This window comes from Pseudovibrio sp. JE062, from assembly GCF_000156235.1.
Classification (GTDB): domain Bacteria; phylum Pseudomonadota; class Alphaproteobacteria; order Rhizobiales; family Stappiaceae; genus Pseudovibrio.
Window position 1 is genome coordinate 58,776 of the sequence record NZ_DS996812.1, and the last position, 98,307, is coordinate 157,082.

Here is a 98,307-nt window from a genome sequence, read left to right on the forward strand (position 1 = left end):
CCGTGCGGATGAACATGTCCAGCTTATTGTGCAGGGCGAAGGATGATCTGTCAGAGATGGTCACCACCATGGACAGATTGATATGGCGTTCTTTGGGGCTGATGTTGAAGGCCATGGCGTGACTATCCGCAAACACGCAGTTGGCTTGCATCAAAGCTTGCAGCACCTGCGGGTCGTCAGAGTTTTGCTTGCTGATGACAGAGTTGAAAAGCAGGGTCTGGCTCTCATCTCGCCAGACGATGCTCATGGCGAGGTTCTGATCAAGGCCGAGAAAGATCTGGCCGTCTTCATTGAGAGAAAAGTTGTCGAACCCAATTCTGTTGCCGAGTTCGATCAGCAGCGCATTCACCAAATCCGTCATGCTTGTGCACCTCACCATAGGACGCATATTCCGTTGGTTCAGTACTAGCGAAGGTGAGATGAAGGCGCTGTCTTGTTTGGTACAGGTTGCCGACAAACTTATGACCCTCGCATACCGGTATGAGCATGCGAGGGACGTTGGTTATGTGTTTGCAAGAGCTGTGGCTGGGGTGGCAGCGCGTTTGTGGGCTATCACGATGACAAAGGTGAGCCCCAGCAGCAGAACCTCAGAGAAGACACTGGCGTACCAAATACCGGCTTCTCCCATCGCGTAAGGCAGGATGAGAGTAAGCGGGACTGCGAACAGGTAGGTTTTTGCCAGCATCAGAATACCTGCGCGGGCAGCATCACCGATTGCCTGAAAGAATGTGCCTACCATCATCAATGGGCCAGAGATGAAGAACATCATGGATACGATCGGTATGATGCGTTCGACATCTGCGATTGTGGCTGCATCATCGACGAAGATAGCGCCAAGCTGGGAGCTGAACAGGTAGTAGATTGCCTGTACTCCACCGCAGTAGATGAGCGAGATTATGATCGCGATCTTCAAGGTTTGTGCGGTTCTATCATGCTGTTGTGCGCCGTAGTTGTTTCCTGAAATGGATTGTAGCGCCATGCTAAGCCCCAGCAGAGGCAGGAACGTGAAGGTCATCATTCTGGTGATGATGCCATAGGCTCCAGCGGTGACCTCATAATTGCTTCCGGCCCATAGTTGAATAGCAAACAGGGTGACGGCGGCGGCCAGAGAAACACCTGTGTAGCCAAGGCTTTGGGGGACACCAAGGGCGATGAGAGACTTCCATTGGAAGCTTACAGGTCTCCAGTTCAGGAAGGAAAGTTCCCTGCGCTTAGATGTGTAATAGACGACCAGTGCGACCAAAGAGATCAGCTGTGCCGTCAATGTCCCATAAGCAGAGCCTGCCACGCCCCAGCCGAACTGAACCACATAGAGCCAATCAAAGAAGATGTTCAGGAATGCGGAGCTCAGCGTGATGGCTGTCATGAGGGGCAGTAGGCCCTCACAGCGTAACCTGTCGATGTTGATGGACAGAACGAACCCCAGTGGTGAGCCCAAAATGAGGATCGCCATGTACTGATAGCCAATTTGAGCAAGTTCGTCAGAGCCGTTGGTCAGGAACAACGCGAGCTGAAATCCTGCGACCAGAAAGCTCAAAATGAGGATGCCGCAGACGATCAGGGCGAGGGCTATTGCGCTGTCGATGATCTTTTTTGCGGTTCGGTGGTTTTTCGCGCCGAAGGCCCTTGCATAGATGCTGGCGAAACCGTTGGACACAAGCGTGAACAGGGACACAAGGATCATGAAGAGCGGGAACATGAGCGTGACGCCTGTGAGCGCCTGCGTTCCTACGTAGGTTCCCAGAAAGTAAGCATCTACGACCGTGTGCAAGCCGTTGACCATCATGACAAGGCTGAGGGGGATGGCGGTTTTTGCAAAGAGTATAGGTATGGAACCGGACAGAAAAATATTGTCCGGTTTGGAAAAGGAAACGTCTGACATCAAAACTGCTTTCAGTTCAGAAGCGGGAAAAAGCTGGTGCTCGCGTTGCCAGTAAACCGCTGAAATTGTGCGGTTTTATGCTGAAAAAAATGGAGCTTCACCAGAGCGGTTTGCTTGCGAGCGGCGGGTGTCCTAACCACACTGCGATCATAAGTGGAGTGCATTTTTACTGCAAGTGGGCGACCTGAATTGAGCAAGAATTGTAAACTGCTATATGGCAGTTTGGTTTTGTGTGTTGTTACGGTTGACGGGGCCGGCATCAGCGACCTAATTCTCTTGCAGTCAATTCTGCTGAGAGGTCTTCCCATGGCAAAAGCAATTCACATGATGGTTCGTGTTCTGGATGAGGAGCGTTCGCTTGCGTTTTACCGCAAGGCGTTAGGTCTGGACGTTGCTGAGAGACTAGACTTTGATAGCTTCACGCTTGTTTATCTGCGCAATGCGGAAAATGATTTTGAAGTTGAGCTGACAGTCAACAAAGATCGCAAAGAGCCATACTCACTGGGTGATGGTTACGGTCACATTGCGTTCTGCGTGGATAATCTGGATTATGAGTACAAGCGCTTTCAGGCGGAAGGGCTTGCTCCGGAAGACATCAAGGAGTTCTTCGTGGAAGGCAAGCTGCTGGCGCGGTTCTTCTTTGTGACTGATCCGGATGGATATCGCATCGAAATGCTGGAGCGGCACGGGCGTTACCAGTAATCGCTCGTTGTCTTTTAGTACTCGATTGCTTTTTCAGCGAGCGTTGGAGGGGAGCTTCTTGCAAGCTCTTCTCTGGTGTAGCTCTTGAAGGTGTGGGTGAAGCCTTCCCGCAGTTTGTACTGAGGCTGCCAGTCGAAGTTCTCCAGATATCGGGTGACATCGAGTGCGCAGTCGTAGTCGCGGAACGGGAAGTACTCGCGGGCCGGGATGCCTGGGGCCATGTCTTTGCCGTAGATGATTTCCGGCTCAACCTCCACAATATCACAGAGCATCCGCACCCACTTCTCGATTGTCAGGATATGCGGATCGGCCAGATTGACCGCTTCGGTCGGCATGGCGTGCATTGCCAGCAGATATAGGATGAAGCTGGCGAGATCTTCTTCATGTAGAAACTGTAGCTTGGTTTGGCCATCGCCCGGCAGGATGATCGGGCGTTCTGTCAGGGCTCGGGCCCAGACGAACTGCTCGCGGTCGATGTCGTTGTTTGGTCCGTACAGGTAAGGCGGACGAATAGCGACGGCAGGAGTGTGTTCCTGATTAAGCAGGAAGTGATCGGCCTCAGATTTGTCTCTGCCGTAGGCTCCCCAAACAGAGGCGCCACCAATTGAGTCTTTCTCACTTGGCAGGTGGCCTTTGGTTTCCTTGTAGACCGCAGCGCTGGAGAGGTGGATCCACTTTTTGGCGTGGATGCCGAAGGTGTCGAAGGCAATTTCTGACTGCTCACGGGTGTAAGCGCTTGTATCAATTACAGCTTCGTATCTGCCCGCCACTTGCTTCATGGCAAATGGATCGTTCCTGTCAGCGATAAGCTGCTGTGTTCCGGGGATGGGGCGAGACCCTCTGTTGAGCAGGGTTACATTATAGCCCTTCGAAATTAGGGCTGGGATGAGCGATGCACCCACAAAGCCCGATCCACCTATGACTAACAAGTTATGCATATTTTGCAGTGCCTTAGAACTGTCTACGCTCAGTTGATGAAGAGTATCATGGTGGGATTAAAGAAACCTGTCTAGGGCACTATTGTTGAGGACCCATCCATTTTCGTTGAAATATTGAACCTTGCAATGGCAGGGGTGAGGCGGCACAAATGGTCAACTTCAATTTGCAGAAAACGGGATATTGACCCATGGCATCCAACAAGCTCTTGCTTCTTCCTGGTGATGGAATTGGTCCGGAAATTATGGAAGAGGTGAAAAAGGTTATCGCCTGGCTCAACGAGCAGGGCGAAGATACTTACGAGTATGACGAAGGCCTTGTTGGTGGCAGCGCTTACGATGCGCACGGCGTTTCCATCTCTGAAGAAGATATGGCGAAAGCACAGGCGGCTGATGCTGTGATCTTCGGTGCTGTTGGTGGCCCTAAGTGGGATGATGTTCCTTATGAGGTTCGTCCGGAAGCTGGCCTGCTGCGTCTGCGTAAAGATCTTGGCCTGTTTGCAAACCTGCGCCCTGCAATCTGCTACCCAGCGCTGGCTGATGCGTCTTCTCTGAAGCCGGAAGTGATTGAAGGTCTGGACATCCTGATCGTTCGTGAGCTGACCGGTGGTGTATACTTCGGTGAGCCAAAAGAGATCATCGAACTGGACAACGGCCAGAAGCGCGGTATCGATACGCAGGTTTATGACAGCTACGAAATCGAGCGTATTGCTGGCGTTGCGTTCGACCTTGCGCGCACCCGTGACAACAAAGTTTGTTCCATGGAAAAGCGCAATGTGATGAAGTCCGGCGTGCTTTGGAACGAAGTTGTAACCGCAACGCACAAAGCGAATTACGCTGATGTTGAGCTGGACCACATGCTGGCAGATGCTGGTGGCATGCAGCTGGTTCGCTGGCCAAAACAGTTTGACGTTATCGTCACTGATAACCTGTTCGGTGACATGCTTTCCGATGTTGCAGCGATGCTGACCGGCTCTCTGGGTATGCTGCCATCTGCTTCTCTTGGTGCGCCTGATGAGGCAACCGGCAAGCGTAAGGCACTTTATGAGCCAGTACACGGTTCTGCGCCAGACATCGCAGGCACCGGTGCAGCTAACCCAATTGCAATGATTGCAAGCTTTGCAATGGCGCTGCGCTACTCCTTCCAGAAGATTGCTGAGGCAGACATGCTTGAAAAAGCGATCTCCAACGCACTGGATAAAGGCCTGCGCACCAAAGACATCGCGAAAGAAGGCGAAGCAACCATCACCACCGCACAGATGGGTGATGCCATTGTTGCTGAGCTGACTGCTCTGGCAGGTGTTTCAGCTTAAGCTACTGCCAAAATTCTAGAATTTGAAGCAGGGCTTCCGATGGTTCGGAAGCCCTGTTTTTTATTGCATAGGTGGCAGCAGGGGCTGTGTTGGTTTCGGGCTTGGCAGGTTCACAAACTGCAGCTGGCCGCTAGTGACATCGAAGTCATCAAAGCTGACGCCGTGGAGCGTCGTGTTCTCGTAGGTTTTGATGTAGTAGATCTTGTTTTCGATGTCCGCGATGGCAGACCATTGGGTGTAATCGTTGGCTTCTTGTTCCTGCTCTGTAGGAGAGATGGCAGGCCTTACGAACCCTTTGGGAATATCGAAGTTGTTCAGCACGTGCTCCATTGTCACCAGCCGGTTCTTGTTCAACTCAGATGCGTCAATGGTGGAGATCAGCCCCAGTGCCCGAATGAAACGGGAGGGAGGAGTTGGATCACCGGGAATGCCGAGCAAGCCTGATCCCTGACCAAATGGCTCCAGTTCCTGCCCCATAATGGTGGTGGTGCCGATGTTGAAAGGGGAGAGGAACAGGTAGTTGCGGATGTTCTGGGTGTGCCATTCGAAGTCAGGCGAGTTGGTGAGCACGGTGTAGGGATTGTCGTAGACTTTGATTTCTCCATCAACTGGCTCAATGACGATAGAGAAACCGGCAGCATCATGCAGTGTGTAATGCAGAGGCGGGATCTCATCCATGTTTGAATAATAGGTGCCAACCAGAGAAACTTTATCCAGATTGATCTTGATTTCTTCGACAGTTTTGAAGGTTGAGAGCATCCAGACGAGGAAGTCTACCTGATTGATTTCCTTGGCTCTCTCTTCTTCACTGCGTGAGGGGTTTTTGTAACCAGCAAAGCCGGGGAAGTAGAGGGCGCCACCTGAGAGCCCATACTCGTTCATGCCGTCGACCATAGCGGGACTATCGAAGATACTGGCGCCGATGACTGCTATCTTACCTGTCCAGCTGAACCCTATCTCATCGTTGATTTTGGACTGGAACTTGTAACCGCGTGGGATGAGCCCAATTTTAGTGGGGATCTGTTTGCCGAACTCCATGGTGCGACCGTACATGCGGATGTTGTCGACGGTGGAAAGGACAAAGCTTGTGCAGGCGTTGGCTGCAACGGGCTGAAAGACAAAGGCAAACAGGGCCAATGTGATCTTGAACAAGGCGAACGGTTTGCTGGCAATGCGCTTGAGCATGGGGCCTCCGGAGCGGTTCTTTTGCCTGCGATTGTGGGCGAAGAGCGCAAAGGTTCCGTTAGATGGGCCTGCCGTTTTAAGATTGGTTTTTTGGAAGTTTGGCCACCCGATGTTAATCACGGGAGTTAGCTGTGCCACGTGGTTGCGCTGAAAACAGCACTGCGGCATAAGCGTGGGCCAAGAATTTTATGAGAAGCATTGCTGGAAGGCAGAGCATGGATGAACGTATAAGACCCTTTCTCGGTACCTGGATTTTGGATCCGGATGTCTCAAACTATGAGCAGGGTGCTGTGCCGTGGGGCGGTAGCCTGACGATCGCCGAGAAGGATGGCGAGATCGGCTTCTTCATGAAAACCGTTGAGGGTGAAGGAGAGACCGTGGAAGCGAACTTCTCTGGTATCCCGGATGGTGAAGACCGCCCGATGCCGGAAAACCCGTTTGCTGATACGCTTTCTCTTTCTCTGAACACAGATGGTGATCTGGTTTCTGAAGCCAAGCGTGGTGGCCTGACTATTATGGTTGCCAAGCGTGAGCTGAACGAAGATGGCTCGCAGCTGACTGTTTATCAAACTGTACACCTGCTGGATGCAGGTTCGTTTACCAACGAAGCGGTTTACGTAAGAGCGCACTAGGCGGTTTAAACCTGCCTTAGCTTCTCTTTGCTGGACTTGGTTGCATCAAAAAAGAACAAGACTGGATGCAACCATGTTCAAGCGGAAGAGCTTTGCCGGAGCCTGTGTGATACTCGCGGTTTTGGGGGCATCGAACGCCAACTCATTGGTGTTTGATGGCATTCCTTACATGGACAACCGCAGCACTCCCGAAGCGGTTATTGAGAGCTACTACAATGCCATCAATCGCAAAGATTATGTGCAGGCGTATAGCTACTTCAATACTCCACCCAAGAATTTCGATAAGTGGAAAGACGGTTTTCGAACAACTGAGTCTGTTCAACTTCGTTATGGATCCACTCAGCCAGACCCAGGCATGAGTCAGATATACTGGGCGCTTCCGGTTGCGATTGAAACGCACCTTTCTGATGGCACTTCTCAGGTTTATGCAGGTTGTTATGTCTTACATATGGTGGTGCCGGGCACTATTACCGATCCGCCTTACTCTCCCATCGCGATTAACAAGGGTGAGTTGAAGCCAACGGATAAGCCTTTAAGTCAGGCCTTGCCCGACAAATGTGATGAATAGCCGTTTTAGTTCTTCATCTTAGCTTGCTAAGAAGGCTTCGGAATAAGCGACGGTGCCGGTTGGCGTCTCGCCTTCAAAGGTGTGCTGCATGAAGTACTCTGCTGGGACGCCGGGGAAGGTGAGGCTTTCTGCCTGCTGGAAGCCAAAGCGGCTGTAGTATTTAGGCTCTCCAAGCAAAACGACACCTTTAGCGCCACGCTGCCTGATTTGCTGCATGCCTTCCATAATGAGAGCGGCACCAAAGCCTTTGCCTTGATGTTTCGGCACAATTGCCACCGGGCCAAGGCCATACCAGCCCTCATCCTCTCCATCGATTGTTACTGGAGAGAAGGCGATGTGGCCCACCATGCCGCCTGCCTGTCCTGCGATGAGTGACAAGCTCAGCTCCCCGTTCTCGCGCAGTTGATCGACAATCAGGTGTTCGGTTGGTTTTGCACCGGGTTCATGGTGCGGATGGTTCTCAAAAGCTGCGTAAACAAGATCGCGGATGATCTCGATGTCAGATGGTAGCTCTGCGCGGATGATCATGAGTGTTGTCCGATGTTTTTAGTTCGGCCTTTATGCCGCAAAGACTGGGGCGTTGTCTAACTTGTTCCGTTAGAGATACCCAAACATGCGACCGCATATGAGGACGCCGAGCCAGCTGAAGAGGGAGATGAAGCCAGCAGACTTGAAACGAGGGATGGTTCCGCGGGAATCCACTTGCGCCAGATAGCGCCAGGGCTTGTTGAAGCGCAGGAGCAGCGCGTTCAGCAAGGCAAGCACGAAGAAGCCAGACTTAGCCCAGAAGATGGGGGCATTGACGTAGACCTGAGCTTTGACTGAGAGCAGGAAGATGCCGGTTGTGATGGCGATCAGGCCTCCCAGAAGTGCAATGCGGGTGAGGGGGCGTGCCAGATCATACAGCGGGATCGAGCGCCACATGCCCATCATGCGCAGGTCTAATGGCACAAGGGAGCCGAACAGCATGGCCAGACCAACGATGTGGCCTGTGTTGATTGCCGGATAGACCCACCATGCATACTTGAAGACCTCTGGCAGCTGAGAGCGCTCGAGATCGACAGCAAGTGCTTGCAATTGAGAAAGTAGATCCATCATTATTCCGTTGTGATTTTGACTGCTTCTCTCAGACTGAGTGCAGAAGCGGTGCCATGCAAGAATTGATTGGTGCTCTTTTTCAGGTGCCCACGGTTTTATCATTTTGAGGTTGTTTATGGCTGACTTTATGCATTTGGAGTGGGGGCGTAATGCAAGCAGCGATGGCTATGTTGCAACCGTTATCGTTGACTGTCTGAGCTTTTCAACGGCGACTGTTGTCGCTTGTGGCAGAGGTGCTTTGGTTGTGCCGGTTGCTGATCGGGAAGAGGGCCAGGAACTTGCCGCAGAGGTTGGTGGTGTTTGTGCTCGCAAGCGGCGGGAAGGTGGGTTTTCGTTGTCACCACCAACGCTGATGGGGCTTTCTGCCGATGAGGTGCTGGTGCTGCCAAGCCCTAACGGGGCTACGCTCTCTACTTTGCCAAGAGAAGGACGGGTGTTTGCTGGCGCTCTGCGAAATGCGTCAGCAGTTGCTGCTTATCTTGCTGAGATTCCCGGGAAGGTTCTGCTGCTTGCTGCGGGAGAGAAATGGCCAGATGGGAGCCTGCGACCAGCATTCGAAGATCAGATTGCCTGTGGTGCCATCGCGCATTTTCTTGGGTGTTCTTTGTCGCCAGAAGCCTCGCTGGCACAAGCTGGTTACCTCTCCTGCGCAGATGCTTTGCAGAGCGCGCTGGAAGGCTGTGTCAGCGGTCAGGAGCTAACGCATTATGGCTATGCTGCGGATGTTGAGTGGGCAGCGCAACTCAATGCGGAGCGCTGTGTGCCCGAGTTACGGCAGGTTCAACGTGGAGGACGGTTTGTGAAAGCGTTTGGGGATGTGAGCTAGAGGCATCCGGAGATGCCTCTGAAGCCTATGTATGAATGAGGTTTTTATTCAGATGCGAAGTCGATTGCTCCGATTACTTCAGAGCCATTTGTGAAGAGAAACTGAGCAGCAACATCTGAGAGTTTTACTTTGATGTTCGCACGGTTCGGCAATGCAAGATTTACTGAACCAACATTCCCATATGGAGTTCCGTTTACAAAGAAGCCTCTGCCACTGAACGTGATTTTCTGAGATAAATCATTATTAAGTTCGAGAGTAATTCCTGCTCCGTCTTTGGACATATTTGAGCCAGGGAGTGCGTTATCGAGTTCTTTTGTGAAATAGTCGTAGCTTGCACCTTTGACGAAAATGATCTTCTTTACATTGGGTGTTTCTTGGTCGTACGCAGTGAGGAGCCCATATGCGCCATTAAACTCGCTTGAGCCAATTTTGTCTTCCCAAGAGCCAACGTATACAGGTACGCTTGCGCCAAATGAAACTGTGCGATCAATACCGTCCGGGGCTTTCGCGCAACCTTTGAACTCTACATTTTGAAAAGACCTTTGGACTGCTGGCTCGACTTTGCCGCGAATTTTCTCACAATCGTCTTCTGAGAATGTTCCTTTGCCCACAAGTGTAACAGGTGCAAGGAGTGGTGTGCCTTCGGTGTCTTTGGTCAGGTCACTCGAGTATAATGTAACCTGTGTTTCGTAGTTACACGCTGCAACAGTTAGGCCAACAACAATGGCCGAAATAATTTTAGAGTACTTCATTGCAAATCTTCATGCCGCTTGCTGGATTGCAGGTTTTTTCTTGCTGAACAAAACAAGGACGCCACTAGAAGAGACAACACCATGAAAATTGCAACAAATGTACCGCTACAACTGCGCCCACTATGGATGATAAAACAATAATTCCGCCGAGCAATTTTGAAGCTTTACCAATCGCAATTGCGCCCAGAATAATAATAACAAAGGACATCAGAAGACCTACCCAGCCAAGCATTATAACAGTCTCACCGCCTTCTGCTTCAAGGGCTGCCCCCAAGCCACCTAGAAAGAGTGTTGCCCCTGCTGCAAAGACACTAAAGATACCTGCGATAAGGCAAATAATTCCACCAGCTTTGTTCATGCTTGCTCTCCCAAATACGCAATTTTTATTGCCAAATTAGATTCAATGTTATGCTAAACAATGTTTAGTTAGTGTGTATTTTTAATGCAAGTTTTAGTTGTTTTGTTGCCTTGTGAAATGAGAGGCACAATTTGTCTAACTGCCTCACTATCTCTTGAGAATACGTCAGTATTATCGCGAGTAGCGGTAGGCTTTTTCTCAAAATTAGCTATTTTTTCTTGGGCTAATTTGAGGTATAGCGACCTTGGCGTGAAGCGTTGAATATGCCTGTTGACAAATGAGGTTGATATAGGCAATTTCTGCGCGACCAATTTTAGGGGCAGAGTTTAGCAGCATGATGTTTGCGATGACCAACATGAAGACGACCATGAAACGTGCGATGACCGCGCGCATGGCTTCTGTTGCGCTCAAAACTGCTACCACAAAAACCACCACTAAAACGACAAAGACCACCGCCTGACGGTGCCTCTCTTTCCCGCGCTCTCCCCGGGACGGAGGGCGCTAGAGGGCCAGACCGGGGGTGGAACGCTCCTCGGCGGCTCAGCGGGGGAGACGAAAGAGGACAGAACCAATGGGTTATAAGGTTGCGATTGCAGGTGCTACCGGCAATGTGGGCGCAGAAATGCTGGACATTCTGGCTGAGCGTGGTTTCCCTGCTGATGAAGTGATCGCGCTGGCGTCACGTCGCTCTCAGGGTAAAGAGATTTCCTTCGGCGATAAGACCCTGAAAGTTCAGGCGATGGAGAACTTCGACTTCTCTTCCGTTGATATCTGCCTGATGTCTGCTGGTGGTTCTATTGCTAAAGAATGGGCACCAAAGATTGCTGCGAAGGGCTGTGTTGTCATCGATAACTCTTCTGCATGGCGTTATGATGCGGATGTGCCGCTGATCGTGCCTGAAGTGAATGCTGACGATATCGTTGACTTCAAAAAGAAGAACATCATCGCGAATCCGAACTGCTCTACTGCGCAGCTGGTTGTTGCGCTGAAGCCGATCCATGAAAAGGCTGGCATCAAGCGCCTCGTTGTTTCCACTTACCAGTCCGTTTCTGGTGGCGGTAAAGAAGCGATGGATGAGCTGTTCAATCAGACCCGTGCTGTGTTCGTGAACGATCCGATTGAGCCGCAGAAGTTCACTAAGCGCATTGCGTTTAACGTGATCCCGCACATCGATGAGTTCATGGAAGACGGTTACACCAAGGAAGAGTGGAAGGTCCTGGCTGAGACCAAGAAGATGCTCGACCCGACCATCAAGGTCACCTGTACCGCTGTACGCGTGCCTGTGTTCGTTGGTCACTCTGAGTCCGTTAACATGGAACTGGAAAACCCGCTCTCTCCTGAAGAAGCACAGGATCTGCTGCGTGAAGCGCCAGGTATTCTGGTTGTCGACAAGCGTGAAGACGGTGGCTACGTCACTCCTTACGAGTGTGCTGGCGAAGATGCGACTTACGTTTCCCGTATTCGTGAAGACGCGACCGTTGAGAACGGCCTGAACATGTGGGTTGTATCCGATAACCTGCGTAAAGGTGCTGCGCTGAACACCGTGCAGATTGCTGAGGCTCTGGTGAACCGCGGCCTGATCAAGCCAAAAGCAGAAGCTGCTGCTTAAGCTGAAAAGCATGATATGAGATTACGAAGGGCACCGTTTCGGGTGCCCTTTTGGTTCGGCACAATGTTGCGCGATTAGTTGATATTCGCTTCTATATAGCGGAATGATTGAGGTGCGACGAAGTTGTCGAATATGCTACTTGGTTCGATCGGAGTATCGTATCGTTTCGCAGATGCTATTGCTAATGCACAAGCTTGAGTTCGGCCTGAGAAATATTCATCAAAAAAATCTTTAGATATTCCAGCACTGTGTTTTGTCGAAGTCCAAAGATCTTCTGGAGAGTCCTTAACCACCTCTTTGATCTCGAACTCGCCGACTATTTTTTTCACAGGGCTTGTCGCATAGACAACGACAGTCTTTATGTCAGGATTTTTGAACACAGTCTTTCTGAACTCGTAGGTTTTTGTGCCATCGAAGATCAGCTCTGCGAACTCAGGCTTAATTGATAATAAGACTTTCATTCACCTGTCCCAACTCAATGATTTGGTTAAACTGGTCATCTGTTAACTCGCGTAAATCCCAACGGGGTTGTTCTGAAATACCAACTTGGTCTAGTAAAACACCCCTAATTATTCTTCTAGTTAGTGCAGCGTTATATGTCATTTTGACGCAAAATAAACGACTTTCTGCGTTGTATTTAGCAATCAAAGCTTCTCGGTCAAAGACACTACTGGCTTCGGCGTATCGAACAAATTCCTCAACATTAGAGAAGTTACGTCGTTTCTTCGTTTCCTCAACGACGCATATTGAAGTTGCTACCGAACGATAAAAGGCAGGTCCCACGTTATCTGTTGTGCGATAGATAACTATCAAATCTCCTCTTTCCATCCGAGTAAGAGAGAGTTTTGCGACATATACTTTGTGTATAGTGTTCGTATGAGATACGTCCTCAACAATACTTGAATCTTCATTATTCAATATAGAGTCTGGAAAAAGCTCGGTGTGGTATTCAGGGTGAACTGCTAGTAAGAATTTACGTCTGTGTGATGTTCGAAATAATGGGTAATCTTTAATAATGTCATTGTTAGAATAACGAAGACTTCGCAAGTACACATTCTCCGAGCCATTTGGAGTTGTTTTCGTTCCAATTTTTATGAAACCATATTTTTCAAATAAACTAATAAGTGCTTCATGTGTGTCGAAAACGGTAACGTAGACTTCCTCCGCATTTTCTTGGAGTGCGTGATCGAAGATTTTTTTTATAACCCGCTCGCCTAACCTAGTTCCGTGAGCATCAATCTTAAAAGTACCAACTTTTAGTCTGTGCGCTGCCGGTAGCTGAGGCGTGACATCATCGATAATTTCGTTTTCAATTTTCAGGTAGATAAATCCGGTTATTTGATCGTCATCATCTCTGAGCACGTATGCTTTTTCTTCGGCCTTTCTCAAAAACCAGTCCGCAAATTCTTCATACTGAGCTTTCAAGCTGTCGAAGAATGGATCATCTAAATTAATGTCCTTAAAATGAGAATATTCAAATTTATCTGCCATACGCGAAGTCCGTCTGTGTGTGCATATGAAAAAGATATATGTGCGTTTGACGCAATTCAATCTAAGGTTGATTAAATTGCAAGCACTGTAATCGCATGTGCTGAACATTGCTGAATATGATTAAATGGATGAGTACCTGCCGCGGCTCAAAAACTTATCCCCTTCGTAAATTTCTCCCGTAGTCTTAACTCATGCCTACGTGATGGGCTGGCTGGGGGACCGTCCTTCAGTTGGTCGTAGGCTGGGTGGGGCTACTGTGGAAGGTAACGTATTTCGCAGCAGGTCCGTGGAGGTTCCCCTTTCACCAACAGTGTTGAGGGATAGCGGATGTCCGGCCAGACCAAAGGGCGCCAGCACTGAGACCTGAGGCTTTCCAACAGCCTTAAGTCTTCCAAGTGTCTTCTGGACCCTGGCCTTAGCCTCCTGCAAAAACGCCCGGGCAAGGCGACAAGCCAATGCCGAAGAAACTAACTTACTCATTACTTGCGCAGGCATTGCCTGCCGCCTTGCCCCTCCCGATTAACTCGGGAACTCCAGCTCCAACGCTGCATGGAAAACCTTGCGGTGCCACTGGTGTTTGTGGGGATACTTTACCCAATGGCTATGCTAGGATTTTGCCAAATTGAGGGGGTATTATGCAGACACTTGAAATTAGAGCTGCGCGATTTGATGAGTTGCCGGAAGTTGCGCGTATGTACAGGTATTCGCGGGATCGGTGTCTTTCTTTTTTGCCCAGATTGCACACGCCTGAAGAAGATCTCTGGTTCTTCCAAAATATTGTTTTTAAGAGCAATGAACTGACAATAGTCATGGGAGATGAGCAAATCATAGGTATGATGGCCATCAAAGATGACTGGATAGAACAGCTTTATCTGGATCCGCGGCATCTGCGGGAGGGCATTGGTACAAAGCTCTTAGACCAAGCAAAAGCTCAATCTTCCGGGACTCTTAAGTTGATGTGCTTTGTTGAGAATGTGGATGCGAGAGCATTCTACGAAGCTCATGGCTTTAAGGAAGTGAAGCGGACAAGCGGTTCAGAGAATGAAGAAGGAGCGCCGGATATTTTGTATGAATGGCAGGCCTGACCTGTCATCGACAATATCCGATGCAGTGCAGTGGTTGCAGACGAACGCGCGATGATACCCCTAAAATTGCAGGGGGCATATACGGTGATTTCCGTCTAGTGCAGCCCAACTCTGAGTGGCATTGTTCGAAGTAGATGTAAGCCAGAGCACTTCGCGTTCATGAGGATTTACGTGTCATGCTCTTAGCTTTTTTGCCACGCGTATTCCTGATGGAAGGCCAGAGGTGCTTTTGGGGGATACGCTCTAGGACAATGTGTTGGGAGGCACACGCGAATGCTGAACACTGCAAGTTATGCCAATTACAAGATCACTCATACGGATGAGACCTTCACTGATTGGCTGGTGAAATCTGCAGGACCTGCGTGGAACAGAGCAATCAATCATCCGTTCACGAGTGCGGTTGGTAATGACACAGTAAGCAAGGACGTGTTCCTCCGTTACTTGCTTGAGGACTATCACTACATTCAGGATCTGGCGTCTGCTCTTGGCTTCCTGATCGCCAAAGCGCCATCCATGGCTTCAAAGGCGCGCCTTGCCGAGTTTACGCATCAGCTGACATCCAACGAGCTCTCGTATTTCCAGCGGACATTTAAAGAGCTGGGTGTTGAACCTGAGACTTATGAAAACGCCAAGCCGAACACGGTGACACGCGCGATTGGTGCAACGTTGCTCTCAACAGCTGGCAAAGGCCACTACGTGGATGGTATGGCCACGCTTCTTGCTTCTGAGTGGATCTATCGTGAATGGGGACACCGGGAAGCTTCCAAGCCACGTCCAGAGCGCTTCTATCTTGCGGAGTGGGTTGAGTTTCTTGCCACGGATGAGTTTGGTGAGTTCATTGAATGGATCAAACGGGAAGTGAACTCAATTGGCGAAGAGGAGCGCGTGAAACGCCAGAGCGAAATCTCTGAGAGCTTTACTCATATGTGTGAGTTGGAGGCCGAATTCTTCGATATGGTGAGCTGATCAGCTGCTCGCCGTTTGGTTCCAAAATGCTCTCTGTTTTGCAGGGAGCATTTTTTTTCAGGCTGTGAGTCAGTAGTTATACGTTTCGCCTAAAATCTTGGGGCAAGTGCACGTTTTGCCTGTAACATCTCTGTGATCTTGCTGGGAAATTGCAGAAATTAACAAGATGTTCTCAAATCAGATTTTGTCACCTGCAGCCTTAAAGGAAGTATTTTTTATGCATTTCGGATTTGCTGGTATTGTGTTCTAATAATTTCTGTCATTGGTAGTTTATTTGATTTAATTGAGCTTCTAGCTTGGCTAATTGTAGAAAATTTTCCTCATTCTGGTAGAACGTGCTCAACAAAAAATACGAATAAGGAATAGATATGTTCTCTCGTTCTACTGTTGCTGCACTTGCCCTTCTCGTGGCTGTTCCTGCTCAGGCTGAAACAATCCGTGTGGGCATGTCTGGTGGATATTTCCCATTCACTTTTGTCAAGCAGGACGTTCTGCAGGGCTTTGAAGTTGATGTTGCTCGTGCGATTGCAGAGCAGACTGGTGACGACGTTGAGTTCGTAACCATGAGCTTCTCCGGCCTGATCGGTGCTCTGGAAGCTGGCCGCATTGACACCATTGCAAACCAGATCACCATTACTCCTGAGCGTGAAGCCAAGTTCACCTTCTCCCAGCCATACGTTTATGACGGTGCGCAGGTTGTTGTGAAAGCTGGCAACGAGGAAATCAACGGCGTTGAAGACCTTAAAGGCAAAAGCGTTGCTGTAAACCTCGGCTCTAACTTTGAAGAGCTGCTTCGCGGTCTGCCATTTGCTGATGAAATCGACATCCGCACCTACGAAAGCAACCTGGCTCAGGACACTGCTCTTGGTCGCGTTGACGCGTTCATTCATGACCGCATCAGTGCAACTCAGGTGATTAAAGAAACTCCGCTGCCGCTGGCTCTGGCTGGTGCACCATTCTCTGAAATTCGCAACGCAATGCCGTTCCGTACTGATGAAGATGGTAAAGCTTTGGCTGCTAAGGTTGACGGTGCGATCACCGAGCTGAAGGCTTCTGGTAAGCTTGCTGAGATTTCCGACAAGTGGTTTGGCGCGGACATCACAAAAGCTGACTAAAGCTCTCTGTTTTTTTACTGGTAAAGCAGTTCGCTTCTGAATTATTCAGGTGGACTGCTTTTACTTTTGATCTGGTTCACTTTCGGGCGTTTATTCTCATCTCCTGAAAGTGTGCTTCAATAATAAGAACAAACCATGCGTGCCTTAGATCTGGATTATATGCTCGGCCTTTTGCCGATCCTCTTAAAGTACCTACCCCTAACCTTGGGTATGGCAAGTGTGTCCATGATTTTGGCGCTCATACTTGCATCGCTGTTTGCGATTATCCGTGTGGTCCGCTTTCCCGTTCTGGATGCGGCCACGCGGCTCTTTATCAGTTTCTTTCGTGGAACACCGCTGCTGGTGCAGCTGTTTCTGTTCTACTACGGCCTGCCGCAGCTGGTTTCCTTTCTCACCGCGATTGATGGGGTGACTGCTGCGATTGTTGGCCTGACACTGCACTTTTCTGCTTACATGGCAGAGAGTATTCGTGCAGCTATTCTGGGTGTGGACCGCAGCCAGTGGGAAGCGGCGAAGTCTATCGGTATGTCTACTGGCCAGATGATGCGTCGTATCATTTTGCCTCAGGCTGCCCGTGTTGCTGCGCCGACCCTGATCAACTACTTCATTGACCTCATCAAGAGCACCAGTCTTGCCTTTACGCTTGGTGTGACAGAGCTGATGGGGGCTGCACAAAAAGAAGCTGCTGGCAGCTTCCTGTACTTTGAGACCTTTATTGTGGTTGCAGTGATTTACTGGGTTGTTGTTGAGAGCCTTGCTTTCGTTCAGTCCAAAATTGAAAATCGACTATCAAAGGCTGTTTCAAGATGATCCAGATCCGCGGGCTCACAAAAATCTATAATGGTGTTCCTGTGTTGAACGGGATCGACCTTGATATCAAAAAAGGCGAGCGCATTGCGATTATTGGTCCATCCGGGACTGGTAAGTCTACGTTGCTCCGCTGCATCAACTTTCTTGAGACGCCAGAGCAGGGTGAGTACATCCTTGATGGTGAGAGCATTGATGTTCAAAAAGCCAATGCTGCGCAGATCAAAGAGATGCGTCTGAGAACAGCGTTTGTGTTCCAGAACTATGCTCTGTTTGCCAACAAGACGGCGCGTGAGAACATTGCAGAAGGCCTGATCACCGTTCGCGGTGAAGCCAAAGAGGCTGCGTTTGAGCGCGCCAATGAGATCCTGCAGAACATCGGTCTGGCTGATAAGGCAGATGCTTATCCGGCTTCGCTTTCCGGTGGTCAGCAGCAGCGTGTTGGCATTGGCCGTGCGATGGCCAGTAACTCTGAGCTGATGCTGGTGGATGAGCCGACTTCTGCACTGGACCCCGAATGGGTGGATGAGGTGCTGCAGTTGCTGACACGTGTGGCACAGGCTCACCAGACCATGCTGATCGTGACACACGAGATGGCGTTTGCAAAAGAGATCGCGGATCGCGTTCTGTTTATGGAAGGCGGGCGCATCGTCGAGCAGGGGCCACCTGAGAAGATCTTCACCAGTCCGGATGATCCAAGAACCCGCAGCTTCCTGCGCAAGGTTCTTTAAGGAATTTTGAGAGCGGTACCATCTGACGGTGGTACCGCTTTTCTTTTATCGGCCAGACAGGGTGTTGTTGACCTGAAGGAGCTCAGCGTTGCCACCGCAGAGCAGTACGCCAATGCGCTCGCCTTCTGCTGGTTTGTAAACGCCGGAGATCAAAGCTGCGAGAGCAGTTGCGCCTCCCGGTTCAACAACGAGCTGCATCTCTCTCCAGAGGCGGCGTTGAGCTGCCAGGATGGCGTCGTCTTCGACCAGAATGGATTCTGCAATGTGGCTCTGCGCAACCTCAAACGGGAAGGTGCCGCACCGTTTGGCGCCAAGAGCGTTCGCTGCGATGCTGTCGAGTTTGACGTCAACCGGTTCGCCAGCTTCGAGCGCTGCGTGCATGGAGCAGGAGCCATAAGGTTCGACGGCGACGATTTTGGTTGGGCTGTTGGCGTAGTAGCTTGCAACACCTGCTGCCAGACCGCCGCCACCGACAGCCACGAGGATGGTGTCAAGATCCGGGCTTTGCTCAGCCCATTCCAGTGCGACAGTTCCCTGGCCGTTGATGGTATCAACAGCGTCGTACGGGTGGATATCGATCGCGCCGGTTTGCTTCTGGTATTCTGAACACAGGGCTGCCGCATCTGCGTATGCTGCGCCTTCAACGTGAACGTCAGCCCCGAAGCTGCGGATTTTGTCGATCTTGGCCGGATTGGAGATCTCAGGCACGAAGATTTTGGCTTTCAATCCAAGAGCGTGGGCGGCACATGCTACTGCGGCACCATGGTTGCCACCGGATGCTGCGGCGATGCCAGCCTCTGGGATTGTGTTGTTTAGTAATGAGTTGAATGCTCCACGGGCTTTGAAGGAGCCTGAGTGTTGCAGATGCTCGAGCTTCAAAGAGATGGAGTACTTCAGGCCGAAGGTACCGTTACCGCTTACAATAGATGGTGTTTTGCGGATGTACTTCTGAATTCGTTTGTGAGCAACTTCAATAGCTTGCTTGGATATTTGCACGGTAATGGCCTGAATATTTTTAATATAGAGAAGCCTCGGAAAAATCCGAGGCCCCGTAAATTGCAATGTGCATTTTAAGTTGCAGGCATTGCGGTTTCAACCAGTTTAATAAAATAGGAACAACCATATGGAATGGCTTCGTCGTTGAAGTCATATTTCGGATGGTGCAGCCCTGCGGTGTCGCCGTTGCCGAGGAAGATGAAAGCACCAGGCTTTTCTTCTAGGTAATAAGCAAAATCCTCGCCGCCCATGGTTGGCTCGATGTTTTCGTCTACCTTGTCAGCGCTGCCTGCGATTTCAGCTGCGATCTGGGTTGCGAATTTTGTTTGTTCTGGATGGTTTGAGGTAGATGGGTAACCATCGTTGAACTCAAAGTCCACGCCAGCGCCGTTTGCAGCGCATACGCCTTTGACAACCTGTTTGACACGCTCAGCGGCCTGCTTGCGGACATCCTGATTGAGCGTGCGGATGGTGCCGCCGAGTTTCGCTGTGTCAGGGATGATGTTGTAGGCGGTACCTGCCTGGAAGAAGGTTACAGAGATCACGATGGACTGCAGAGGGCCAACGTTACGGGAGGCGATGGACTGTAGTGCGGAGACGATCTGGGAGCCAACGACAACAGGGTCGATTGTGTTGTGCGGATACGCTGCGTGGCCGCCGATGCCTTTTACGGTGATGGTGAACTCGTCGGTTGACGCCATCAGCGGGCCTGAGCGGGTTGCGAAGTGGTCGATTGGAGTGCCAGGCTGGTTGTGCAGGCCGTAGATCTCGTCGACATTCCAGCGGGAGAACAGGCCGTCGTCCATCATCGCTTTTGCGCCAGCGCCGCCTTCTTCAGCTGGCTGGAATATGAGGATAACTGTGCCGTCGAAGTTGCGGGTTTCGGCAAGGTATTTTGCGGTACCAAGCAGCATTGCAGTGTGGCCGTCGTGACCACAGGCGTGCATGGCGCCTTCGTTTTTGGAAGCGTATTCTTTGCCGGTTTCTTCGGACATCGGAAGCGCATCCATGTCAGCACGCAGGGCAATGGATTTGCCTGCGCCGCCGTTGCGGCCTTTGATAACGCCGACTACGCCCGTACGGCCAACACCTGTAGTAACTTCATCAACGCCGATCTCTTGCAGGATCTCGGCTACTTTTGCTGCTGTGCGATGAGTTTCATAGAGGACTTCGGGATACTCATGAAAATCACGGCGCCATGCTGTGATTTCATCGTGCATTTCCGCAAGACGATTGATGGTTGGCATTGGAGCGCTCCCTAAAAACTTCGGATTCTTATTGAGATTAGAAAATGAACCTCACTTTGGCCTAGTGCAGTGAAATATTGCAAGAGCAAATCACTCGCAAAAGGGTCAGTTGAGTAAAATTAAATGAACTGCGATTGAGGCTCCTTAACTAACCCAAAGACACCTTAATCACGCTAAGCTATGACTGACGTCAGGTCACATATTGCACCGGTTTTAACAGCAGTCGTAGCGAGGCAATATGGCGATCTATCGGAGTGTTTTTCGCAATGTCACAGAGGAGAAACAGCAATGGATGTTTCTCAATAAAGCCCACCGATATGTCAGCCTGTTGCCCGCTCGATCTGAGTTTGAAACGGTTCCCTATGATTTTCGCCGAAGTGTTTCGATCAATCTCCTTGTGAATGGAGGGCTCTACGGAACGTCGCTGCGGTACAACTCATTGCGGGATAGCTGGAGCTTATGGCCGTTGACGAGTGATTTTTCGCTACAGGTCGATAAGCGAACTGTGATTGTTGAATGTGCTTTGACGTCTCCTTATCAGACTGGTGCCAATGTCACGTCGCTGGCTCAGTTTTATGAGGAAGTGAGCCGACCTAATCGGTAGGGGCTGGTGCTCTTACTGTCTCAGGCATGCGGGAGAGAGTGGCGGTAAGAGAGGAGATCAGCTCACTTTGTGACTTCATGTCGGCTTTGCTTGTTAGTCCTGCGATGTGGTTGCGGGCGGTGTTGTAGCTCATGTTGAGAGTGCTTGCGGTTTCTTTTAGGGAAAAGCCTCGTATCAGCATTTGCGCGATGTCTGCCTCGCGGTTGGTTGCACCCCAGATTTTCTGAATAAGCATCTCCTTTGAAACTGGATGGTCGGTTGGATCGAGGATGACTGCGAGAACCGGGCTCCAGTTCTTCAGGAAAGGTTCAACGTCGTTGGTGTCTTGTTCCAGTACTGTCAGGGGAACGTAGGAGATCAGTGGTTGGGTTGGAGTTTCACATCCCAAAGGGAAGGGGCCAACTGGGATTTTTTGAGTTCTGCATTGGAGGAGGAGGTTCTCCATATTGTTGGTGTACATCCGATGGTTGGTTGCGAGGTTGTTGCTTCTATCGGCGTAAAGGAACCGGCTTTTCTGCAGCAGTGCCCGGCCTTTTTGATTGCTGAGGGCTATATGGAAGCCGTGGTCCAGAATGAAGGCGGCGGAGGGGATCTGCTCCAGCCAGAATGTGTGTTGGTCTACGTTTCTCTTCTGGGCTTCCAGTTTGAGAAACAGAGAGAAGGCGTTTTGGTAGTGCGGCTGTATTCGTTCCAGCAGATTGCAGAGCTCTTCGTCTTCTGTGCCCTGAAAGCGGGCGGGCATGGTGACTGCGGCGAGTGCAACATCAGAGCCTTGTCGGTGTAAATGGAACCCGCGTGAGCGGTTGAGGTTGTCCCGGCCTTTGAGGACGTTGTTATAGAACTCGTTCTGCTCCAGCTGCTGTTGGCTCAGGAAGCGCTCTGAGTAGACTAGCTGATCAGAACTAACGGATTGAAGCAGTTTGGGAAAAGGATTGAACTGGATAAATTCAGCAATAAGCTCGTTGTAGGCGCTGTCTACGTTGAGAGCCGAGAAGTGATAGTAGTTGTTTTGCGTGAGGCATTGGACCTGGAATGTGACGGGCAAATCCGGGTATTTCTCGGCGATTGGCGCCAGAATATCGTCTAGGCCCTTACCGGTGACAACGGTTGAGTACATCCGGTTGATGAGCAGTTGTTGCAGATCTTCCATGACAACACAGTGGCTATTATCGACAATAGAATATTAGTTCTACTTTTAATTAAATTCAATTATTCTGTGTATTAGATTTTGGGAGTATACCCCTGATCATACAAACGCGTAGACGGAGGTCTTCTTGGTTTCATTATCTTCCAGCTCTCGTTGAACCGGAATTTCGTAGGTTTGAAGGTGTTTAAGCCGTGAGGTGGGAAAGTAAGAGCGTTGAGGATCTCCAACCAAAACTGGGACCGGCTCTGCTCTCCGGTTTGTATCTAACCAACCAAGCACCTTTACTGTCATATCCGGGTCGTAGAAGACATCTCCGCAGCAAATCAAATCATACCCATCCAGCTTGCTTTCAAGCAGGTCTTCTGCTGTGACTTCAATTGTGACATGGTTTTGCGCTGCGTTGATAAGTGCAGCATCGGAGGCAAAGGTGTCGATGTCCGCTGCAACTGCAGAGGCAGCTCCAGCTTTCATTGCGGCAATGGCAACAAGGCCGGAACCGCTGGCAAAGTCTAGGATGCGTTTGCCCTGGACCTCTTCCGGATTGTCGAGAATGTACCGCGCCAGCGCTTGTCCGCCTGCCCATGCGAACGCCCAGAAGGGGGAGGGGACACCGAGTTCTTCAAGCTCTTCTTCCCCCATACGCCATAGGTCGACGCTTTCGTCTGCGAGGTGAAGAGAGATGGACGGCGCGTGGGGAATAGGGTGAATGCGTGTCTGTTCCAGAATGAACTTGCGCCGATCCGTGATTGTCATCGTGAGATCAGACCTCGGACGGGTCCATGCCTGCCATTTCCAGAACCACAGCCCATTCTTCCGGTTTTACCGGCTGAACGGATAGGCGCATGGAAGTTACGAGAGCCATGTCGGACAGACGCTCTTCGGCTTTTACCTGTGCCAGTGTGACAGTCTGTGGGAGGTCTTTGACGGCTTTGATATCCACGCATTCCCAGCGTGGGTCATCGGTTGTGGAATCCGGGTGAGCCAATGCGCACACCTCAACGATGCCAACAACTTCCTTGCCGATGTTGGAGTGATAGAAGAAGCCGCGGTCGCCGATCTTCATATCGCGCATGAAGTTGCGGGCCTGATAGTTGCGTACGCCGTCCCACTCTTCGCCTTCTTCGCCCTTGGCTTTCTGTTGATCCCAGGACCACTTGTTAGGTTCGGATTTGAACAGCCAGTATTGCAACGCTTCCTCCATATAAACAGATTGTATGTTCTGATCAGAATGACCGGTCATACATTAAATGGAGCACCCGCCGTGATTTGAAAGGCCGATGCTCCAGTTTAGATATGTTGTAAAACGCAGCTTACAGCAAATTTACATATCTGGGTTTTTTAATACCCAGTTCCATGGGCGGATCTCAACAGATTCAAACAGACCTGCGAGTGCGTATGGATCTTCGTTTGCGACAGCCAGAGCTTCGTCGCGGTTTGCTGCTTCGATGATAACGAGCGAACCGGTTGGGGATACCAGATCATCACACATGAACGGGCCAGCACCTTTCAGGCGATCGCCGAGACCACTGAGGAAGTCGAGGTGCGCTTCGCGGGTCTTCTGACGAAGGTCTTCAGAATGTGCCTTGTCTGTGCAGATGAGAGCGTACAGCATATTGGATACTCCAGTAGCGGGATTTCAACCCAACCTTTTAATTCCTGATTTTCAACCAGGCAAATCCTACTTTAAAGGGATTCTACTAGGGGTGGGTCTCTCGTTTGAGTGGACGCGTCATTAAGTCGCTTAATGCTTGTGCGACGTCAATTTTACCCGCAACGATTTGTGAAACCGTCTTGGCGATCGGCATGTCAACGCCGTGTTCTGCTGCCAGAGCGACGGCGATATTGGCTGAGTGAGCACCTTCTGCCAGCTTCTGGCCCGGTGCGACAAGCTCTTCAGGTGTTCTGCCTTGTCCAATCTTCAAACCGAAGGCGAAGTTACGGGATTGGGTGGAGGAACAGGTGAGCACCAGATCGCCCAGACCGGACAGGCCGGTGAGTGTTTCGCTCTTCGCATTCAATGCCATGCCGAGACGGGTCAGTTCCGCAAAGCCGCGGGCTGTCAGGGCTGCCTGAGCGCTGGCGCCAAGGCCGTAGCCCACTGCAGCACCACATGCGATTGCGAGAACGTTCTTCAGTGCGCCGCCGATTTGCACGCCGATGAGATCATCGGTTGCGTATGGTCGGAAGCTGTTTGAGGCAAGTGCCGCCGAAAGCTGATCTGCAACAGCGCCATCTTCAGCTGCGATTGTTACGGCTGTTGGCAAGCCCTTTGCCACATCATGTGCAAAGCTTGGGCCGGACAGGGCTGCCGGGATTGCTTCTGGCGCCACAGATTTGATGACTTCAGAAAGCAGCTGTCCTGTCGATTGCTCGATGCCTTTTGCGCAGAGCACGATTGGGGTTGCTGGCTTCAGAAACGGCTTGATCGCTTCTGTCATTGCCCGGGTGGTCTGTGCCGGGGTGACGAGCAGAAGGGCATCGACATCGCTGACTGCGTGTTTCAGGATGCCGGTTGCCGTGATTTGCTCAGTCCATTCAATGCCAGGCAGATACTTCGGGTTTTGCTTGTTGGCGTTGATGGCGGCGATGGTTTCTGCATCGCGGGCCCATAAGGTGACTTCACGACCGGCTCTTGCCGCTGCCAAAGCAAGCGCAGTTCCCCAAGATCCTCCGCCAATTACAGCGATCTTGTTTAGAGCAGTGGTCATGTTGTTTTCCTTATTGGGTGATGTTCAGTCGTTCACACAGTTGGCCAAGAGGGATATCGAACCCTCCATGCATTGTTAGCTTGGACTTAGTTTCGTTGTCTGCCAAATCAACCCAGAAGAAGCGAAAGAGGATAGGATCTCCACCGTCATTTGGGCTCATTTCGTAATGATCCCAAGTCTGCTTTGCTTTTTCCTGAACTTTGAGATGGAAAAATTTGCGGCGGTGCAGTTCCGGGCCCGTGGTCAGGGCATCATCGTAAAGGAAGTCGTGACCGTCGAACTGCTCAAGAGCGCCAGAGATGTCGAGGCCGGTTTCTTCTTCAAACTCGCGTTTGGCCGCCTGCAGGTAGCTCTCGCCCGGGTCTAGGGTACCGCCGGGCACCTGAAGTGTTCCCGCGATGTTGGTTTCCGGCTCATCAAAAACGAGAAGGTGGGTGCCGCAGGTCATGTAGACGTAAGCTTTGTGCCGAGGCTGCAATGTCGTCTCCGTCAAGAATCAAGCAAATCGATGCTATTGAAGTTGGGCGGATGTTATTTGCAGGAGTTTGTCTCAGGCAAGGCATGAGATGAGTTTGCACATAATAAGCACGAATAGCACCGCTCGGAATTTTCCGGCAGTGTTGGAGCTGGAGTTCCCGAGTTAATCGGGATGAGCAAGGCGGCAGGCAATACCTGCGCAGTGTGAGTAAATAAGTTTCTTCGGCATCAGCTGTCGCCTTGCCCGGGCGTTTTTGTAGGAGGCTAAGGCCAAGCTCCCAAAGACGCTTGGAAGACCTGAGGCTGTTGGAAAGCCTCAGTTCTCAGTGTTGGCGCCCAAAGGTTTGACCGGACATCCGCTATCCCTCAACACTGTTGGTGAAAGGGGAACCTCCACGAACCTGCTGCAAGATACGTTACCTCTCACAGTAGCCCCGACCAGCCCACACCAGACTGAGGGACGTTCCCCCAACTGCCCGTATGCATGAGCTTGATGTTGAGTATGCAGGTGTTTGAGGCGAGGGGGATAAGTTTTTTGATGCAACCTGCTACCCGCTCCGGTGTCATCCCGGCCTTTGAGCCGGGATCCATACCCACTAGCCTTGCTGATTAACTGAGGCGTTCGGCCAATCTCTGATACCGGGGTTATGGGTCCCGGGTCTTCGCTGCGCTTCGCCCGGGATGACGGCGTGCGCGCGCTTTACGCTAGAGGCATGCCCACTCGCAGCACCAAACACCAACAGAAGAAAGCAGTGCTGAGGTTAAACCTTTGCGCCCTTGCGGCCGAAGCCGACGACGCTTTCGGAGAGTTTGTCGAGTGGCCAGCGTGGGCGAGGGGCTTCGTTCATGTCGTCGCCTTTGCCGTTTTGCTCCAGAATGGACGGGTCTTCGGCGACCAGCTTTCTCAGGCGCTCCGCTCCGGCCCACGCAATCATGGCTGCGTTGTCGGTGCACAGTTTGTGCGGTGGGGCGATCAATTCTGCACTATGTTCTGCTGCAACCTCGTTCAGACGAATCCTAATTGCTTCGTTTGCTGCAACGCCGCCTGCGATAACCATCTTAGGTGGTGTATCTGGATAGCGCTCTTTGAACATTTCGAAGGCTCTGGCACTGCGTTTCCCGACAACATCGGCGACTGCTTCCTGAAAGGAGGCGCACAGGTTGTTGACGGTTTGCTCGCTGACTGGCTCTTCTTTGAGTGCTGCGGTGCGTACGGCGGTTTTCAGACCGGCGAAGGACATGTCGAGGCCGGGACGATCCAAAAGTGGGCGAGGCAGCTTGTAGACGGTAGGATCACCAAGTTTTGCAGCTTTTTCTACAGCCGGGCCACCCGGATAAGGCAGGCCGAGAAGTTTGGCTGTTTTGTCGAACGCTTCGCCGATTGCATCATCAATGGTTGTACCCAACCGCTCGTATTCCCCAAGTGCTTTTACTAGGAGGTACTGAGTGTGGCCGCCGGAGACGAGGAGCAGGAGGAACGGAAACTCCACCTGATCCGTCATGCGGGCGGTGAGGGCGTGACCTTCCAAATGGTTCACTGCAATCAATGGCTTATCGATTGCCATGGCGATGGATTTTGCTGTCATCAGGCCTACGATGACACCGCCAATGAGGCCGGGGCCAGCGGTGGCGGCAACTGCGGAGAGATCAGAGTACTTCACATTTGCTGTTTTCATCGCCTGATCTACGATACCATCCAGCAACTGAATGTGGGCGCGCGCCGCAATCTCTGGTACAACACCGCCGAACGGTGTGTGCTCATCGATTTGAGAATGCACCACGTTGGACAAAATTACGCATTTGCCATCTTGATCAATCTCAAGGACAGCAGCGGCAGTTTCGTCACAACTCGTCTCTATGCCGAGGATGGTCAGCACGTTTGGTCTCCTTTGGCCGCTTGGTTTTTGTCGTTCTCTCATGCGATAAGCATGGTTGATTTCGCGGGCCGATGATTTTATGTCGCTCATCTAACATGAGCCCCTAGCATTGGGAATGTGATCCTTGCAAACAAAACCTATAAGAATTGGTACACGTGGAAGCGCTCTGGCACTGGCCCAGGCGCATGAAACACGCGCTCGTCTCGCGAAGGCACACGGGTTAACCGATGATGACTTCGAGATTGTTGTTATAAAAACAACGGGAGACCAAATTCAAGATAGGCCTCTTTCCGAAGCAGGCGGTAAAGGCTTGTTCACCAAGGAAATCGAGGAAGCTTTGCTGGATAAGTCGATTGATCTGGCAGTTCATTCTTCCAAAGATATGCCGACGGTTCTGCCGGATGGTCTGGGCATGACCGCTTACCTTCCACGTGAAGATGTGCGCGATGCTTTCATTTCTCCGAAGGTTGAAAAACTGACAGATCTTCCACAGGGTGCTGTGGTTGGGTCTTCCAGTTTGCGCCGTCAGGCACAGATCAAGCGGCTGCGTCCTGATCTGGATGTCGTGATGTACCGCGGTAACCTGCAGACCCGTTTGCGCAAGCTGGACGAGGGTGTGGTTGACGCAACCTTCCTCGCTTACGCTGGTCTGCGCCGTCTGGGACAGGGCGATCTGGTGACCTCTTTGATGGATCTGGAGCACTTCCTTCCAGCAGTAGGTCAGGGTGCGATTGGCATTGAGGCGCGTCTTGGTGATGAAGAGACTGCGCGCATTCTGGCGCCAATTCATCACGCAGAGACCGAGAGCCGCCTGTTGCTGGAGCGCGCTTATCTGGCTGAGATGGATGGTTCCTGCCGCACACCGATTGCTGGTCTCTCCCACGTGGAAGGTGATCGCATAAAGTTCCGCGGTGAGGTGATCAAGCCGGATGGCAGCCAAACACACACTGTGGAAGGCGAAGGCCCGGTGAGCGATGCGGAAGAAATCGGCCGCGAGCTTGGCAAAGAGCTGAAAGCGAAATCTGGTCCGAACTTTCTGGAGCTCTAATGAAGATACTCGTGACCCGACCTCAGCCACAGGCAGATAAAACTGCGCAGAAGCTGGTTGCTATGGGACACGAGGTAATTGTTGAGCCAATGCTGAGTTTCCAGCCGCTGACCGTTAACGGGGATGTGGCTGGGGACGCCAAAGCGATTGCTGTGACCAGTGCGAAAGCGGTTGAAGCGCTTGTCTTCAACGGTCTGGTCGACAAACTACAGCACCTTCCTCTTTATTCTGTGGGTGAGGCGACCGCCAAAGCTGCAGAAGCCTCAGGTTTCCCAAAGATCATCTGTGCGGATGGGGATGTTGATTCCCTTGGCAGGCTGATTGCTGAGCGCAATCAGGATGGCCCCGTATTTTATCCAGCGGCAGTTGACCGCAGTGGAGACCTTGCCGGGCAACTGGAGCAACAGGGCATTGCCTGCCGTATGGTGGAGGTCTACCAAATGGCTGCTGCGACTGGCTTTTCTGGAAAAACCCGAGATTTGATTGAAGCCGGAACACTGGATTGTGCGTTGTTTTATTCTCCGCGAACAATTCAAATTTTTCTCAGTATTTCAAATCTTGAAAAAACCACAGTGTTTCTTAACTCTATGAAAGCATTATGTGTTTCTAAGCGGGTTGCAGAGCAGGCACAGTCGTTTGGCGAGGTTTTTACGGCTAAAACGCCAAGTGAGGATGGTTTGTTTGAACTTCTCTCAGGTTCAATAAGTTGAGAGGATGTGATTTGCACTTCTCTGGGCCCTATGGAGAAGTCGTAGTTTGTTTAGCAAGGTGCTAATTCTCCCTGATAGCAGTTTGCTAAAGGGATGCTTATGTTAAGGAAGAGGCGTCTGCGGATGCCTTATCGAGATTGCGTGCGTAATTAAATTGGCGCGGCTGGAAACTGCTTGAAACGCGCCATTCTAGGAGGTTTTGATGGCTGCTGATGACAAAAAGGGTGGGGCGTCCACCGGGGCAGGCTCTGGTGGTGGAACATCATCACGGAAATCTCCGCTCTCCAGTGGATCCCGGAAGCCTGTAACGATCGATCTACCTGCAAAAGACGTTTCCAAGACTGACAAGCCTGCCGCGAGCGCTGGCGCAACTGCCAAGGCTGCTGCGAGTAAGGCGACTGCTTCCAAGCCCGGCGCTGTACCGCCAACCGGCAAACAACAATCACAAACTGCTGCGAAGACTGAAAAAACTGAAGCGACTAAAGCTGCGGATGCGAAGCCTGCAACAGGCGCAAAACCAGCTGCTGGCGCTAAGTCTTCTACCTCAACAGCCAAGCCGACCGCTGCTGCAAGCGCGAAGACTGCGGCTGACGAGAAGAAAACAGCGACTGATGAGAAGAAAGCTGCTGATACTGCCAGTGCTGCAAAGACGGCAGCTGGCAAGACAACAGCTGCAAGCAAGGCGACAACTGCCAGCAAGACTTCAATCTCTGCTGCTGCAAAAGAGCCTGCTAAAGCAAAAGACGACAAGGCGGGTTCTGGCGGAAAAGATACGCCACCGCCACCACCTCCATCTGGCAAAGGCCCAGGCGGCCCTGCTGACAAGCCTCCGCATCCGCCAAAGCAGGGTGCCGGGTTTGGCGCAATGCTGGCCGCTGGTGTGATAGGCGCGCTTATTGTGGCAGGTGCCGGTTTCGGTCTACATCAGGCTGGCATGTTGCAAATGGTCGGCGCAGGTTCCAGCCAGAATGCAACTGAAGTTCAGGCTATGCTGGAAAGCTCAAAGAACCGCTATTCTCAGCTGAAGGAAGAGATCGCAGCTCTGCGTGATCATGCGAGTGGCAGTTATGCAGCGAAGGACACCATTGAGGAGCTGACGGCTCAGCTGGATGCGATCCAGAAAGAGACCAGCACGAAGCTGAATGATGCGACAGCCGGCGTGACACAGCGTGTGCAGGAGCAAATCTCCACGCTGAGTGCTGAGATCAAGGAACTCAACGAGTTCATTTCCAACGGTGCTGCTGGTGATGGTGCTGCTGTTGCGAGCCTGAAGAAAACTCAGGACCAGCTGGCGAAGCAGGTTGCTGATCTGACAGCTGCCTCACAAAAGAATGCTGAGCAGGTGCTGAAAGGCGTGCAGGGCAGCCTGGCTGACCTACAGAAGCAGTTTCAGGCTTTGAAAGAAGCACCGACGCAGCTGAAGGATCTGAGCTCACAGTTGGCTGTGACTGGTTCCAAGGTGGATGAAGCTTTGGCGCAGATTGGCAAGCTGACTGCGGAGCAGAAGGTTCTTGAAGGCAAGATTGAAGCGCTGACACAGTCCACGGCTGAAACAACCAAGCAGATGACTGCTCGTGTTGATCGTCTGGAGAAGGCGCTTGGCACAGCGAGTGCGCAGGAACGCGCAGCGCGTGCGATTGCGATTGCTTCTCTGAGGAACGCTGTTGATTCTGGTGACAGCTACGAGGCTGAGTTGGCTGCAGTGGAAGCTGTGTTGCCAAATGATGCAGCTGAATTGGCGCCGCTGAAGGCAAGTGCTGCAACGGGCATTCCTTCTTCCGCTGCATTGATTGCCGGGTTCGGGCAGGTTGCTCGTGATATGAGTGCCGTGTCGCTGACCAGTGAGAATGATGATGTGGTTGATCGCCTGTTCTCCAGCGCTAAGTCACTTGTTTCTGTTCGCACGCCAAATGACAGCGAGGGCACAAGTTCCAGTGCAGTGCTTGGCACGATGGAAGCTCGTGTGACGGCTGGTGATCTGGCTGGTGCGATCAAGGCTTATGATGCGTTGCCAGAGCCGATGCAAAAGGTTGGTGCCGCGTGGGCTGAGCAGGTGAAAGCCCGATTGGCCGCAGATGAATTGGTGAAGAAAATCACCGCTCAAGTTTTGAAGTCGCTTGTTTCTGAAAACAAGTAGTATCGGAAAGGAGCGAAGGACATGGTCCGCGTTCTCATCTTTTTCGCGTTTGTATTTCTGCTGGCCCTCGGTGGCGCCTGGATGGCTGATCGTCCGGGTGTGGTTACACTTGAGTGGCAAGGCTATGTTGTTCAGGCAAGCTTGCTGACAACCGTTGTTGCCTTTGGTGCCTCGATTGTTGCTTCGATTGTGGTCTGGGGGTTCTTCCGGTTGATCTGGAAGTCTCCAACGCTGGTTTCTCACTTCATGCAGCGTCGCCGTAAGGACAAGGGGTATGATGCTTTGTCTCAAGGCCTGATGGCGCTTGGTTCCGGCGATACCCTCCATGCCCGCAAGTTTGGCCTGAAGGCGGATAAGCTGCTGGATGGTGATGAACCTGCAGCCCGTTTGCTTCTTGCGCAGGCGTCTCAGCTGGATGGTGATCATGCAGAAAGCCGTCGCCGGTTTGAGGCAATGTTGGAAGACGACCGCTCCATGGCTGTTGGTCTGCATGGCCTTTACATTGAAGCTGAGCGTGAAAGTGAGCCAGCTGCTGCCCGTCACTTTGCTGAGGAAGCCTTTAATCTGGTTCCGGGTCTGCGTTGGGCAGGCAATGCTGTGCTTGGGTATCAGGCCGTTTCCGGCGATTGGGAAGAAGCCATTGCAACGCTTGAGCGCAACTATGCTGCTCGCATGCTGGATAAGAAAACCCTTCGTCGCCAGAAAGCTGTGCTGCTGACCGCGCGTGCGCTTGAGCTGGAGAACGAAAACCCGGATCGCGCCCGTACACTTGCTGTTGAAGCGCATGGTCTTGCACCATCCCTCGTGCCGGCTGCGATTGTTGCTGCGCGTCTGCGGACCCGTGCTGGCGAAATCCGCAAAGCAAGTAAGATCCTTGAAGCGACCTGGAAACTCAGCCCGCATCCGGACCTTGCTGAAGCTTATGCCCACGTTCGCCCAGGTGATTCCGTCACGGACCGCTTGAGCCGTGTGAGAACTCTGGCAAGCATGCGTGCCTACTCCTCTGAAGGTGCGATCGCGATTGCAGTTGCTGCGATTGAGGCGAAGAAGTTTGACGAAGCGCGTGAGCAATTGAAGCGCGTTCTGCGCTCTGAGCCAACACAGCGCGCCTTCCTGCTGATGGCTGACCTTGAAGAGCGTGAGCATGGGGATCAGGGCCGCATTCGCGAGTGGCTGTCCCGTGCGGTGCGTGCGCCTCACGATAAGGTCTGGATTGCGGATGGTGTTGTTTCTGCAAACTGGGCGCCTGTTTCTCCAAAGACTGGCCGTGTGGATGCCTATGAGTGGGCGACACCGGAAAACACGATGGATCAGGACCAGACCATCGAAGTCATTGATGACAAGTTGTTTGAGCCACCAGAGCTGGCAGCTCCCGTGCAAGTGCTGGATGAGCCGGTAAAAGCTGACATTGTTGTGCCAAAGCCTCAGGACGTTGACACACCAGCTGCGCCGAAGGAAGAGCCAGCACCTGCTCCAGCTCCAGTAGAAAAAGCAAAGGTAGAGGCGACTACAGCACCGGTTGTGACGGAGACGGCTAAGGAAGAAACGCCTGTTGCAGCAGAAACACCTGCGGAGACAAAGCCTGAGGAAACCGCGCAGGCTGAAGAGCCTCGTGCGACTGTGGTGCCTGTCGAATCTTCCAGCTGGGCGCCGACAAAAGCTAATGAAAAGGCTGAGGCAAAGGCTGATGAGCCTGCCAAGACTGAGCAGGACGCAGATGCCAAAACGGATGAGAAGGCTGAAAAGAAAGATGAGAAGCTGGTTGAGTTTCCGCTTTCACATCTGCCGGATGATCCCGGGCCTGAGCCTGATGATGAAGATCCGAAAGCGCCGAAGGATCAAAGTTTTAGGTTCTTCCGCTAGCAGTATTGTGTTCGCAGAAGTGAGTGTTTGAGACAGTTGCTTCTGCGAATGCAGATAGATGGTGGATGCCTGTTCCGCCATTGCAAATCAGACTTGCATCTGATCGGGAGCTTGGGTATCAAGCTTCCACTTTCCGGCACACTCCTCGTGCCATTTGGAATGCCGCTGTAGCTCAGTTGGTAGAGCACGTCATTCGTAATGATGGGGTCGTAGGTTCGAGTCCTATCAGCGGCACCATTAAAATCAATAGGTTAACGCAAGCTCTTGGAGGTCGCCTTCGAGGGCTTTTTTGTTGGGCGCTAGACACTTTATGCTGGATTGAGTTGTGCGTCCTCAATCTGCCTGCAAGCAAAATATGAGGCTAAAAGCTTTTTCGGTGGCACTCTTGCGAGCTGCTAGATCCTGCAAGCATATCTTAGAACACATCAAGCTTGAATGCAGTAATTAGCAATCTGATCTCCCAGCATTCAACAGCTTGACAGATAAAAATTGCAGTCTATCCCACCTATGCTAAAAGGATTCCGCGAAGCACATCCCTCAATTTAAAGGGGCAGCGGAATGGGCAGAAATACGCCACATCCACGTGCTTAAGTCCAGAATTTATGAGGTGCACCGCACCCAAAAACAGGGAAAGGCCAGCTTCAATATGGCAAACTCCGAAATCTTAGTTAAAGCGTTTGTGGATTCACTTGAAGTTGAAAGTGCCCTTGTCAAGGAAGACCTTCAATACAACTCAATCAAACAATGGGATTCTGTTGGCCATATGGCGCTTGTTGCTGCTCTTGAAGATAACTTTGATATTATGCTCGATACAGATGATATCATTGACATGAGCAGTGTTGCTAAGATTAAAGAAATTTTGGCGAAGTATGATGTCAGCTTCTAACTCTCTTTCAGATAAGGTAGCTGTAGTTACTGGTGCCTCACGAGGCATCGGGGCAGCTATTGCTCGTCGCTTTGCTGAAGAAGGTGCGACTGTTTTTCTTAACAGCCGAACGGAAGGTGCGTTGGATGAAGTTGCCAAACATCTGACTGAAACGACACCCGGTACTGCATATCCTATTTACTTCGATGTGACCGATGCCGATGCAGTCAAAAACGCCTTTATGGCTGTCAAAAAGCAGATTGGGCGTGTAGATGTCCTGGTTAATAATGCAGGGGTAATGCATTCAGCTGTTGTCTCCATGACTTCAGATGATCACCTTCGTGAGATGATGAAAGTTAATTATGAGGGGACGTTTTTCTGTAGCCGCATTGCATCAAGGTTGATGACGCGGCAGAAAAGCGGCTCAATAATTAATGTTTCTTCCATTATCGGGTGCGTTGGCGTTGAAGGAAATTCCGCATATGCAGCTAGTAAGGCTGCGATCCTCGGTTTTTCAAAGTCACTCGCCAAAGAACTTGCTCCAAGCAACATCCGCGTAAATGTTATTGCCCCCGGGTTCATTGAAACTGATCTGACGCAAGACATAACAGGTGACCGAAGGGAGAAGGTAATGGGCCAGATCCTCATGGGTCGTCCAGGACTACCTGAAGATGTTGCAAATGCAGCGTTCTTTCTTGCTAGTGATCTTGCTTCCTATATAACGGGCCAAACAATCGGCGTTGATGGCTGTATGGTTACTTGACACTAGAGAAAATGCTGGGTTGCAGGCGTGAGTTTTATAAAAGAATGCGCAGAGCTTTTTAGTTCGAGAACATTGGTAGTAGATGATAATGGCAACAAACTCTTGTACGCTGATATCCTTGATGCTGCTAAGAAATGGGAAAGTGAGCTAGGTAGCGACAAGCAGCTCGTTTTCCTTCTCGTCGAGAACACTGCCTCTTCCCTGCTTTCTTATCTTGGACTTACCTGTGCTGGCCATGCGGTACTACTGCTTTCTGCTGAGCTTGGTTCAGATACTTTGGAGTATCTTTGCGACTGTTATCAGCCAAACATTGTAGTCAGGCCAAGCACAGCCGACGGTTCATTTGTGATCTCAAGGCATGAGACCGCTAGAACTGGACTACACCCAGAACTTTCTGTCCTTTTATCAACCTCAGGCAGCACCGGGTCTCCCAAGCTTGTGCGTTTTGATGGGAAACGCCTTGAGCAAAATGCGCGTTCAATAGTCTCCTATCTGGAGCTCACGAGTGATGAGCGCCCCTTTTGCCATTTACCGTTCCATTATTCGTTCGGTTTGTCTGTCGTCCATAGCCACCTCGTCGTCGGAGCAACCCTCCTGTTCACGAAATACTCTGCTATGGAGAAGGGATTTTGGACGAGGATGGATGGAGCTACCTCGTTTGCAGGTGTTCCTTTTCATTTTGAGATTTTGAAACAGCTGCGATTTGGTCGTCGTGCACCCAAGTCAATAAAAACATTGATGCAGGCAGGAGGTAAGCTGCACCCAGATTTGGTTGAGTTTTTTGCGGATTTGTCTGCAGAAAACGGTTGGCGGTTTTTGGTTATGTATGGCCAGACCGAGGCTGGACCTCGCATTAGCTGGCTCCCCCATCACATGGTGAAGGCAAAACCTAACTCAATTGGACTTCCTATCCCGAATGTTACTATGTCGCTTCAGTCTCATGACGGTGAGTTGATCATGGACCATGACAAAGAGGGAGAGTTAGTTATTGAAAGCCCCTCCGTCATGTTGGGCTATGCAACCTGTTCAGATGATTTAGCTTTGAGCGATTGTCTGGAGGGAAAGCTGCGGACCGGAGATCTGGCAAAACGTGATGCCGACGGATGTTATTATATTACGGGTAGGAAACAGCGTTTTATTAAGATTCATGGCAATCGGGTTAGCTTAGATGATGTAGAGAGTACGCTGAAGCGAGCAGGAGAAGATTGCAGGTGTGTAGGCCTTGATGATCAACTCTTTATCATGGTTACTGGTGAGAATGTGAATGTGGAGCGCGTGAAACAGATGGCGACTGCTGCTTTTACTTTCCCTCCTAGGGCCATAAGCGTATTGGCAATCCAAGCATGGCCCTTCACAAAAAATGAGAAAATCGACTACGGCCAGTTACTCAAGATGGCGCAACAGGGATGAGCAAAATGACAGTTCAAAATCAAATTGAGAACTTGCTTTCTGCTCCCGTCTTTGAAGGCGATCAAGAAGCTAAAGAGCAGGCTTTACTTTCTGTCCTGAATAATCTGACAAATCATCACTCCAATGAGTGTCGTGAGTATAACAGATTGCGCGAGGCGTTCGGGAATATGGCGCAAGACGCGATTACTCTCAAAGACCTCCCCTTTGTACCTGTAGGTTTGTTTAAGTCTCATTTGCTTGCCTCTGTTCCAGAGGAAGAGCGCTTCAAGGTGCTCACGTCTTCTGGGACAACAGGGCAGGAAGTTTCAAGGATTGTGTTGGACAGGATAACTTCCTCTTTTCAAACCAAAGCTGTCGTCAAGATTATGCAAAATTTTATCGGTAAACAGAGATTACCGATGCTCGTGATCGACCATCCCGGTGTTGTGAAAAACCGAGAAAGTTTTTCCGCAAGAGGGGCGGGTATACTTGGCATGTCGAACTTCGGGCGTGCACATACTTACGCTTTGCGGGATGAAGATATGTCTTTGGATATAGACCGCGTGCAACACTTCCTTGAGAAGCATGGTGAACAACCGATATTATTATTTGGCTTCACATTTATGGTCTGGAAGTTTCTCGTACAAAAACTTGAGACATCTGGACAGAAGTTATCAATTCCTCATGGCATCCTTGTCCATTCTGGCGGCTGGAAAAAACTGGCAGATGAAGCCGTTGATAATCCGACATTTAAGGAAAGACTCCAGGCAGTCACCGGAATTCAAAAAGTTCATAACTTTTATGGAATGGTTGAGCAGGTTGGTTCTATCTTTGTGGAGTGCGAAAGAGGGCATTTGCATGCACCACTCTTTTCTGATGTGATTGTAAGAGATCCATTTGACTGGAGTGAAGCGCCAACGGGTAAAGAGGGCGTTGTTCAAGTTTTGTCCTGCCTACCTTACTCCTATCCGGGACATTCATTGCTAACTGAAGATCGAGGCACAGTTCTTGGTGTTGATGATTGTGGATGTGGGAGAAAGGGAAAGTACTTTACGATATCCGGGCGATTACCTCGAGCAGAGGCAAGAGGCTGCAGTGATACTTTTCAGGCGAAAGGTCGTTAGATGATTCTGCAAAATAGCGCACTTGCGACTAAGTTGGAAATTTTGGCCCCTGTTGGGGCGAGTTTGAGTACAGTGCTCGGAAGTTCTGCAGCTCTCCCTTTCTCCGAGGATGCAATCAGATTTGTGCAGGGGTTCTCGAAAGAAATTTTCGCCAATCGCAACCTAAAGCAATTTCCTGAAATTATCGCTTTAGCGCATTGGATGCGAAAGGCGAACATCCTTACATTGAAGCAAAAATTTGAAAGCGAAACAACGGAACGATTTTTCCTCGGCCGTGGTGTTGCCCTTCACATAGCACCTGCGAACGTTGATACAATTTTCCTCTACTCTGTTCTCTTGTCTCTGCTGGCAGGAAATGCAAACATTGTACGGATATCCACTCGGAAAAGCCCCGCGCTTGATGCTCTGGTGACTGTGCTGCAGGATCTGCTTTCTCAAGATGAGTTCTCAAAAATTGCTGCAAGACTGCTCATCGTGCGATACGAACGCGACGATCACATTAATGCAGATCTTTGCTCACAGGTTGATCTGCGCGTTCTGTGGGGGGGAGATCAAACAGTAAAGTCCATTCGTGAAATTCCGACCCGACCAGCTACACGGGACGTGTGCTTTCCCGACCGGTGGTCACTTGCTGTGATCAATGCTAACTCGATTACAAGCGAAGCGGATGTGGTGAAACTCGTCAAGCAGTTTGCAAACGATGTCTATTGGTTTGGACAAAATGCTTGTTCATCACCTAGAGCCGTTGCTTGGCTGGGAGATGTAGAAAAAGTCAGAAGTATTTCCAGTTTGTTCTGGTCTGCGCTCACGCAGGAAGCCATACGCTTTCAAGATGAGTTTGGCGCTGTCGATTACGTCAACAAACTTATTTCTCAAAGCCACGTAGTTTTGGATGGGTATGATGCATCAATGCTAACCACTGGCAACAACCTCGTCAGTGTTGTCAGGTTCTCAAAGAGTGTGTCTCTTCCAATGGATCAACACAATGGGTGTGGTTTGTTTTATGAAGTGTGTCTCGAGGATCTAAGTGATCTACGCAACGTTTTGGATAAAAAGTCACAAACTGTTTGCAGCTATGGGGTGAGCAAACAGGACTGGCTCGCCTTTCTGCAAGAAAAGCAAATCGCCGGGATAGATCGAGTTGTTCCGTTTGGTGAGGCTCTCACATTTAACTCGGTATGGGATGGGATGGACCTAATGCGCGAGTTCACTCGTGAGATTGCCATTTCCATTTAGAAGCTGCCATTCAGCGATGTAAACAGTAAATAATTTTGAGATAAGTAACCAATGCAAGAGCCACTTTCTGATTTGGACTTCCTGTTAAAGCGATGGGAGGGTTCAGGTCTCCAAAAGGGTGATACTGTCCTTCTCCATTCAAGCATTCTAAGAACACTCGTGGAAGCCAGACGTGCTGGCCGGAGAGGCCTGACCGCAGAGCAGATACTTGAGAGCTTTCTTGCCTTACTTGGTGAAGAGGGAACTTTGCTTCTTCCTCTGTTTAACTTTGACTTCGCGGAAGGCAAGCCCTTTGTGTTTGATGAAACACCTTCTCAAATGGGCGCTTTGACGGAAGCTGGGCGTAAATATCCAGGCGCAGTGCGAACCGGTCATCCTGTTTACTCATTCTGTGTCATTGGAAAGGAAGCACCTAAGTTCAGACACTTGGACAACAAGAGCGGATACGGCGCGGATTCACCTTTTGGTTTACTAAGAGAGCTGGACGGCAAAATTGCAGTTCTTGATCTACCTGACGAAGGCAGTATGACCTTTTATCACCACATTGAAGAGATGAACCGAGTTAACTACCGCTATTCAAAGGATTTTACTGCGCCATATACTGATGAACGCGGTGTTACTACGGACCGTACCTATAGTATTTATGTTCGTGATCTTGATATGGGAGTTGTCACGAATGTTGATCCTGCAGGGGAAGTTCTCTGGAGTAAAGGATTGTATAGCGGATCAAGACCCAATGAAGGGGGGGGCTTGAGAAGTGTGAGAGCACAGATCATTTTCGAAGTGATTAGTGAGTTGATTCAAAATCATGGCGCGGAAAATCTACTTTATAACAAGGGATTAAAATGATGATTGGCCAAGAGATACATAATCTTGCGCGTTCTTTATGGCCGATAAATAGAAGCCTTACAGGATCGGGGGTTCGCCGGACGCTGGAAATGATTCAGGAACACCTTCCGGCGCTTACAATCCAAAGCGTTCCTTCTGGATACAAGGCTTTCGATTGGGAAGTTCCCAAAGAATGGGAAATTCGCGAAGCCTGGATCAAGACACCTTCTGGAGAAAAGATTTGTGACTTTTCGGTCAATAATCTGCATGTGTTAGGGTACAGCAGCCCCATTCATAAACGCATTAGCTTGGATAAGTTGCAGGGGTATCTTTACTCGCTACCGGAGCAACCTGAGGCTATTCCTTATATTACCTCTTATTACAAGGAGCGTTGGGGGTTCTGCATCTCACAGGATCAACGAGATCAATTAGAAGAAGGTGAATACGAGGTCTTTATAGATTCGCGTTTGTTTGATGGAGAGTTGCTTTATGGGGAGCTTCTCATTCCAGGTGAGAAACAGGAAGAAATCTTCCTCTCTACCTATGTTTGCCATCCTTCCATGGCAAATAACGAGCTTTCTGGCCCTACAGTGACTACATTTCTTGGTAAATGGCTCTCTGAGTTAGAAAATCGTAAATATACCTATAGGATTGTCTTTATTCCCGAGACAATTGGTTCAATTGTTTATCTCAGTAAGCATCTTGACCACTTGAAGTCCTACGTAAAAGCAGGCTTCAATATCAGCTGTGTTGGTGACAACCGTACATACTCCTATCTGCCTTCTCGCCGGGGTGATACAATTAGCGACCGGATTGCGCAGCATGTTTTGCGAGGGATTGCGCCGGATTACAAGCGATATGAATGGTATCATCGAGGCAGTGATGAGAGGCAATATTGTGCGCCTCAGGTGGATTTGCCAATTGCTTCTATTATGCGTTCAAAGTACGCAGAATACCCTGAGTATCACACATCCCTCGATGATTTGGAGAGTGTTGTTACTCCAGCTGGTTTGGAGGGCGGATACAATGCGCTCAAACTCGCCCTCGAAGCTCTAGAAAAGAACTGCTACCCCTTAATGAAGGTGTTTTGTGAGCCCCAACTTGGGAAACGCGGATTGTATCCAACACTAAGCACTAAGGAGACTGGAGCACAAGTTCAATTGATGATGGACATTATCACTTGGTCTGACGGTTCTCGGTCGCTATTGGAAGTTGCAGAAAAATGCGGAGTTCCTATTTGGGAAACTTATTCGATTGTTTCACAACTGGCGGATCATGAATTACTTGAACTTGGTGAGGCCGCGCTATCGTTAAATCCTGAGCTATGTTTTTGAACTCACTGTTTTTTGTTCCTCCACTTTGCTTACAAAAGTTGCAGGATCAAGGCATATTGAGTAACGCTAAAATGTGAATGAAGTGCCTGTTTCAACTCAAAGGCTTTAGCTATGTGACTTGCTAAAAATGTTGCACCTTTTGGTATTCTGGTGAATGGCTATTGAGGTCAAAAACTTCAGCTTGATCAAACGTTCCCCTCTATCAATTGATACTAATAGAGGGGAGCTCATCCCTTGATGCAGGTTTTGGTTGTCTATTTTGTTGGTGGTGGCCACTCAGCTCAAATATGAAAGATATTCAAGAGTTCGTAGCTCGCGGAGACGCCTAAGGAGTTCAACGTCTACCTACTCTAACTTGTTTAGATGCTTGGGAATGTGTCCCAAGTTTGTCTGGTGCTGAGGTGTGCGGGAGTTTGGAAATACCCCTTAACAGTAGATTGAGTGCCCTTTCGACCTCTAAGATCAAAGGTATAAGTTCGAGTCCTATCAGCGGCACCACTCATTCTCTGATACTTCATAATCCCCCAAAAACTTGCTAGTTTGGCTTTGTCTTGTGGCCTACTCGTCGTAGGTTCTGATTTGTGTTTTTTGGTCCTTTAGTCGAACCTTTAAGCACATTGATTTCATTTGCACATATGGAGGCCATCGGGGTTTCGTGGGAGCGGGCTGCCGGTGGTGTGGAGTACCGGAAGTGATTGTCGATCACCTGAATAAGTTGCGCGCGTGGTTGTTTGAAGATGCGTTACCGCTTTGGCTGAAAGCTGGCGAAGATGCTGTGAATGGCGGATTTGCGGAAACCATCACGTTGGATTGCCAGGGCAGCGCAGATAACAGACGTGGTCGCGTCAACCCGCGCATGGTGTTCGTGTATTGCGAAGCTGGTCGTCTGGGCTGGAATGGCCCGTGGATGGATGTGGCGCTGCGCACGCAAGCTTATGTGGAGCGGGTCTACGGTACTTCTGACGGTTACATCGGTGCGCTGGCTACGCCGGATGGTGAGCTGCTGGACACGTCTTTTGATCTTTACAATCAAGCTTTTGCGCTGCTTGCACTTTCCAGCATTGCTGATGTGAATGCTGAGAAGCGTGAGGAAGCCTGTGCCAAGGCAGATGCTCTGTTGAAGGTTTTGAAGGGACGCTTCAAACATCCTACCGCTGGTTTTCAGGAGGCTGAGCCTGCGCGTGCGCCGCTGGGTGCCAACCCGCATATGCATCTGTTTGAGATGTGCCTTGAGTGGGAACGCTCTGAGAACCTGAGCGCGGAGCAAAAGGCGGTGTGGTCAGCTCTGGCAGATGAGCTGGGTGCGCTGTGCCTCAAGTTCTTCATTTGCGAGAAGACGGGTGGCTTGCGTGAGTTCTTTGCGCTGGATTGGTCGCCGATGCCAGGAGATAAGGGCAGGGCGCTTGAGCCGGGTCACCACTTTGAATGGGCATGGCTGCTGAGCCGCTGGAACAAGCTGCGCGGTGATGACCGTGCCAAGGCTGCTGCTGCGCGTCTCTTTGAGATTGCGGAGGTTCATGGTGTCGATCGCGAGCGCGGTGTTGCGCTGATGGGCATCAATGATGACTTCTCCGTGCGTGACCCGTTGGCACGTCTGTGGTCTCAGGCCGAATGGCTCAAGGGATCTATCGCCATGCTGGAAAGCATGCCAGAGAGCGAGTGGCCTCGGTATCGCCAGTCCATGCTGGATGCTTTGGCGGCGCTGGAGATGTTCTTTGAGGATGTTCCGGCAGGTCTCTGGAAAGACAAGTTTTTGCCGGATGGTTCTTTTGTGAAGGAAGCGGCTCCGGCGAGCTCGCTGTACCACATCATCTCGGCCATTTCAGAGCTGGACCGGTTCTGTAAAACCGAGGTTGGACAGAAAGTGGTTGCGCTTGAGAGCGTTAAGTAGCGGTTCCTGCAGGATACACTGGGAGAATTATGATGGTTAAATGGGGTGTTCTATCAACTGCACGGATTGGCCGCGAAAAGGTTATTCCAGCCCTGCAGAAAGCCAAGGGTGTTGAAGTTGCGGCGATTGCTTCGCGGAACGAAGAGAACGCGAAGAAGGTTGCTGCTGAACTGGGCATTGAGAAGGCCTATGGCTCCTACGAAGCGCTGCTGGCAGATCCAGACATCGATGTGATCTACAATCCGTTGCCGAACCACATGCATGTGCCGATGACCATTGAGGCTGTGAAGGCTGGCAAGCATGTGCTTTGTGAGAAACCGATTGCTTTGGACGCTGATGAAGCGCGGCTTTTGCTTGAGATGCCTGATGATCGCTTTGTTATGGAAGCGTTTATGGTGCGCGCGCACCCGCAGTGGCAGCGTGCGCTGGAGATTGTGGAGTCGGGTGAGCTTGGCAAGCTGCAGAGCATTCAGGCGTTCTTTGGCTACAGCAACCAAGATCCACAAAACATCCGCAACAAGGCAGAGCTTGGTGGTGGTGGTCTGATGGACATCGGTTGCTACCCGATTGTGGCGTCACGTTATTTCTACAACGCTGAGCCTGAGCGGGTTGTGAGCCTGATTGATCGTGACCGGAACTTCGGTACGGACCGTTTGACCTCAGTGATGATGGACTTTGGTGAAGGGCGTCAGGCGCAGTTCACGGTGTCCACACAGTCTGCTCCGTATCAGCGTATCAATCTGGTTGGTACAGCCAAGCGTCTGGAAATTCTCATTCCGTTTAACGCGCCTGCGGGTGAAGAGACCATTCTGCGTCTCGATTCCGGCAGTGTGCTGGGTGATGGTGCGATTGAGGTGGAGCGTGTTCCTGCCTGTGATCAGTATACCTTGCAGGGTGAGTTGTTCTCTCGCGTGGTTCAGGGCGAGGAAGAGTTGCCTTATGGTGTCGGCGATGCGATCCAGAACATGGAAATCATTGATGCGATTGTGCGTTCTGAGCGCAATGACAGCTGGGAGACCGTTGGGTCTCCCGACTGAGTGTCTTGTGGACGTTAGAGCATGTTGCGCTCATTTGCATTCACGCCTCATGCCCTAACTTTTTATTTTGAGCGAATTCTTGTCGTTTGATTGGATACAATCAAACGGAACGCGCTTTAGACTTTAACGCCGTTGATGGAATACAGGTTGTCGCGATTGAGTGTGTTGAGATCGCGACGGCCACACAGAGCCATGGTGGTATCCAGCTCTTTCTGGAGAATTTCCAGTGACTGTGTCACGCCCTGCTTTCCGCCTGCGCCGAGACCGTAGAGGAATGGTCTGCCGATGTAGGTGCCTTTTGCGCCCAGGCAGATGGCCTTGAGCACATCCTGACCGGACCGAATGCCGCCATCGATGTGGATCTCCACCTTATCGCCAACCTCGTCCACGATTTCCGGCAGGATCTCGATGGAAGATGGTGCGCCGTCGAGCTGACGTCCGCCGTGGTTGGAGACGATGATCGCGTCACAGCCGGAGTCGACTGCGTGTCGTGCATCTTCCTTGTCCAGAATGCCTTTCAGGATCAGCGGGCCGCCCCACTGTTTCTTGATCCACTCAATGTCATCCCAGCTCAGGCGCGGATCAAACTGCTCTGCTGTCCAGGAGGACAGGGAGGAAAGATCGCCAACACCCTTCGCGTGACCGACAATGTTGCCGAAAGTGCGGTTCTGGGTGGTGAGCATTTTCATGCACCACATTGGGCGAGTTGCCATCTGCCAGACGTGTTTTGGCGTGAACTTTGGTGGGGCAGACAGGCCGTTGCGCAGATCTTTGTGACGTTGGCCGAGGATCTGCAGGTCAAAGGTGAGGACCAGTGCGGAACAGCCTGCGTTCTTTGCGCGGTCGATCAGCGAGTTGATGAAGTCCCGATCTTTCATCACATAGAGCTGGAACCAGAACGGCTTGGTGGTTTTGGCTGCGACCGCTTCAATAGAGCAGATGCTCATGGTTGAAAGGGTGAACGGTACGCCGAACTCTTCTGCTGCCTGAGCTGCGAGGATCTCGCCATCGGCATGCTGCATTCCGGTGAGGCCGGTTGGTGCAAGCGCGACCGGCATTGAGACATCCTGCCCGATCATTTTGGTGGCGAGCGTGCGGTTGGTCATGTCGACCGCGATGCGCTGGCGCAGCTTGATCTTGGCGAAGTCGCTTTCGTTCGCCTGATAGGTGCTCTCGGTCCACGAACCGGAGTCTGCATAGTCGAAGAACATCTTCGGAACGCGTCTACGTGCGCGTTCTTTGAGGTCGCTGATTTCAAGAATTGGTGCCATGTACGGGCCTCCCCCCGAAACATTAGTTTTTATGTATAGAGGGATTGCACGTATCGGTGATATGTCAATATTACATGTATACGACTTAGGTCTACCAGTATTGGAAAATGCATTATTCGCATTCATCTATGAATGCCCTAAGTACTCTGAAATATCTTTGAAGTGCCCAAGATGACTAAAGCGTAATGGGTAAATAACTATCTGAATTTGCTTGTTTTGTTTGCCCTGACAAACGTTATGCGCGTGTCCGGACACGATTTCGTCTTGCCCAGACATCAATTGTGTTGTGAAACCGAAATATATCTCCAAAAGCTGTAATTGCACCCGCTTTTGGTGCTAGGAGAACGGTTATGGCTAAGAAAACTGAGACGATTGAAGTCCGAATGTCACCGGATTTGAAGCTGGAACTTTCCGAGCTGAGCAAGCAACGAGAGCAGCCGATGAGCCAGGTCATTCGTCAGTTGATTGAGCGAGAACTCTCCAGTGCCGAGGCGCAGGCTAATCCAACTGGAGATACAATCATGCCCGTAAGAATGAAGTCGCAACTGTTGAAGTGGGGCGGTAGTGGCGCTGCTGTGCTGGCACTTGCCTTGATGTGGAATGTGGGTGTTCAAAGCACCGCTTCAGCAGATGCTGGTATTCGCGTTACGTTTGCTGCGATGGACCAGAATGAAGACGGTGCCATCTCCCGCAAGGAGTTTGAACGCTTTACGTCTCTGGATGCTTTGGAACTTGTCGATCAGGAGCTCTCTAAGGAAGAGATGAAGCTTCTTACCTCTGAAGAGATGGATCCGCTTCCTGAAGCTTGCAAAGCTGATTTTGAGCAGTTTGAGGCTGAAGAAGGAAAGGCATTATCGGATGAGTTTGCTGAAATGGATCAGGACAAGAATGGTTCTGTCGACTTTGGTGAGCTTCGACATCTTGTGAAGCTGCAGCAGCGGGAGCTGTTCCTTGAGCTGGACCGGAACGTGGATGGGTATCTGACCAAGCCTGAGCTCGTGGATTTTCAGGGCACTGTTGATCCGGCAATCAGTGCTGACTGCGCAAAAGCATTGCTGGAGCAGGAAGAAGCACAGGCTGACAAGCAAGAGCTGCGCTATGTGATGGCTCATTTTGATGAGAACAATGACAAGAAGATCAGTCTGGATGAGTTTTTGAACAATCAGAATGACAGCTTCTTCTGATTGGGCGCAGTCGCCTTGGTGGGAAGCGGATTGCCTGCTTCCCATATGGCCTGCTTATGGTGCCGGATCTTACCGGTCTTCGTTCAACTTACTTCTTTTGCCGACTGATCCAGGCCATCCAATTGTAAAACCAGTTGCGAAGGTTATCTCCGCACCGTTTGAGCACATTGGATATATAATTCATGGCTTACCCTCCATGTGCAGTTATTTCTGCTCTGATGGTGGGCTCAATTCGCTAAATGCGGATGAAGGAACTGCTTCAAGATTTAAGTTTGGATGGTGACCTCGTTTCCGAGGCACCATCAACTATTTTGTTTACTCGTCTGAGATGATCTTCTCAGCTTTTCTCATGTCTAAATCGTTGGTTTTACTGGTTGTAAGATCTGCGAACTGATCCCAATATGTGCGACCTCTCCATCGAATGAATGAGCCGAACTCAAACCAAAAGGCTGCAATGCTGATTACAACACCACCTACAATCCAGAGCCAGAAGTTACCACCAAGGTTATTGAGTAAGTCCTGAGCTTGTTTGCCTGCAACTTCAAGATCTAGTGTTACAGCTTGATAAAGCGAGTAAAGGCTGAACAAGGCGATGATGATGAGAACAGTCGCTTTAAAATACTCCCGCTTTAATGCTGACATTAGATCAGGCTTCTGAAGAGCATTGTTGTAAACGGTCAGTTTGAACAAGCGTTTTCCGGGTGTTTGCCCCATCTTTGCTAGGAACAAGGCAAAGACCAACGGGGCTAGTAAGTAGAAAAATGGCTCTGATGAAAAATATGTTTTCTGGTTGCCGTGTTCATCAGAGTAATAGCTCACTGAAACGGATCGTGTAACGTTACCTTCTTGCCAGATTTTCTGGAGCCCCGCTATGTGGAAGCTATTTGCAAGCATGTTTGTTTGCTTGCAAAGAAATTGCTGATGCTGTTGGCCTGGTTCAAGCGGTAGGATCTCATCCATTCGTTCTTGAGGGATCATGTCAAATTGTGGTGCACATGCTGACGTCGTGAGAAGTTCAGGTGCAAGAAATCGTGTAGAGAAAATACTGTTATAAGCGATAATTATTACGGTGATTACAAAACCAAGGATGAAGAGATCTAGTAGATAAGCGAAGGCTCTTCGCCAAAAATGTCTTGCAGTCATTGAATGTATACCAGCATTTATTGCAAAGTATCTGAAGATTAAGAACGAACGCAGATACCGCAAAATCGATTAAAACGTTATTTTATATACAATCTAAGATTCTAAGAAATCAAAGGATTAATTACTCAGGAATTAGAAAATGAGTGCCAACATCATATTGCTCTCACAGTCAGCTATTGCACTCTGTGAGAATGGTGACCCCGAGTGGATTCGAACCACTGACCTGCCGCTTAGGAGGCGGCTGCTCTATCCAGCTGAGCTACGGGGCCATTGAGTGTCATCTTGAGATGATGCAGCGAGTTTTCAAATATCATGAAAACCAAAGCTATGCGAGACAGATTGCTTCTCTGTGAACAGGCTAAAGCAGGTTGCGTTTAAGCTGAACCGCTTGATCTGCTTAAGCTTTTGTTTTGCGTATCTTTGTCTGAAAACCGGGCTTCACTTTTCAGAGATACGCTTTAGGTCCCAGTTCTGACAGGAGAATTCTCTCAGCGCATATCTCAGTGACTTCTTTCCTGCGGGTTCTCAGGGGCGTTTGAGCAGGATCTGCCTGATATTATTGCCACATGCGTTATAGGGGGGAGCTGTGTGGTGAGATGGTTTCTGGCAGTTTTGTGCGGGTTTTTGATTGGCATTGGATCAAGTGCAGCGGGGCCGTGTGATGAAGCTGAGGTGTCAGCGCAGGGCTTGCCGACGGTTTTGGTGGATGACGCGCTTGCGAGCCCTTTGAAGTTTGCCGCGAGTGATGGCGCGTTTTATTATCTCTCTGATTTGACTTTTCCTGAAGCCCCTCATGCTCCCGGGCAGGAGCTCTCAGGTGGTCGACAAGTTTTTGTAAAAGCATTGGTTGCGCAGAAGGACCGGTGGGGGCGTTTGCCTGCGATTCTGCTTGATCGTGAAATGAGTGATTTGTCAGGTAAGCTGGTTGAAGGCGGATTGGCCATTGTTAAGCCACAATTAAGAGCTTTCAATTGCTTGAAATTCCTTATTAATTTGGAGAGCGAAGCTCGCCGGAAAAATGTTGGATTATGGGTCGTTAAAAATGTAATTAATGACTATAAGTCAATAAGCTACGAGCAAATTGGTCTTTATGGACTTGTGGAAGCCAGCGTGATTTCTGTCGGGCAAACGCGATCCAAAACATACTTGAATTTTGGTGAGCGCTGGACAGAGGATTTAACCGGGATTATTCAAAGGGGAAAGCTGGCGGATTTTTCCGAGTTCGGGCATGATCTTTCAGTGATGAAAGGCAAGAGAGTTCGCCTCAGAGGCGTCTTGCAACTGAACCAAGGACCACAGATAGAGCTTAAGCACCCAGCGCAGTTGGAGCTTCTGGACTAGGGCAAAAGCCGGAAACGCGAATGACTTTGAGTAGTGCATTGTCTGGAATACGGACAAGCCTGAGAATTTTAACGGTATCTGCAGTGACCGCAGCCCTTGTTGCGTGTCAGCTGACCGGCTCTGCCAATCAAAGCGCTCAAAAACCCGGTAGCTTGCGTAGTGGTCCTGGGAGCGATGTTGGTGCACGTGAGCATCCGCGTGTTGTGGCGACCTATGGCGGCGTTTACAAAGACGGCAAGGCAGAAACTGCGATTGCCCGCGTTGTTGGTGGTCTTGTTGCCGCTTCGGAAGATCCTGAAGCGCATTACCGTGTTACCCTTCTCAACAGCCCTGCCGTGAATGCTTTTGCGCTTCCGGGCGGGTATCTCTATGTCACGCGTGGTCTGCTTGCGCTTGCCAATGACACATCGGAGCTGGCTGCTGTTCTGGCCCATGAGATGGCGCACGTAACAGCGCGTCATGCGATCAAGCGACAGCGTCAGGCTGAGGAAGCTGAGTTTGTCACCAAGGTGATGACAAATATCGGCAAGGATCAGCGGACGATTGATGCAGCCGTGAAAGAGAAGCAGGTGCAGTTTGCCCGCTTTTCTCAGGAACAAGAACTTGAAGCGGATGATGTGGGTGTAAGAACGCTTGCTGGCGCTGGATATGATCCCTATGCAGCCGCGCGTTTCCTTAACACTATGGGGCAGTTTGCCCGCTATCAGCAGCTTGGTGGTGAAACCAGTTCGGCTCCAGACTTCCTTTCTTCTCACCCGAACACGCCCGATCGCATTCAGCGTGCTGTGCGCAGTGCGCGGCAGATTGGGGCGCCGGGGATTGGTTTGAATGGCCGCGAGGCGTATCTGACCAGTCTGGATGGCATGCTGTTTGGTGATGATCCGCTAGAAGGCTATGTGAGAGGGCGCCAGTTCCTTCACAAGGGTCTTGGCATCTCCTTTAGCGTGCCGAAGGGTTTTGTGCTTGAGAACTCCGCAGAAGCGGTTCTGGCGAGCAATAACTCCGGCACCGCAATGCGTTTTGATGGTGCTGATCTGACAGGCTACGCCAGCTTAACTGACTATATGTTATCTGGCTGGATCAATGGCCTGATCGATAACAGCGTGCGTCCGACCACGATTAATGGTCTGCCAGCAGTGATTGGCTCTGCGATTACAGACGGTTGGTCGTTCCGAATTGGTGTGGTTCGTATTGGCTTAACCGGATATCGGTTTATCTTTGCCAATCGTTCACCGACCGCTGTATTTACTAGGGATTTCGAGAAATCTCTGGGAAGCTTCCGGCAGCTTAGCCCAACGGAGCAAGCGCGTCTTAACCCGCTTCGAGTTAAGATCATTCAGGCTAAAGGTGGCGAGACGGCTCGTAAGCTTGCTGTTGGTATGAGCGGTGTGGAGCCATCTCGTCGGTTGGAGTTGTTCACGATCCTCAATCAGGTGAAAGCGAACCAGCGCTTCAAGCCGGGTGAACTGATGAAGGTTATCACCGATTAAGGCTGATTGGCTTCGTGTCCCTGAGAATGCGCCATTGCGTCTTTCAGTTTCTGCATCGCACGTGACTCGATCTGACGAACGCGTTCTTTTGAGACACCCAGTTTCTTGCCAAGTGCTTCCAGCGTCACGCCATCTTCTCTGAGCTTTCGATCTCTTATTACGCGTTGCTCGCGTGGGGGAAGTGTTTTGATGGCGTCGAAGAGGCGGCGTTCGGCGCGTTCACTGTCCAGATGCACTTCTACAATCTCATCGGGCAGGGGCTCATCTGCTGCGAGCGTGTCCTGGAGCTGAAGGTTTGTTTCGCTGCCTTTGAGCGTTGCATTCAAAGATGTATCCGAACGGCCTAATCTGGAAGACATCATCTTAATATCTCGCATGTTCGCGCCGGTTTGGTTTGAGATCTGTTGATGAAGCTGATCTTCGCTGAGCTCAGGGTGCTTGCTCGCCAGCTCTGCGCGCATGCGCTTAAAGCCAAAGAACAGCATTTTCTGGCGCGAGGATGTGCCGCCACGGACGATCGATTGATTGCGGAGGACGTAATCCTGAATGAAAGACTTGATCCACCAGCTTGCGTAGGTTGAGAAGCGCACATCCTTGGACAGTTTGAACCTGTTGGCTGCTTCCATCAAGCCGATGTGGCCTTCCTGAATGAGATCAGAAAGCGGGACGCCATAGGATTTAAAGCGCAAAGCTTGAGCTATCACCAGACGGGAGTGAGACAAGGATAGCTTGTCCAGTGCACGGTGATCGCGTTTTGTGATCCAGCCTTCAAGAAGCTTGTATTCTTCTTCTTTTGACAGATATGGGGCTTTTCTTGCCAGGCGAGCAAGGGGCCCGAGACTTTGGTCTCTTTCATATTGAGCCATGTACGCCTCCTCAGTTTGATCTGAGATACGGCGCGAAAACTCGTTTGGATCTATGCAGATAAAAAGAAAGCCCCGCTACCAGCAGGGCTTCTTTAATCAAGTAAGTTGGGAAAGGCTGATTACGCAGCCTCTTCCTGACCTCCGTCTTCACCAGCAGCAGGTGCAGCTTTTGCAGCACGACCTGGAGCGGTGGAAAGAACACCTTCGATCTGACGAATTGCTTCAGTGTCAGTCTGCTTCTGAACCGCAGCGATTTCGCGAGCCATACGATCGAGCGCAGCTTCATAGAGCTGACGTTCAGAGTAGGACTGCTCTGGCTGTGCGTCAGAACGATAGAGATCGCGAACAACTTCAGCGGTAGAAACAAGATCGCCGGAATTGATCTTCGCTTCGTATTCCTGCGCGCGGCGGCTCCACATGGTGCGCTTTACACGAGGTTTGCCTGCAATGGTTTCAAGAGATTTTTTAACGGTGGATGCATCAGAAAGCTTACGCATTCCAACAGAAGCAATTTTTGCTACTGGAACGCGGAGTGTCATCTTATCCTGTTCGAATTCAATTACGAGAAGTTCAAGAGAGTATCCAGCTACGGTCTGCTCTTCAATCGCAGTAATCAATCCAACACCGTGAGATGGATAAATGATGTGCTCGCCTGTTTTAAACCCCTGACGCTGCGCGGTCTTTTTTGCGGGTGTGGCCATACGCTATACTTCTCCTGCGCAGTGGTGGCTTGCAGTCCGGGAGACGCAAACAACCTAGATGCAGCGAGATCGCTACATCTTTCTCTGTAGAAAAACGTGAAAAGTCCAATGTATGCGGAAAGCTACCTCTCGCACTAATTGGTTTCGCGTTCAAATGTGATCAGTCGAATTCTCTGTTTTGGCTACTTCGGCGAATGCTGGCATAAATTATTGTGCGCACTTCAATGGAACTGCGACCATAAAAAAACCTCCGAGTGGGGAGGGTGCAACCAGACTGCCAAATGACTGTAAAAAACTGTATAGCACATTATCCACGGATTTCCAACCTCTCTCAAGCAAGAGAGGAATTAAGACATCCGCGGATAATGTTTGGCAATTAATAAATGTTTGGAAGCTCTAGGCTTTTACGAGCTTAATCGCCCGTACCTGGCTTCTCGGAGAAGTATTTTTCCAGTTTTTCTTTTACGCCGTCAAATTCAGCTGCTTCTGGGAGCTGATCTTTCTTAACGGTCAGATTCGGCCACTTCTCTGCGTACTCAGCATTGAGCTCGACCCACTTTTCCAATCCAGGCTCTGTGTCTGGGAGAATTGCGTCGGCAGGACATTCCGGTTCACATACACCGCAGTCGATACATTCGTCCGGATGAATGACGAGCATGTTCTCGCCTTCGTAAAAGCAATCGACCGGGCAAACTTCAACACAGTCGGTGTATTTGCATTTGATGCAATTGTCTGTGACGACGTATGTCATCGCAATCCTCTTAGTCTCTGGCGCTGCATATTTGTCTGAAGACAAATGGCACGGGCTCTCGCGGCCCTGACGATTTTTTCGTCCATTAAACTTTGTGCTCTTTGCTACCGGTTTTCATTGGGTAGTGCAAGCGCTGTCATAGGCGAAGAGATTGCAATATTGGGGCAAAATTTACCAAAAGTGGCCACTAAAAAGGATCGATTTCGTTGAAGCCCCGAATCCGGGCAATTTGGCGGCGATCTTTTTTCGTTGGACGTCCCGCACCGGCTTCGCGCTGTGCGACTGGAGCCTGTGTTTCTTTGGGAGGTGGCGGCGGTGACATGTCCTCATAAAGCATCTGTGCTTCAGGGGCTGGACCGCGGCGGGTGCCAAGTTTCAAAACCTTAAGGATCAAAAGGCGCCGCGGCATTGTGATGGTCAGTACATCGCCGGGCTTTACAGCTGCTTTGGCTGCTGAAACTTTCTCTTTATTCAGTCTTACGTGTCCGGACACTGCCAGTTTCTGAGCCAGCGTCCGGGACTTTGTTATACGGGCGTACCAGAGCCACTTATCAATGCGGATTGAGCCTTGTGGTTCTGGTGTTGCCATCTGCGGTATCCCGAAGGGGCGACTATTTGTCGCCCTTTTCCAAGTTCTGTTTCAGGGACATCAGCGCTGCGAATGGAGAATCCGGATCCAATGGCTTGTCTTTGCGTGGAGCAGACTTTGCCTGATGGCCACGGTTCTGATCCTTGTTAAAGCCACGGCCTTTACCGCCCGGCTTACCAGGATTGCGACGCTGCTGATTGTTGCCACCACCACGACGCTCGCCACCGCCACGACGTTCATTGCCACCGCGTGCGTTGCGCTGCTGACGATCGTTGTTGCTGCGACGACCACCGAAACGACCTGGGCGCCAGATTTCAACGGTAACCGTTTCCATCTCTTGCTCGCCTGTCGCTTCTTCAGAAGCTTCTGCCGGAGCGGCTTCTTCTGCAGGTGCTTCAGTTGCTTCCGCAGCTGCTGGAGCTTCAGCTTCACCCTCTGCAGCCTGTTCTGCTGGTGCAGCTTCGGCTTCTTCAGCAGGTGCTTCTGGCTTCTTGACAACAGGGCGCTGTTCTTCGCGTGTTTCCAGACGGTAGCCGAGAGACTTCAGGATGTTGGAGAAGTCTTCGCCAGCACAGCCGAGCAGGGAGGTCATGGAAACGGTAACGGTGAATGCGCCACCTTCTACCAATGCGCCTTCTGGCGGCTTAACGCCTTCTTCCAGAGGCTTCCAGGCAACCAGCGGACGGATGATGTCTGCCAGACGCTCCAGAATGTCGACGCGAACAGCGCGTGGACCACAAACGCGGAAGCCAACGACACGGTACAGTGCCTGCTCGATTTCCGGATCTACTGGAACGGAGGTGCGGCCAGATGCAGAAAGCTGTGGCAGCTCTGTCAGGCCTTTGATTTCGCCTTTGCCTTCTTTCAGCGCCCAGAGCTGAGCAAGTAGCTGGCTTGGTGCTGGCTTAAGAAGTGCAGGGACGTAAATGTGATATGCACCGAAGCGAACGCCGAGTTTGCGGAGCGAACCACGCATCTGCTGATCAAGCTGACGAATGTCATCAGCGATCTCCTGACGCTCAAGAATGCCGAGGCCTTCGGTCAGGCGGAATGCTACGCCGCGAGCGATGCCTTCAACTTCTTCAGCCTGTTCCAGGTCGAAGAGAGGCTTCAGGAGAGTTTCGATGTGGGTCTTGATCCATAGATCAAGGCGCTCCTGCACCATGTCGCGTGCAGGTCCTGTCAATTGCTCATCAGCAAGAATGATCAGGGATGGGCGCAGGGTCTGTTCACCAGCCGTCAGGCGGGCGATAGATTCACCCTGCCATCTTAATGTGCCGTCTGCGGAGAGGATGAACTCTTCGTTAGGCGCGCGAGACAACCGTTCTGCACGGTTTTCAATCTCACTAGCTAGTGCTTTTTGGGCCGCAGCACGGACAGCTTTTTCTTCCTGTCCTTCTGCCGTTGCATCCGGAGCAAACCGGAAGCCATGAAGCTGGCCAATGTGCTGTCCTTCTACAAGGACATCTCCGGTTGCGGTGATCTCCGCTTCGAGCATTTTGTTCTCTCTCAGACGTCGCATCAATACGCTGGTTCGCCGATCCACAAACCGCTGTGTAAGCCGTTCGTGAAGGGCATCTGATAATCGATCTTCTATGCCGCGCGTCACGCCCTGCCAGTGAGCAGGGTCGTTCAGCCAATCGGCACGGTTTGCCACAAAGGTCCACGTACGGATATGAGCTATCCGGTTCGCCAGTGTGTCGATATCCCCATCCGTCCTGTCCGCCAGTTTGATCTGACTATTGAACCAATCATCCGGAATGGCTCCGTCCTGGATCAGATGGGTATATATCCCTGTTACGAGATCTGCATGGTTTGCCGGAGCTATCTTGCGATAGTCTGGAACCTGACAGGTATCCCACAGTAATGAAACTCTCTCCTGCGTGGTCGCAAGGGAAAGAATGTCCCTGTCACGATTAGCAAGTTCGAGAACACCGATATCCTCTGCCGGAGGGGCTTTGGTCAAGCCCTCTTCTCGCGGAGAATGCTCCAAACTGCGCAAAAGTGCGCGAATCGAGGAAAAATCGAGGTTTGGGTTGCGCCATTGCAGCACTTTTAATGGCTCGAACTCGTGAGATTCGAGTTGATGGACCAGTTCCTCATCAAAACCAGGGACTCGTCCAGTTACACCAAAAGTACCATCTCTGAGGTGTCGGCCTGCGCGTCCGGCGATCTGCCCGGTCTCAGCTGGGGTGAGCTGGCGGTACTGATAGCCATCAAATTTGCGATGTCCGGCGAACGCGATGTGGTCCACATCAAGGTTCAGGCCCATGCCTACGGCGTCGGTGGCGATGAGCCAATCAACGTCGCCGTTCTGGAACAGGTCGACTTGTGCATTGCGCGTTCTTGGAGAAAGGGAGCCGAGCACGACAGCTGCACCGCCGCGCTGACGGCGGATGAGTTCTGCGATGGCGTACACTTCATCGGAGGAGAAGGCGACGATCGCAGAGCGGCGTGGGAGGCGTGTGATCTTCTTGGAGCCTGCGTAGGTCAGAATGGACATACGCGGGCGAGTGATCACATTAATACCCGGCATCAGCTTTTCGAGCAGCGGACGGATGGTGGAAGAGCCGAGCAGGAGCGTTTCTTCTCTGCCGCGCAGGTTCAGGATGCGATCTGTAAAGACGTGGCCGCGCTCAAGGTCGCCAGCCAGCTGCACTTCATCAATCGCGACGAAGTCTACATCCAGATCCTTTGGCATGGCTTCTACAGTAGAGACCCAGAAGCGAGGGGTCTTCGGGATGATCTTTTCTTCGCCGGTAATAAGGGCGACGAGATCAGGTCCCTTCTTCTCTACAAGGCGGCCGTAGACTTCTCTTGCCAGCAAACGAAGGGGCAGGCCGATCAGGCCGGATGAGTATGCGCTCATCCGTTCGATAGCCAAATGGGTCTTACCCGTGTTCGTTGGCCCCAAAATCGCAGTGACAGACCGTGATCTTGTTGTTCGGTGCAACGTGTTCTTGTTCATCTAGAAGTGCAATTCCGTAGTCTATGGCCAAACGTATCTCGGCACTCAATTTTTTGGCTGGGATACTGAAAATGCCCGTGCGGTGCCTCACCCAATGAAGTGGCATTTATATGGCAGAGAAAAGCGCTGTAAAGCTCTGGAATGAATAAAGACGAAAAATGCTGATGATGAGCACTGGAATGGAGTTTCAGTTTCATACCGGTATAAAAGGGCTTTTTGTGTATACGTTATCGACACTCTGCGGTTTTCGCTGAATAAGATGCATGACTATAACGTGCACTATATGCCGTTTGGGGGAGGTTACATCGTGTTAAATGGTTACAAGAAGCCAGCTGTTACGCGGATTATGCGTAACACATTCGCAGTTGTTACTAGCTAAATTTCTGAGTAACTCTCTTGTTTTAGCTGAAAATTTGCCATTTGGTAATGCCCCCGGACATGCTGCGGATGAGTGCTGCAGGGGGGATGTTGCCACTTCTGTTTTAACCAATGGGTTTCTCCGGGGTGGAGTTATCCCCGCTTTCCCCTCAGGCATATCGTTAAGTTTTTTGCATCTATGCAGAATGAAAAGAAACGGAGAATCCAACTGAGAAAAGTCTCAAAAGATTGGAATATTTTTCCTATATTACATACGCATCCGTATTGATGCTCGGACAATCTAAGGTTAACGAATTGTTAACCTGCTCCTAACAATAGCTTTTTCCTAAGAAATAAGAATTCTCGTTTTAAGTCTAAAGTTTTCCCGTCGGCACTTTTCGAAAAAGACATAGTGCAATTTAACAATGTCAATATATATGGCCGTATTTCTATTGGGAGAGAAGTTAAATTGAATAGATTTCTTTCCCAATATGAAAACAATGAGCCTCGAATAGAAGATGGGTGATAGATACACCTTCTATATTGAGTGGATATTGCGTAGAGTAAGGTTGTTGGAGGCATAATATGTAGGGGTGTATAAAATGAATCCGTTGACTGCTGCACTTGAATTTGTTGAATCTATTAATAATGAAGAGACACCTGATGGTGTTTCTAAGCGTATTGCTGAACTTGGCCAATCTTTCGGCTTTACAAGTTTTTGTCTCGCTGCGATCCCCGAAGCTGGCGCATCTTTTGATGGGTCAATTATGTTGAGTGGTTGGCGCCCTGAGTGGCAACAACGTTATCTCGACCGTGATTATGTACAAAATGATCCGATTGTCGCGAAAGCGCGCACTGCTAGTCGTCCATTCCTATGGTCCAGTGTTGCACGTGATCGCAATTTAACAGCAGCTGCACAGCAAGTCCTTTCCGAAGCACGTGATTACGGAATGTATGATGGTGTTTGTGTGCCGGTGCATGGCCTTCAGGGCTATCAGGGCATGCTTATCTTTGGTGGACCTGAGGTGCGTTTGAATGAACGCGAAATCAGTGTTCTTCATCTGGTTGGTATTTATGCAAGTAATAAGGTGCGTGAGCTTGTTGGTGCGAACACCAACCGTCCTCGTCATCGCCTTACTCCTCGCGAGCTTGAGTGTCTGAAGTGGTCTGCTGCAGGCAAGACAAGTTGGGAGATCAGCCAGATTCTGAATATCTCACAGCATACTGCAGATTGGTACCTGGCTTCGGCTGCCAGAAAGCTGCATGCTGCGAACAGAACACACGCGGTGGCTGAAGGTTTCCGCCTGGGTCTTATTCGTTAAGCTATAACGACACCTACACATGCACTCGGCAGGGTTCGCTATGCGAAGCCTGCTGTTTGCACTTGTGCGGATGAGTATAATTTGCCTCCTTTAGTCGTAAAAGTAGAAAAATTTGCATGAGATATATTAGTGAAGTCAAAATTTAGGGTATTTGTGTATATATTTTTACGTGTTTAGTTTTTCTCAATTGTACGATAAACTCCTTAGAATTTCCCCGTTTTCTTAATGTTTTATGACCCGTTAAATATAGTAATGGCTCAAGTGACTATAAATTAATCTTTCCATAGAGGGATTTGCTCGACTATAAAGCCCCAAAATACATAGAGACTGGGGGACCTACTTTGGCTATTCAACGAATATTGGTTGCTAACCGCTCAGAAATTGCAATTCGAGTTTTTCGAGCTGCAAACGAACTTGGTCTCCAAACGGTTGCTGTATTTGCTGAAGAAGACAAGTTGGCTTTACATCGCTTTAAGGCAGATGAAGCTTATCAGGTAGGTAAAGGCCTGGGCCCGATTGAGGCTTACTTGTCTATCAACGAGATTATCCGCGTTGCAAAAGAACAGCGCGTTGATGCAATTCACCCTGGTTATGGTTTCCTTTCTGAAAGCCCGGAGTTTGCCGAGGCTTGTGCAGAGAACGGCATTATCTTTATTGGCCCTTCTCCTGAAACCATGCGCCGCTTGGGTAACAAAGTTTCTGCACGCGAGCTGGCGATTAAAGCTGGCGTACCGGTGATGCCTGCGACTGATCCGCTTCCAGATGACATGGAAGAAATTAAGCGCCTTGCGCTGGAGATCGGTTATCCGGTGATGCTCAAAGCATCCTGGGGCGGTGGCGGTCGCGGTATGCGCGTGATCAAAGATGAGGAAACGCTGGAACGCGAAGTTGTTGAAGCTAAGCGTGAAGCACGTGCTGCCTTCGGCAAGGACGAAGTTTACCTCGAAAAGCTGGTTGAGCGTGCGCGCCACGTTGAAGTGCAGATCCTTGGCGATCAGCATGGCAACCTTGTGCATCTGTTTGAACGTGATTGTTCCATTCAGCGCCGCCACCAGAAAGTGGTTGAGCGCGCTCCGGCTCCTTATCTTGATGAAGAGAAGCGCCGTGAGCTTTGCGAGTATGGCCTGAAGATCGGCCGTGAAGTTGGTTACTGTGGTGCCGGTACTGTTGAGTTCCTGATGGATGCTGATACCGGCAAGGTTTACTTCATTGAAGTGAACCCGCGTATTCAGGTGGAACACACGGTTACTGAAGAAGTGACCGGCATCGACATCGTTCGTGCGCAGATCCGTATTGCAGAAGGTGGTCGCATTGGTGATGAGAACGTCACCGGTGTTCCTGAGCAGGCTGGCATTGAGCTGAATGGTCATGCCCTTCAGTGTCGTATCACTACCGAAGATCCAGAGCATAACTTTATTCCGGATTACGGACGTATCAGCGCTTATCGTGGTGCGACCGGCTTTGGTGTTCGCTTGGATGGTGGCACCGCGTATGCAGGTGCTGTGATCACCCGCTTCTACGATCCGCTGCTTGAAAAAGTCACTGCATGGGCGCCGACACCTGAAGAAGTTTGCGCGCGTATGGATCGTGCTCTGCGCGAATTCCGTATTCGTGGTGTTGCGACAAACCTGATCTTCCTTGAGCGGATCATTGGTCATCCGTCATTCAAGGATAACTCTTATACGACGCGCTTCATTGATAATACGCCTGAGCTGTTTGAGAACATCAAAACAGCTGACCGCGCAACGAAGCTGTTGAACTATATCGCTGATGTGACTGTGAACGGGCACCCGGAAACCAAGGGCCGTCCGACACCACCAGCAGATGCACCGTCACCTGTTGCGCCGAAGTTCAAACTGCCAGTTATGGATGGCACGCGTCAGAAGCTGGAAGAGCTTGGTCCTAAAGACTTTGCCAAGTGGGTAAAAGCGCAGCCGCAAGTGTTGGTGACTGACACCACCATGCGTGATGCGCACCAATCCTTGCTTGCCACACGCATGCGTACTTACGATCTGGTGCAGGTTGCTGATAGCTATGCGCAGGGTCTGCCTGAGCTGTTCTCTTTGGAATGCTGGGGCGGGGCGACCTTTGATGTGTCCATGCGCTTCCTGACTGAAGATCCGTGGGAGCGTCTGCGCCTTGTTCGTGAGAAAGCGCCAAACCTGCTGATGCAGATGTTGCTGCGCGGTTCCAACGGCGTGGGTTATGCGAACTATCCGGACAATGTGGTGCAGCACTTTGTTCGCCAAGCTGCTGAAGCTGGCGTGGATGTGTTCCGCGTGTTTGACTGTCTCAACTGGGTTGAGAACATGCGCGTGTCTCTGGATGCGGTGCAGGAGCAGGGCAAGCTGTGTGAGGCAGCGCTTTGTTACACTGGCGACATTCTGAACAGTGCGCGTCCGAAGTATGATCTGAAGTACTACGTCAATCTGGCGAAAGAGCTTGAAGCAGCTGGTGCGCATATTCTTGGTATTAAGGATATGGGCGGTGTGCTGAAGCCTCAGGCCGCTAAGGTACTGATCAAAGCGCTGAAAGATGAGATCGAAATTCCGATCCACTTCCACACGCATGACACTTCCGGTATTGCAGCCTCAACTGTTCTGGCTGCTGTCGAAAGCGGTGCGGACATTGTTGATTTGGCGATGGATTCCCTGTCAGGCCTGACTTCTCAGCCATGCATGGGCTCTGTTGTTGAAGCGCTGAAGGGTACTTCTCGCGACAGCGGTCTGGATACTGACCGTATTCAGCAGATTTCCTTCTACTGGGAAGCTGTTCGTACTCAGTATCGTGCATTCGAGAGTGATCTGCGCTTTGGTGCTTCTGAAGTTTACCTTCACGAGATGCCTGGCGGTCAGTTCACCAACCTGAAAGAGCAGGCTCGTTCGCTTGGTCTTGAAATGCGCTGGCACGAAGTTGCGAAGGCTTATGCTGACGTGAACATGATGTTCGGTGACATTGTGAAGGTTACGCCAAGCTCCAAAGTTGTTGGTGACATGGCGGTGATGATGGTGTCTCAGGGCATCACACCTGAAGATGTGATTGATCCGAACAAGGAAGTTTCCTTCCCAGAATCTGTCGTGAACATGATGCATGGCGATCTCGGTATTCCTCCGGGAGGTTGGCCTGCTGACCTGCAGAAGAAGGTTCTGAAAGGTCAGGAGCCGATCACAGTTCGTCCGGGCTCTCTGCTGGAAGCTGAGGACATGGATGCCAAGCGTGAAGAGCTCTCCGGCATTCTGGGCCGCAAAGGTTCTGAGCAGGAACTCTCTTCCATGCTCATGTACCCGAAGGTGTATTCGGAATTCACCAAGGCGCAGGACAAGTACGGTCCAACCAGTGTTCTGCCAACTCCAACCTACTTCTATGGTCTGGATGTTGGTGATGAGATCATGGCTGAGCTGGAGCCGGGCAAGACCATGGTTATCTCCTGTCTTGCGATCGGTGAGACTGATGAGCACGGCGAAAAGCGCGTGTTCTTTGAGCTGAACGGTCAGCCACGTAATATTCGTATCATCGACCGTACCCATAGCGCAGCCAACACACCTGCACGCCGTAAGGCAGATGATGACAATGAGCTTCAGATTGGTTCACCTGTGCCGGGCGTTATCTCAACGCTGGCGGTGAAGGCGGGGCAGACCGTGAAAGCAGGTGATCTGCTGGTCTCCATTGAAGCGATGAAGATGGAAACATCTGTTCATGCGGAACGTGACGGTGAGATCAGTGAAGTTTGTGTAGCACCTGGCGATCAGCTTGATGCGAAGGACCTGATTGTTACCTTTAAGGGATAGTGCCTGAACAGCACTGATTGATTGAGATTAACCAGCAATGCGTTTGGTGCATGAGCACTATGCATTGCTGGTTTTTTTTGTTTTAATGTCTTAATTACCTAATTATATCAGTTGGTTAATTGATTTTTGAAGCTGCGATTTACGTTAGGTATTGCTACGTTCCGTAGTAGTGCGGTTGTCCCTGTTTCGGCCCTTCTGTATTCAGCGCTCCAACTAATTCGAGAGTGAGTTTCCCAATTTCTGTTCTGCAGGAGCCGTCTTCCTAATGGGTCAGAGTTGGGTTTTTTATTGAGGGTGCAACCGTGCAAACTAAAACAGGAAACCCAGCAGTTATCGGCCTTGCTGGATTTGGTATGACGACCTTTGTTCTACAGATGGTGAACATTGGCCTGCTGGACAACATGGGTCCGGTTCTTTGGCTGGGCGTTTTTGTTGGTGGCCTTGCGCAGTTGGTTGCAGGTTTCCAGACAGGTAAAACCGGCAACAACTTCGGCTACAGTGCTTTCACCATCTACGGTGCATTCTGGCTGGCGTTTGCTGGTATTCTTGTTGGCAACAAGCTGGGCTTCTACACCTCATCCCACACTGATATCGGCTTCTTCCTGCTGCCATTCACCATCTACACCGGCATCATGTTCTACGGCGCGCTGCATGTTCACACTGCAGAAGCATCCATCTTCGGTAGCCTGCTGCTTGGCTTCATTCTGCTGGTTCTAGGGCACTTTGGTCCTGCATTCTTTAACGTGATTGCTGGTTACGTGCTGATCCTGTGCTCTTTCTGTGCATGGTACGTGATGGCGCACATCATCTACAAAGATGTTTGTGGTCGCGATGTTCTGCCAGTTGGTTCTCCAGTGTTGCAGCCGGGTGAGAAAGTTTCTGCAGCTGAGGCTGTTGCTGCTGAGTAAGCTGCGTCCAAACCAATGAAAAAGGCCCGGCAATGACCGGGCCTTTTTGTTATTTGCCTGTGTGGGATGACCAACTGCTGGCTGGTTCGGATGCGTACCCGATCCAGTTATCCATGAAGGCTTCCAACCAGTGCAGAACCGCTGGGTCATACACGAAGCGCTCGCGGAAATGTTCGCCGCGTTTTTTCGCTCCCGGAAGTACCAGACGGTGAGCAGCGCGTGTGGTCCAGCGGTTCATCATGGCGTAGGTCAGTTCCGGATGAAACTGAATGCCGAATGCATTCTCACCAACGCGAATGGCCTGATTTTCGTAGGTCGGGCTGGAGGCTAACAGTTCTGCGCCTGTAGGAAGAGAGAAGCCTTCTCGGTGCCATTGGTAGACCTGTTTAGGCCATTCCATGAGGTCGGCGCCAGACTCAGTCGCTTCCAGCGGATAGTAGCCAATCTCAACCAAGCCATCGTCATGACCGGTGACTTTGCCACCAAGGTTTTTGGAGAGCATTTGCGCTCCGAGACAGATGCCGAGGAATGGCTTGTTTTCCTTAAGCGGAACGCTGATCCAATCAATTTCCTGTTTCACGAAGTCATCGCCGTCATTGGCGCTCATGGGGCCGCCGAAGATGATGGAGCCTGCATGATCTGCCAGAGTTTCGGGCATAGGATCGCCAAACCGTGGGCGGCGGATGTCCAGCTCAAATCCACGTTTGATCAACTGCTGCCCGACACGGCCGGGATTGGATGTTTCCTGATGCAGTACGACCAGAACTTTGACCGGGTGCTGTTTATTCCGCTCTAACATTTCAAACTAAAACCTTCAGGTAGAGGAGGGGCTACTACCACTCTGTCGCTGAGCTACTTTCTGCTTAAGCTGCATGCGGTCTCTGGAGGAGACGCCAAGGAGCTCTGCAACGCGCCAAATTGTGTTGTCTTCAAATTCATGGACGGACCCATCGGCGAAGACCATCTCCCAGAGAGCCTCGATCACTTTCAGGCGTTGTTCCGGTTCCAGCTTGCGCTTGAGAACGGAGGTGAAGCCGTAAAGATCGACCGCTTCTTCGTCGCGCACTTTGGCGAGCTCCATGAGCTCTTTCGTGTCTTCCTCGTTCAACTCATATTGTTGCTGCAAGACGCGTTTCAACTGGTCCAGTTCCTGCTGCTCAATCTCGCCATCAACGGCGATGATGTGGAACATGAGTGCAGCGACCGCCAGCCGTTCATCATCTTCAGAAAAGCGTCCAGCTTCCTCCTGCTCGTTTGACAGGTCTTTGAAGAATTTTTTCAGGGCGTCCAGCATTCATGTGCTCCGTGCAACTATTGGTTTTCTTGCACTTTTAAATAGTGCTTTTCTGAGGTGCTTAAAGATGATTCAGGTCCGAATGAAATACTATTGATACGCAAAAACAATTACAAATGCCAAAGAAAAGGACCGAAATACGCCAATTTGAAGCCACGTGATACTGCGACAATTGGGAGCAAATATGATAGGACTCTCTGGTTCAGAATACGTAGTTCTTTTGTTCTGGCCCTTGAAAGGCTTTAACTAATCATAATTTAGACGTTTTCTACGGGCTTTTTGCCCTGTATTTGTTGAGTACAAGCTGCTTACATGAGAGTCCTTTTCCGGGCCTCACGAAATCGTCCACTAGGATACTGAGACTAAATGAAACGCTCTCTTCTTATCTTTGGAGCTCTTGCCGCTCTTGTGGTTTGTGGTCTGGTGCTTGCACCGCTGCTCGTTCCACAAAAACAGCTGAAAGCCCAAATTGCAGAAACGTTTGAGACAGCGACCGGGTGGAAGCTGCGTCTTGATGGGCGGACGAGTGTGGATCTGCTGCCGACGCTGGCCATCGAGATTGAGAATGTTGGTGTTGCTGGTGTTGCACGAGCTGACGGGATTGAGTTCGCGCGGGTTGAGAAAGCCCGTTTTGAGCTGAACTCTCTGCGTTTGCTGACCGGCGGCAACATCATCCGCAATATTGAGCTTGTTGAACCGACCTGGACTTTGGAGTTTGATCAGAAGGGCGGCGCTTCGTGGCAGCCGCAACTGGCAAACGCCAAGGAAGGGGAAGCCTCTTTGGTTGCTGCAAACATTGCGGGCCGCGTGGCTTCCTTCATGCAGCAACTGGATCTGGATACTGTTGGCATTCAGCGTGGTGTCGTTTCCTACAGTGAGCCTGATCAGGCGGCTCCGCTGGTGTTCTCTGATATTGACCTGACACTGAACTTTGAGAGCGGCGGTGATGCACTGACGGCTGAAGGTGCGTTTGTTCAGGGTGATGAACAGTATGCTGTTGGTGGTCGTGTTGGCTCTGTTACTGCGCTGAGTGAAGCGCGGGCGACCTCTGTTGAGGCGCATCTTGTCGGGCCAGCGCAGGAGAAGATTGGCTTTAATGGTCAGCTTGCGTTTGGTGCAAGGCCTGTCGGTACGCTTCAGGTTTCTGTTGAACTGCCGGATCTTGCTGCTGTTGCTGCCCAACATGAGGCGAAGCTTCCCGAAGCTGTCGGGAGTGCTGCGCTTATGACTGAGCTTCAGTTCCGTCAGCGCGGCGTTCGCACAAAGGATCTTTCGATCACTGCTGGCTCTGTTGGTTTTGGCGGCGATGTTGCGCTGAACTATCTGGAAGACGGCTATGAGCTGAAAGGGCAGGTTGGCGGACAGTCTTTGAATTTTGAGCAACTGCTGCGTTTGGCTGGGCTCGATGTTCCTGCGTCCGGTTTTGCCAATGTGGATGCCTCCTTCTATGGCGTTGGCCAGTCTTATGATGAGCTGGTTGCTGCACTGGAAGTTGATGGCGGTGCTATCCTGCGCAAGGGGCGTGTCTCAGACATTCAACTGCCAAAGTTGCTGGCTGTTGATGGGCGCGATGAAGCTCTGGACGATATGGATCTGACCTTTGTGTTTTCTGGTCTGTCCAAGCCGCTTGAGTTGAAAGGCACTGCGCGTTGGAATGGTGAGCCGATTGTTTTGCAGGGTGGACTGCGGTCTGATGCGAATGTTGATCTGGCATTTTCCAGCGAGATGTTTTCAGGCAGCCTGACTGGTCCATACTCTCTGCGTGATGGATTTGGCGGTATCTTTGCATTCCAGACTGATGACTTTAACAATTTTGCGCGTTGGTATGGGCGCCCGTTGCCACGGTATCTGCGAGGACAGAAGCTTGTGCTCTCTGGCCAGTTTGATGCGGATGCAAATGGTGTAGCGTTCCAGAATGCTCAGTTCCAGCTGGATGACACCAGCCTTCAAGGCAATGGCCGGTTGGACACTGGCGAAGTTCCAAAGTTGAGCGGCCAACTGGAAGTGGCTCATGCCTCCTTCGACAAGATGTTCTCTCGTCATGATGCCAAGAACGCAAAGGGAGAAGGGGATTATGACTTCTCTGTTTTGCGCAGCTTTGATCTGGACCTTGGGCTTACCATTCAAGACCTGAAGCTGGGCGCTTTGCGTGGGCAGAATGCTGAGCTGAGAGCCGCGCTTTCTGAAGGTCGGTTGGCTTTGGATGTGAAGCGGGTTGGCCTTTACAAAGGTGAAGGTGCTGGCAAACTTCTGCTGAATGGTGCGACTGTGAAGCCGGGCATTTCAGCTGAATTCTCGCTGAAAGGCATCAACGCTGCTCCGTTCCTTGCTTCTCTCGGAGATATGCCGCGTGTGGATGGCAATCTCTATGCTGAGATGGATGTGAACACCTCTGGCAAGACGCCGACTGATCTTTGGGGCAATATGGGTGGTGCGCTGAGTTTCCAACTTGGAAATGGCATGCTGCATGAGCTGGATGTTGATCGCTTGGTTGCCTCTGTTGGCAACAAAGGCATTACCGGCTGGCCGTTTGCTGAAGCGGACCAGACCGAGTTCTCCAGCTGGGGTGCTGATGTTATCTTTGAACAAGGCACTGCAGAGTTTCAGGCTTTGACCTTGCAGAGCAAGACAGCTCTGGTGGAAGGGCGTGGTGCGATCAACATCAAGGATGGCGAGGTTCTCTGGTATTTGCAGCCAAGCATGCTGGATCAATCCAAGTTGGATGGTGAGGGGACTGCAAACACTCAGACTGCTGATATGGCGCCATTGAAGATCCGCGGCTCTATCAACCTGCCGAGCTTTGAGACTGTCGATATTCAGGAATACGCAAGCGCATCCTTCGGGGATGTGAAACAGACCCAGAAACTTTCTGAGAAGCTGGCACAAGATCTGGAGACAGCCAAGACGGTTGAAGAAGCTCAGCGTTTGCGGGCAGCTGCTGCTAAGGATGCGCTGACAGCATCTTCTGAAAGTGCTGAGGCCGCTCCTGAGCCGACTGTGCTTGCAGAGCCTACTTCTAACGAAGGCGCTGTGAATACGGCTTCTATTGGTGATGGGGATTTGCCTCCGCTTGCTGAAGGGGCTGTTGCCAACACTGACACTTCCAAAATCCTCATGCCTGTCGCGAAGCCGGGTGAAGCACCCGTATCAACACCAGCTGCTGTCGCAGAGGCACCGAAGAAGTCACGCGTTATCGCTGCTCCAAAGCGCGATCTGAAGCGACGTGATGTGGTGCCTCGTGGGCCGGGCAATGTGAACGTGGAAGCGGTTGCTGAAGGAACGGCGGATACGGATGCAACGCTGACTTCATTAGAGGAAGCGTTTGGTATGCCTGCTGGTTTCCTATCTGACTGATTAAGGTTCAATCAGAATTAAAAAAGCCCGGAGCGGTGAATGCTCCGGGCTTTTCTGTTGTTAGATGAAGTCGATCTCGTTGCTGAGTGGCATTTGCCTGATGCGTTTGCCGGTTGCTGCAAAAATCGCATTTGCCAGAGCTGGTGTCGAAGGTGGTGTTCCCGGTTCACCTGCTCCCCCCATACGTGGAGAGTTCTCCAGCAGCTCGATGGTGATCTTCGGTGCTTGATACATGCGCATGGCGTCATAGGTGTCGAAGTTGGCTTGCTCCACCTGTCCGTCTGCCCATGTGATTTCCTGACCCAGCGCCTGACTGAGGCCGAAGTTGATGCCGGACATGATTTGGTCTTTGAACATGCCGGGATCAAGAACGATGCCCGGATCTGCAGCTGCCCAAACTTCCTCGATGGTGACGGTATTGTCTGTGACGTCGACCTGAACCACTTGTGCTGTCCATGTACCGAATGAAAGAACATGGGCAATGCCACGTCCTTTGCCTGCTGGCAGCGGAGTGCCCCAGCCTGACATCTCTGCAACGCGTTTCAGCACTTCTCGGGCTGGCAGGAACTCGTCACTGGTCAGATGGGCTAGGCGGAACTCAAGTGGATCTTTGCCTGCCTTGTGGGCTGCCTCGTCCATGAAGCTTTCATGGAAGAAGCCGTTGATGGAATTGCCGACTGAACGCCAGAAACCGAGTGGAACCTGAAGGTCAGCCACATGGGCCTGACACCGGATGTTTTCGACATCCAGAGGCTGATTGAATGCGCCATCAAGCACGGTGTTGTCGGGGCCAGCTGGGCTGATGCCCGGGAAGATCCTTGGCATCACGCTTTGGATGATGGATGGGGAGGCCACGTGCATGTCCATGGTCTTCAAGGTGCCATCTGGTGTGACCTGACCTTTGAATTCACCAATCGCCATTGGGCGGTAGGTGTCATGCTGCGTGTCTTCTTCTCGTGTCCACGTGACTTTGACTGGGTGCGGTGCTGTTGCTTCTGCGATCACTGCGGCATAGAGAGTGAAGTCGACTTCCAGACGGCGTCCAAAACCACCGCCGAGGCGCGTTGTGGTGACGTCGATATCTGCGCTGTCCATATCGAAGTGACTGGAGACCACAGACTGGATCAGACCGGGAGCCTGCGTACCGGTCCAGACGCGGATTGTGCCTCCGTCGTGCTGAGCGGTTGCGTTCATTGGCTCCATGGTGGCGTGGGCGAGGAATGGGACACGGTATTGAACTGATACGGCTTCACTTTCCGGAATGGAGGTGAAGACTTCTGCGTCAGATCCTGTGCCGCCGAGTTCAAAGGTGGCTTCCTGTGTCAGCGCGTTTTCAAGGGCGGACCACATTTGATCGGTGTTCTGAAGAGAAAGCGGATCGTCCCACTCGACTTCGAGTGCCTCTGCGCCTTTGAAAGCCGCCCATGTGTTGGTCGCAATAACGCCGAGACCTTCGCCTGCGATGGTTTTGATCTCGACCACGTCTTTCACGCCGGGAATGGCGAGGGCTTCAGTTTTATCGTAGCTCTTGATGCTGACGCCTTTGCGTGGGGCCATTTTGACGGTGCCATAGAGCATATCCGGCAGCTGGACGTCGATGCCGAAGATTTGGCCACCAGTGACTTTTTCCTTCAGCTCGACACGTTTCTGCGATTTGCCGAGGATCTTCCAGTCTTTGGCTTTCTTCAGCTTCATCTCACTCGGTGGCGAGATAGCTGCTGCTTTGCGAGCCAGTTTGCCATAAGTGACGGACTTGCCAGAAGCGTTGTCTGTGATGGCTCCGTCAGCAAGTGTCAGGTTCTCTTCAGAGGTGCCAAAGTGCTCAGCTGCGGCTTTGACCAATACGTACTTTGCAGCGTATCCGGCTTCGCGCATCTTTACGAAGGCGTCGGTCATGGAAGAGGAGCCGCCGGTCATGTTCAGGCCGAGGAACTTGGCGACGATCTTCATGGAGCCGCGGGCCATCTCTGCCAGCACGCTTTCATCGTAGAACGGGAATGGTGCAGACTCTTCCAGCATGGAGGAGTTGTAATAGGCCGGGCTGGATGGTCCGTGTTCTACAACAACCTGTTCCAGTGGAACTTCCAGCTCTTCTGCGACTAAAGCTGCGAGGGTTGTGTGGACGCCCTGACCCATCTCTGCACGAGGGGCAATGATGGTGATGGTGTTGTCTGCATCTACCATCACATAAGGGTTGAACGGTGTCTCACCTTCGGCCTTCTTTGCGTCCAACGGGTTGGCATAGGGCTTCTGATAGAAGTAGTAGCCCACGGCGAGGCCACCTGCGGCTGCAACGCCAAGGCCGAGAAAGGCACGGCGGGTGTATTTTCCCAATCGGCTCATCTTCAAGCTCCCAGCGTTTGAGCTGCGTCTTTGATCGCGACTTTGATTTTTGGATAGGTGCCACAGCGACACAGGTTGGTCATGGCATCGCTGATGTCTTCATCAGATGGGTCTGGGTTCTCTTCCAGCAGAGCAACCGCAGCCATGATCTGGCCGGACTGACAGTAGCCGCATTGTGGGACGGAGTGTTTCATCCAGGCCTGCTGAACGGCGTGGAGCTCATCTCCTTGAGAGATGCCTTCGATGGTGGTGATTTCACCTTCCACTTCGCCCACTGGCTGGGAACAGGAACGAACAGCTTCTCCGTCAATGAGAACTGTGCAAGCCCCACAGGCGGCGACACCGCATCCGAACTTGGGACCTTTGATGTCCATGATGTCCCGAAGCGCCCACAGGAGTGGCATTTCCGGATCGGCTTCAATCTCTTGTTTTTGACCATTCACGGTCAGAGGAATTTTCGGGTACATTTGTTTGGCGATCCCGTAAATTTAAAGTTAGGAGACTTTCGTTCTCTTAACTTATGATCTAACGGAAGTTTGTCAATGCACATTGCCAAGATTAATTGACATGCATTGGAAGGGGACATATCACCACTTTATGACCAACCAGAGTTTTCAGCGCGCCAGATCCGCCGAAGCAAAGGCGCAGCGCCATAATGATCTTATTCGTGCCGCGACCTGTGTTCTTGAGCAGGACGGTGTAGATGGACTGACCCTGCAGGCGATTGCCAGCCGTGCGGGCATTGTGAAGTCCAACATCTATCGGTACTTCGAAACGCGGGAAGCCATTCTGGTAGAATTGCTGCTGCGCGATTTCGTGGAGCTGATCGAAGATATGGAAACGAAGGTTTCTGGTGAGATGGCGCCTGCCGATATGGCGCAGCTTCTTTCTGAGATGTTTGCATCCCGTCAGCGTCTGTGTGAGCTGATGAGTGAAATTGCGCCGACAATGGAAAAGAACATCTCCATTGATTGCATCCGCAACTTCAAGCGGGCTTTGCTGGCAGAAGCCAGTCGGGCAACGTCTGTTTTGCAGAAAGGTCTGCCATGGCTGAATGCTGAGGAAGCAATGGCCGTGTTCTTCAGCATTCATGTGTTTGTTGCCGGGCTGTGGCCTGTGACCAATCCTCCGCCTGCGCTGGTTACACTCTACGAAGAGCCGGAGTTTGCACCGCTCAAGTATGAGTTTGCGCCAGCGTTGTTTGGTATGATCACCGCTCACCTGCTTGGTCTGGAAGCCTCCAAAAAGCTCAGCGCATAAATGCTGTGATTGCTTGTTCCAGCCGGTCGATGCCGACCTGAGGATCGTTGGTGTTTTGAATTTCCACCAGATGCGGCAGCTCGGGCAGGGACAAGTCTGCACGTCTTAAGCGTTGCTCAATGTCTTCTGCGGTTTCGCGGCCTCTCATTGATAAGCGCTGGGCCAGCACGTGGATCGGTGCCGTGATGTGCACAACCAGCAGTTTCTCATACTTCTCGACAGCTTCCGCCAGCGCTTTGCGGGAACCGTTTGCGATGGCTATGCCGCCTTTGGTGATGTGGTCATCGACGCATTCTGGCAGGGCGTAGGTTAATCCATGGGCGGGCCACGATAAGGCGACGCGGCCCTGATCAATGAGCTGAGACATCTCCTCATTGCAGACGGCTTCATGGGGCTCTGAGCCTGCATCCGCTGGACGAGTGATGAGGCGGCGGGCAAACATGATGTTTGCGTCGCCTTCACATCGATCTCTATAGCCGTAGATGAGTGTGTCTTTGCCTGCGCCACTTGGGCCGACGACCATCACCAGTGCGCCGGGACCAAGTTTGTCTGCTTGCTTGCTGGTTTTGTCCAGAACTGTCACGACAGATCCATCTCCTGAGTGCCCGCGTTAAGCGACGCGATAGCCTTCGCGCCAGACACCGCGCACGATTGGCACATCACCGACCATGCGTACCTGAACCAGATCAGCACGACGGCCAACTTCCAGCGCTCCGCGATCAGCAAGACCAACGGCTTCTGCCGGGATCTTGGTGACTTTCTGGAGAGCGTCTGGCAGGGAGATGCTTTCGATTTGCTGGGCAAGCAGGAAAGAGGCCTGCAGGAGGGAGACTGGGACGTAGTCTGAAGACAGAACATCCAGATAACCAGCTTCAGCAAGCTCGCGAGCGGAGATATTGCCGGAGTGGGATTTGCCACGCACGACGTTAGGTGCGCCCATGAGCACGGCCATACCAGCTTCGTGAGAAGCTTTTGCTGCTTCCAGCGTTGTTGGGAATTCAGCCACGTTGATGCCGAACTGAATTGCTTCTTCTACGTGGGCGAGGGTGGCATCGTCATGGCTTGCCAGCATTATGCCTGCTGCTTTGGCCCGTTCCGCGATGGCGCTGCGGTTCTTGTCGGAGTTGCGTTCGGCACGTGCTTTCATTTGCTGCATAAACTCTTGCAGCCGCTCCTCTGAGAAGCCTTTTTTGGTTTTGTAGTAGAGCTCGAACTGTTCCAGTGAGGTGAACTGGCGTTGTCCCGGTGTGTGATCCATCAGGGAAGCGAGACGCACGCGTGGGTCGTCGTTGAACAGGTCGAAACCTTCCACGCAGTTGTCTGCAGAGACTTCGCAGCGCAGGTGGATGTAGTGGTCTGCGCGCAGGCGGCCTTCCTGCTGACCTATCTCGATGGCATCTGCCATGGTGCGCATGTCTTTTGCGGTCAGGTCTGCATCATCTTCCATGCCAACGCGCAGAGCATCGAACACGGTTGTGATGCCAGAACAAGCAATCTGGGCGTCGTGGGCTTGTACTGCTGACACCGCATTCCAGGTGACGCCTGGGCGTGGTTTGTAGTGGTTTTCGAGGTGGTCAGTATGCAGCTCAACAAGGCCGGGTATGAGGTAATCGCCTTCACAATCCAACGCATGGGAAACGTTGCCGCTGCTTAAATCGCTGATTTTGCCTTTGTCGACCGCCAACGTGCCTTCCACCACCTGATCTGGCAGGATCAGCTTTGCGTTGGTGAAGGTCATTGGTGTGTGTGGCTCGACCATTGTTGATGTCTGGTGTGGCGCTTCGCCGACTAATACATCGCTCATGCTGATTGTCCTTCCAATGGTCTGATTTCAATGACTTGAAATGGCGCTCCGGCCTCTGGTTCAACACAGAGGGCGAGGTGCGAAATGGAGATTGGCTGATGAATGACAGGCTTGAAGTGGTCTTCTGCGGCAGCTTTGAGAGCTTTGCGCTCCGTCTCGTCTTCAAGCCGTTTTGACAGGGTCATGTGAAAATGGAAATGCTCGAAAATATAGGGGTAGCCCCATTCCAGCATATAGGCATCCTGCTGTGGTGTCAGGTTGGCCTTACGGCGGCGTTCGATGTCCTTGTCGCTTAATGGTGCGCGTAGGTGATCGAACTCTTTGATGCATTGTGCTGCCAACCCGTTGAGTTGCTCTGACGGCTGGGTTGGTGTCAGCGCCAGAAACGGGCCCAGAAAGTTGGGTGCCAATCCTTCAATGGTGAAGGCCGGTGTTTGGCTGGCAAAAGCGGAAAATGTTGTTTTTACATCCTCCGAGGACCTTCCAGTTGCCAGATGAAAGGGTGGCTTCATGGTGGCATGAAACCCGTAGCGACGTGCGTCCTCAGTGATTGAATGCAGGCGTTCTTTATTCAGCGCATCGAGCTGAGGTTGCTCAAGACTGTCATTTGAGAAGGCTGAACGCCCGAGCCATTGACTGCCCAGTTCGGTAAGTTTGGCTGACTGCGGGTGAGTGAAATAGATTGAGTAACGCATATCCAGAATATCCTTGGGCTTCGAGTTACCGGGCAAACAGTGTCAGTCCTATGACACGTCAGGCCGGTTCGAAGTGATCCAGAAACCTTTCCACAGTCATTGATTGAAACAGCGGGAGACGCTCGAAGATATCGTCTTCGTGCCAGTTCCACCATTTGAGTTTGATGAGGCGGTCTGCTGCTTCTTGAGAGAACCGCCTTCTGATTGTTTTGGCAGGGACACCGCCTACGATTGTGTAGGGCTCAACATCCTTTGCCACCACAGCACCAGCTGCGAGGATTGCTCCGTCCCCGACGGTTACTCCGGGCAGTACTGTTACGCCGTGCCCGATCCAGACATCATTGCCGATGGTGACGCGTGCAGCTCTCCTGTCAACAAAGAACGTGTGGTCCCGCTCTTTGTCTTCCCGGTAGTACTCTGGTGTGTAGGTGAAGCGATGTTGGGAAACCCGCTCCATGGGGTGATTGGGAGGACCAAGACGAACATTGGATGCAATGGCCGTGAACTTGCCGATTGTGGTGTCCGCAACCGTCGAGTTCGGGCCAATGTAGGAGTAGTCGCCGATCTCACAATATTCCAGATCGGTTGGGCCCAGCACTTCGCATTGCTTGCCAACCTGAGCCTCTCTTTGGGTGACGGTTGACTCGATGACCGTCTCCGCAATCTTGGGGGGCTTTACCATGGAGCGGGTTTCCCTTTTCTGCATACCTGTTGCAGGCATGCGTTAAGCAGCTGAGGCGAACGAGGTGACGTCGATGATCCGGTCCGCAATAGCATCGCGCACGTCGTGGTCGTGCAGGATGCCTACCATTGCCACACCTTGTTGTTTCTTCTCTTCCACCAGTTCCACCACCACAGCTCTGTTGGCTGCATCAAGGGAAGCTGTTGGTTCGTCGAGAAGCAGGATCGGGTAGTGCGCGATGAACCCGCGGGCGATGTTGACGCGTTGTTGCTCACCGCCGGAGAATGTGGCCGGAGGCAGCTGCCACAGGCGTTCCGGTACGTTGAGGCGGGAGAGCAGTTTGCCCGCTCGTTCAAATGCTTCGTCTTCTGCAACGCCTTGTGCCATCAAAGGTTCCGCAACCAGTGTGAGGGCTGGAACACGCGGGATAGCTCGTAGGAACTGGGAGACATATCCGATTGTGGTTTCGCGCAGACGGATGATGCGGCGCGGAGTTGCATCTGCCACGTTTACGATCTCATCGCCGTCCGTGATCAGGATCTGGCCCTTCTGGCAGCGATAGTTGGCGTAGATCATCTTGAGGATCGAGCTTTTGCCTGATCCGGATGGTCCGCCCAGCACAACGCATTCTCCAGCAGACACTGAGAAGTTGACGCCGGAGACAACCGGGATTTCCAAGCCGCCTTGCAGATGCATTTTGAAGGACTTGGCAAGGTCTGAAACGAGTACTTTCGTTTTGGGTGTGTTTGACATCGTCTTGTCCTTAAGGCTGCAGAATGGAGGAGACGAGGAGCTGGGTGTAGCTCTCTTGCGGGTCGTCCAGCACCTGATCTGTCAGGCCGCTTTCGATCACGTGGCCGTGGCGCATCACCAGAATACGGTGTGAGAGCAGACGGGCTACTGCCAGATCGTGGGTTACGATGATCACGGAGAGACCGAGGTCTGCCACAAGACCGCGCAGAAGATCCAGCAAGCGGGCCTGTACGGAAACATCGAGACCGCCTGTTGGTTCATCCATGAACACAAGGCGCGGGCCAGTCACAAGGTTACGTGCGATCTGAAGACGCTGACGCATGCCGCCGGAGAAGGCGCGTGGGTCATCGTCAATGCGGTCTTCTGCGATCTCAACGCGGCCAAGCCAGTCTGTTGCGGTGTCACGGATGTTGCCGTAGTGGCGCGCGCCGACTGCCATAAGGCGTTCACCGACGTTTGCCCCTGCTGAGACTGTCATGCGCAGGCCATCTGCCGGGTGTTGGTGGACGAAACCCCAGTCAGTGCGCATGAGCATACGGCGTTCTGCTTCGCTCATCTCATAGAGATTGCGCATCTGGCCCATGCGGTTGCGGTAGTTGACCGAGCCAGAGGTTGGGGTGAGGCGCGTTGCGAGGCAGTTGAGCAGCGTTGTTTTGCCCGAGCCACTCTCACCCACGATGGCAAGCACCTCACCCGGATAGAGGTCGAAGCTGACATCTTTACAGCCAATGCGACCGCCATAGAGCTTTGTTGTGTTGCTGACCTGTAGCAGTGGAAGGTCTTCAGTGCTTTGAATAGGCAGAGACATTAGTCGTTTCCTTCTGCTTCCAGCGGGTTGGTTCCCAGGTGACCAACATGGCCTGCTTCGCGGCGGTCCTCGCAGAAATCACTGTCAGAGCACACGAACATGCGGTTGCCGTCATCATCCAGAATGACCTCATCCAAATAGACGCCTTCTGCTCCACAAATGGCGCAGGGTTGTTCGAACTTGGTGACTTCAAAGGGATGATCTTCAAAGTCGAGGCTCACCACCTTGGTGTGGGGGGGGAATGGCGTAGATGCGCTTTTCGCGGCCAGCTCCAAACAACTGGAGGGCTTCCATCTGGTCCATCTTCGGGTTGTCGAACTTTGGTGTCGGGGATGGGTCCATCACATAGCGATCCTGCACCATGACCGGATAGGCGTAGGCGGTTGCGATGTGGCCGAACTTGGCGATGTCTTCGTAGAGCTTCACATGCATGAGGCCGTATTCTTCCAGTGCATGCATCTTACGGGTTTCAGTTTCGCGAGGCTCGAGGAAGCGGAGAGGCTCCGGGATTGGAACCTGATAGACCAGCACCTGATCCTTGGTCAGCGTGTCTTCCGGAATGCGGTGACGCGTCTGGATGATGCTGGCGTCTTTGGTCTTGGTGGTCGTCTCCACGCCTGTGGTCTCAACGAAAAAGTTGCGCAGGGCGACAGCGTTTGTGGTGTCGTCGGAGCCCTGATCGATCATCTTCAGGCAATCGTCTTTGCCGATGACTGCCGCAGTGACCTGCACACCGCCGGTGCCCCAGCCGTATGGCATTGGCATTTCGCGGGCGGCGAAGGGGACTTGATAGCCGGGGATAGCAATGCCTTTGAGGATTGCGCGGCGGATCATGCGTTTGGTTTGCTCATCCAGATAAGCGAAGTTGTAGTGCTCGCCGGAGATGCCTTGTGTCTCAACGTGCTCGTTCATTGTGCTGCCTCCGCAACGAGTTCATGTTCAGCTGCTTCGCGCTTTTCCTGCCACTCCTTGCGAACCTTGCGGATCAACTCCAGCTCTGACTGGAAGTCCACGTAGTGCGGTAGCTTGAGGTGCTCAACGAAGCCGGTGGCCTGAACGTTGTCTGAGTGGGAGAGGACGAACTCCTGATCCTGTGTTGGGGAGTCGATCTCTTCGCCTAGTTCCTCAGCGCGTAGCGAGCGGTCCACCAGAGCCATGGCCATGACTTTGCGTTCGCCCTGACCCGGCACCAGACCATACCCACGGGTGAACTGCGGTGGTGCGGAAGCTGAGCCTTTGAACTGGTTGATCATCTGACATTCGGTGACTGTCATGGTGCCTAGCGGTACTTCGAAACCGAGTTCTTCCATGAAGAAGTCAACCTCGACTTCTCCCAGGCGGATTTCGCCTGCGAATGGGTGAGTTCTGCCAAAACCGCGCTGGGTGGAGTAGCCTAGAGCCAGCAAGAAGCCTTCGTCTCCGCGGGCGAGGTTCTGCAAGCGCAGATCACGATCAGCCGGGAAGGTGAGTGGTTCGCGGGTGATGTCGCCAACCGGTGCATCTGGTGCGCGTGGCTCGTCTTCTTCAATCAGGCCTTCGTCATTGAGAAGATCGGTAACGCGAGGAACGACCTCTTCCTTCTCGAACTCCTGAGTTTCTGGCGCTGGTGCTTCACCATCTGCGGCCAGTTTGAAATCGAGCAGGCGCTGAGTGTAGTCGAAGGTCGGGCCAAGCAGCTGTCCGCCTGGGAGATCCTTGTAAGTTGCAGAAATGCGGCGACGGATCAGCATCTTTGCCGTGTCGATTGGTTTGGAGTAGCCGAAGCGTGGCAGGGTGGTTCTGTAGGCGCGCATCAGGAAGGCAGCTTCGATAAGGTCGCCGCGGGATTGCTTAATGCCCAGCGCTGCCAGCTCTGCGTCGTACAGTGAGCCTTCTGCCATCACGCGGGAGACTGAGAGGTAGAGCTGCTCGGAGATTTGCTTGAGGCTCAGGGATGGGATGCTGGTATCACCACGGCGATCCCTCGCCATGAGTTTGTGGGCGTTTCGGATAGCTTTTTCGCCACCTTTTACAGCAACATACATGGGTTAAGCCTCCAAACTGGTGATTTTCGTAGAGCGCGGCAGGCCTGCGACCTGATTGGCTCCAGCGAAGATGACGTCGATGCCGAGCGGATAAAGCGTGCTGTTGTCTTGCATCTGCTGCCAGAAGGTTGCTGGTGTAGGCGTGATACTGAACTGCTTCGCGGTTTTGATGCCCGGGCCTTTGAGGGTGACGCCGGTATCTTCGGTCAGTTCGTCGACCATCAGGATGATTGTTGTTGAGCGGTCCGGATACTCAGCGGTTCCTGCGGAGAAGCTTGCGATGGCTGGTAAGAGCTTAGTGTTTGAAACCAATGCGAATGCTGCATCTGCAGGGCTTTCAACAAAGGGAGCAGCTGTGTGGAAGCGGATGTAGTTTTTGACGCTCTCATCTGCTGCAAGCGCTGGGTCCAGCCATAGCGGCGTATCGTAATCGCAGAGCGTCAGCACCAGTGCAGTTGCTGCGACGGACAAGGGTGCTGGAGGCGTGAGTGTCAGATCATCCAGTTGCTGTACTGTGCCTGGCTGTGCCAATGCGTTCATGGTGGAACGGAAGACAGACTGGGCGTTATGGACTGGATCTGCAAAGCCGGGAGCGGGCGCTTTTGCAAAGATTGAAGTTGCGGTTTGCGTGCTCATGTCATTCTCCCCGTACCATGGTGAAGAAGTCTACTTTGGTGGCGGCGACTTCAGCGCGTGTTTCGTTTTCAGCTTGCTCCTGAGCATTTGCTAGTGGCTGAAGAACTTTTGCTTCAATCAGCTCACGGTGTTTGGGCTGTTGCCAGAGAGCATCGACCAGTGCGGCTTGCAGAACTTTTTGCTTGTCTCTGCCGAGCGCCTGACCAAACCCGGTGGTGCCGTCTTCAAGGGCGATGACACAGCGGGTGACGGTTGCTTCGCACATGTTGAAGGGAGCTCCGGTGCCGCCTGCGCGGCCACGAACCATCACCAATCCGATTTCTGCTGGTCGGATAACGGTGTAGCTCGGTTCCAGACCGAGGTTGCTCCAGACTTCAGCAAGATCTTGTGCTGAGGCCTTGGCCAGAATACCCATGGCATTCTGCCTAGCTGCAATTTCGGGTGAATGCTCTTTGAGCGAACTTGCCGTCATTTCAGCCCCTTTGACTTTCAGGAACACGCTGGTTCTCTGGCATTGTGTGGTGACGCTTTGATCAGGAGGTTGGTCTGCGCGTCTGAATTTGGTTGCTAAGCTAGAATGAATGTTGTCTAGTTGTATAGACAAATATTTTACTCGCCAACTGAGTAGTGTTGTTTCATGACGAAGACATGACGAATCCGATGAAATTTGATTTTTCTCCAATTGAGCGGCGTGCCGGCGTTGCAATGTGGAAGCAGATTGCAGAAGTGCTGCGCACAGAGCTTTCGCGTGCTGAGGTTTCTGAAGGCGAGAAAATTCCTACAGAACAAGAGCTTGCTCAAAGTTTTGAGGTGAACCGCCACACCGTTCGGCGCGCGATTTCAACGCTGATTGAAGAAGGTTTTCTGCGCTCAGATCAGGGGCGGGGCACCTTTGTTGCCCGGGCACCGCTGGTTTATCCCATCGGTCCACGCACGCGTTTTTCGGAGAATTTGTCGGGTCAGGCGCAAGAGGTTTATGGGGATATCTTCCGCACAACAGAGGTGGGTGCAGATGCTTACACCGCTGAATTGCTGGAGGTTGACCTTGGTACGGCGCTATTTAAATGCGAGTCTGTGAGCTATGCCGATGGGACGCCAATTATCGCAGGAACGCGCTGGTTTGAGGTGTCACGTTTCCCAAACCTGCCTGCAGATTTGCGAGAGACCAACTCAATCACCAAGATCATGGAGAAGTATGGTTTCGGCGATTACCGACGCAAAGAAACGCGGATTACTGCGGCTCTTTGTAGTGCGCACAATGCGGAACTGCTCAAGATCTCCGAGGGATCTCCAGTGCTCGTAATGGAATCCACCAATGTGAATGCGAGCGGTGTGCCTATACAAATCGGTCGGGCTTATGTGGCTGCTGACCGGATGCATCTGACTGTCAGAAATAATTGAGCTTAGATCATAGCCAATATTTTGGAGCTTCTACAGCTGCGTTCCAGCGTTCCTGTGCTTCCAGCCATGCGTTGTCAGCACGGGCCTGATGCCAGCCAGCGACGAAGCCGATGACTGTTGAGACTTCGTTGTTTTGTAAAGATTGCGGAAGCTTCATCGCGACGAGACGGTCCGCCATGGCTACATCATTCAGGTAGCCGAAGGTATTTTGCAGGCGCTTCAGGCACTTAAGGAAAATGCGTAAATCTTCTGGCTCGTAGAGTGAGCGGAAGAACTCAACAGTGTAACGCATTTTTTTGAGCGCTTTTCGCAGATCATGGCGTTGCTCAATCGTAAGATCCTGCAGGTTCTCTGCACGCTTTTCGCAGGCCCGCCAGCGTTTGGAGAGGGCGTTTTGTGCGAAGGTTTGGATCGGCAGGTCGAGTTTTCTGGTGTCTGTCAGGCCCAGATTTTCTTTCCATGCCGGGCTGTGAGAGAGTTCCCCCAGCTGTAGCAGGAAGCCGTTGAGTTGCGGATTTATCAGGTCTTGCCTCAGTTCAACCTGCGCTTCCACATGAGCCAATTTGATGGCTTCGAAGAGCGGTTCGACCGAGTGCGTATCTGGTAACAAAGGAATGACGGGTGTGATGATGTCTTCCACCAGCACATCGATATCCCTTTGATTTCCTGCCGTTGTTGCCAGTTGCTTTGCGGAGGCATCGAGATCAGCGATGATTTCGTTGTTTGGTAAGGCCGCCTTGTAGATGTTGAAGGCGCTTCTTAAACGGCGGAGGCCAACGCGCAGTTGGTGTGGACCTTCGGAAATGTCTTGCTGCAGAACACAGGAGCGGTTGGTGACGATCTGATTGAGACATTCGCCAAGGATTTTCTGGAGAGCGGACCCTGCGCTTTCCTCTGGTTCTAGCTCGATATAATTGGAATGCTGTGCTTCTGAAGGGAGCTCAGGTGGTTGACCACTTGCCAGCCGGTAGCCGATTCCTGCTTTGTTGCTGTTGGAAAACAGAATTGGTCGATCTTTCATAAGAGCGCCAGCCAGTTTGTACAGGCTCTCGACTGGACCTTCCATGAGCTCCAGTTCCACTTCGTGAATGGGATGCTCATCCGTTTTCGTTTTGGCAATGCCGCTGTCAAAAGCGACTTCGATCTTCGCTCCGGCTTTGTCAGTGTAGTAGGTCAGCGTGCGGGAAATAGCGGTTTCAAAAAGGATGCCCCAGTCCTTATCTTCTAGCAAAGACAAGAGCTTCTGGCGAACTTCCTCATCTGTGATCGCATCAAAGTCCGGTTCAATCCCGCCAATGGGCAATTCAAGCTCAATCCTTTTGGAGAGCCCGGACTGCATGCTGCCGCCTTGCTTGATGGTTTGCAGCCAGTTGGTTCCATTGTGGCGAGTTCTTAGGGAAATACGTGCTTTTTTGAGCGTATGGTCTGGTGTGTCGTAATAGACTGAACGGAGCTTTTTAGTCGACTGTTCGCTGACAGCAAAGCCTTCGGGTGGCTTGGCTTTGATCAGCTGCGCCAGTGTTGCTTCATCGACGGAAAGTTTGAGCTCAATCTCGTGCATGATCGCAGGACCACCTTAAGCACAGCGTGCGATGTGGAAGCGTGTTCCATCCCACTCTTGTTGATTTTACGTAGTAAACATCTCGCGAACGCAACCCGGTGTAAAGGGTGCAAAACGTCTATGGGAATTTATCAAAGATATAATCCCCATTTGGCAACGGTATTATGAAATGTGCTCTATGAATGCCCGTTGGCGCGTTACGCGGGTGTCAGTGGATCCTGCTGGAATAGATAGGCATCAAAGGCCGGATCATCCACGTCTGATAGCTCCATAAGGCGCTTCTTGACGTTCTCAAGGTGTTGCCACATGGCCTGTTTTGCGGCCTGCGGGTCGCGGCGCTGAAGGGCGTCCAGAATGTCCTGATGGTCGTTAAGCCACTCTTCGCGATAGGTGTGGTCGAAGATGCGTTCGTGCAGTTTATCCCACATTTTTGAGCGAGTGCGCTGCTGCCAAAGATTTCTGACCATGTCGACCAAAACGGAGTTCTGAGTAGCTTCTGCGATCAGAAGGTGGAACTCTTCGTCTGCTTCGTAGCCACCGGAGCCTTTGGCAAGGTCTTCGCGTTCCCGTTCCAGAGCATCGCGCATGCGCAGGATGTCTGCCTTGGTGACCATGGATGCAGCGAAGGCCGCGATGTTGCTTTCCATCAGCTGGCGTGCCTGCAGCAGTTCGAATGGGCCGATGTCTTCCAGATTAGAAGCGGGAGTAACCTGATCTGTATCCGGCAAGCGAACGACGTAAGTGCCTGAGCCTTTGCGAACATCAATCAAGCCTTCGATCTCAAGCATGATCATTGCTTCGCGCAGGAGTGAGCGGCTCACGTTCATTTCTTCAGCAATCTGGCGTTCCGGACGCAGGCGATCACCGACCTTGAACGTTCCGTTGCTCAGTTCTTTGCGCAAGACTTCAGCTACTTCCTGATAGCGGCGGCGCTGACCATCCATTTCGCTTGTTCTCCCATGCCTGCGCGGTTGGCGTATTTTTAATGATTGCTGCACGCTTAAGATACTAAATAAAGCAGATTTGCAAGCGAGACAAAAGGCCAGAGATCTGCGTTGTTACTCTGGCCTTTCGCATTCTTGTAGAGGGCTTACTGCGTCAACGCTTTGATGCGTGTGATCAGGGAGCCAACTCTTTCAGATTTTTCCGCTGCTTCTGCATGCATTGGCAAGACAGCTTCAATGAATGGCGCTTTATCCACCTCAACAAACTTCACGCCCAGCTCAGATTTTGCCTGCTCAATATGCTTCTTGGTCATGTCGTTCCACTGGGCACGGTGGAAGTGCATGGATGACTTGGCAGCGTCACGAATAGCCGTTTGTTCGTCCGCGCTTAGCGTGTTCCAGATGGTTGTTGAGATCACCACGATAGATGGGATCATGGTGTGACCGTCATCGGAGTAGACTTTGGAGACTTCACCGTGACGTGCTGTGGTCAGCGCGAGTGGGTTATTCTCTGCACCATCAACCACGCCCTGCTGGAGCGCGCTGTACAGTTCGCCCCAGGCAATTGGGGTAGGGCTGCCGCCGAGCAGTTCCACCATGCGGATTGCGGATGGGGATGGCTGAACGCGGATCTTCATGCCTTTGAGATCGGCTGGTGAGTTGATGGCCTTGTTGGCATAGAAGGAGCGGGCGCCCTCCACGTAAAAAGTCAGGCCGATGAAGCCTTTGTCTTTGGAAGCGGCTAGGATGTCGTCGCCGATTGGGCCGCTGAGAACGTCGAAATAGTGGTTCTCGTCAACAAAGATGTAAGGCAGGTTCAGTGCGGAATAAGACTCTTCAAAGGCTTCCAGTTCGCTGGCGTTGGTTTTGGCCATGGCGAGGGTGCCTTCCTGCACTAACTCCATGGATTCCCTCTGAGTTCCCAAAGCGCCGTTGCCGTAGATGCGGATTTTGAGTGAGCCGTTGGTGGCTTCCGCAACTTTGTCAGCCATGTGCTGCATGGAAATGTGCAGAGGATGCTCTGGCCCCTGATTGTGGCTGAGTTTCAATGTCTTCGCGTAGGCGAATGAAGTTGTTGCAAGTAGAGCAGCGCACAGAACTGTCGCTTTGGCAATCTTTCTCGTAAACATATGCTTCCCCCCTGATTATCGCAGCGAATGTATTCGTGAGATGAAACTAAGGAGTGCTGAGGCTGCGATATGTATTGGAAAGCATTGGACGGATTCGGAGAGTTGTCAAACCATTTTATATATTGGTTGACCTTATGTGGGCGCGTTTAGTTTTCCGTCTAAGGTGAATTTATATATTTAATCAGGCCAGTAGTGAGAGGAATGTATTTGGCTATGCAAATGAGTTGTTTTGATTGGTCTGAGTTCTTCTAGGGAATGCGTAGATTGGTCAACCGAAACAGGCTCTATAGAAAAACAGCCCCAGAAGTTGTCTTCATGGGGCTGTGATTGCTGATGTCAGTTCATGTTTTTGGGTTTCCAACGTCGCAGCAGCATGGCGTTGGTTACGACAGATACTGAACTCATGGCCATGGCTGCGCCTGCGATGACTGGGGAGAGTAACCCGAGTGCTGCCAGCGGAATGCCGATGATGTTGTAGATGAAGGCCCAGAACAGGTTCTGTCTGATTTTTCTGAGGGTTGCCTTGGAGATGTCGAGCGCTGCCGGGATCATCTTCGGCTCAGAGCGCATGAGAGTAACTCCGGCAGTTTCCAGAGCAACATCGGCACCAGAACCCATGGCTATGCCCAGATCAGCAGTGGCCAGAGCAGGGGCATCGTTGATGCCATCGCCAACCATAGCTACATGATAGCCTTGCTCTTTCAGATCGTTGACGACTTCGTTCTTGCCTTCTGGCTGAACGCGGGCCTGGAACTCGTCTACGCCGACCTGATCGGCGATGTTTTTGGCGGCGAGTTCTGTGTCGCCGGTGATCATGACTGTGCGAATGCCTTGATTTTTAAGGGATTCTACAGCTTCTCTAGCGGAGTCTCGGGCTTGGTCTACGAAGGCGAGGACGCCGATGGCGCGGTCGCCAAGAGCAACTGTGACGGCGGTTTTTCCGGCGGATTCATAAGTCTTTACAAGGCCATCGCCCATCATTGAGGGTGCGACGTTGAGGTCTCTCATCAGGGCTGCGTTGCCGATGGAGACCTGCTGGCCGGTGAGCTCTGCGATCAGGCCTTTGCCGGGGATAGCTTTGATGGAGCGTGGGCGGGTGAGCTTGAGGTTGCGCTCTTCCGCAGCGCGGATAAGTGCGCTGGCGAGCGGGTGCTCACTGCCCAGCTGGATGCTGGCGGCGATGGTCAGCAGGCGATCGTCGTTGCGGTCAAAGGCCTGAGCATCCGACAGAACCGGCTTGCCAACTGTGAGTGTGCCGGTCTTGTCGAAGAGGATGGTGTCGACTTTGTGTGCCCGCTCCAGCGCTTCGATATCGCGGATAAGTATGCCTGCCTTGGCTGCTGCGCCGGTGCCCGCAACCAGAGCGGTTGGGGTAGCAAGTCCCAGTGCGCATGGGCAGGCGATAACGAGGACGGCAACGGATGCGCCGACGGCTGTTGTGACGTCACCGGAGTAGACCATCCAGCCAGCGAAGGTTGCCAGTGCGATCAGGACGATAACGGGGACAAAAATAGCGGCGACTTTGTCGACTAATTTTTGCAGAGGTGCCTTGGAGGCCTGTGCGCCTTCAACAAGGCGGATAATCTGCGCTAAGCGTGTTGATTCACCAAGGGCTGTGGTGCGTACAAAGATTGCACCGGAACCGTTGATTGTTCCACCGGTTACCTGATCGCCTGTGTTTTTGTGCACGGGCAGGCTCTCGCCGGTGAGCATAGATTCATCCAGCTCGCTTTCTCCGTCTTCAATCAGGCCATCGGTTGGAACACGCTCACCTGGTTTGACAACAATGTAATCACCCAAACGCAGATCAGAGATGCTGACGGGGATAATCTTGTCACCAACGATCTTATTGGCTGTTGTTGGGCGCAGGGCAATCAGAGAGCGGACGGCTGCAGAGGTGGAGCGTTTTGCTCTGATTTCCAGATACTTACCCATCAGGATGAGGGTGAGAATGACAGCGGAGGCCTCGAAATAAAGGTCAGCAGCCTCAGCCTGTGAGGCGAAGAAGACGTTGTATACGCTGTAAAGATACGCGGCGGATGTGCCCAGAGAAACGAGGACATCCATGTTTGCGCCGCCATGGCGCAGGGCTGCGAATGCGCCCTTGTAGAATCGTGCACCGACGAAAATCTGGATTGGCGTTGCTAATGCAAACTGCAGCACGCCAGAGAGCTCAAACTGCACGCCAAATGCCTTCAAAACCATTGGAATGACTAGAGGAATTGCCAGCAGCGTTGATAGCGCGAAAAGTTGAAAGGTTTTGCGTTCTTCTGCGTCGCTATGTGCTTCGCGCTCTTCAAAAGCCTTTTGTGCTGCCTCGGCTTCATCCCGGCGCTCTTTGGCCTCAAAACCAGCTGTGGTGACCACATCAACCAGATCGTTTGCTGCGATCTGTGGCAGGTGGTCGACCTCTGCCATTTCCAGCGCGAAGTTGACGGTGGCGTTGACCACACCTTCAGTCGCTTTCAAAGTCTTTTCCAAGCGGGAGGCGCAACCTGCGCACGTCATTCCGGTGATGTCGAGTTTGACGGTTTGGGCTGCGGAGGCTGAGGGTGTGTTCATCAGAGCTATCTTCGGTTGCCGAGTTCAGACCATCAGGACTTATTACCATTGGTGATGGCGGGTCAAGAGGTTGTAGAGCGGGTGAATACGCAAGCTCCCCTATGTGATGTAGAGCTGCTGTGATCGTGATCAAAGCTGTGATCATGCTTTAATCAAATTTGCAGAGAACACATAGGGTTTGAGGCTCTTTGCGGTGTTTTGGCTGTGTTGTGTTGAAACGCGGTGCTGTGGATAGTCACGTTATGGGAAGTGGTTGAAACTACGTGGTCAGAAGGGAGATGATCTGGCTGATCTCTTCTGGTGGGTTTGGCAGGCTGGCGCATTCCAGGATGAGGGACTTTCCGGTTGGGTGCCATGGGGTGAAAGGGGCTTTGAGATCGCCCTTTTGCAAAGACGGTTCAACGAGGGCTTTGTGACCCATCAGAACGCCAGCGCCGTTTCTGGCTTCCTCCAATGCGATGGCATAGAGGGAATAACTCGGGCCTTGGTTTAAGCCTTTGAGTTTTGGTGCGTTTGCATTTGCCCAGAGCTGCCAGTCTTCGACCCAGATCGCGTCATGCAGAAGTGTGGTTTGCTCCAGATCTTCCGGTGTTTGCAGCAAGCTTGCTGTTGAGGGGGCGCAGACCGGAGTGATGAGATCTTCTGCGATGATCCGCTCCTGAGCTGTGCCTTTGGGTTTGCCGATGAAAATGGAGAGATCGTAGATCTCACGGTCCAGATTGGGCGGCGTTTCCAGTGCGATGACAGAGATGTTGGTGTCTGGCAGAGCGGCGCGGATTTTGGGCAGGCGTGGAGAGAGCCAGAGTTGAGCGACGCTTGGCAGGGCGGCGATGTGAATGGTCTTGCGACTGGTCTTGGCTCTCAGTTGTCTGACGGCGTTGCCCAGTTCATCAAAGGCTTTTGAGAAATGCGGGGCGATCTCCTGTCCCAGCTCCGTCAGGTGAACGCCTTGGGAGCGACGCTCGAACAGGTCTGCGCCGACCCACTCTTCCAGCGCTTTAATATGCTGAGAGACAGCACCGGGAGTGACGCTCAGTTCTTCTGCTGCATTGGCAAAGCCGCCAAGGCGGGCCGCTGCTTCAAAAGCGCGGAGAGCGTTGAGGGGCGGGCCTTTGGGGCGGGATGGAGAAACTGACATCGCTTAGCCTTAGTTTTTCTAGGCCAATAATTACATATTCTGGTTTGCGCTCTCAAGCATCCTGTCCGCACACTGCTCTTAGCAATTGGGAGGTTGTGATGGTTTTAGCGAAACGAAATTGGGTTCCGGCTGAGTGTGAAGCACTGGTGCAGGAGGTTGCGCAGCGTACGCAAACGCAGAGTTCTGCGGCTTTGCTGGACAGATTGGATACGCTGACTGCTCAGAACAGGGAGATCCATGAGGAGCAGTGCTTCAACCTGAATCCGGCGACCAATGTAATGAACCCGCGCGCGGAAGCGTTTCTGGCTTCTGGTATTGGGTCTCGCCCTTCGCTTGGTTACCCCGGTGACAAATACGAGATGGGTCTGGAAGCCATTGAAGAGATTGAGGTGATTGCCGCTGAGCTGAGTGCGGAAGTGTTTGATGCACAGTACGCTGAGATCCGCGTTCCTTCTGGCGCCATCGCCAATCTTTATGGGTTCATGGCCACTTGCCAGCCGGGAGATACGATCATCGCGCCACCAGCTTCCATTGGCGGGCATGTGACCCATCACATCGCAGGCTGTGCAGGCCTTTATGGTTTGCGGACTGTGCCAGCTCCGGTGAATGCGGATGGCTACACCATTGATGTGGAGGGACTTCGTGAGCTTGCGACTGCGGAAAAGCCTAAGCTGATCACAGTTGGGTCCAGCCTCAACCTCTTTGAGCATCCAGTGCGTGCTGTTCGTGAGATCGCCGATGAGGTGGGCGCGAAGGTGATGTTTGATGCGGCTCATCAGTGCGGGATTATTGCCGGCAAGGCCTGGGCGAACCCACTGGAAGAGGGCGCGCACTTTATGACCATGAGCACCTACAAGAGCCTTGGCGGGCCTGCTGGTGGTCTGATCGTTTCCAATGATGCTGAGCTGATTGAGCGGATGGATGCTATTGCGTTTCCCGGTATGACGGCCAACTTTGATGCGGCGAAATCTGCTGCTTTGGCGGTGACTATGCTGGATTGGAAAGAGTATGGGCAGGCTTATGCTGCAGAGATGATTGCCGTCTCCAAGGCTCTGGCACAGGCGTTAGATGCGGAAGGTATTCCAGTCTTTGCCAAGGCCCAGGGCTTTACGCAGTCGCACCAGTTTGCGATTGAAGCTGCTGAGTTTGGAGGTGGGCAGGCTGCTTCCAAAAAGCTGCGCAAAGCTGGCTTCCTTGCTTGTGGCATCGGATTGCCGATTGCTGAGGTGGACGGCGATATGAACGGGCTGCGTATTGGTACGCCTGAACTGGTGCGCTGGGGCGTTGGCGTGGAACATGCCGCTGAGATGGCTCGCCTGATTGCAGCGGCGCTGCGATCTGACCAGCCAGAGCAGTATCTTGCAGAGGTTTCTGCTTGGCGTCAGCAGTTTGACAAGCTGTGTTACGTGATGGCCGGAGAGCCTGTTTCAGCATAACCACTGCTTTGCAGAGAGCGTGTCTGCCAGTAGGTCGAAGACCAGGCGGATGCGCTTGGAGGTGTGCAGCTCGCGGTGTGTTGCCAGCCAGAAGGGCACGTTGAATGGCTCGAAGCTTGGCAGCACCTGTTCCATCTCTGGAAACTTATCTGCGATCTCCCGGATCATGACGATGATACCGAGGTCGTTTCTCGCCAGTTCCCACCCTACCAGACCGCTGGCGGTGGTTTGCTTGAAGTTGTGCTCGCTCAGTGGCAGATCTGTTTCGCTGAAATGCTTGAGGAACAGATCTGGCCGGTCAAAGGCAATGAACTCGTGGGTTGCCATGTCGCTGGTGGACTGCGGACGGCCTTTGCGGTCCAGATAGGTTTTGCTGGCGTAAAAGTGCGCCGTTGTTTCTCTGACGAGCCTTGCGGTGAGGTCTGGCTGTTCCGGTCTTACATGGCGGATGGCAATGTCGGCTTCGCGTAACTGAAGGTCGCTGACGGCATTGGTGGCGACGATCTCAACATGGATGCCGGGTGCGATCTCGCGGAGCTTCTTCAGGATTGGCGGGAGGATATAGGCTGAAGCCGTGTCGCTGGCACTGATGCAGACGGTGCCGTCGATCTCCTGCGATTGGCCCGAAGCCGTCAGCGAGATGCGGTTGGCAGCTTCGCCCATGGATTTCACGTGTTCCAGCAGTTCCATGCCTGCCTGCGTGAGGGAGAGCGAGCGTCCAGCGCGTTCAAACAGGGTTACGCCAAGGGCTTCCTCCAGTGCTGTGACCTGCCTGCCCAATGTGGGCTGGGTGAGGCCTAAAGCCCTTGCTGCAGCCGACAGGGAGCCTTCCTCCGCAGTGACGAGGAAAGCGCGTGCCTGGTTCCAATCAAAAGAGACGCTCTGCCAATTCATGCATATTTGTATACCTCAGCTGCGAATTTTGGCAATTTGTTTTGAGAATATGCATGGATACACTGCAGGAAATGGAGGGTTTTCTATGCAGGATTCCGCAGGATTTTGGGACAAACAGGCGCCGGGGTATGTGGCGCGTCCTATGAAAGACGTTGCTTCCTATGAGAAGGCAATGGACCGTGTTCGCTCTTATCTCACCCCTGAGCAAGAGGTGCTGGAGCTGGGGTGTGGCAGTGGTTCAACCGCGATGCTTTTGGCCAAGCATGTCAAGCACATGACTGCCAGCGATATTTCCGGAAAGATGATCGAGTTTGGGCAGGAAAAGGCCTGGAACGATGGCATTGAGAATATCAGCTTTGTGCATACTCCCGCTGGCAGCAGTGTGTTTGAGGGCAAGAGCTATGATGTGGTGATGGCCTTTAATGTGGTCCATCTGATCAAAGGGCCTGCCAGTGTTCTCAAGCAGGTGCACCGGATGTTGAAGCCGGATGGGTTGTTTATCACCAAAACGCCGTGTGTGGGTGATTGTCCGTTTTACTGGCGGTGGCTGATCAACGTGATGCGTCTTGTTGGTTATGCGCCCTATGTGAACTACCTGAAGCAGGTGCAACTGGAACGGATGATTGAGCAGTCGGGTTTCAAGATTGTTGAAACCGGCAACTACCCATCTTCTCCGATGGGCCGCTTTATTGTGGCGCGGAAGGTTCAGGCTGCTTAGAGGTCGACCTGCGCGTAGAGGCCGTGGTGGTCTGAGCCGTAGTAAGGGCGGAGAAACGTTTGGCCGCCCTTTGGTGCGAGCACATGGTCAATACGCATGGCGTAGGTGCCTTTGAACAGGAAGCTGGCTTTGAACGGGCCAGCCATCTGTGTGTTTGTTACCTCGGTGTATTGGCCCATAATATGAGACCACGGCACCATGTTGAAATCACCCGCCACAAGCTTGAGGCCCTTTAGCTCAGACAGGATCGGGATGATCTGCTCCGCCTGATTTTCCTGATAAAATGGCCAAGGCCAGTGCTGGTGGATGGAAACGACCCAGAGCGGACCTTCCTTGCTTTGGATATGCAAGGCAGCGATACCCAGGCCGATCTCACAACGGAAAGAATCTGTGGCGAGTGGCAGGCGGGAAAGCACGGCTACAGCGCCGACTGCTGTGAACGGGCAGACGATGTGGTAGGGGTAGTTTTCCTTCAGCGCATTGATCAGCGGCAGGTGTCTTTTATGGACTTCCTGCATGGTGATGACATCCGGTTTCAGCATCAGGATATCTTCCAGCACATCAACACGGTCGCCGGGGCGGAAGCTCAGGTTCTTCTGGTAGACGGTGAGGTCATAGCTGTTTGGAACGCTTTCTCCCTGATACGCCCACAAAACCGTTGCGCTGCTGAAGATGGCGATGATGACACCGGTGATCATCATGGTGGGCTGGCGGTAGCAGAACAGGGTGAGGACTGCGAGCAGGACCGCCAATGGCAGCCGGAACACTGACAAGCTATCGCCAAGCGGATGGACCATGCCCAAAAAGGACATGAGGAGTAAGAGGATTACTCCGATTATGGAAAGGCGCATAAACATGACAGGTTTTCGTCTGCGAAAGAAGGAAGATGCGAACCTGCTATGTGTACGCCTAACTTTGGCGAATATTTGACAGCGCAATCATTTGGCGGAAATGCTGGGTTTTTGGGTTTGACGGGCCGTCGTGCGCTAAAGAAAATGCCGCGCCATTGGTGGATGGCACGGCATGAGAAGCTGCTCGTTTACTCAGTCAAAGTTTGTTGTGTGCTCTGATGAGCTAGAGGCGTGTTTCGTTAGGATTTGTCTGGTTGCCCAACAGTGATGTGACCACGGCAGGTACCGTCAGAAAATACGCCGGTGATTGGGTTTTCACCGATCAGGCCGGAGGCAAACATCTGCACTTCAACTGGTGGGTTGTTTGCGCTGTCTTCAAAGACGATTTCGTAGGTGTTTGAAATCGTGAAGATGCCTTCGCCAACGGTGCCGTCAGACTCTGCAATCAGAACGCCGGAATCCTCAGAGGCTGCCTGATCTTCACTTGTGTCAGCTTTTCCGTTCTTCGGAGTTGCTGTGTAACCGCCGGAGTAACGTGTTTTGCAGGTGCCATCATCAGGTGAACCATCAACCAAAGACAGGTTGGTGAACTCAACTTTGGGTTGGCCGGTGTCGTGATTGTCAGCCAGTACTGGGGAGATGAAAAGGGCCAGTGCGCCAAGGCCAGCGATGGTAGCAGTTGTTTTTTTCATTTTAAACCTGCTCTGATCGGGAGAGATTGCATTTGTAGCTTTGAGTCCTCGCGGACGCGCAGACCATAGCGGCGGTATCCTTAACGAAAATCCTAGTGCGCCTCGTTAGTTTTCTCTGAAGGTAATACGGGGTGAAGATTGAGATGGCGAGTTTAAACGCTATTGAGTTAGAGGCAGCTGGATTGCGTTAACTTGTCTGGTGGCATGCAGGCAAAAGAAAAGGGCCCACGTGGGGGCCCTTTGTGGTGTTTGGGATGTTGGTGGTGTCAGGCCAGTTCTTCTTCGAGGTTCTGGCGGGACAGGCCTTCCATGCTTGGCATCAGGGAGAGGAGCTCCTTGGTGTAAGCGTGTTGCGGGTTGTCGAAGAGGTCTTCGGTGTCCGCGACTTCCAGAAGCTGGCCGTGGCGCATAACGCCGGTGCGATTACACATCTGCCGGATGACCGCGAGGTCGTGGCTGATGAACAGCATGGTCAGGCCCAGCTCGTCCTGCAGATCCTTCAGCAGGTTGAGGATCTGTGCCTGAATGGACACGTCGAGCGCGGAGGTTGGCTCGTCACACACCAGGAAGCGTGGGCGGGTCGCCAGTGCGCGGGCAATGGAGATACGCTGACGCTGACCACCTGAGAACTCATGCGGGAACTTGGCAGCAGCTGCGACGCCAAGGCCAACGTGTTCCAGAAGGTCATCAACGATCTGGTTTACTTCGCTGTTGGTGCTGGCCAGTTTGTGGAACTTGATTGGTTCCGCAACAATGTCACGCACACGCATACGGGAGTTCAGGGACGAGAACGGATCCTGGAAGATCATCTGCATCTGACGACGCATTGTCAGAACCTGCTTCTTGTCCTTCAAACTGGTCAGTTCCTGTCCGGCGAAGTGGGCGGTGCCACCTGCTGGATGGTAGAGACCAGTGATGACGCGGGCCATGGTCGATTTGCCTGAACCACTCTCGCCCACAAGACCGAAAGTTTCACCTGCGTGGATGTCAAAACTGACTTTATCCAGAGCCGTGAAGTACTGTCTGTTCTTAGAAATCCATGCGTCCTTGGTGAGGAACTTCATGGTGATGTCTTTTACATCCAGCAGTGGACCATCGACAGACTTGTAGTCGCGAGCCTTGCCCAGCCAATGGGTTGCAATGTCGATCTGCTTGAATGGCTTTGCAGAGCCTTCAATGTAATCCACCTGCGGGAAGCGATGCACTTTCACGTCCGGGCGAGGCACAGCAGCGATCAAGCTCTGGGTGTATGGATGCTTTGGAGCACCCAGTACCTGCTTGGACTCGCCATACTCAACCAGATCACCACGGTACATAACTGCTACGTGGTCGGTGAGGTCTGCAATCACGCCCATGTCGTGGGTGATGACAACCATCGCCACGTTTTTCTCTTCGCAGAGACGCTTCATCAGCTTCAGGATTTGCGCCTGAATAGATACGTCCAGAGCGGTCGTTGGTTCATCGGCGATGACAACTTCCGGGTCTGCGCAGAGGGCAAGGGCGATCACAACGCGTTGACGCATGCCACCAGAGAACTGGTGCGGGTACTGCGAGATACGCTCTTGCGGGTTTGGAATGCCGACCTGATCCAGCAGATCCACCGCGCGGGCACGCGCTTCTTCCTTAGAAAGCGGCAGGTGCAGGCGGATGGTTTCGACCAGCTGGAACTCGATGGTCTGAAGTGGATCCAGAGAGGTCAGTGGATCCTGGAAGATCATGCCGATGCGTTTACCACGCAGTTTACGCATGCTTTCCGGATCAAGATTGTCGATGCGCTGACCATCGAGGTGGATTTCACCTTCTGCAATGCGGCCCGGATGTTCCAGCAAGCCGATGGTGGCGTTACCAACGGTGGACTTACCAGCGCCACTCTCGCCCACAACGCCGAGGATTTTACCAGCGTCTACAGAAAGATTGACATTGCGGGACGCCGTGAAGACGTCTTTGCGGCTCGGAAACTGAACGGTGAGGCCGCGAATATCTAAGATGCTCATGGTCTCTCTCCCTAGCGCAGTTTCGGGTTCAGTGCGTCGCGGAGCCAATCGCCCAGCAGGTTCACTGCCAGAACGAGGATCGCGAGCGCCAGACCTGGGAAGATCGCAATCCACCACTCGCCTGAGAACAGGAAGTCGTTACCGATGCGGATCAGCGTGCCCAGAGATGGCTGTGTTGATGGAACACCAACGCCGAGGAAGGAGAGAGTTGCTTCTGTGATGATGGCCAGAGCAAGGTTGATAGTTGCAATAACCAGAACCGGGCCAAGCACGTTTGGCAGTACGTGACGGATCATGATGATCCATGCTGGAATGCCGATCACGCGGGCTGCCTGAACGTATTCCTTGTTCTTCTCAACCAGCGTGGAGCCGCGGACTGTACGTGCATACTGCACCCAGAAGGACAGGCCGATGGAGAAGGTGAGGATCCAGATCGCCCAGGTTTCACGGTCAATGTTACCGAAGATACCATTTGCGATACCGTCAATAAGCAGCGCGAGCAGGATTGCCGGGAAGGTGAGCTGAACTTCTGCGATACGCATGATAATCGCATCTGTGCGACCGCCGACATAACCGGAGATCAGGCCGAGAGAAATGCCGAGAACAGCTGCAAATGCAACGGACAGGAAGCCCACTGCCAGTGAAATGCGCATGCCGTACAGGATGCCGGAGAGCAGGTCACGGCCCTGATCATCGGTGCCCAGCAGGTAGCGTGGGTCGGACCATTCCATGCCGATGGGCGGGATGCGCGCGTCCAGAATGCTGATCTGCGCCAGATCGAACGGGTTGAACGGTGCCACGATTGGTGCAAACAGAGCGGCCAGCATCAGACCCAGCGTTGTGATTGCCGCCAGAACGGTAACCTTGGAGCTGAGGAAGCTGTGCAGCAGGTCGCTGTCCAGAAAACGAGCTAATGCGGAGCGGGAGGCTTCTGAAGCCTCGCTGCCGGAAACGGTTGGTGTGTTATCTGTCATGATTGTTGTCCTTACCGTTTCTTATGCGCGGCCGCGTTCGGTGCGCAGGCGTGGGTCAATCACAACGTAGAGAATATCTACGATGAGGTTGATGACCACGAAGATGAAAGCGGTGAGCAGCAGATAAGCTGCCATGATCGGAATATCCACGTTCTGCACGGCTTGCAGGAAGAGGATGCCCATACCAGGCCACTGGAACACGGTCTCGGTGATAATCGCGAAGGCGATGATGGAGCCGAGCTGCAGGCCGGTGATGGTGATAACAGGCACCATCGTGTTTTTGAGTGCGTGGATGTAATAGACGGACCGGTTCGGCAGGCCGCGTGCGCGGGCGAACTTGATGTGGTCGGTGCGCAGAACTTCCAGCATCTCAGCGCGGATCAGGCGCATGATGAGGGTCATCTGATACAGACCAAGCGTGATCGCCGGCAGGATGATTGCCTTGATACCACTGATGGTCAGGAAGCCTGTATCCCAGAAAGAGCCGAGCTGGGTGACTTCACCACGACCGAAGCTTGGCAGCCACTGCAGGGTGACTGAGAACAGGAAGATAAACAGAATGCCGATAAAGAATGTTGGCAGGGAGATACCTACGAGAGATACCGACAGGAACATCTTTGAGAGCCATGAATCGCGGTTCAGACCAGTGTAAACGCCCATTGGAATGCCGAGTGCCAGTGCGAAAACTGCAGAAGCAAAGGACAGTTCCAGAGTTGCAGGCAGACGGCGACCGATCAGGTCTGCTACAGGCTGCTTGAACTGGTAGGAGTTACCGAAGTCGAATTGGATTGCACCCATGACATAGCGGAAAAACTGAACGAGAACAGGGTCATTCAGGCCGAGGCTTTGGCGCAGGGCTTCACGTTGCTCTGGGGTGGTCTCAATGCCCACCATCTGGTTTACAGGATCTCCAACGAAGCGGAAAAGCAGGAAGGAGATTAAGGCTACGACAAACATGACCACGAGAGCCATGGCGATACGCCGGGAGATAAAGCCAAACATGGTGTTTTATAGTTGTTCCTGAGAATAGAGGTGCCCGGCGCCGAGGGCGCCGGGCTATTATCTTTTTTGGCTAAGCGGTAAACTTAGTTCTTCACTACATACTTGAAGTGGAACTCGTTATCCGCGCGCTGCTTCAGAGTAACCTTGTCGGAAACACCCCAAGCCAGACCCTGCTGGTGCAGAGGAATGTGAGATACTTCGTCGTTCAGGATTGTGTAAGCTTCTGAAATCAGAGCGTTACGCTTCTCTTCGTCGTTTTCGGAGAGAACCTTCTTGGTCAGTTCGTCAATTTTCGGGTTACAGTAACCACCCAGGTTGAATGGGCCACCAGCGCCTTTGTCGTCACGACAGTTGTTCAGGTTCAACAGAATGTTGTAGCTGTCGAAGGAACCTGGGGTCCAGCCGAGCATGTAGAAGGAAGTGTCGTAACCACCGGACGCGAGAACCTTCGCGAAGTACTTCGCTTTAGGTTGTGCGTTCAGGTTCACTTTGATGCCTACGCGTGCGAGGAATGCTGCAGTTGCCTGACAGATTGCTTCATCGTTCACGTAACGATCGTTCGGGCAGTCCATGGAAACTTCAAAGCCATCACCATAGCCAGCTTCAGCAAGAAGCTTCTTGGATGCTGCTGGATCGTATGGGTAACGAGAGAAGTCGCCGGAGTTTGCGAACAGGAATGGTGAGATCATCAGAGCTGCTGGCTCGGACAGACCACGCATGATTTTCGCTTTGATCGCGTCAACGTCAATTGCCTGGTAGAACGCCTTACGAACGCGAACGTCCTTGAATGGGTTCTTGCCTTTGATGTTGGAGTGGAGCAGCTCGTCACGCTTCTGGTCGAAACCGAGGAAGATAGTGCGCAGCTCAGGACCTGTCAGAGCAGTGGTGCCTGCATTGCCGTCTACACGCTTGATGTCCTGTACCGGGATTGGGAACGCCATGTCCAGCTCGCCAGAAAGAAGAGCTGCAACGCGGGTTGCGTCAGATCCGATTGGAGTGAACTCAACGCCAGTCAGGTTGTGTACTTTGTTGTCCCACCAACCGTCGTTTACAGTGAAAGTGGTTTTAACGCCTGGCTCGTGCGTTGCGATCTTGAACGGGCCGGTGCCGTTTGTGTTCAAAGATGCGTAGTTTGGATTGGTGTCAGAAGCAGAGGTCACCTTTACAGCGTTGTTTGCTTCAGTCCATTCCTTATCCATGATGTACCAAGTGGACCACTCGGAGTGCAGGATTGGATTTACGCCTGGCAGGATGAAGTCAACGGTGTAGTCATCGACCTTAACAACCTTCACGTCTTTCGCGATGCGGGTTGTCATGTCGGAGCCTTCAGCGCGCACACGGTCTGCAGAGAAGACCACGTCGTCAGCTGTGAAGTCGTTTCCGTTGTGGAACTTTACGCCTTTGCGCAGGTGGAAGCGCCAGCGGGTTGGCTCAAGAACTTCCCAGCTTTCAGCAAGAGCTGGTTCGATCTTAAGGTCTGCGGAACGGCGCACGAGGCCTTCATATACGTTGCCGTGCATGCCGAGTGTAAAGGTTTCGTTCAGGCTGTATGGGTCCAGTTGGTTGTATGTCCCCTGAAACGCGAACTTAAACGTTTCTGCATTTGCCTGAGTTCCGGCAGCAAGCGTCATAGCCAATGCAGCGGATGCAATCTTTAAACGCATTCTATTTTTACTCCCCTTGTCCCCCTCATGCAGATAATTAATTGTTCTGCAGGGGCCCCTCTGGTTTCGCCGTCCACTTATTAGGCGGATTCTGGCGTCTTAGTGATATTACCCATATGAATGAATGCGTCTAGGGGGCATTGCGTAGTTGAAACGAGGAAATAATGTGGGAGCAGCGCAATTTCATAGCGTATTCAGGCGCTAAGGGATGTATTTCTTGCGGTTTAATGCGTATCTGTTGAGAGACACTCCAACGTTAAGATGAGTATATTTCATCTAATGATGAGGAAATGAAGGGTTCTGATCTTGTTGATTATGTATGGTATTCGCAATTGCGACAGTGTTCGCAAGGCTCGTAAACTTCTGGATGAATCAAAAGTCGACTACACTTTTCACGATTACAAAAAAGATGGTGCAGATGAAAATGCACTGAACGAAGCCTGCAAGACATTCGGGTGGGAGTCCGTTCTTAATAAACGCGGTACTACATGGCGCAAACTGGATGATGAAACCAAGGCGGGCGTGAGTGATCAGGCTTCTGCTATCGCGTTGATGATGCAAGAAACTTCATTAATTAAAAGGCCACTTATTACGGGCGGAAAGCAGCTTTTGCTTGGTTTCGATGCGTCTTCTTGGGGGGAGATTTTGGAAAAAGGAGAGCTGTAAAAGCTCTCCTTTTTTGGACGGAAAAGTTCCAGGGTTGGGATCCTTTGGGCTTTGCCATCCTTCCAATGGTATGAGGCGCTGGCAATCACGAAATCTGAAGCGTGGTTGCCAACCCGAAATCTTTTATCTGACGAAGTTTTCTCGAAGCTGACCGCGACACTGAGTAAAAATGCTGCGAGAATTCTTCCGCCCCTGCCTCAAGCTCTTCACAGCTCATGTTTTTTGGTTGGTAGACGGCGTGGGCGCCATCGTATTCCCCCCAGTTGTCAGAGAGTAATCTGTCTTCCTGTTCCAGCTGTTTATAGAAGCGTGAACCAGGGAACGGAATGGCGATGGCTGGGGCAGTAATATCGACCCCAATGTCATGGTAGAACTTGGCGGTTTCGATGAAAATTTCTGGTGTATGTTCGTCAAAGCCAAAAATTGCTGTGGTGTCGACAATAATACCATGTGCATGAATGTTAGAAATTTGAGATTTTAAGTTTTCAGGTTTCACAAAACCCTTTCCGGCACGCTTAAGAGCTGCTTTGGATGGGGTTTCTATTCCAATCAGCAAGTACTTCGCACCGGACCGGGCAGCTGCTTCGAGAAGTTCTGGGTCATCTGCTATGCGAATAGTGGTCTCACCAGCCCATCTAATCTTGAGCGGTTCTAACGCTTTGAACAGCTCCAGAGCGTAGTCTCGATCTTCGGTCAGGTGGTCGGCGTGAAGCTCCACCCAATCCGTTTCCATTTCAGAAATCTCATTAATAATGTCTGGAATAGGCCGGTAGCGGGTTTTTCCGAGCATGCCAGGGATGAGGCAGAAGCTGCAATTGTGTTTGCAGCCACGGCTTACCAGTACGGACCACTCCCAATTGTACTGCTCAGCCGTGATGAGGTGGCGTGGATATGGGTTGAGTTTGGACATGTCGGCATAGGTGCCGGTGTATCTTGGCTTGAGGTCGCGGTTCTGGGCGTCCTGCAGCAGTTCGTCCCAGACGTTTTCACATTCGCCTGTCATCACTGCATC

At 51.9% G+C, this 98,307-nt stretch carries 89 protein-coding genes, 2 tRNA genes and 1 pseudogene (1 of these 92 cut by a window edge); 37 read left to right on the plus strand and 55 right to left on the minus strand.

Annotation, left to right across the window (positions count from 1 at the left end):
* Together PJE062_RS19075 and PJE062_RS19080 are read right to left on the minus strand one after the other, a co-directional pair.
* A protein-coding gene (locus tag PJE062_RS19075) for a type III secretion system chaperone (protein ID WP_037037701.1) crosses the window boundary here: on the minus strand, positions 1-361 show its 5' portion. The gene continues 119 nt to the left of window position 1, outside the view; only the first 361 of its 480 coding nucleotides appear in the window; its start codon is at positions 359-361; its stop codon lies beyond the left edge, outside the window.
* A 141-nt stretch (positions 362-502) separates the two neighbouring features.
* Positions 503-1,882 carry an MATE family efflux transporter gene (locus PJE062_RS19080; protein ID WP_008551374.1) on the minus strand — a complete coding sequence of 460 codons (1,380 nt, stop codon included), beginning with the start codon at positions 1,880-1,882 and terminating at the stop codon, positions 503-505.
* 306 nt (positions 1,883-2,188) lie between these two features.
* Between PJE062_RS19080 and PJE062_RS19085 the strand changes: the two genes are divergently transcribed.
* Positions 2,189-2,584: a VOC family protein gene (locus tag PJE062_RS19085; RefSeq protein ID WP_008551701.1), complete on the plus strand. Its 396-nt coding sequence runs from the start codon at positions 2,189-2,191 to the stop codon at positions 2,582-2,584.
* Positions 2,585-2,598: 14 nt separating this feature from the next.
* Here the strand turns inward: PJE062_RS19085 and PJE062_RS19090 are convergent, their stop codons facing one another.
* The gene (locus PJE062_RS19090; RefSeq protein ID WP_157039254.1) at positions 2,599-3,522 is read right to left on the minus strand and encodes an NAD-dependent epimerase/dehydratase family protein; all 924 of its coding nucleotides are present in this window, start codon (positions 3,520-3,522) and stop codon (positions 2,599-2,601) included.
* 188 nt (positions 3,523-3,710) lie between these two features.
* Here PJE062_RS19090 and leuB point away from each other — a divergent pair, with 188 nt between their 5' ends.
* Entirely contained in the window at positions 3,711-4,832 is a 1,122-nt protein-coding gene (gene leuB / locus PJE062_RS19095; RefSeq protein WP_008551433.1) for a 3-isopropylmalate dehydrogenase, read from the plus strand.
* A gap of 60 nt (positions 4,833-4,892) precedes the next feature.
* Here leuB and PJE062_RS19100 read toward each other — a convergent pair whose 3' ends face one another.
* Entirely contained in the window at positions 4,893-6,017 is a 1,125-nt protein-coding gene (locus PJE062_RS19100; RefSeq protein WP_008551305.1) for a linear amide C-N hydrolase, read from the minus strand.
* A 215-nt stretch (positions 6,018-6,232) separates the two neighbouring features.
* Between PJE062_RS19100 and PJE062_RS19105 the strand changes: the two genes are divergently transcribed.
* Both PJE062_RS19105 and PJE062_RS19110 read left to right on the plus strand, forming a co-directional pair.
* Entirely contained in the window at positions 6,233-6,649 is a 417-nt protein-coding gene (locus PJE062_RS19105; protein WP_008551732.1) for a hypothetical protein, read from the plus strand.
* Positions 6,650-6,722: 73 nt separating this feature from the next.
* A complete protein-coding gene (locus tag PJE062_RS19110) occupies positions 6,723-7,217 on the plus strand; it encodes a hypothetical protein (RefSeq protein WP_008551517.1) in 495 nt (164 codons plus the stop codon).
* A gap of 18 nt (positions 7,218-7,235) precedes the next feature.
* On the opposite strand, the gene PJE062_RS19115 is transcribed toward PJE062_RS19110, so the two are convergent.
* Together PJE062_RS19115 and PJE062_RS19120 are read right to left on the minus strand one after the other, a co-directional pair.
* The gene (locus tag PJE062_RS19115; RefSeq protein ID WP_008551499.1) at positions 7,236-7,745 is read right to left on the minus strand and encodes a GNAT family N-acetyltransferase; all 510 of its coding nucleotides are present in this window, start codon (positions 7,743-7,745) and stop codon (positions 7,236-7,238) included.
* Positions 7,746-7,814: 69 nt separating this feature from the next.
* A complete protein-coding gene (locus PJE062_RS19120) occupies positions 7,815-8,315 on the minus strand; it encodes a hypothetical protein (RefSeq protein ID WP_008551658.1) in 501 nt (166 codons plus the stop codon).
* Between the two features lie 115 nt (positions 8,316-8,430).
* Between PJE062_RS19120 and PJE062_RS19125 the strand changes: the two genes are divergently transcribed.
* The gene (locus PJE062_RS19125) at positions 8,431-9,141 is read left to right on the plus strand and encodes a 2-phosphosulfolactate phosphatase (protein ID WP_008551424.1); all 711 of its coding nucleotides are present in this window, start codon (positions 8,431-8,433) and stop codon (positions 9,139-9,141) included.
* Positions 9,142-9,185: 44 nt separating this feature from the next.
* On the opposite strand, the gene PJE062_RS19130 is transcribed toward PJE062_RS19125, so the two are convergent.
* From PJE062_RS19130 to PJE062_RS26415, 3 genes are all read right to left on the minus strand, one after another.
* Positions 9,186-9,893, minus strand: a complete 708-nt coding sequence (locus tag PJE062_RS19130) for a hypothetical protein (RefSeq protein ID WP_008551524.1) — start codon at positions 9,891-9,893, stop codon at positions 9,186-9,188.
* A gap of 64 nt (positions 9,894-9,957) precedes the next feature.
* Complete coding sequence (locus tag PJE062_RS19135; RefSeq protein WP_008551357.1) at positions 9,958-10,251, minus strand: hypothetical protein; 294 nt, start codon at positions 10,249-10,251, stop codon at positions 9,958-9,960.
* A gap of 204 nt (positions 10,252-10,455) precedes the next feature.
* The gene (locus tag PJE062_RS26415) at positions 10,456-10,704 is read right to left on the minus strand and encodes a hypothetical protein (RefSeq protein WP_008551563.1); all 249 of its coding nucleotides are present in this window, start codon (positions 10,702-10,704) and stop codon (positions 10,456-10,458) included.
* A 118-nt stretch (positions 10,705-10,822) separates the two neighbouring features.
* On the opposite strand from PJE062_RS26415, the gene PJE062_RS19140 reads away from it, so the two are divergent.
* Positions 10,823-11,860 carry an aspartate-semialdehyde dehydrogenase gene (locus tag PJE062_RS19140; protein WP_008551306.1) on the plus strand — a complete coding sequence of 346 codons (1,038 nt, stop codon included), beginning with the start codon at positions 10,823-10,825 and terminating at the stop codon, positions 11,858-11,860.
* Between the two features lie 74 nt (positions 11,861-11,934).
* On the opposite strand, the gene PJE062_RS19145 is transcribed toward PJE062_RS19140, so the two are convergent.
* Positions 11,935-12,321, minus strand: coding sequence for an ASCH domain-containing protein (locus PJE062_RS19145; protein ID WP_037037704.1), 387 nt, complete (start codon positions 12,319-12,321; stop codon positions 11,935-11,937).
* Complete coding sequence (locus PJE062_RS19150) at positions 12,299-13,351, minus strand: GNAT family N-acetyltransferase (protein ID WP_037037707.1); 1,053 nt, start codon at positions 13,349-13,351, stop codon at positions 12,299-12,301. Before PJE062_RS19150 ends, PJE062_RS19145 begins: the two co-directional genes overlap by 23 nt.
* Positions 13,352-13,986: 635 nt before the next feature.
* On the opposite strand from PJE062_RS19150, the gene PJE062_RS19155 reads away from it, so the two are divergent.
* The 5 genes from PJE062_RS19155 (at position 13,987) to PJE062_RS19175 (ending at position 18,055) form a co-directional block, all read left to right on the plus strand.
* Positions 13,987-14,436 (plus strand): GNAT family N-acetyltransferase, encoded by a 450-nt coding sequence (locus PJE062_RS19155; RefSeq protein ID WP_008551574.1) that lies wholly within the window; start codon positions 13,987-13,989, stop codon positions 14,434-14,436.
* Between the two features lie 273 nt (positions 14,437-14,709).
* Entirely contained in the window at positions 14,710-15,402 is a 693-nt protein-coding gene (locus PJE062_RS19160) for a TenA family protein (protein ID WP_008551737.1), read from the plus strand.
* A 368-nt stretch (positions 15,403-15,770) separates the two neighbouring features.
* Positions 15,771-16,517 (plus strand): amino acid ABC transporter substrate-binding protein, encoded by a 747-nt coding sequence (locus tag PJE062_RS19165; protein WP_008551375.1) that lies wholly within the window; start codon positions 15,771-15,773, stop codon positions 16,515-16,517.
* 135 nt (positions 16,518-16,652) lie between these two features.
* On the plus strand, positions 16,653-17,327 hold the full coding sequence (locus PJE062_RS19170) for an amino acid ABC transporter permease (RefSeq protein ID WP_037037709.1): 675 nt from the start codon (positions 16,653-16,655) through the stop codon (positions 17,325-17,327).
* Positions 17,324-18,055, plus strand: a complete 732-nt coding sequence (locus PJE062_RS19175) for an amino acid ABC transporter ATP-binding protein (protein ID WP_008551447.1) — start codon at positions 17,324-17,326, stop codon at positions 18,053-18,055. The genes PJE062_RS19170 and PJE062_RS19175 overlap by 4 nt, the downstream gene beginning before the upstream one ends.
* Before the next feature lie 45 nt (positions 18,056-18,100).
* Here the strand turns inward: PJE062_RS19175 and PJE062_RS19180 are convergent, their stop codons facing one another.
* The 9 genes from PJE062_RS19180 to tsaD all read right to left on the minus strand — a co-directional run bounded on the left by PJE062_RS19180 (position 18,101) and on the right by tsaD (position 27,108).
* On the minus strand, positions 18,101-19,051 hold the full coding sequence (locus tag PJE062_RS19180) for a threonine/serine dehydratase (RefSeq protein ID WP_008551461.1): 951 nt from the start codon (positions 19,049-19,051) through the stop codon (positions 18,101-18,103).
* Positions 19,052-19,125: 74 nt separating this feature from the next.
* Entirely contained in the window at positions 19,126-20,298 is a 1,173-nt protein-coding gene (locus PJE062_RS19185; protein WP_008551274.1) for a M20 aminoacylase family protein, read from the minus strand.
* Positions 20,299-20,891: 593 nt separating this feature from the next.
* The gene (locus tag PJE062_RS19190; RefSeq protein ID WP_037037711.1) at positions 20,892-22,052 is read right to left on the minus strand and encodes a helix-turn-helix transcriptional regulator; all 1,161 of its coding nucleotides are present in this window, start codon (positions 22,050-22,052) and stop codon (positions 20,892-20,894) included.
* A gap of 96 nt (positions 22,053-22,148) precedes the next feature.
* A complete protein-coding gene (locus PJE062_RS19195) occupies positions 22,149-22,802 on the minus strand; it encodes a methyltransferase (protein ID WP_008551311.1) in 654 nt (217 codons plus the stop codon).
* 7 nt (positions 22,803-22,809) lie between these two features.
* Complete coding sequence (locus PJE062_RS19200; protein ID WP_008551363.1) at positions 22,810-23,238, minus strand: EVE domain-containing protein; 429 nt, start codon at positions 23,236-23,238, stop codon at positions 22,810-22,812.
* Between the two features lie 132 nt (positions 23,239-23,370).
* Positions 23,371-23,661, minus strand: a complete 291-nt coding sequence (locus tag PJE062_RS19205) for a YciI family protein (protein ID WP_008551283.1) — start codon at positions 23,659-23,661, stop codon at positions 23,371-23,373.
* Between the two features lie 85 nt (positions 23,662-23,746).
* The gene (locus PJE062_RS19210; RefSeq protein ID WP_008551370.1) at positions 23,747-24,757 is read right to left on the minus strand and encodes an NAD(P)H-dependent glycerol-3-phosphate dehydrogenase; all 1,011 of its coding nucleotides are present in this window, start codon (positions 24,755-24,757) and stop codon (positions 23,747-23,749) included.
* Positions 24,758-24,767: 10 nt separating this feature from the next.
* Positions 24,768-25,235: an NUDIX domain-containing protein gene (locus PJE062_RS19215; RefSeq protein ID WP_247643139.1), complete on the minus strand. Its 468-nt coding sequence runs from the start codon at positions 25,233-25,235 to the stop codon at positions 24,768-24,770.
* Between the two features lie 760 nt (positions 25,236-25,995).
* On the minus strand, positions 25,996-27,108 hold the full coding sequence (gene tsaD / locus PJE062_RS19220; protein ID WP_037037788.1) for a tRNA (adenosine(37)-N6)-threonylcarbamoyltransferase complex transferase subunit TsaD: 1,113 nt from the start codon (positions 27,106-27,108) through the stop codon (positions 25,996-25,998).
* Between the two features lie 127 nt (positions 27,109-27,235).
* Between tsaD and hemC the strand changes: the two genes are divergently transcribed.
* The 14 genes from hemC to PJE062_RS19290 all read left to right on the plus strand — a co-directional run bounded on the left by hemC (position 27,236) and on the right by PJE062_RS19290 (position 43,336).
* The gene (hemC, locus tag PJE062_RS19225) at positions 27,236-28,159 is read left to right on the plus strand and encodes a hydroxymethylbilane synthase (protein WP_008551662.1); all 924 of its coding nucleotides are present in this window, start codon (positions 27,236-27,238) and stop codon (positions 28,157-28,159) included.
* Complete coding sequence (locus PJE062_RS19230) at positions 28,159-28,869, plus strand: uroporphyrinogen-III synthase (RefSeq protein WP_008551700.1); 711 nt, start codon at positions 28,159-28,161, stop codon at positions 28,867-28,869. Before hemC ends, PJE062_RS19230 begins: the two co-directional genes overlap by 1 nt.
* A 202-nt stretch (positions 28,870-29,071) precedes the next feature.
* Positions 29,072-31,006: a COG4223 family protein gene (locus PJE062_RS19235; protein ID WP_008551542.1), complete on the plus strand. Its 1,935-nt coding sequence runs from the start codon at positions 29,072-29,074 to the stop codon at positions 31,004-31,006.
* A gap of 21 nt (positions 31,007-31,027) precedes the next feature.
* Positions 31,028-32,869 (plus strand): heme biosynthesis protein HemY, encoded by a 1,842-nt coding sequence (locus tag PJE062_RS19240; protein ID WP_008551492.1) that lies wholly within the window; start codon positions 31,028-31,030, stop codon positions 32,867-32,869.
* Between the two features lie 161 nt (positions 32,870-33,030).
* Positions 33,031-33,106: transfer RNA gene (locus PJE062_RS19245), tRNA-Thr, on the plus strand.
* 370 nt (positions 33,107-33,476) lie between these two features.
* Complete coding sequence (locus PJE062_RS19250) at positions 33,477-33,755, plus strand: acyl carrier protein (RefSeq protein WP_198136883.1); 279 nt, start codon at positions 33,477-33,479, stop codon at positions 33,753-33,755.
* Positions 33,742-34,497: an SDR family NAD(P)-dependent oxidoreductase gene (locus tag PJE062_RS19255; RefSeq protein ID WP_008551380.1), complete on the plus strand. Its 756-nt coding sequence runs from the start codon at positions 33,742-33,744 to the stop codon at positions 34,495-34,497. The genes PJE062_RS19250 and PJE062_RS19255 overlap by 14 nt, the downstream gene beginning before the upstream one ends.
* A 27-nt stretch (positions 34,498-34,524) precedes the next feature.
* Positions 34,525-35,907 carry an AMP-binding protein gene (locus PJE062_RS19260; RefSeq protein ID WP_008551402.1) on the plus strand — a complete coding sequence of 461 codons (1,383 nt, stop codon included), beginning with the start codon at positions 34,525-34,527 and terminating at the stop codon, positions 35,905-35,907.
* Positions 35,908-35,912: 5 nt separating this feature from the next.
* Positions 35,913-37,010 (plus strand): acyl-protein synthetase, encoded by a 1,098-nt coding sequence (locus tag PJE062_RS19265; RefSeq protein ID WP_198136884.1) that lies wholly within the window; start codon positions 35,913-35,915, stop codon positions 37,008-37,010.
* Positions 37,011-38,246, plus strand: coding sequence for an acyl-CoA reductase (locus PJE062_RS19270; RefSeq protein ID WP_037037713.1), 1,236 nt, complete (start codon positions 37,011-37,013; stop codon positions 38,244-38,246).
* A 51-nt stretch (positions 38,247-38,297) separates the two neighbouring features.
* The gene (locus tag PJE062_RS19275) at positions 38,298-39,095 is read left to right on the plus strand and encodes an AAC(3) family N-acetyltransferase (RefSeq protein ID WP_008551348.1); all 798 of its coding nucleotides are present in this window, start codon (positions 38,298-38,300) and stop codon (positions 39,093-39,095) included.
* Positions 39,092-40,408: a DUF4910 domain-containing protein gene (locus PJE062_RS19280; RefSeq protein ID WP_198136885.1), complete on the plus strand. Its 1,317-nt coding sequence runs from the start codon at positions 39,092-39,094 to the stop codon at positions 40,406-40,408. Before PJE062_RS19275 ends, PJE062_RS19280 begins: the two co-directional genes overlap by 4 nt.
* A 691-nt stretch (positions 40,409-41,099) precedes the next feature.
* Entirely contained in the window at positions 41,100-42,299 is a 1,200-nt protein-coding gene (locus PJE062_RS19285; protein ID WP_008551518.1) for an AGE family epimerase/isomerase, read from the plus strand.
* Positions 42,300-42,328: 29 nt separating this feature from the next.
* On the plus strand, positions 42,329-43,336 hold the full coding sequence (locus PJE062_RS19290; protein ID WP_037037715.1) for a Gfo/Idh/MocA family protein: 1,008 nt from the start codon (positions 42,329-42,331) through the stop codon (positions 43,334-43,336).
* A gap of 116 nt (positions 43,337-43,452) precedes the next feature.
* Here the strand turns inward: PJE062_RS19290 and PJE062_RS19295 are convergent, their stop codons facing one another.
* On the minus strand, positions 43,453-44,607 hold the full coding sequence (locus tag PJE062_RS19295; RefSeq protein WP_008551533.1) for an alpha-hydroxy acid oxidase: 1,155 nt from the start codon (positions 44,605-44,607) through the stop codon (positions 43,453-43,455).
* A gap of 350 nt (positions 44,608-44,957) precedes the next feature.
* Here PJE062_RS19295 and PJE062_RS19300 point away from each other — a divergent pair, with 350 nt between their 5' ends.
* Positions 44,958-45,791: an EF-hand domain-containing protein gene (locus tag PJE062_RS19300; RefSeq protein ID WP_008551263.1), complete on the plus strand. Its 834-nt coding sequence runs from the start codon at positions 44,958-44,960 to the stop codon at positions 45,789-45,791.
* Positions 45,792-46,106: 315 nt separating this feature from the next.
* On the opposite strand, the gene PJE062_RS19305 is transcribed toward PJE062_RS19300, so the two are convergent.
* Positions 46,107-46,934, minus strand: coding sequence for an RDD family protein (locus tag PJE062_RS19305; protein WP_008551414.1), 828 nt, complete (start codon positions 46,932-46,934; stop codon positions 46,107-46,109).
* Between the two features lie 192 nt (positions 46,935-47,126).
* Positions 47,127-47,203 (minus strand) — tRNA-Arg (locus PJE062_RS19310).
* A gap of 322 nt (positions 47,204-47,525) precedes the next feature.
* Between PJE062_RS19310 and PJE062_RS19315 the strand changes: the two genes are divergently transcribed.
* Together PJE062_RS19315 and PJE062_RS19320 are read left to right on the plus strand one after the other, a co-directional pair.
* A complete protein-coding gene (locus tag PJE062_RS19315; protein ID WP_008551345.1) occupies positions 47,526-48,275 on the plus strand; it encodes a thermonuclease family protein in 750 nt (249 codons plus the stop codon).
* Between the two features lie 20 nt (positions 48,276-48,295).
* Positions 48,296-49,765 carry a M48 family metalloprotease gene (locus tag PJE062_RS19320; RefSeq protein WP_037037720.1) on the plus strand — a complete coding sequence of 490 codons (1,470 nt, stop codon included), beginning with the start codon at positions 48,296-48,298 and terminating at the stop codon, positions 49,763-49,765.
* On the opposite strand, the gene PJE062_RS19325 is transcribed toward PJE062_RS19320, so the two are convergent.
* The 5 genes from PJE062_RS19325 to PJE062_RS19345 form a co-directional block, all read right to left on the minus strand.
* Positions 49,762-50,631 carry an RNA polymerase factor sigma-32 gene (locus tag PJE062_RS19325; protein WP_008551387.1) on the minus strand — a complete coding sequence of 290 codons (870 nt, stop codon included), beginning with the start codon at positions 50,629-50,631 and terminating at the stop codon, positions 49,762-49,764. The two genes, PJE062_RS19320 and PJE062_RS19325, sit on opposite strands and share 4 nt — an antisense overlap.
* Positions 50,632-50,750: 119 nt before the next feature.
* Complete coding sequence (locus PJE062_RS19330) at positions 50,751-51,332, minus strand: CarD family transcriptional regulator (protein ID WP_008551556.1); 582 nt, start codon at positions 51,330-51,332, stop codon at positions 50,751-50,753.
* Between the two features lie 412 nt (positions 51,333-51,744).
* On the minus strand, positions 51,745-52,083 hold the full coding sequence (gene fdxA / locus PJE062_RS19335; protein ID WP_008551659.1) for a ferredoxin FdxA: 339 nt from the start codon (positions 52,081-52,083) through the stop codon (positions 51,745-51,747).
* Positions 52,084-52,270: 187 nt separating this feature from the next.
* Complete coding sequence (locus tag PJE062_RS19340; RefSeq protein WP_008551362.1) at positions 52,271-52,672, minus strand: RNA-binding S4 domain-containing protein; 402 nt, start codon at positions 52,670-52,672, stop codon at positions 52,271-52,273.
* Positions 52,673-52,694: 22 nt separating this feature from the next.
* Positions 52,695-55,640: a helicase-related protein gene (locus tag PJE062_RS19345; RefSeq protein WP_008551379.1), complete on the minus strand. Its 2,946-nt coding sequence runs from the start codon at positions 55,638-55,640 to the stop codon at positions 52,695-52,697.
* Positions 55,641-56,599: 959 nt separating this feature from the next.
* Between PJE062_RS19345 and PJE062_RS19350 the strand changes: the two genes are divergently transcribed.
* The 3 genes from PJE062_RS19350 (at position 56,600) to PJE062_RS19360 (ending at position 62,015) form a co-directional block, all read left to right on the plus strand.
* Positions 56,600-57,319 carry a LuxR family transcriptional regulator gene (locus PJE062_RS19350; RefSeq protein WP_008551372.1) on the plus strand — a complete coding sequence of 240 codons (720 nt, stop codon included), beginning with the start codon at positions 56,600-56,602 and terminating at the stop codon, positions 57,317-57,319.
* A gap of 341 nt (positions 57,320-57,660) precedes the next feature.
* Positions 57,661-61,107 (plus strand): pyruvate carboxylase, encoded by a 3,447-nt coding sequence (gene pyc, locus PJE062_RS19355; protein WP_008551356.1) that lies wholly within the window; start codon positions 57,661-57,663, stop codon positions 61,105-61,107.
* A gap of 302 nt (positions 61,108-61,409) precedes the next feature.
* Positions 61,410-62,015 (plus strand): acetate uptake transporter family protein, encoded by a 606-nt coding sequence (locus PJE062_RS19360; RefSeq protein ID WP_008551679.1) that lies wholly within the window; start codon positions 61,410-61,412, stop codon positions 62,013-62,015.
* 49 nt (positions 62,016-62,064) lie between these two features.
* Here the strand turns inward: PJE062_RS19360 and PJE062_RS19365 are convergent, their stop codons facing one another.
* A complete protein-coding gene (locus tag PJE062_RS19365) occupies positions 62,065-62,814 on the minus strand; it encodes a glutamine amidotransferase (protein ID WP_008551472.1) in 750 nt (249 codons plus the stop codon).
* A 15-nt stretch (positions 62,815-62,829) separates the two neighbouring features.
* Entirely contained in the window at positions 62,830-63,309 is a 480-nt protein-coding gene (locus PJE062_RS19370; protein ID WP_008551624.1) for a TerB family tellurite resistance protein, read from the minus strand.
* Between the two features lie 366 nt (positions 63,310-63,675).
* Between PJE062_RS19370 and PJE062_RS19375 the strand changes: the two genes are divergently transcribed.
* Positions 63,676-66,663: an AsmA family protein gene (locus PJE062_RS19375; RefSeq protein ID WP_008551699.1), complete on the plus strand. Its 2,988-nt coding sequence runs from the start codon at positions 63,676-63,678 to the stop codon at positions 66,661-66,663.
* A 60-nt stretch (positions 66,664-66,723) separates the two neighbouring features.
* Here the strand turns inward: PJE062_RS19375 and PJE062_RS19380 are convergent, their stop codons facing one another.
* Entirely contained in the window at positions 66,724-69,006 is a 2,283-nt protein-coding gene (locus tag PJE062_RS19380) for a molybdopterin cofactor-binding domain-containing protein (protein ID WP_008551324.1), read from the minus strand.
* A gap of 2 nt (positions 69,007-69,008) precedes the next feature.
* Positions 69,009-69,473, minus strand: coding sequence for a (2Fe-2S)-binding protein (locus PJE062_RS19385; protein ID WP_008551343.1), 465 nt, complete (start codon positions 69,471-69,473; stop codon positions 69,009-69,011).
* Between the two features lie 130 nt (positions 69,474-69,603).
* On the opposite strand from PJE062_RS19385, the gene PJE062_RS19390 reads away from it, so the two are divergent.
* Positions 69,604-70,266: a TetR/AcrR family transcriptional regulator gene (locus PJE062_RS19390; RefSeq protein WP_008551353.1), complete on the plus strand. Its 663-nt coding sequence runs from the start codon at positions 69,604-69,606 to the stop codon at positions 70,264-70,266.
* Here the strand turns inward: PJE062_RS19390 and phnN are convergent.
* From phnN to phnG, 10 genes and pseudogenes are all read right to left on the minus strand, one after another.
* Entirely contained in the window at positions 70,256-70,849 is a 594-nt protein-coding gene (gene phnN / locus PJE062_RS19395; RefSeq protein WP_008551390.1) for a phosphonate metabolism protein/1,5-bisphosphokinase (PRPP-forming) PhnN, read from the minus strand. The two genes, PJE062_RS19390 and phnN, sit on opposite strands and share 11 nt — an antisense overlap.
* 27 nt (positions 70,850-70,876) lie before the next feature.
* Complete coding sequence (locus PJE062_RS19400; protein WP_037037798.1) at positions 70,877-72,025, minus strand: alpha-D-ribose 1-methylphosphonate 5-triphosphate diphosphatase; 1,149 nt, start codon at positions 72,023-72,025, stop codon at positions 70,877-70,879.
* 41 nt (positions 72,026-72,066) lie between these two features.
* On the minus strand, positions 72,067-72,765 hold the full coding sequence (locus tag PJE062_RS19405) for a DUF1045 domain-containing protein (protein ID WP_008551385.1): 699 nt from the start codon (positions 72,763-72,765) through the stop codon (positions 72,067-72,069).
* 58 nt (positions 72,766-72,823) lie between these two features.
* Positions 72,824-73,486: a DapH/DapD/GlmU-related protein gene (locus tag PJE062_RS19410; protein WP_008551358.1), complete on the minus strand. Its 663-nt coding sequence runs from the start codon at positions 73,484-73,486 to the stop codon at positions 72,824-72,826.
* Positions 73,487-73,489: 3 nt separating this feature from the next.
* Positions 73,490-74,200, minus strand: a complete 711-nt coding sequence (gene phnL / locus PJE062_RS19415) for a phosphonate C-P lyase system protein PhnL (RefSeq protein ID WP_008551332.1) — start codon at positions 74,198-74,200, stop codon at positions 73,490-73,492.
* A 10-nt stretch (positions 74,201-74,210) separates the two neighbouring features.
* On the minus strand, positions 74,211-75,008 hold the full coding sequence (gene phnK / locus PJE062_RS19420) for a phosphonate C-P lyase system protein PhnK (protein WP_008551522.1): 798 nt from the start codon (positions 75,006-75,008) through the stop codon (positions 74,211-74,213).
* A pseudogene (locus PJE062_RS19425) lies at positions 75,008-75,920 on the minus strand (alpha-D-ribose 1-methylphosphonate 5-phosphate C-P-lyase PhnJ). The gene phnK and the pseudogene PJE062_RS19425 overlap by 1 nt, the downstream one beginning before the upstream one ends.
* On the minus strand, positions 75,917-77,032 hold the full coding sequence (locus tag PJE062_RS19430) for a carbon-phosphorus lyase complex subunit PhnI (protein WP_008551694.1): 1,116 nt from the start codon (positions 77,030-77,032) through the stop codon (positions 75,917-75,919). Before PJE062_RS19430 ends, PJE062_RS19425 begins: the two are co-directional and overlap by 4 nt.
* A gap of 3 nt (positions 77,033-77,035) precedes the next feature.
* Positions 77,036-77,668, minus strand: a complete 633-nt coding sequence (phnH, locus tag PJE062_RS19435; RefSeq protein WP_008551537.1) for a phosphonate C-P lyase system protein PhnH — start codon at positions 77,666-77,668, stop codon at positions 77,036-77,038.
* A gap of 1 nt (position 77,669) precedes the next feature.
* Positions 77,670-78,140, minus strand: a complete 471-nt coding sequence (phnG, locus tag PJE062_RS19440) for a phosphonate C-P lyase system protein PhnG (protein ID WP_037037800.1) — start codon at positions 78,138-78,140, stop codon at positions 77,670-77,672.
* A gap of 188 nt (positions 78,141-78,328) precedes the next feature.
* On the opposite strand from phnG, the gene phnF reads away from it, so the two are divergent.
* Positions 78,329-79,069, plus strand: coding sequence for a phosphonate metabolism transcriptional regulator PhnF (gene phnF, locus PJE062_RS19445; RefSeq protein ID WP_208982396.1), 741 nt, complete (start codon positions 78,329-78,331; stop codon positions 79,067-79,069).
* 7 nt (positions 79,070-79,076) lie between these two features.
* Here the strand turns inward: phnF and PJE062_RS19450 are convergent, their stop codons facing one another.
* From PJE062_RS19450 to PJE062_RS19470, 5 genes are all read right to left on the minus strand, one after another.
* Positions 79,077-80,630: a CYTH and CHAD domain-containing protein gene (locus PJE062_RS19450; protein WP_008551486.1), complete on the minus strand. Its 1,554-nt coding sequence runs from the start codon at positions 80,628-80,630 to the stop codon at positions 79,077-79,079.
* 197 nt (positions 80,631-80,827) lie between these two features.
* Positions 80,828-81,574: an FCD domain-containing protein gene (locus PJE062_RS19455; protein ID WP_008551453.1), complete on the minus strand. Its 747-nt coding sequence runs from the start codon at positions 81,572-81,574 to the stop codon at positions 80,828-80,830.
* A gap of 146 nt (positions 81,575-81,720) precedes the next feature.
* Positions 81,721-82,704 (minus strand): TRAP transporter substrate-binding protein, encoded by a 984-nt coding sequence (locus PJE062_RS19460; protein ID WP_008551428.1) that lies wholly within the window; start codon positions 82,702-82,704, stop codon positions 81,721-81,723.
* Positions 82,705-83,040: 336 nt separating this feature from the next.
* Positions 83,041-85,266, minus strand: a complete 2,226-nt coding sequence (locus tag PJE062_RS19465) for a cation-translocating P-type ATPase (protein ID WP_008551601.1) — start codon at positions 85,264-85,266, stop codon at positions 83,041-83,043.
* A gap of 259 nt (positions 85,267-85,525) precedes the next feature.
* Positions 85,526-86,404, minus strand: a complete 879-nt coding sequence (locus PJE062_RS19470; RefSeq protein WP_008551431.1) for a LysR family transcriptional regulator — start codon at positions 86,402-86,404, stop codon at positions 85,526-85,528.
* Positions 86,405-86,502: 98 nt separating this feature from the next.
* On the opposite strand from PJE062_RS19470, the gene glyA reads away from it, so the two are divergent.
* Positions 86,503-87,840 (plus strand): serine hydroxymethyltransferase, encoded by a 1,338-nt coding sequence (gene glyA / locus PJE062_RS19475; RefSeq protein ID WP_008551666.1) that lies wholly within the window; start codon positions 86,503-86,505, stop codon positions 87,838-87,840.
* On the opposite strand, the gene PJE062_RS19480 is transcribed toward glyA, so the two are convergent.
* Positions 87,832-88,734 carry a LysR family transcriptional regulator gene (locus tag PJE062_RS19480; protein WP_037037725.1) on the minus strand — a complete coding sequence of 301 codons (903 nt, stop codon included), beginning with the start codon at positions 88,732-88,734 and terminating at the stop codon, positions 87,832-87,834. The genes glyA and PJE062_RS19480 overlap by 9 nt on opposite strands.
* Positions 88,735-88,819: 85 nt before the next feature.
* Between PJE062_RS19480 and PJE062_RS19485 the strand changes: the two genes are divergently transcribed.
* A complete protein-coding gene (locus PJE062_RS19485) occupies positions 88,820-89,452 on the plus strand; it encodes a class I SAM-dependent methyltransferase (RefSeq protein WP_008551383.1) in 633 nt (210 codons plus the stop codon).
* On the opposite strand, the gene PJE062_RS19490 is transcribed toward PJE062_RS19485, so the two are convergent.
* The 6 genes from PJE062_RS19490 to PJE062_RS19515 all read right to left on the minus strand — a co-directional run bounded on the left by PJE062_RS19490 (position 89,449) and on the right by PJE062_RS19515 (position 96,629).
* The gene (locus PJE062_RS19490) at positions 89,449-90,309 is read right to left on the minus strand and encodes an endonuclease/exonuclease/phosphatase family protein (RefSeq protein WP_037037727.1); all 861 of its coding nucleotides are present in this window, start codon (positions 90,307-90,309) and stop codon (positions 89,449-89,451) included. The genes PJE062_RS19485 and PJE062_RS19490 overlap by 4 nt on opposite strands.
* Positions 90,310-90,542: 233 nt before the next feature.
* Positions 90,543-90,995: a hypothetical protein gene (locus PJE062_RS19495; protein ID WP_008551681.1), complete on the minus strand. Its 453-nt coding sequence runs from the start codon at positions 90,993-90,995 to the stop codon at positions 90,543-90,545.
* Between the two features lie 266 nt (positions 90,996-91,261).
* Positions 91,262-92,989, minus strand: coding sequence for an ABC transporter ATP-binding protein (locus PJE062_RS19500; RefSeq protein ID WP_008551515.1), 1,728 nt, complete (start codon positions 92,987-92,989; stop codon positions 91,262-91,264).
* Between the two features lie 11 nt (positions 92,990-93,000).
* A complete protein-coding gene (locus PJE062_RS19505; protein ID WP_008551641.1) occupies positions 93,001-93,963 on the minus strand; it encodes an ABC transporter permease in 963 nt (320 codons plus the stop codon).
* A 21-nt stretch (positions 93,964-93,984) separates the two neighbouring features.
* A complete protein-coding gene (locus PJE062_RS19510) occupies positions 93,985-94,965 on the minus strand; it encodes an ABC transporter permease (RefSeq protein WP_008551674.1) in 981 nt (326 codons plus the stop codon).
* An 83-nt stretch (positions 94,966-95,048) separates the two neighbouring features.
* The gene (locus tag PJE062_RS19515; protein WP_008551688.1) at positions 95,049-96,629 is read right to left on the minus strand and encodes an ABC transporter substrate-binding protein; all 1,581 of its coding nucleotides are present in this window, start codon (positions 96,627-96,629) and stop codon (positions 95,049-95,051) included.
* A 315-nt stretch (positions 96,630-96,944) separates the two neighbouring features.
* On the opposite strand from PJE062_RS19515, the gene PJE062_RS19520 reads away from it, so the two are divergent.
* Positions 96,945-97,295 (plus strand): ArsC family reductase, encoded by a 351-nt coding sequence (locus PJE062_RS19520; protein ID WP_008551554.1) that lies wholly within the window; start codon positions 96,945-96,947, stop codon positions 97,293-97,295.
* Between the two features lie 85 nt (positions 97,296-97,380).
* Here PJE062_RS19520 and PJE062_RS19525 read toward each other — a convergent pair.
* Positions 97,381-98,307 (minus strand): radical SAM protein (locus PJE062_RS19525; protein ID WP_037037729.1); only part of this gene is annotated, 927 nt, incomplete at its 5' end.

Coding starts and splice junctions, on each gene's coding strand:
- PJE062_RS19080 (WP_008551374.1), bottom strand. CDS start 1,882: ATGTCAGACGTTTCCTTTTCCAAACCGGACAATATTTTTCTGTCCGGT.
- PJE062_RS19085 (WP_008551701.1), top strand. CDS start 2,189: ATGGCAAAAGCAATTCACATGATGGTTCGTGTTCTGGATGAGGAGCGT.
- PJE062_RS19090 (WP_157039254.1), bottom strand. CDS start 3,522: ATGCATAACTTGTTAGTCATAGGTGGATCGGGCTTTGTGGGTGCATCG.
- leuB (WP_008551433.1), top strand. CDS start 3,711: ATGGCATCCAACAAGCTCTTGCTTCTTCCTGGTGATGGAATTGGTCCG.
- PJE062_RS19100 (WP_008551305.1), bottom strand. CDS start 6,017: ATGCTCAAGCGCATTGCCAGCAAACCGTTCGCCTTGTTCAAGATCACA.
- PJE062_RS19105 (WP_008551732.1), top strand. CDS start 6,233: ATGGATGAACGTATAAGACCCTTTCTCGGTACCTGGATTTTGGATCCG.
- PJE062_RS19110 (WP_008551517.1), top strand. CDS start 6,723: ATGTTCAAGCGGAAGAGCTTTGCCGGAGCCTGTGTGATACTCGCGGTT.
- PJE062_RS19115 (WP_008551499.1), bottom strand. CDS start 7,745: ATGATCATCCGCGCAGAGCTACCATCTGACATCGAGATCATCCGCGAT.
- PJE062_RS19120 (WP_008551658.1), bottom strand. CDS start 8,315: ATGATGGATCTACTTTCTCAATTGCAAGCACTTGCTGTCGATCTCGAG.
- PJE062_RS19125 (WP_008551424.1), top strand. CDS start 8,431: ATGGCTGACTTTATGCATTTGGAGTGGGGGCGTAATGCAAGCAGCGAT.
- PJE062_RS19130 (WP_008551524.1), bottom strand. CDS start 9,893: ATGAAGTACTCTAAAATTATTTCGGCCATTGTTGTTGGCCTAACTGTT.
- PJE062_RS19135 (WP_008551357.1), bottom strand. CDS start 10,251: ATGAACAAAGCTGGTGGAATTATTTGCCTTATCGCAGGTATCTTTAGT.
- PJE062_RS19140 (WP_008551306.1), top strand. CDS start 10,823: ATGGGTTATAAGGTTGCGATTGCAGGTGCTACCGGCAATGTGGGCGCA.
- PJE062_RS19145 (WP_037037704.1), bottom strand. CDS start 12,321: ATGAAAGTCTTATTATCAATTAAGCCTGAGTTCGCAGAGCTGATCTTC.
- PJE062_RS19150 (WP_037037707.1), bottom strand. CDS start 13,351: ATGGCAGATAAATTTGAATATTCTCATTTTAAGGACATTAATTTAGAT.
- PJE062_RS19155 (WP_008551574.1), top strand. CDS start 13,987: ATGCAGACACTTGAAATTAGAGCTGCGCGATTTGATGAGTTGCCGGAA.
- PJE062_RS19160 (WP_008551737.1), top strand. CDS start 14,710: ATGCTGAACACTGCAAGTTATGCCAATTACAAGATCACTCATACGGAT.
- PJE062_RS19165 (WP_008551375.1), top strand. CDS start 15,771: ATGTTCTCTCGTTCTACTGTTGCTGCACTTGCCCTTCTCGTGGCTGTT.
- PJE062_RS19170 (WP_037037709.1), top strand. CDS start 16,653: ATGCGTGCCTTAGATCTGGATTATATGCTCGGCCTTTTGCCGATCCTC.
- PJE062_RS19175 (WP_008551447.1), top strand. CDS start 17,324: ATGATCCAGATCCGCGGGCTCACAAAAATCTATAATGGTGTTCCTGTG.
- PJE062_RS19185 (WP_008551274.1), bottom strand. CDS start 20,298: ATGCCAACCATCAATCGTCTTGCGGAAATGCACGATGAAATCACAGCA.
- PJE062_RS19190 (WP_037037711.1), bottom strand. CDS start 22,052: ATGGAAGATCTGCAACAACTGCTCATCAACCGGATGTACTCAACCGTT.
- PJE062_RS19195 (WP_008551311.1), bottom strand. CDS start 22,802: ATGACAATCACGGATCGGCGCAAGTTCATTCTGGAACAGACACGCATT.
- PJE062_RS19205 (WP_008551283.1), bottom strand. CDS start 23,661: ATGCTGTACGCTCTCATCTGCACAGACAAGGCACATTCTGAAGACCTT.
- PJE062_RS19210 (WP_008551370.1), bottom strand. CDS start 24,757: ATGACCACTGCTCTAAACAAGATCGCTGTAATTGGCGGAGGATCTTGG.
- PJE062_RS19230 (WP_008551700.1), top strand. CDS start 28,159: ATGAAGATACTCGTGACCCGACCTCAGCCACAGGCAGATAAAACTGCG.
- PJE062_RS19235 (WP_008551542.1), top strand. CDS start 29,072: ATGGCTGCTGATGACAAAAAGGGTGGGGCGTCCACCGGGGCAGGCTCT.
- PJE062_RS19240 (WP_008551492.1), top strand. CDS start 31,028: ATGGTCCGCGTTCTCATCTTTTTCGCGTTTGTATTTCTGCTGGCCCTC.
- PJE062_RS19255 (WP_008551380.1), top strand. CDS start 33,742: ATGTCAGCTTCTAACTCTCTTTCAGATAAGGTAGCTGTAGTTACTGGT.
- PJE062_RS19265 (WP_198136884.1), top strand. CDS start 35,913: ATGACAGTTCAAAATCAAATTGAGAACTTGCTTTCTGCTCCCGTCTTT.
- PJE062_RS19270 (WP_037037713.1), top strand. CDS start 37,011: ATGATTCTGCAAAATAGCGCACTTGCGACTAAGTTGGAAATTTTGGCC.
- PJE062_RS19275 (WP_008551348.1), top strand. CDS start 38,298: ATGCAAGAGCCACTTTCTGATTTGGACTTCCTGTTAAAGCGATGGGAG.
- PJE062_RS19280 (WP_198136885.1), top strand. CDS start 39,092: ATGATGATTGGCCAAGAGATACATAATCTTGCGCGTTCTTTATGGCCG.
- PJE062_RS19290 (WP_037037715.1), top strand. CDS start 42,329: ATGATGGTTAAATGGGGTGTTCTATCAACTGCACGGATTGGCCGCGAA.
- PJE062_RS19295 (WP_008551533.1), bottom strand. CDS start 44,607: ATGGCACCAATTCTTGAAATCAGCGACCTCAAAGAACGCGCACGTAGA.
- PJE062_RS19300 (WP_008551263.1), top strand. CDS start 44,958: ATGGCTAAGAAAACTGAGACGATTGAAGTCCGAATGTCACCGGATTTG.
- PJE062_RS19305 (WP_008551414.1), bottom strand. CDS start 46,934: ATGACTGCAAGACATTTTTGGCGAAGAGCCTTCGCTTATCTACTAGAT.
- PJE062_RS19320 (WP_037037720.1), top strand. CDS start 48,296: ATGACTTTGAGTAGTGCATTGTCTGGAATACGGACAAGCCTGAGAATT.
- PJE062_RS19325 (WP_008551387.1), bottom strand. CDS start 50,631: ATGGCTCAATATGAAAGAGACCAAAGTCTCGGGCCCCTTGCTCGCCTG.
- PJE062_RS19330 (WP_008551556.1), bottom strand. CDS start 51,332: ATGGCCACACCCGCAAAAAAGACCGCGCAGCGTCAGGGGTTTAAAACA.
- fdxA (WP_008551659.1), bottom strand. CDS start 52,083: ATGACATACGTCGTCACAGACAATTGCATCAAATGCAAATACACCGAC.
- PJE062_RS19340 (WP_008551362.1), bottom strand. CDS start 52,672: ATGGCAACACCAGAACCACAAGGCTCAATCCGCATTGATAAGTGGCTC.
- PJE062_RS19345 (WP_008551379.1), bottom strand. CDS start 55,640: ATGAACAAGAACACGTTGCACCGAACAACAAGATCACGGTCTGTCACT.
- PJE062_RS19350 (WP_008551372.1), top strand. CDS start 56,600: ATGAATCCGTTGACTGCTGCACTTGAATTTGTTGAATCTATTAATAAT.
- PJE062_RS19365 (WP_008551472.1), bottom strand. CDS start 62,814: ATGTTAGAGCGGAATAAACAGCACCCGGTCAAAGTTCTGGTCGTACTG.
- PJE062_RS19370 (WP_008551624.1), bottom strand. CDS start 63,309: ATGCTGGACGCCCTGAAAAAATTCTTCAAAGACCTGTCAAACGAGCAG.
- PJE062_RS19375 (WP_008551699.1), top strand. CDS start 63,676: ATGAAACGCTCTCTTCTTATCTTTGGAGCTCTTGCCGCTCTTGTGGTT.
- PJE062_RS19380 (WP_008551324.1), bottom strand. CDS start 69,006: ATGAGCCGATTGGGAAAATACACCCGCCGTGCCTTTCTCGGCCTTGGC.
- PJE062_RS19385 (WP_008551343.1), bottom strand. CDS start 69,473: ATGTACCCGAAAATTCCTCTGACCGTGAATGGTCAAAAACAAGAGATT.
- PJE062_RS19390 (WP_008551353.1), top strand. CDS start 69,604: ATGACCAACCAGAGTTTTCAGCGCGCCAGATCCGCCGAAGCAAAGGCG.
- PJE062_RS19400 (WP_037037798.1), bottom strand. CDS start 72,025: ATGGTCGAGCCACACACACCAATGACCTTCACCAACGCAAAGCTGATC.
- PJE062_RS19405 (WP_008551385.1), bottom strand. CDS start 72,765: ATGCGTTACTCAATCTATTTCACTCACCCGCAGTCAGCCAAACTTACC.
- PJE062_RS19410 (WP_008551358.1), bottom strand. CDS start 73,486: ATGCCTGCAACAGGTATGCAGAAAAGGGAAACCCGCTCCATGGTAAAG.
- phnL (WP_008551332.1), bottom strand. CDS start 74,200: ATGTCAAACACACCCAAAACGAAAGTACTCGTTTCAGACCTTGCCAAG.
- phnK (WP_008551522.1), bottom strand. CDS start 75,008: ATGTCTCTGCCTATTCAAAGCACTGAAGACCTTCCACTGCTACAGGTC.
- PJE062_RS19430 (WP_008551694.1), bottom strand. CDS start 77,032: ATGTATGTTGCTGTAAAAGGTGGCGAAAAAGCTATCCGAAACGCCCAC.
- phnH (WP_008551537.1), bottom strand. CDS start 77,668: ATGAGCACGCAAACCGCAACTTCAATCTTTGCAAAAGCGCCCGCTCCC.
- phnG (WP_037037800.1), bottom strand. CDS start 78,140: ATGACGGCAAGTTCGCTCAAAGAGCATTCACCCGAAATTGCAGCTAGG.
- phnF (WP_208982396.1), top strand. CDS start 78,329: ATGAAATTTGATTTTTCTCCAATTGAGCGGCGTGCCGGCGTTGCAATG.
- PJE062_RS19450 (WP_008551486.1), bottom strand. CDS start 80,630: ATGCACGAGATTGAGCTCAAACTTTCCGTCGATGAAGCAACACTGGCG.
- PJE062_RS19455 (WP_008551453.1), bottom strand. CDS start 81,574: ATGGATGGTCAGCGCCGCCGCTATCAGGAAGTAGCTGAAGTCTTGCGC.
- PJE062_RS19460 (WP_008551428.1), bottom strand. CDS start 82,704: ATGTTTACGAGAAAGATTGCCAAAGCGACAGTTCTGTGCGCTGCTCTA.
- PJE062_RS19465 (WP_008551601.1), bottom strand. CDS start 85,266: ATGAACACACCCTCAGCCTCCGCAGCCCAAACCGTCAAACTCGACATC.
- PJE062_RS19470 (WP_008551431.1), bottom strand. CDS start 86,404: ATGTCAGTTTCTCCATCCCGCCCCAAAGGCCCGCCCCTCAACGCTCTC.
- glyA (WP_008551666.1), top strand. CDS start 86,503: ATGGTTTTAGCGAAACGAAATTGGGTTCCGGCTGAGTGTGAAGCACTG.
- PJE062_RS19480 (WP_037037725.1), bottom strand. CDS start 88,734: ATGAATTGGCAGAGCGTCTCTTTTGATTGGAACCAGGCACGCGCTTTC.
- PJE062_RS19485 (WP_008551383.1), top strand. CDS start 88,820: ATGCAGGATTCCGCAGGATTTTGGGACAAACAGGCGCCGGGGTATGTG.
- PJE062_RS19490 (WP_037037727.1), bottom strand. CDS start 90,309: ATGTTTATGCGCCTTTCCATAATCGGAGTAATCCTCTTACTCCTCATG.
- PJE062_RS19495 (WP_008551681.1), bottom strand. CDS start 90,995: ATGAAAAAAACAACTGCTACCATCGCTGGCCTTGGCGCACTGGCCCTT.
- PJE062_RS19500 (WP_008551515.1), bottom strand. CDS start 92,989: ATGAGCATCTTAGATATTCGCGGCCTCACCGTTCAGTTTCCGAGCCGC.
- PJE062_RS19505 (WP_008551641.1), bottom strand. CDS start 93,963: ATGACAGATAACACACCAACCGTTTCCGGCAGCGAGGCTTCAGAAGCC.
- PJE062_RS19510 (WP_008551674.1), bottom strand. CDS start 94,965: ATGTTTGGCTTTATCTCCCGGCGTATCGCCATGGCTCTCGTGGTCATG.
- PJE062_RS19515 (WP_008551688.1), bottom strand. CDS start 96,629: ATGCGTTTAAAGATTGCATCCGCTGCATTGGCTATGACGCTTGCTGCC.
- PJE062_RS19520 (WP_008551554.1), top strand. CDS start 96,945: ATGTATGGTATTCGCAATTGCGACAGTGTTCGCAAGGCTCGTAAACTT.